At 52.0% G+C, this 87,757-nt stretch carries 76 protein-coding genes, 1 rRNA gene and 1 pseudogene; 41 read left to right on the forward strand and 37 right to left on the reverse strand.

Annotated elements, in window-relative coordinates:
• Positions 1–243: 243 nt before the first annotated feature.
• Positions 244–359 (forward strand): 5S ribosomal RNA (gene rrf, locus BG55_RS18115).
• Positions 360–464: 105 nt separating this feature from the next.
• Here rrf and mobB read toward each other — a convergent pair.
• Both mobB and mobA read right to left on the reverse strand, forming a co-directional pair.
• Complete coding sequence (mobB, locus tag BG55_RS18120; protein ID WP_034940496.1) at positions 465–971, reverse strand: molybdopterin-guanine dinucleotide biosynthesis protein MobB; 507 nt, start codon at positions 969–971, stop codon at positions 465–467.
• Positions 972–980: 9 nt separating this feature from the next.
• Entirely contained in the window at positions 981–1,565 is a 585-nt protein-coding gene (gene mobA / locus BG55_RS18125; RefSeq protein ID WP_034940498.1) for a molybdenum cofactor guanylyltransferase MobA, read from the reverse strand.
• A gap of 74 nt (positions 1,566–1,639) precedes the next feature.
• Here mobA and BG55_RS18130 point away from each other — a divergent pair, with 74 nt between their 5' ends.
• The 5 genes and pseudogenes from BG55_RS18130 to spfP all read left to right on the forward strand — a co-directional run.
• Positions 1,640–1,909, forward strand: coding sequence for a YihD family protein (locus tag BG55_RS18130; RefSeq protein WP_034940501.1), 270 nt, complete (start codon positions 1,640–1,642; stop codon positions 1,907–1,909).
• A 77-nt stretch (positions 1,910–1,986) separates the two neighbouring features.
• Entirely contained in the window at positions 1,987–2,979 is a 993-nt protein-coding gene (locus BG55_RS18135) for a serine/threonine protein kinase (RefSeq protein ID WP_034940503.1), read from the forward strand.
• 48 nt (positions 2,980–3,027) lie between these two features.
• Positions 3,028–3,657 carry a thiol:disulfide interchange protein DsbA gene (gene dsbA / locus BG55_RS18140; protein ID WP_034940506.1) on the forward strand — a complete coding sequence of 210 codons (630 nt, stop codon included), beginning with the start codon at positions 3,028–3,030 and terminating at the stop codon, positions 3,655–3,657.
• Positions 3,658–4,056: 399 nt separating this feature from the next.
• A complete protein-coding gene (gene polA / locus BG55_RS18145; RefSeq protein WP_034940508.1) occupies positions 4,057–6,843 on the forward strand; it encodes a DNA polymerase I in 2,787 nt (928 codons plus the stop codon).
• Positions 6,844–7,130: 287 nt separating this feature from the next.
• Positions 7,131–7,175 (forward strand): annotated as a pseudogene (spfP, locus tag BG55_RS23595) (small protein SpfP); the annotation flags it as partial.
• Positions 7,176–7,245: 70 nt separating this feature from the next.
• On the opposite strand, the gene yihA reads toward spfP, so the two are convergent.
• Positions 7,246–7,875, reverse strand: a complete 630-nt coding sequence (yihA, locus tag BG55_RS18150) for a ribosome biogenesis GTP-binding protein YihA/YsxC (RefSeq protein ID WP_034940510.1) — start codon at positions 7,873–7,875, stop codon at positions 7,246–7,248.
• Positions 7,876–8,651: 776 nt separating this feature from the next.
• Between yihA and BG55_RS18155 the strand changes: the two genes are divergently transcribed.
• On the forward strand, positions 8,652–9,857 hold the full coding sequence (locus tag BG55_RS18155; RefSeq protein WP_052018941.1) for a XylR family transcriptional regulator: 1,206 nt from the start codon (positions 8,652–8,654) through the stop codon (positions 9,855–9,857).
• Between the two features lie 114 nt (positions 9,858–9,971).
• A complete protein-coding gene (locus tag BG55_RS18160; protein ID WP_152542840.1) occupies positions 9,972–10,193 on the forward strand; it encodes a hypothetical protein in 222 nt (73 codons plus the stop codon).
• A gap of 27 nt (positions 10,194–10,220) precedes the next feature.
• On the opposite strand, the gene BG55_RS18165 is transcribed toward BG55_RS18160, so the two are convergent.
• Positions 10,221–10,928, reverse strand: coding sequence for an oligogalacturonate-specific porin KdgM family protein (locus BG55_RS18165; protein ID WP_084276366.1), 708 nt, complete (start codon positions 10,926–10,928; stop codon positions 10,221–10,223).
• Between the two features lie 295 nt (positions 10,929–11,223).
• Between BG55_RS18165 and BG55_RS18170 the strand changes: the two genes are divergently transcribed.
• A complete protein-coding gene (locus BG55_RS18170) occupies positions 11,224–12,258 on the forward strand; it encodes an NAD(P)-dependent alcohol dehydrogenase (protein ID WP_034940516.1) in 1,035 nt (344 codons plus the stop codon).
• A gap of 37 nt (positions 12,259–12,295) precedes the next feature.
• Here the strand turns inward: BG55_RS18170 and BG55_RS18175 are convergent, their stop codons facing one another.
• From BG55_RS18175 to BG55_RS18185, 3 genes are all read right to left on the reverse strand, one after another.
• Positions 12,296–14,674, reverse strand: a complete 2,379-nt coding sequence (locus BG55_RS18175; RefSeq protein WP_034940629.1) for a glycoside hydrolase family 3 N-terminal domain-containing protein — start codon at positions 14,672–14,674, stop codon at positions 12,296–12,298.
• A 76-nt stretch (positions 14,675–14,750) separates the two neighbouring features.
• Positions 14,751–16,322 (reverse strand): MFS transporter, encoded by a 1,572-nt coding sequence (locus BG55_RS18180; protein ID WP_052018942.1) that lies wholly within the window; start codon positions 16,320–16,322, stop codon positions 14,751–14,753.
• 40 nt (positions 16,323–16,362) lie between these two features.
• Positions 16,363–18,390 carry a glycoside hydrolase family 20 zincin-like fold domain-containing protein gene (locus tag BG55_RS18185; protein ID WP_052018943.1) on the reverse strand — a complete coding sequence of 676 codons (2,028 nt, stop codon included), beginning with the start codon at positions 18,388–18,390 and terminating at the stop codon, positions 16,363–16,365.
• Positions 18,391–19,087: 697 nt separating this feature from the next.
• Between BG55_RS18185 and yihI the strand changes: the two genes are divergently transcribed.
• The 3 genes from yihI to BG55_RS18205 all read left to right on the forward strand — a co-directional run bounded on the left by yihI (position 19,088) and on the right by BG55_RS18205 (position 23,077).
• Entirely contained in the window at positions 19,088–19,612 is a 525-nt protein-coding gene (gene yihI / locus BG55_RS18195) for a Der GTPase-activating protein YihI (protein WP_034940520.1), read from the forward strand.
• A 250-nt stretch (positions 19,613–19,862) separates the two neighbouring features.
• Positions 19,863–21,230, forward strand: a complete 1,368-nt coding sequence (gene hemN, locus BG55_RS18200; protein WP_034940522.1) for an oxygen-independent coproporphyrinogen III oxidase — start codon at positions 19,863–19,865, stop codon at positions 21,228–21,230.
• Positions 21,231–21,463: 233 nt separating this feature from the next.
• Positions 21,464–23,077 carry a peptide ABC transporter substrate-binding protein gene (locus BG55_RS18205; protein WP_420889624.1) on the forward strand — a complete coding sequence of 538 codons (1,614 nt, stop codon included), beginning with the start codon at positions 21,464–21,466 and terminating at the stop codon, positions 23,075–23,077.
• A gap of 102 nt (positions 23,078–23,179) precedes the next feature.
• Here the strand turns inward: BG55_RS18205 and BG55_RS18210 are convergent, their stop codons facing one another.
• Positions 23,180–23,833, reverse strand: a complete 654-nt coding sequence (locus tag BG55_RS18210) for a TetR/AcrR family transcriptional regulator (RefSeq protein ID WP_052018945.1) — start codon at positions 23,831–23,833, stop codon at positions 23,180–23,182.
• Between the two features lie 188 nt (positions 23,834–24,021).
• On the opposite strand from BG55_RS18210, the gene BG55_RS18215 reads away from it, so the two are divergent.
• Positions 24,022–24,447, forward strand: coding sequence for a DoxX family protein (locus BG55_RS18215; protein ID WP_084276368.1), 426 nt, complete (start codon positions 24,022–24,024; stop codon positions 24,445–24,447).
• Positions 24,448–24,556: 109 nt separating this feature from the next.
• Here the strand turns inward: BG55_RS18215 and BG55_RS22700 are convergent, their stop codons facing one another.
• The 4 genes from BG55_RS22700 to glnA all read right to left on the reverse strand — a co-directional run bounded on the left by BG55_RS22700 (position 24,557) and on the right by glnA (position 28,916).
• The gene (locus tag BG55_RS22700) at positions 24,557–24,670 is read right to left on the reverse strand and encodes a YshB family small membrane protein (RefSeq protein WP_152542846.1); all 114 of its coding nucleotides are present in this window, start codon (positions 24,668–24,670) and stop codon (positions 24,557–24,559) included.
• A gap of 110 nt (positions 24,671–24,780) precedes the next feature.
• Positions 24,781–26,190, reverse strand: coding sequence for a nitrogen regulation protein NR(I) (glnG, locus tag BG55_RS18220; protein ID WP_034940527.1), 1,410 nt, complete (start codon positions 26,188–26,190; stop codon positions 24,781–24,783).
• A gap of 7 nt (positions 26,191–26,197) precedes the next feature.
• Positions 26,198–27,247 (reverse strand): nitrogen regulation protein NR(II), encoded by a 1,050-nt coding sequence (glnL, locus tag BG55_RS18225; RefSeq protein ID WP_034940529.1) that lies wholly within the window; start codon positions 27,245–27,247, stop codon positions 26,198–26,200.
• A 259-nt stretch (positions 27,248–27,506) separates the two neighbouring features.
• Positions 27,507–28,916 carry a glutamate--ammonia ligase gene (gene glnA, locus BG55_RS18230; RefSeq protein WP_034940531.1) on the reverse strand — a complete coding sequence of 470 codons (1,410 nt, stop codon included), beginning with the start codon at positions 28,914–28,916 and terminating at the stop codon, positions 27,507–27,509.
• A gap of 434 nt (positions 28,917–29,350) precedes the next feature.
• Between glnA and typA the strand changes: the two genes are divergently transcribed.
• The 5 genes from typA (at position 29,351) to fabY (ending at position 34,216) form a co-directional block, all read left to right on the forward strand.
• The gene (typA, locus tag BG55_RS18235; RefSeq protein WP_034940533.1) at positions 29,351–31,174 is read left to right on the forward strand and encodes a ribosome-dependent GTPase TypA; all 1,824 of its coding nucleotides are present in this window, start codon (positions 29,351–29,353) and stop codon (positions 31,172–31,174) included.
• Positions 31,175–31,326: 152 nt separating this feature from the next.
• Positions 31,327–31,923 carry a glucose-1-phosphatase gene (gene yihX, locus BG55_RS18240; RefSeq protein ID WP_034940535.1) on the forward strand — a complete coding sequence of 199 codons (597 nt, stop codon included), beginning with the start codon at positions 31,327–31,329 and terminating at the stop codon, positions 31,921–31,923.
• Positions 31,923–32,789, forward strand: a complete 867-nt coding sequence (locus tag BG55_RS18245) for a virulence factor BrkB family protein (RefSeq protein ID WP_034940536.1) — start codon at positions 31,923–31,925, stop codon at positions 32,787–32,789. Before yihX ends, BG55_RS18245 begins: the two co-directional genes overlap by 1 nt.
• Positions 32,786–33,223, forward strand: a complete 438-nt coding sequence (gene dtd, locus BG55_RS18250) for a D-aminoacyl-tRNA deacylase (protein WP_034940538.1) — start codon at positions 32,786–32,788, stop codon at positions 33,221–33,223. The genes BG55_RS18245 and dtd overlap by 4 nt, the downstream gene beginning before the upstream one ends.
• A gap of 54 nt (positions 33,224–33,277) precedes the next feature.
• Positions 33,278–34,216, forward strand: coding sequence for a fatty acid biosynthesis protein FabY (gene fabY, locus BG55_RS18255; RefSeq protein WP_034940540.1), 939 nt, complete (start codon positions 33,278–33,280; stop codon positions 34,214–34,216).
• 14 nt (positions 34,217–34,230) lie between these two features.
• Here fabY and rluF read toward each other — a convergent pair whose 3' ends face one another.
• The 11 genes from rluF to gmk all read right to left on the reverse strand — a co-directional run bounded on the left by rluF (position 34,231) and on the right by gmk (position 48,749).
• Complete coding sequence (gene rluF, locus BG55_RS18260) at positions 34,231–35,103, reverse strand: 23S rRNA pseudouridine(2604) synthase RluF (RefSeq protein WP_034940541.1); 873 nt, start codon at positions 35,101–35,103, stop codon at positions 34,231–34,233.
• Positions 35,104–35,141: 38 nt separating this feature from the next.
• A complete protein-coding gene (locus BG55_RS18265) occupies positions 35,142–36,824 on the reverse strand; it encodes an AsmA family protein (protein ID WP_034940543.1) in 1,683 nt (560 codons plus the stop codon).
• Between the two features lie 119 nt (positions 36,825–36,943).
• A complete protein-coding gene (locus tag BG55_RS18270) occupies positions 36,944–38,332 on the reverse strand; it encodes a nucleobase:cation symporter-2 family protein (RefSeq protein ID WP_034940545.1) in 1,389 nt (462 codons plus the stop codon).
• Positions 38,333–38,570: 238 nt separating this feature from the next.
• Positions 38,571–39,566 (reverse strand): glycosyltransferase family 2 protein, encoded by a 996-nt coding sequence (locus BG55_RS18275; RefSeq protein ID WP_034940547.1) that lies wholly within the window; start codon positions 39,564–39,566, stop codon positions 38,571–38,573.
• Between the two features lie 13 nt (positions 39,567–39,579).
• Positions 39,580–40,872 carry an oligosaccharide flippase family protein gene (locus BG55_RS18280; protein WP_034940550.1) on the reverse strand — a complete coding sequence of 431 codons (1,293 nt, stop codon included), beginning with the start codon at positions 40,870–40,872 and terminating at the stop codon, positions 39,580–39,582.
• Positions 40,873–40,883: 11 nt separating this feature from the next.
• Entirely contained in the window at positions 40,884–41,864 is a 981-nt protein-coding gene (locus BG55_RS18285) for a glycosyltransferase family 2 protein (RefSeq protein WP_034940647.1), read from the reverse strand.
• A 1,015-nt stretch (positions 41,865–42,879) separates the two neighbouring features.
• Positions 42,880–44,961: an ATP-dependent DNA helicase RecG gene (gene recG, locus BG55_RS18295; protein ID WP_034940554.1), complete on the reverse strand. Its 2,082-nt coding sequence runs from the start codon at positions 44,959–44,961 to the stop codon at positions 42,880–42,882.
• Positions 44,958–45,656: a tRNA (guanosine(18)-2'-O)-methyltransferase TrmH gene (gene trmH, locus BG55_RS18300; protein WP_034940555.1), complete on the reverse strand. Its 699-nt coding sequence runs from the start codon at positions 45,654–45,656 to the stop codon at positions 44,958–44,960. The genes recG and trmH overlap by 4 nt, the downstream gene beginning before the upstream one ends.
• Positions 45,657–45,659: 3 nt before the next feature.
• Positions 45,660–47,774, reverse strand: a complete 2,115-nt coding sequence (spoT, locus tag BG55_RS18305) for a bifunctional GTP diphosphokinase/guanosine-3',5'-bis pyrophosphate 3'-pyrophosphohydrolase (RefSeq protein WP_034940558.1) — start codon at positions 47,772–47,774, stop codon at positions 45,660–45,662.
• Positions 47,775–47,796: 22 nt separating this feature from the next.
• Positions 47,797–48,072 (reverse strand): DNA-directed RNA polymerase subunit omega, encoded by a 276-nt coding sequence (gene rpoZ / locus BG55_RS18310; protein WP_016191359.1) that lies wholly within the window; start codon positions 48,070–48,072, stop codon positions 47,797–47,799.
• Between the two features lie 53 nt (positions 48,073–48,125).
• Entirely contained in the window at positions 48,126–48,749 is a 624-nt protein-coding gene (gene gmk / locus BG55_RS18315) for a guanylate kinase (RefSeq protein WP_034940563.1), read from the reverse strand.
• 251 nt (positions 48,750–49,000) lie between these two features.
• On the opposite strand from gmk, the gene ligB reads away from it, so the two are divergent.
• Complete coding sequence (gene ligB, locus BG55_RS18320; protein WP_052018946.1) at positions 49,001–50,692, forward strand: NAD-dependent DNA ligase LigB; 1,692 nt, start codon at positions 49,001–49,003, stop codon at positions 50,690–50,692.
• Here the strand turns inward: ligB and BG55_RS18325 are convergent.
• Positions 50,667–51,284 carry a trimeric intracellular cation channel family protein gene (locus tag BG55_RS18325; RefSeq protein WP_034940566.1) on the reverse strand — a complete coding sequence of 206 codons (618 nt, stop codon included), beginning with the start codon at positions 51,282–51,284 and terminating at the stop codon, positions 50,667–50,669. The two genes, ligB and BG55_RS18325, sit on opposite strands and share 26 nt — an antisense overlap.
• A 227-nt stretch (positions 51,285–51,511) precedes the next feature.
• The gene (locus tag BG55_RS18330) at positions 51,512–51,850 is read right to left on the reverse strand and encodes a zinc ribbon domain-containing protein YjdM (RefSeq protein WP_034940569.1); all 339 of its coding nucleotides are present in this window, start codon (positions 51,848–51,850) and stop codon (positions 51,512–51,514) included.
• 201 nt (positions 51,851–52,051) lie between these two features.
• Between BG55_RS18330 and BG55_RS18335 the strand changes: the two genes are divergently transcribed.
• Genes BG55_RS18335 through BG55_RS18350 form a run of 4 tightly spaced genes read left to right on the forward strand, consistent with a single transcriptional unit; the run spans position 52,052 to position 55,339 of the window.
• Positions 52,052–54,028 (forward strand): helix-turn-helix domain-containing protein, encoded by a 1,977-nt coding sequence (locus BG55_RS18335; protein ID WP_052018947.1) that lies wholly within the window; start codon positions 52,052–52,054, stop codon positions 54,026–54,028.
• A 5-nt stretch (positions 54,029–54,033) separates the two neighbouring features.
• Complete coding sequence (locus BG55_RS18340; RefSeq protein WP_034940571.1) at positions 54,034–54,729, forward strand: AzlC family ABC transporter permease; 696 nt, start codon at positions 54,034–54,036, stop codon at positions 54,727–54,729.
• On the forward strand, positions 54,713–55,066 hold the full coding sequence (locus BG55_RS18345; protein ID WP_034940574.1) for an AzlD domain-containing protein: 354 nt from the start codon (positions 54,713–54,715) through the stop codon (positions 55,064–55,066). The genes BG55_RS18340 and BG55_RS18345 overlap by 17 nt, the downstream gene beginning before the upstream one ends.
• A 48-nt stretch (positions 55,067–55,114) precedes the next feature.
• Complete coding sequence (locus tag BG55_RS18350; protein ID WP_034940576.1) at positions 55,115–55,339, forward strand: hypothetical protein; 225 nt, start codon at positions 55,115–55,117, stop codon at positions 55,337–55,339.
• A 301-nt stretch (positions 55,340–55,640) separates the two neighbouring features.
• On the opposite strand, the gene BG55_RS22115 is transcribed toward BG55_RS18350, so the two are convergent.
• Positions 55,641–55,904 (reverse strand): helix-turn-helix domain-containing protein, encoded by a 264-nt coding sequence (locus BG55_RS22115; protein WP_071995058.1) that lies wholly within the window; start codon positions 55,902–55,904, stop codon positions 55,641–55,643.
• A 110-nt stretch (positions 55,905–56,014) separates the two neighbouring features.
• Here BG55_RS22115 and BG55_RS18355 point away from each other — a divergent pair, with 110 nt between their 5' ends.
• Entirely contained in the window at positions 56,015–56,275 is a 261-nt protein-coding gene (locus BG55_RS18355; protein ID WP_034940579.1) for a helix-turn-helix domain-containing protein, read from the forward strand.
• 416 nt (positions 56,276–56,691) lie between these two features.
• Here BG55_RS18355 and BG55_RS18360 read toward each other — a convergent pair whose 3' ends face one another.
• From BG55_RS18360 to BG55_RS21540, 4 genes are all read right to left on the reverse strand, one after another.
• A complete protein-coding gene (locus tag BG55_RS18360) occupies positions 56,692–57,153 on the reverse strand; it encodes a DUF943 family protein (protein ID WP_071995059.1) in 462 nt (153 codons plus the stop codon).
• Entirely contained in the window at positions 57,143–57,835 is a 693-nt protein-coding gene (locus BG55_RS18365; RefSeq protein ID WP_084276370.1) for a YPO3983 family protein, read from the reverse strand. The genes BG55_RS18360 and BG55_RS18365 overlap by 11 nt, the downstream gene beginning before the upstream one ends.
• Complete coding sequence (locus tag BG55_RS18370) at positions 57,816–58,847, reverse strand: IS630 family transposase (RefSeq protein WP_034940582.1); 1,032 nt, start codon at positions 58,845–58,847, stop codon at positions 57,816–57,818. The genes BG55_RS18365 and BG55_RS18370 overlap by 20 nt, the downstream gene beginning before the upstream one ends.
• 96 nt (positions 58,848–58,943) lie before the next feature.
• Entirely contained in the window at positions 58,944–59,447 is a 504-nt protein-coding gene (locus BG55_RS21540) for a hypothetical protein (protein ID WP_052018948.1), read from the reverse strand.
• A gap of 759 nt (positions 59,448–60,206) precedes the next feature.
• On the opposite strand from BG55_RS21540, the gene BG55_RS18380 reads away from it, so the two are divergent.
• From BG55_RS18380 to BG55_RS18400, 5 genes are all read left to right on the forward strand, one after another.
• Positions 60,207–61,133, forward strand: coding sequence for a fructokinase (locus BG55_RS18380; protein WP_034940584.1), 927 nt, complete (start codon positions 60,207–60,209; stop codon positions 61,131–61,133).
• A 152-nt stretch (positions 61,134–61,285) separates the two neighbouring features.
• Positions 61,286–62,866 (forward strand): carbohydrate porin, encoded by a 1,581-nt coding sequence (locus BG55_RS18385; RefSeq protein ID WP_034940587.1) that lies wholly within the window; start codon positions 61,286–61,288, stop codon positions 62,864–62,866.
• 193 nt (positions 62,867–63,059) lie between these two features.
• Positions 63,060–64,430 carry a sucrose-specific PTS transporter subunit IIBC gene (locus BG55_RS18390; RefSeq protein WP_034940589.1) on the forward strand — a complete coding sequence of 457 codons (1,371 nt, stop codon included), beginning with the start codon at positions 63,060–63,062 and terminating at the stop codon, positions 64,428–64,430.
• On the forward strand, positions 64,430–65,839 hold the full coding sequence (locus tag BG55_RS18395) for a sucrose-6-phosphate hydrolase (protein WP_034940592.1): 1,410 nt from the start codon (positions 64,430–64,432) through the stop codon (positions 65,837–65,839). Before BG55_RS18390 ends, BG55_RS18395 begins: the two co-directional genes overlap by 1 nt.
• 29 nt (positions 65,840–65,868) lie before the next feature.
• Positions 65,869–66,876: a substrate-binding domain-containing protein gene (locus BG55_RS18400; protein WP_034940594.1), complete on the forward strand. Its 1,008-nt coding sequence runs from the start codon at positions 65,869–65,871 to the stop codon at positions 66,874–66,876.
• 132 nt (positions 66,877–67,008) lie between these two features.
• Here the strand turns inward: BG55_RS18400 and BG55_RS18405 are convergent, their stop codons facing one another.
• The 7 genes from BG55_RS18405 to BG55_RS18435 form a co-directional block, all read right to left on the reverse strand.
• Positions 67,009–68,115, reverse strand: coding sequence for a PTS fructose transporter subunit IIC (locus BG55_RS18405; protein WP_034940597.1), 1,107 nt, complete (start codon positions 68,113–68,115; stop codon positions 67,009–67,011).
• Positions 68,116–68,159: 44 nt separating this feature from the next.
• Positions 68,160–68,471, reverse strand: a complete 312-nt coding sequence (locus tag BG55_RS18410) for a PTS fructose transporter subunit IIB (RefSeq protein WP_034940599.1) — start codon at positions 68,469–68,471, stop codon at positions 68,160–68,162.
• Between the two features lie 64 nt (positions 68,472–68,535).
• Positions 68,536–69,006, reverse strand: coding sequence for a PTS sugar transporter subunit IIA (locus BG55_RS18415; RefSeq protein WP_034940601.1), 471 nt, complete (start codon positions 69,004–69,006; stop codon positions 68,536–68,538).
• Between the two features lie 48 nt (positions 69,007–69,054).
• The gene (gene alsE, locus BG55_RS18420; protein WP_034940604.1) at positions 69,055–69,735 is read right to left on the reverse strand and encodes a D-allulose 6-phosphate 3-epimerase; all 681 of its coding nucleotides are present in this window, start codon (positions 69,733–69,735) and stop codon (positions 69,055–69,057) included.
• Between the two features lie 23 nt (positions 69,736–69,758).
• Positions 69,759–71,021 (reverse strand): PTS ascorbate transporter subunit IIC, encoded by a 1,263-nt coding sequence (locus BG55_RS18425; protein ID WP_034940606.1) that lies wholly within the window; start codon positions 71,019–71,021, stop codon positions 69,759–69,761.
• Positions 71,022–71,051: 30 nt separating this feature from the next.
• Complete coding sequence (locus tag BG55_RS18430) at positions 71,052–71,318, reverse strand: PTS sugar transporter subunit IIB (RefSeq protein ID WP_034940609.1); 267 nt, start codon at positions 71,316–71,318, stop codon at positions 71,052–71,054.
• Between the two features lie 13 nt (positions 71,319–71,331).
• The gene (locus BG55_RS18435) at positions 71,332–71,769 is read right to left on the reverse strand and encodes a PTS sugar transporter subunit IIA (RefSeq protein ID WP_034940612.1); all 438 of its coding nucleotides are present in this window, start codon (positions 71,767–71,769) and stop codon (positions 71,332–71,334) included.
• 219 nt (positions 71,770–71,988) lie between these two features.
• Between BG55_RS18435 and BG55_RS18440 the strand changes: the two genes are divergently transcribed.
• The 12 genes from BG55_RS18440 to BG55_RS18495 all read left to right on the forward strand — a co-directional run.
• Positions 71,989–73,038: a LacI family DNA-binding transcriptional regulator gene (locus BG55_RS18440; RefSeq protein ID WP_034940660.1), complete on the forward strand. Its 1,050-nt coding sequence runs from the start codon at positions 71,989–71,991 to the stop codon at positions 73,036–73,038.
• A gap of 652 nt (positions 73,039–73,690) precedes the next feature.
• The gene (locus BG55_RS18445; protein ID WP_052018949.1) at positions 73,691–74,461 is read left to right on the forward strand and encodes a thioesterase II family protein; all 771 of its coding nucleotides are present in this window, start codon (positions 73,691–73,693) and stop codon (positions 74,459–74,461) included.
• Positions 74,462–74,489: 28 nt separating this feature from the next.
• Entirely contained in the window at positions 74,490–75,353 is an 864-nt protein-coding gene (locus BG55_RS18450) for an isocitrate lyase/PEP mutase family protein (RefSeq protein ID WP_200871648.1), read from the forward strand.
• Complete coding sequence (locus BG55_RS18455; RefSeq protein ID WP_034940614.1) at positions 75,353–76,279, forward strand: hypothetical protein; 927 nt, start codon at positions 75,353–75,355, stop codon at positions 76,277–76,279. Before BG55_RS18450 ends, BG55_RS18455 begins: the two co-directional genes overlap by 1 nt.
• Positions 76,276–78,465, forward strand: coding sequence for an iron-containing redox enzyme family protein (locus BG55_RS18460; RefSeq protein ID WP_052018950.1), 2,190 nt, complete (start codon positions 76,276–76,278; stop codon positions 78,463–78,465). The genes BG55_RS18455 and BG55_RS18460 overlap by 4 nt, the downstream gene beginning before the upstream one ends.
• 62 nt (positions 78,466–78,527) lie before the next feature.
• Positions 78,528–79,721 carry an acyl-CoA dehydrogenase family protein gene (locus BG55_RS18465; RefSeq protein ID WP_034940615.1) on the forward strand — a complete coding sequence of 398 codons (1,194 nt, stop codon included), beginning with the start codon at positions 78,528–78,530 and terminating at the stop codon, positions 79,719–79,721.
• Complete coding sequence (locus BG55_RS18470; protein WP_034940617.1) at positions 79,718–80,857, forward strand: cytochrome P450; 1,140 nt, start codon at positions 79,718–79,720, stop codon at positions 80,855–80,857. The genes BG55_RS18465 and BG55_RS18470 overlap by 4 nt, the downstream gene beginning before the upstream one ends.
• Before the next feature lie 19 nt (positions 80,858–80,876).
• Positions 80,877–82,199 carry an ATP-grasp domain-containing protein gene (locus BG55_RS18475; RefSeq protein WP_034940618.1) on the forward strand — a complete coding sequence of 441 codons (1,323 nt, stop codon included), beginning with the start codon at positions 80,877–80,879 and terminating at the stop codon, positions 82,197–82,199.
• Entirely contained in the window at positions 82,192–83,451 is a 1,260-nt protein-coding gene (locus BG55_RS18480) for an MFS transporter (protein ID WP_034940620.1), read from the forward strand. Before BG55_RS18475 ends, BG55_RS18480 begins: the two co-directional genes overlap by 8 nt.
• 30 nt (positions 83,452–83,481) lie before the next feature.
• Positions 83,482–84,846 (forward strand): lysine N(6)-hydroxylase/L-ornithine N(5)-oxygenase family protein, encoded by a 1,365-nt coding sequence (locus tag BG55_RS18485; protein WP_034940621.1) that lies wholly within the window; start codon positions 83,482–83,484, stop codon positions 84,844–84,846.
• Between the two features lie 35 nt (positions 84,847–84,881).
• Entirely contained in the window at positions 84,882–85,937 is a 1,056-nt protein-coding gene (locus BG55_RS18490; RefSeq protein WP_052018951.1) for an NAD(P)/FAD-dependent oxidoreductase, read from the forward strand.
• 2 nt (positions 85,938–85,939) lie between these two features.
• On the forward strand, positions 85,940–87,757 hold a 1,818-nt coding region (locus tag BG55_RS18495; RefSeq protein WP_034940625.1), incomplete at its 3' end, for a class I tRNA ligase family protein.

Consider the following 87,757-nt stretch of genomic DNA (forward strand, 5'->3'; position numbering starts at 1 on the left):
GCTGACCGGTACTAATGACCCGAGAGGCTTAACCTTACAACGCCAGAGGCGTTCTGTTGAGAGACGGTGAATAATTTTCAGCTTGTGACGGATAAAGAATTAGCGGGAACGAAAGATTTTGCGCGGAGGCGAGGCGCCGACTGAGACGACGGGACGGAGCATACGTGGGTATGTGACGGAGCGGCGCGAGGGAGAGCAACGCGGCATCGGCGTAAAAGATTCGTTCCGAGCACAAAGAATTTGCCTGGCGGCCGTAGCGCGGTGGTCCCACCTGACCCCATGCCGAACTCAGAAGTGAAACGCCGTAGCGCCGATGGTAGTGTGGGGTCTCCCCATGCGAGAGTAGGGAACTGCCAGGCATCATATAAAGCGAAGACCCCGACCGGAAGGCCGGGGTTTTTTGCGTTCTGTCGCGGTAAAAAGCGGATACCTCCTTCCCGGGCCGACTTTTACCGCTGAAGAGCTCAGCGCCGGGTGCGCAGCCATGCGGCAATAAAATCAGCGATCTGCGGCGGGTCATTGAGATCCAGCAGGGGGCAGGTCACCGGGATGCTACGGTCGCTGGCGACAGCAATAACGTGCCTGTCCAGCAGCTGTGCCAGTTTCAATTGCTCCCCTCCACGCCATAACGCAATTTTGGGTACAGGCTCATGCCTGAAACCTTCCAGCAAAATAATATCCATTGATGTTTGATCCATGCGGCTGACTAAAAACTGCAAATCGGGCTCAGGTTGTTGTGCCATTTCTGTGACCAACGCCCAGCGTTGCGAATTAAAGACCATAACCTGACTGGCCCCCGCCTTTCGCAGCTCGTAGCTGTCTTTGCCAGGGATATCAATATCCATATCATGGTGCGTATGTTTAATCAGGCCGGGACGAATGCCCCGCGTTTTGAAAATGGTAATCAGTTGCTTCAGCAGCGTTGTCTTCCCTGTGCCGCTGAAAGCAGTAATCGCCAGAAGTGGAATCATTGTGCTCTCTCAGGACAAAAGGTCCTCATGGTGGTTAAAATTGGCGAATGCTTCAGGGCAGTCGTCGAAAGACACGCCATGGCCTCCAGCCTCCCTAAGGAACAACATTACTTTTCTTTCTCCTTTAGCCAGAAAACCTGCCAGCGGCGTGGCAAGGCTGATATGGAGCAGGGCTATTACAGGATGATCCCGCCCGGCTGAGCGAACCCATACTGCCGGAGCTGTATGCTTTGCCTGCCAAAGACGTGAAACCATATCCGTTGGCAGAGCTGGAGTATCACAGGGAGCAAATACCGCCCAGTCAGTATCAATATACTCAAGAACAGCAAGCATTCCAGCCAACGGACCGGGAAAGTCAGGCAAAGAATCAGTTATCACGGATAAGCCGCTTTGCTGATAAATAGAAATGTTACGATTAGCATTAATACAAACTTTCTCTGTCTGAGGTGCCAGACTCGTCAATACATGCTGATAAAGGGGTTTTCCGTGCCAGGTTACGAGCCCTTTGTCTTTACCGCCCATACGACTACCCCGTCCCCCCGCCAGAATTACACCAGTGATGTTATTGAATGAGAGAAGAGGGTAGCTGCTCATTAGTTTACACGCCCTTTTATTGTGGATTTAAGCCTGCTACCGTAACGACACCAGTATCAATACAGGAACCCGATATGAAATGTCATCGTCTCAACGAATTACTGTCATTATTACAACCCGTCTGGCAGCAGGACCCCGATCTGAATTTAGTGCAATTTTTGCAGAAACTTGCTGCGGAAGCGGGTTTTACTCAACCACTGGATGAATTAACGGATGATGTACTGATTTATCACCTCAAAATGCGTGGAACCGATAAACAAGCAGAAATTCCTGGCCTGAAGAAAGATTATGAAGAAGACTTTAAAACCGCTTTGCTACGCGCACGTGGTGTAATCAAAGATTAAATTGCTGCTGCCATCTGCCGTGGTGCTGTTTGGTGATATTCTTGAGCGTTAACCGATCACGATGACGAGTATGCCGGATGAAAGAACCTGCCTTCAACTTTCAGAATTTAAATCCTGACACTATTCTTGATGCGCTTTGGGCGACAGGGATTAGTGTTGATTCCGGCCTGACCGCACTGAACAGTTATGAAAACAGGGTCTGGCAGTTTAGCGATGAAGAGAGAAAACGCTACGTGGTGAAGTTTTACCGCCCGCAGCGGTGGTCGCCAGCACAAATCCTGGAAGAGCATCAGTTTAGTGCTGAACTGGCGGCCTCAGAGATTCCTGTTGCCGCACCGCTGGTTTTGCAGGGTAAAACGCTGCATCAGCATGAGGGCTATCAGTTCACCCTGTTTCCCAGTCTGGGAGGCCGTCAGTATGAAACGGACAATTACGATCACCTTGAATGGGTCGGACGTTATCTGGGACGTATTCACCAGATCGGCAGGAAAAAAACGTTTGCCGATCGCCCGACTATCAGCCTGGATGAATTCGTTTTTGAACCATTAGAGGTGTTTGAGGCCAGCAGCTTGATTCCCGGCAGGCTGAAAGAAAATTTGTTAAGCAGCGTCAGGCTGATAGGCACAACTTTACAAAACTGCTGGCATACTCAGTGGCAGTCGCTCCGCCTTCATGGTGACTGCCATCCCGGCAATATACTCTGGCGCGATGGACCACTATTTGTTGATCTTGATGATGCTCGTAACGGGCCGGCAGTACAGGATCTCTGGATGCTGATTAATGGTGACAGCAAGGAGCAGCGTATCCAGTGGGACATTTTGCTGGAAGCATACTGTGAATTCAGTGAGTTCGACTTACACGAATTGTCACTGATTGAGCCTTTACGCGCTATGAGGATGGTTTATTATCTGGCGTGGATTGTCCGTCGCTGGCAGGATCCGGCGTTCCCGACCAGCTTCCCATGGATGACAGACGAGGATTTCTGGCGCAGACAGATTTCCATCTTTAACGAGCAGGCCCGGCTGTTGCAGGAGCCACCATTGCAGCTGATGCCCGCATTCCAGAGTTGAGCGTTATATTTCGCTTAACCCATTTTTGTTTTCAGAAGAGAGTTTTCGATGAAAAAAATTTTGTTTGCCCTGGTTGGAATGTTTCTGATGTTCGGCGCCTCAGCGGCACAATTCACTGATGGTCAGCAGTACGTCACGCTGCAAAAACCGGCGACGGGTGAACCTCAGGTGTTGGAGTTTTTCTCTTTCTATTGCCCACATTGCTATGAATTTGAACACGTCTGGCACGTCAGTGATGCGGTTAAAAAGAATCTGCCCGCCGGCACTAAAGTGACGAAATACCACGTCGAATTTCTTGGCGGCGAAATGGGTAAAACGGTAACTCAGGCATGGGCCGTTGCGATGGCATTGGGTGTGGAAGATAAAGTTACTGCACCAATTTTTGATGGCATTCAGAAAACACAAACCATCACTGATGCAGCCAGCCTGAAAGATGCTTTTGTTAAAGCTGCTGGAATTACCCCGGAACAATATGATTCTGCATGGAACAGTTTCGTGGTCAAATCATTGGTAGCCCAGCAGGAGAAGGCTGCTGAGGATGTTAATTTGCGCGGAGTACCGGCAATGTTTGTTAATGGCAAGTACATGGTGAACAACGGCGGCCTTGATACCAGCTCTATGGATAACTATGTTCAGCAATATGCAAACGTTGTGAAATACCTTGTAACCCAGAAATAACCCCGCTGTTTTATAACGCCAGCGTTGCGCTGGCGTTGTCTCCTCACAGATTCGATTACGCCAGTAATACATTGCTACTCTCTTTCGCTGACCGGCGACAAATTCTTCTAGATAATTAATATCCACACAGAATTAATTTGATAAGGCTTGCAGGAAATCAGCAGTTTAAATTTTATCTATATGATTAATATGTGATTTTAATTTTATTCAATCTTCTTTTCCTGAAGATAACAATACGTTAGAAATTTTACGCACAAAGTTATCCACAGTTTGTTGTTGCGTATGTTGTCGCAGTTCTGTGTTGTCAGAGAAGTTAATACGCGGACTTATTTCATTTTTTAGTCACAGCTGTGGCATCCTAAGTTTCATTGAGGAAACCAACGAAGAATGTGACAAATTATGGCTCAGATTGCAGAAAACCCGCTTATTCTGGTGGATGGATCTTCTTACCTTTATCGCGCTTATCATGCATTTCCTCCGCTGACCAACAGTGCAGGAGAACCAACCGGAGCGATGTATGGCGTTCTGAATATGCTGCGCAGTTTACTGTTACAGTACAAACCCAGCCATGTGGCGGTGGTTTTTGATGCCAAAGGGAAAACGTTCCGTGATGAGCTTTTCGATGCTTATAAATCTCACCGCCCACCGATGCCGGATGATCTCAGATCGCAAATCGAACCTCTCCATACCATGGTCAGGGCAATGGGATTGCCTCTACTGGCAGTGTCCGGCGTAGAAGCCGATGATGTCATCGGTACGTTGGCACTCGAAGCAGAAAAACGAGGAAAGCCCGTTTTGATTAGCACCGGTGACAAGGATATGGCGCAGCTGGTCACGCCCAATATCACGCTAATCAACACCATGAACAATGCCATTCTCGGCCCGGATGAAGTTGAGGAAAAATACGGCATCCCTCCATCGTTGATTATCGATTTTCTTGCCCTGATGGGTGATTCTTCAGATAACATCCCCGGCGTGCCTGGTGTGGGGGAGAAAACCGCTCAGGCGCTGTTACAGGGACTTGGAGGTATTAACGATATCTTTGATAATCTGGATAAAGTGGCTGGACTGAGTTTTCGTGGCGCGAAAACGATGGCTGCGAAGCTTGAGCAAAATAAAGAGGTCGCTTTGCTTTCTTATCAGCTGGCAACCATTAAGACAGATGTCGAACTGGATCTCAGCAGTGAACAACTAACGGTCAGCGATCCGGCCGTAGAGGAATTGCTCAATCTGTTTCGTCATTATGAATTTAAACGCTGGATTGCCGACCTGGAAGAAGGCAAATGGTTGCAGGGTAAAAAGAGTAATCCACAGGCGCAGAAGATGCTGGTTGAAGAGAGGCAACAACAGGATGAAGCCGCCAGCGTACTGTCAGCTGAGGGATACGTCACCATTCTTGATCAGGATGTGTTTACCAGCTGGCTTGAAAAACTTCAAAGCAGCGAGCTGTTTGCCTTCGATCTGGAAACGGATTCCCTTGATACGCTGAGTGCCAATATCGTCGGCATTTCCTTTGCTGTAGCGCCGGGAGAGGCCGCTTACCTACCCGTCGCTCACGATTACCTTGATGCGCCCGTGCAGTTGGAGCGTGATGACGTACTCCAGCAACTGAAACCACTGCTTGAGAACGAACAGTTGCTGAAGATAGGGCAGAACCTGAAATATGATCGCGGCGTACTGAAAAACTACGATATTGAGTTACAGGGCATAAAATTTGACACCATGCTTGAGTCCTATGCACTTAACAGTGTTGTTGGCCGGCATGATATGGACACGCTGGCCTCTCGCTGGCTGAACCATAAAACGGTTACTTTTGAGGAGATAGCCGGTAAGGGTAAAAAGCAGCTGACCTTTAACCAGATTGCGTTGGAACAGGCGGCGCATTATGCAGCAGAAGATGCGGATGTCACCTTGCAACTGCATCTTAAGATGTGGCCTGAACTGGAAAAAGAAGCCGGACCGAAGACAGTATTTGAATCAATTGAAATGCCACTGCTTTCCGTCATCTCGCGTATCGAACGTAATGGTGTACTGATCGATCCGAATATTTTGGCAAACCATTCGCAGGAGCTAACCACCCGTCTTGCTGAACTGGAGCTGAAAGCTCACGAGCTGGCTGGTGAGCCGTTTAACCTTTCTTCTCCCAAACAACTACAGACCATACTGTTTGAAAAGCAGGGTATTAAACCCACTAAGAAAACGCCTGGTGGAGCGCCTTCTACCAGCGAAGAGGTGCTGGCTGAATTGGCGCTGGACTATCCTTTGCCGAAAGTCATTCTGGAGCATCGTGGTTTGTCCAAACTGAAGTCAACTTACACTGACAAGTTGCCTCAGATGATCAATCCGCTCACCGGGCGGGTCCACACCTCCTATCATCAGGCCGTGACGGCCACGGGCAGACTCTCTTCAACCGATCCTAACCTGCAAAATATCCCGGTGCGGAACGAAGAAGGACGGCGCATTCGCCAGGCTTTTATAGCCAGTGAAGGTCACAAGATTGTTGCGGCTGATTATTCACAAATTGAACTGCGTATCATGGCTCATTTGTCACAGGATAAAGGATTACTGAAAGCCTTCTCGCAAGGGCAGGACATTCATCGCGCCACGGCGGCAGAGGTATTTGGTATTTCGCTGGATAAGGTCACTACAGAGCAGCGTCGTAGTGCCAAGGCGATAAACTTTGGTCTGATATATGGCATGAGCGCATTTGGACTATCCCGCCAACTGAATATTGGTGCAGGCGAAGCCAAAAAGTATATGGATTTGTACTTCGAACGGTACCCTGGTGTGCTGGAATATATGGAAAGCACTCGTCAGGAGGCGGCCGAAAAAGGCTACGTTTCCACGCTGGACGGGCGTCGGCTCTATCTGCCGGATATTAAGGCCAGTAATGTAATGCGTCGTAAAGCTGCCGAGCGAGCGGCTATCAATGCGCCGATGCAGGGGACTGCGGCGGATATCATTAAGAAAGCGATGATAGATGTCGATGGCTGGCTTAGCCTCGAGGAAAATTCTGAGGTGAAAATGATCATGCAGGTTCACGATGAACTGGTTTTTGAAGTAAAAACGTCAGAAGTTGAAGCGGCGAGCAGCAAAATTCGTCAACTGATGGAAAACAGCATGAAGCTGGATATTCCGTTACAGGTAGATGTGGGAGTAGGTGATAACTGGGATCAGGCCCACTGATAGCTTCACTGGAAAGTCAGGCTGATATCATCGCGATATCAGTCTTTTTTTGTCCCATAAGAAAATGCTTTGGTTAACAAGCGCTGTTGCGCAGGATTTCCCTTTCTCGCGGAATTTCAGCTAAGCACCTGGCCCGGCAGCATTTTTTTGTAATTAAGCTACAAGCAATCTCTTTTTTTGTGAGCCATGCCAGATAACCGACGCTATTTAATGAAAATTAACTACAAAAAAACTTTTGAGGGCTGAGGAAATCATGTAAAGTTTGCTGCGTAGGGTACAGAGGTAAGATGTTCTATCTTTCAAACCTTTTACTTCACGTAATCGGATTTGGCTTAATATTAGCCGCCCCAGTTGTTACAACTGGGGCGTTTTTTATTGGGCGCGAGCTGACCGGGTTCCCGTTCAGTCACTGGTTTCTTCAGAGGAAGATGCCAGGTCACTGAACCAGCTGTCGAGTTTAAAACGGAGTTTATCGATACCCATCTTCTTAAGGGATGAAAACATCTCAACCTGCACATCCCCCGCAAAACCTTTCGCGGTTTCACGTACCATATTCAGCTGAGATTTACGCGCACCGGAAGCCAGCTTATCGGCTTTGGTTAACAGCACCAGTACCTGAATGCCACTGCTAACCGCCCATTGGATCATTTGTTGATCGAGTTCTTTCAGAGGATGGCGAATATCCATCAGGATCACCACGCCTTTCAGACACTGGCGTTTTTGCAGGTATTCTGCCAGCGAACGTTGCCATTTTAACTTCATCTCTTCCGGCACTTCTGCATAGCCATAGCCGGGTAAATCGACCAGCCGATAACCTTCAGCGACCTGGAACAGGTTAATCAATTGTGTGCGTCCTGGCGTCTTACTGGTTCGGGCCAGGTTTTTCTGATTGGTCAGCGTGTTCAGGGCGCTGGATTTGCCCGCATTGGAACGCCCGGCAAACGCCACTTCAATACCAGAATCGTCCGGCAGGTGACGAATATCGGGGGCGCTGGTAACAAAATGAGTAAGGTGATAATTCCAGCCAGACAAAATAGAAACTCCGGATATAAGGATAGTTGCGCAAAGTATACCCTTTATCGATTGAAAACGCCCTGTTGGACAAATCCCCAGGAAAACTCGTGAGAGATTACCGATGATTCTTGCAGGAAATTTTCTGTTTTTTTTAGCAGGATTATTTTAAATTCTTTATAAAACAGCTAATTAAAAATGTAAAAACATCGTTGTTAAAAAAAATCATCAGCCTTCCTTGTGACCTGAACCATATAGTCTAAAGTAATTGTCACAGCCTGGAGGGCTTCCTTCAGGAAGAAGAGCTCAGGGACATCGGGATGGTGCAGAGCAGGGAGGGAATGTGTTGAGGGAGCAATACCCTTTAATGGAAAGGATAGCGTTCAGGATGGACGGCGATGGCAACGGAAAACAGGGATGTTGTGTGCTAAAAAGGATACTGACTGAAGTTAGTCCTTCTCAGGAAGGCATCAGGAAAGGCGGCAGGTTATCCTGTCGCCTTTCTACCATTAAGGGACCACAGATTCTGACATGAGTACTGTGTTTCAGAAAATCTGACGTAAGCAGGCATTGCAACAGAGTGTCGAATCTGTGAATACCTTTTAAACGACCAATCTGAATCTTTCGCACCCGCAACGAAACAAGTTGTGATCCACCGTCCATTCTGCGTTTTTGCCATTTCCTTTCCAATTTTCAACACGTTAAATTCTATGAAACATTGTTTTAACAAACTCAGGGCAATCAGATGCTCACTTTCCTGGTGTTTTCTCTTTCGCGGGTAAAAACAGAGGTCACTGATGGAACGTAGCGCGATTTTTCGCATAGCTCTGTTATTCAATGCTAACAAAGCCTATGACCGACAAATTATTGAAGGGGTGGGTGAATATATCCAGGCTTCCCAGGCACTTTGGGATGTATTTATCGCTGATGATTATCGCAGTGACATCCAGCGTCTTGAAGAGTGGACCTTTGATGGCATCATTGCGGATATGGATGATGCCAGCAGCGAGGCTTATCTCGGCAGGTTGCCCGTCCCGGTGGTTGGGGTTGGGGGATCCTACCATCAATCCTCCAGCTACCCTGCGCTGCCTTACGTCGCCACTGATAATTATGCGCTGGTCCGCAGTGCGTTCCATCATCTGGTGCAGAAAGGGTTGCGCTATTTTGCCTTATATAGTTTTCCTGAATCGCAGAATAAACGCTGGGCGCTGGAGCGTGAGCTTGCGTTCGAAGCGCTACTTCATGAAGGAGATCATCAGGGTAAAATCTATCGTGGTTACGATATCGATGTGAATAACTGGCAGCAGGCGCAAAATGCGCTAATGGCCTGGGTTAAAGCGCTACCGGAGGGAACCGGTATTATTGCCGTTACTGACTCCAGAGCAAGACACCTGCTTCAGGTATGCGAATATCTTGAAATTCCGGTGCCGGAAAAGATTGCCATCATAGGTATTGATAACGAAGAACTGGCTCGCTATCTGTCGCGTATCAGTCTGTCATCTGTCGTTCAGGGGTGTCGTCAGATGGGTTACCAGGCTGCCAAACTGTTACATCTTCAGTTACGCCAGATGCCGCTGCCTGCGCAGCAAATCATTGTGCCGCCAGCCAGAGTTATTGCGCGGCGCTCCACTGACTATCTCTCTGTGGTTGATCCCTGTGTAATACGGGCGATGCATTTTATTCGCAATCATGCCTGTAAAGGGATAAAAACCGAGCAGGTGCTGGATCACGTCGGTCTGTCACGCACCAATCTGGATACGCGTTTCCGGCAAAGCCTGGGGCAGAGTATTCACGAAATGATTCACCATCAAAAGCTGGAAAGCGCACGTCAGCTGCTGATCACCACGGCCTTGTCCATCAATGAGATAGCGGATGTTACCGGCTATCGCTCATTGCAATATTTCCACGCTGTTTTCAAGAAAGCTTATGCTGTGACGCCGCTGGTATATCGTTCGCGCTGGCACAGCACAGAGGAAAATAGTGATGCTGATCACACGTTATGACACATCAGTTGCCCATATTATGATTATTCTTTCGGCATTGTCCGGATGACGGACAGATCGGCAGATTGCCATCACGTTGATTATTCGCGGCAATCAAAATAATTATCAGTTGTAATGGAGAGAATTATTATGACAATGCAGTCAGGTTTACTGGCCGTTGCGGCATTCACTGCAACAATGATGTTTTTGCCAGCCACTTCTTTCGCAGAAAATCAGCAAGAAACGCAGCAATGGGTTATAAATCAGCAAGGTATTCACTGCCAGACCACGTCTGATAACCAGGAGACACAGGCAGCTAAACGCTTTGCTAAACAGATGATGGTCAGCTCTCAATAACGTAGTGCTATATCGCTCCTGAATAAATCAGAAACTGTAACGAATACCCATCCTGATACGATATTCTTTCTCTCCATTTCCGGCACGTCCGAGATCGGAGAGATCGATATAAGGCAACCAGTGCTGGTCGTAGCGATAATTGAAATAGACAGTATGCTGCCACATCGATTTTTTGTTATTGCCATAGTAGAAATTGCCGGCTTTATGCAGATATACCGGATTATAGTTAAAGAAAATCCTGTCAGTTACCTGCCAGTTGAACCACAAATCATACTCATGACTGTCATTTCTTTGCTGGTCGCCGTCGAGGTTTACCGATTTATAATTGAGATGGTAATAGCGATAGCCAGCCATAAGCCCAATATCGGGTGTCAGCTGATAGCCCAGTTTCAGATAAGGATCAATATGCGTCCCGCTGCGCCCCCAGTTAAAGACAGCATCAGGAATAATGGAGAATTTATCCGTAACCGGAATATTATATGCCATCTCTATTTCAGAGTAGTTATTTTTAAATTGAGAAAAGTCCTTGCCATGATTTATGGTGTTCTGATAAGAAAAATAGACGTTCTTTTCGATTACGGTCGATATTTGCAATTTGGTTTGAAACATCTTACTGCCAGACATCCATGCTTCGCGAAAATCCAGAGCGGGTGAAGTAAACTCCAGGGCCATCACATTAGTTGCGCTGGTTATTCCTGTCATTACCAGTATGCTTCTCATCATTAGTTTTTTCATATCATTATCCTTTTCCCTTAAATTATGAATAAAACAGATTCCTTTCTGAAGTGTGCATGCCCATGGTGGTGCCAAAATAATAACGAGAAAAAATTAATGAACAGATTAATTTTTTTTGCTTCCGCTGCGTAAAAAATAACTTTTGTGAATTCTCTCATGTTTTTCGTAAAGATAATTACGAAGTGATTCATGTCACAATATTGTGCTGATATTGTTTTATGACATGCAGTAAAGAGTGCGGATATCCCGGTAAATACGGGATGATTATTTTTTTCATAAAGAAAGTGAGAAATTTATGAGAGCATTAGTCCTTGAACAAAAACAGCATATTTCCCTACGCGATATTGTGCCAGATGAAGAGCTGGGCGATAACGATGTACAAATAGAAATAAAAGCGGTTGGGATTTGTGGTAGCGACATTCATTATTACCAACATGGTAAAATTGGCCCCTTCATCGTCGATAAACCAATGATTCTGGGGCACGAAGCCGCTGGCGTGGTGACTGCTACTGGCAAAAATGTTCACCATCTGCGCTGCGGGGATCGGGTATGTATGGAGCCGGGAATACCGGATTTCTCTTCCTGGCAAAGCCGGGTTGGCCGCTATAATCTCGATCCCTCCGTACGCTTCTGGGCCACCCCACCTGTACATGGCTGTTTGCGCGAAAGCGTCATCCATCCTGCGGCGTTAACTTATAAACTTCCTGACAATGTCTCTTTTACCCAGGGAGCAATGGTCGAACCGCTGGCGGTGGGCGTTCACGCCGTTTGTCAGGCCGGTATTAAGCCGGGAGATATTGCGCTGGTGACGGGCGCAGGCCCAATTGGAATGATGACCGCTGTTGCTGCGCTGGCTGCGGGCTGTAGCGATGTCATTGTCAGTGATGTTTTTGATGAGAAGCTGGCCTTTACCCATCATTACCCTGGTTTGCATGGGGTGAATGTCCGCGCTTCCGGCGCATTGTCGAGGGCAGTGGCCCACCTGACTGACGGGCAGGGCGCGGACGTCATTTTCGAATGCAGTGGAGCGCTTCCGGCTCTGGGCTCGCTGCCTGAATATGCTTCTCCGGGAGCTACAGTGGTGCTGGTGGGGATGCCGGTTGAAACTGCACCAATGGATATTGTTGCTGCGCAGGCGAAAGAAATCACTTTTAAAACCCTGTTCCGCTATGTCAATTGCTATCCCCGCACCCTGCGCTTACTGAGTCGGGGAAAACTACCGGTCGATGCGCTGATAAGCCGCAGCTATCCTTTTGAGGACAGCGTTGAGGCATTCAGATATGCCGCAGCAGGCCATCCTGAAGAGATGAAAATAGTCATTACTTTTTGACCAGATGCCGACAGGATTATCCCTGTCGGACAAACCGTCAGCGGTAGCTGATGATGGTGTGGCTCTCCATGCGCCAGTTCTCTCCCGGAAGCCAGTTTTCGCCCGCAAGCGTAATGGTTTCGCTGAACAGAATATCTTCGGCCGAGCGTCCTAACATAATCACAAAGTCACCGGGTTCGACACAACGTTGATGCTGATGAGTGGTAAAGCTCAGCATGTCTGTCGGCAGTTGCAGGCTGATGTCGGCCTGCTGCCCAACCTGTAACTCCAGCCTGGCAAAAGCCTTCAGTTCTTTAAGTGGACGAACCAGTGAAGCAACCTTATCGCGGACATAAAGTTGAACCACTTCGACGCCTGCCTGCGGCCCCTGATTTTCTACCGTCAGAGTGACGGTAATGATGTCCTGCATCTCAAAATGTTTGCGCTCCAGCCGTGGCGAATGCCATGCGAAGCGACTCCAGCTCAGTCCGTAGCCAAAGGGATAACGGGGAGGGAAATGAAATGCTACCGGCGTACCACTGCTTTTCATTTTGTGATTATAAAAACAGGGCATCGCCCCGGCATGGTCCGAAACAGAGAGCACCAGACGCCCGGCAGGTGCCCGTTTACCCAGCAGCAGGTCGGCAATTGCCCGTCCCCCTTCCTGACCTGGCTGCCATGCCATCATCAGTCCTGCCACTTTTTCTTCAAGTCCCTGCAACGAATAGGGACGCCCACTGGTCATCACCACCATCACCGGCACCCCGGTCGCCACCACGGCTTCCAGCAGTTGCTGTTGTACACCCGGTAACGACAGGGAGCCGGTGTCTGACCCCTCTCCCACCGTCCCGCTCTGAAACAGGCCGGCCAGGTCGCCGACAAAACAGATTGCCAGCTGACTTTCGCGGGCGATATCGACAGCCTGAGCTATCAGACGGGTGTCGGATGACACCGGAGAGGTACTCATCGCTTTACCCACATCGCCTGGGAAAACGGGGGTGCCAGCCTGACGTTGTTGCAAAATATAGCAGCCGGGTGCATGTTGAATCTGGCAGTCCGGCAGCTGCTGACGCAGTGCGGAAAGTGGAGTGGTGACCTGGCTGGCGGTTGTGGTGGTTTCATTAAGTATCAGGTGGACCGGAAAGCTGTAACCAGAGAGCAACGCCAGCGGATCGTCAGCGGTTGGGCCGATTACCGCCACCCGCTTGAGGTCAGGCGCTGATAACGGCAACAGGTTACGATTCTCCAGTAAGATAATTGACTCAACCGCCACATCGTAAGCCGCTGCTCTGGCCTCGTCTGACTGGAAAGCCGGTTGGTCACGGCGTATAAAGGGCTGTTCAAATAGGCCAAGGCGAAACTTCTCTTTAAGGATACGTGCCACGATCTCATCGATTTTTCCCCTGGTAATCAGACCCCGTTCCAGCGCCTCGCCAATAAAACGGCAGCAGTCATCTTTGGGCAACTCAATATCCAGCCCGGCATTGAATGCCGCCGCAGCTGATTCGGCATGACCTTCGGTCACCCCATGATGCTGATGCAGCAGGCTGACGCCGCCGTAATCGGCCACGATCAAACCGTCAAATCCCCAGCGCTCCCGTAACAACTCAGTCAGTAAGAAACGATCGCTGTGACAGGGCTGATTATCAATATCATGGTAAGCAGGCATTACCGATCCGGCATTTGCCTGCTTAATCGCCATCTCAAACGGTAACAGGAAGATATCGTTGAGCTCTTTAAATCCCAGATGGACCGGGGCATGGTTGCGGGCTCCTTCACTGAAAGAGTGGGCGACATAATGTTTTAACGTTGCCAGCAAATCACGTTTTTCGCCCTGTAACCCTTGCACAAACCGGGTGGCCATAACCCCGACTAACCAGGGATCTTCCCCGTATGTTTCTTCAGTGCGTCCCCAGCGGACATCACGCGAAACATCCAGTACCGGTGCCAGTCCCTGATGACAACCGATACTGCGTGCTTCCTCGCCAATCCAGTGTGCAGCCCTTTTCACCAGCTCAGGATGCCAGCTGGAGGCCATATTCAACGCTGAAGGAAACAGCGTTGCGCCGGCACACATCAGACCGTTGAGACACTCTTCATGGAACATCGCCGGAATACCAAAGCGGTTGCTGGCGATAATACGCGCCTGGAGCTGGTTAAGCGCGTGATAGCCTTGCTGCGGATCAACCGGCTGTGTACCAAAGGGGCGTGTAATCTGACCCACACCCAGTAACAGGCGTTCTTCAAAAGAGGAGGCGTCTTTGCGATGGCTGAAAGCATCGCTGACGTCGCTTCGCTCGCTAACCGTGCCGTCTTCGCCGATGGTCAGCCACCAGGCATGCATTTGAGCAATTTTTTCGTCCAGCGTCATGCGCGCCAGCAAATCGGCAGCGCGTTCTCCGGCGGGGAGCGTGGGATCCTGATAACGACATTCCATCTCTACAACCTCATCATTAAAACAGCAGAAAATGCCAGCCGCAGCCGTTGCCGCTGGCAAGAAAACAGGCTTTTCCTTAATGTTTTTCCAGCGGGTTTTCCTCAACGTTTAACGACGTGCTGAGGTGATTGTTGCTACGTTTCGCTACTTTTCCGCTGATGATTTTGGGGTTCCACAGTGCTTCATAGGGATAGCCGGTCAGTTGCTCCAGCACATCGCGGGTTTCCGCAGAGGCCCCGGTTTTGTCACCATCAGTCGCTTTCAGGCGGGCAATCTCCAGCAACAGCAGCTGGTGGTTGTGGTTATTCAGTCGGAAACGGAAGGAGATAAATAAACAGACAGCCAGCATGGAAATGGAACCGATGGAAACAATACCCACGATCGTATCGATTGCCTGTTGCGACTGACTCTGACTGTTGGATACAAAGCCATTCATTTGCAGCAGAAAGCCAATTAACAGGGTTGAGATAGCCAGGGTGCTTTTTCGTACAAAGGTCATCATGCCGGCAAATACGCCTTCACGCCGTCTGGTGCTCATGACTTCATCCACATCCGGAATAAAAGGATAAATATTCCATGACAGGTAGACATAGCCGCCTTTAAATACCTGATAAATAAATGAGATGACGTACAGCGCCGGGATCATCCAGTGGCTGGGATAAAAGTAAAATGCGGTGTAACCCAGCATGCAGAGGATGACCATTGAATAGCAGAGTTGCAGCATCCTGCTCGGCGTAAAACGGATAAATCCCCAGGCGAACAGCGCGGTGACCCAGCCAAAACAGAAAATGCCAACCGACATCAGATTCGCCGCCAGCGTGGCATTCTGATTCAGCGCGAACACCACATAAAAGGTGAAAACCGCACTAAGCATATCCATGGCGGTAAATGAAAAAATATACATCATCAGATGCTGGCGGAACGATCTGACCCGCAGCGTGGAGAATAAATCGGTAAACACATGCTTTAATTGTGACAACAGCGAACCGTCTTTTTTCTTCACCTTGCGTGTTTGTTGTGGTTCCGCAGGGCGTTCCCAGGTTGACAGCCAGGTGATAAAAATTACTGTCATTGAGATCAGGGTAAACACCACGCCGGTGGCAAAGAAAACCTTTGCCGAGCCGCTGCCATATAATGCAAAGAGGCGTCCCGGAATAAAGGTGGCGAGAAAAGTACCCAGCCCGCCAAAAATAATTCTTGCCGCGGAAAGCCTGGTCCGCTGCCCGTAATTGCTGGTCATCTCAGAAGCCAGCGCTTCGTAAGGAATGATTATCATCGCGGCCAGAATTTCAACCAGCAGATAAATTGTCAGATAGTAAAAATACCCCATATTGTCGATCCACATCAGGCTGAATATCGCCATCAGTGGACAGCCAAGCAGCAGGAAAAAACGTCGACGACCAAATTTCTTACCCAGTTTTGTATGGCCAAAGTTATCTGTTATATAACCCATTACCGGACTAATAATGGTGTCGAGTATCCTGGCAATAAATAATATCGATCCGGCTTCAATTGGGGTAAGGCCGCAAAATGTCACATAAAAGTAGAGTAACCAGGCACTGATCAGCGCAAATACACCGCCGCTGAACATATCCGTCACGCCATAACCTATATATTTTTTTACGGACAGAGAGGCTTCATCTTTCATTTCCTTTACTCCATATAGTGGATTTCACATACAGGGTTTTTTATTTGTATATGACCCTTCCCTGGATATCGTTAATTCCAGACTTGCGGTAAAAATAGGTATTTACCCGGTCGCGCCATTCACAGGCATTTTTATATTGTCTGCTGAGTCTTTCACTGACGCAGGAAAAGAGAACGGGGTCAATGAAATCGGCCAGTTCATGCCAGCGATGACAGAAACTTTCCACTTCCTCAACGCCTGCAAAATGGGTGTCGTAAATATGCTGAATAATCGACTTTCCGCTTTTCAGTCGATGTTGATAAGGCAAATGATGAAAAAACAAAACCAGTTCATCAGGACAGCTGTCGACTGAGTCATAAAGACGGCAGTTAGCTTCAGCATACTGACCGGTAAACCCGGTGCCTGTTGCCAGTGTGCGATCCACCCCCAGACCGTGGCGATCGGCATAGTGATAAGTTCCCCACAGATCATACTCGTAGCCATCCACATTGGGGCCGTAGTGATGATGAGGGTTAACCATCCAGCCGACCCCGAGCGGGGCGGTGTATTTTTCATAGGTGTCACCGCTGGTCAACAGCATCTCAGAGACGGTATCAACCACCTGGGGGGTTTTGCCCAGCGTCAGAATGCACCATTCACGCGCCAGTTCTGAGGCAGGCCGCGTCGGACACCACAGCAGGTTACCATAGCCATACAGATTGGCCTGTGCCAGCGGATGGCCGGTCCAGTTAGCATCATCCCCAACGTTGACCACGGCGGTAATACCAGAATGCGTAACCTTGCGCCCTTTCCCGCTCATCAGCCCGGCAACGGTGGCATCGCCGGAGGTCAGGTGGGTGTTAAACGCCAGAATGGTTTGCCATTGCGGCACCAGCCAGAACAGGTCGATTTGTTGACCGGTATACTCCTGGGTGATTTGCAGTTCCAGCACCTGGCTGGTGGCGGGCATTGCTCCCAGCAGAGGAGAAACAGGCTCACGGACCTGAAAATCCATCGGACCGTTTTTAATCTGTAAAATGACATTGGGATGAAACTGCCCATCCAGCGTGACAAAGTTATCGTAAGCGGCCCTGGCGCGATCCTTCTTCCTGTCGCGCCAGTCTTGCAGGCAGTTGTAGACAAAGCAGCGCCAGAACACCACTCCATCAAAGGGTGCCAGAGCCTCTGCCAGCATATTGGCACCATCGGCATGAGTGCGGCCATAGGTAAAAGGGCCTGGCCGGTGTTCAGAATCGGCTTTGACTACCACGCCACCCAGTTGAGGAATGTCCTGCCACAGGCTGGCAAAACAGTCACGCCACCAGTGGCGAACCTGGGGATCAAGCGGATCGGCGCTGCTGAGCCCGCCCAGTTCAATCGGGCTGGCATAATTAATGCTGATATGCAGGCTGATCCCCCACTGGCTGAACAGCATCGCCAGGCGCTTTAATGGCTGGCGGAAAGTTGGGGTGAGCAACTGCGTTTCATAATGGTGAACGTTGACATTGTTAATCGCGATAGCATTGATGCCGACACTGGCTAACAGTCTGGCCCAGGCATTCAGCCTGGCGTCATTATTTTCAATGAACTGATTATTATGAAAAAAAAGTGAGTGACCGGCATAACCACGCTCAATCGAACCATCCATGTTATCCCAGTGGTTAATCATGCGAATCGGCATAGCCGGTGTTTCCTTGATCCGATCACCCGCCTTCAGGGTGTCAGTCATCAGCCGCTTAAGCAGATGGAACCAGCCATAAAGCAGCCCGCGCGCGGTGGCTGCCTGCACCGCAATGGTTTCTCGGGTGGCTGCCAGGGTGAATCCTTCGCAATCCGCATCCGTTTCCTGCTGCAATAAGAAACGTAATCTGGCATCGGAGCCATGCTGATCATCGGCAGAGGTAACGATAAAAGCGTGACTGATTTCTTTCCTCAGCGTTTGCAGCAGCGGATCATGACCTGCTGGCAGGGAGACAACGCTTATTTCACCCAAAAATGCGCTGAGCAAATGAGGGATATCTTCGGTTTCCGGTAACCAGGCACGGTGGCTTTGAGTCGCAATATCAGGGGCGTTGAATTCAGTCATCATCATTTCTCCTTTGCGTCAGGTATATCACGCGATATAAATAATCCGATGTTAAGTTTTTTTATTTCGGCTTTGTGTTTATTAACTTATGTGAGAGTGATCAAAGTGTTGATCAGAGGGCGGTATTAAATGTGATCGAAGTCGTCTTTGATATTTTAAATATCAGGAAAGTAAAAAATTATAATCAGCCAGCATGGCTTCTTATTAAGTAAAAAAGAAAATTTAATAACGGTTACGCATTTTGAGGGCAGTAACAATGCATTCAATGAGTTCTGCCAGTGAAGTCCAGGAAAACGACTGACTTAAATTGGGTCGACGAAGCGCGTTTTAACATTTCAGTCAATATGCCGTTCAGTAAGGTGCAACTGACCAGATAAATCTGAGCGTAAATAAATTTTCTGTCTGAAAATGCAACCTGATAATATCTTGCAGCTGTCGGCTTTGGTTTTGACTGGCCTGATGTCTGATTAAGAATTCGGTATTTTCTGCATGATTTTCTGCGTCTGCCCCCTTCTGCCATGACGAATCAGTGCTATGATCGGCACCGCGCAGCCCGGTTGACGACCAGGGTTGGTTTGGTGCCTGCTGAGAGCGCGCCATTCGGACAGCGTTCCGCTTCCTGGCGTTTAACTATCTGGAAAATTCATTCCATATTGCGCCGCATTTTATAGTGAAGATAAAGAGTCTGAGAGCAGAAATAATGAAGCAACCTGCACGTGCGCCCCACGGCAAAAAGCCGGCAGCAAAACGTAAAACGCGCGATCAAATTAACAGCGAGGCGCGCGATCGTAAGCGTGAAAAAAAACAGCGCGGTAACGCTTCCGGCAGCCGTGCGAATCCGGTCACGGCTGAAAACAAGTCTGGCCAGACCGCCAGAGCGAAAGATCCCCGGCATGGCAGTAAAAAGCCTGTTGCTCTCGGAGCAGACGTCGCCCCGGTAACCAAAGTGGCTAAACCTGCCAAAGCCATGCCTGCCACGGAAAAAGCGCCGCGTCTGACGCCGGAAGAAGAACTGGCGAAGCTGGAAAATGATCCACGACTGGATGCGTTACTGGATCGGCTGGAAAGCGGTGAAACGCTGAAATCGGAAGATCAGGCCTGGTTGGATCAAACCCTTGATCGTATTGACGTGCTGATGGAACAGCTGGGTATCGCACTGGATGATGACGTTGAGGATGAAGAGGCGGAAGAGGATATGTACCGCCTGCTGAAGGGCGCTAACTGAGTCTGACGGCAACAAAAATGATCGGGGTGCCATTATGGCACCTCGTCTGTTGAGGGTTCTCTGCTGATGAATTGGCCTGGATCAATTTACCTGCTGATTTTGCTCTGCGGGCTGCTCTGGATGTTGGTTAAGATAAAACGTCTGTCAGGGCTGAAAAAACGCCTGCGCAGAATGGCCGGTCATCCGTCAGCCAGACCGTCTGCTTTCCGCCGACGGTCGGCATCCAGAACTCTCAGAAGGAGTGAACCTCGTGGTGCAGACGATTGAATGGGATCAGGCGCTGATTGAGAAATACAATATCTCTGGTCCCCGTTATACCTCCTATCCTACCGCGCTGGAATTTCACGAAGATTACGATGAGCAGGCATTTTTTCAGGCCAGCCAGCGCTATCCCAATCGCCCGCTGTCTCTCTATATCCATATCCCGTTCTGCCACCGGCTGTGCTATTTCTGCGGCTGTAACAAGCTGGTGACGCGACAACAACATAAAGCGGATGACTACCTTGAGGCGCTGGCGGTGGAGATCGTCTCCCGCGCCAGACTGTTTGGCAATCGCACCGTCACGCAGATGCACTGGGGCGGTGGCACGCCGACCTGGCTGAATAAATCGCAGATTACCCGGCTGACAACCTTGCTGCGCCAGCATTTTAACTTCAGCAATGATGCTGAAGTATCGATTGAAATTGATCCGAGAGAATTAGAACCGGATATGCTGGACCACCTGTGGTCGGTCGGCTTCAATCGCCTCAGCATGGGGGTACAGGACTTTAATAAGGATGTTCAGGAGAAGGTCAATCGCATTCAGGACGAAGCGGCGATTGTCGGGCTGATTGCGCGGGCCAGGCAACTGGGTTTTGTTTCTGTCAATCTGGACCTGATCTACGGTCTGCCGATGCAAACGCCGGAGAGCTTTGCGTTCACCCTGAAAAAGGTGATTGCACTGATACCTGACCGTCTCAGCGTCTTTAACTATGCGCATATGCCTCATCTGTTCGCTGCCCAGCGAAAAATCAAAGAAGCCGACCTGCCTGATGCCGATCAGAAGCTGACCATTTTGCAACAGTCTGTCACCTCGCTTACCGCGGCGGGTTATCAGTTTATTGGCATGGATCACTTTGCCCGTCCTGATGATGAACTGGCGATGGCCCAGCGGGAAGGGCGGCTGCACCGTAATTTCCAGGGATATACCACGCAGGGCGACAATGACCTTCTCGGCATGGGGGTTTCCGCGATTAGCATGGTGGGAGACAGCTATGCGCAGAATCAGAAGGTGTTAAAAAGCTGGCACGCAGCGCTGGAACGGCAGCAGAGCGCATTGTGGCGTGGGCTGCGTCTGACCGATGATGACTGTCTGCGGCGGGAAGTGATCAAAGCGTTGATGTGTAAGTTCTCACTGAACTTCGCTGATTTTTCTCTCGGTGCACTGCATTTCACTGACTATTTTGCGCAGGATTTACTCCTGTTACGCCCGTTTATAACCGACGGGCTGGTGGAAATCAGTGAGACAGGTCTGCGTGTAACGACTAAAGGACGGCTGTTGGTCAGGAATATCTGCATGTGTTTTGATATCTATCTGCGGCAAAAAGCGCCTGTGCAGCAGTTTTCACGGGTGATCTGAACCGCCGCCGCAAGCGTCTCATTTCGGGCGGCTTCCGGCGGTAAAACAGCACCCGGCAATGCACCCAAATGAAGCAGTGAGGCACTAAGCGCGCATTATTCGCCGGTACTCCTTTTCTTATCCCGCATTACGGGCCACTTTTATCTGTGGCGCATCATTTGCATCTGTTTTCGTTGGGCACCGCCGTGTGCCCTGAACTCTTCACTTACCTGAAAGGAAAATTCATGAAAACAATGAGTGCGGGAGCATTTTACCGGACCGCTGCCTCTTTGCTGGTGGCGTTCGGCGTGGGAGCCAGTGCTGCACAGGTGCCAGCCGGGACACAGCTGGCGGCTGCGCAGGAAATCATCAGGGGAAATGGTACTGAGCCTGCCACGCTGGATGTGCAGCGGGCAGAGAGCAATGAAGCTTTTAACGTTATTAATGACCTGTTTGAAGGGCTGGTCAGCATCGGTGCGGACGGAAAACCCCGGCCCGGCCTGGCCTCTTCATGGGAAACGCAGGATAACATCACCTGGACCTTTCATCTGCGCCCCGGTCTGACCTGGTCAGATGGCAGTCCACTGACCGCACAGGACGTGGTGTTCAGCTGGCGCCGTCTGGCCGACCCGAAAACGGCCTCTCCTTACGCCTCCTTCGCTAACTATGCTCACATTAAGAACGCGGTTGAGGTCACAGGGGGGAAAGTCGCGCCTGATCAACTGGGCATCACCGCCCCGGACGATCACACCGTTAAAGTGACACTTGACCAGCCTGTCTCTTATTTTCTTCAGTTTGTCGCGCACCCTTCACTGTTTCCGGTCAGCGAGCACAACGTTGAGAAGTTTGGTGACAGCTGGCCGCGTCCCGGCAATATGGTCAGCAGCGGCCCGTACAAGTTAGATCAGTGGGTGGTGAATGAAAAAATTGTGGTCAGTCGCAATGACCGCTATTGGGACAATGCGCATACGGTGATTAACCGTGCGACTTACCTGCCACTCAACGATGGTACAGCGGAACTGAACCGCTATCTGGCGGGTGAAATCAACATCACGGACACCATTACCTCCACTGATTTTCCACGGATGAAAAAAGAGAAACCGGCGGAGATCCACAGCACCCCGGTACTGAGCGTGTTTTATTACGAATTTAATAACCGGCGCGCGCCGTTCAACGATGTGCGGGTGCGACAGGCGCTGGATCTGGCCCTTGATAAGGGAGTCATCGCCAGCAAAGTGATGGGCAAAGGGCAGAAGCCTGCCTGGACGGTTCTGCCACTTTCAATGGGTGGCATCACCTTAACGCCGCCGGAATGGGCAGGCTGGACGCAGGAAAAAAGAGTTGAAAAGGCGCAGGCCCTGTTGAAGCAGGCGGGCTACTCCTCTTCGCATCCGCTGCACTTCCGTCTGCTTTACAATACCTCGGACGATAATCGTCGCCTGGCTATTGCTGCGGCATCAATGTGGAAAAAAACGCTGGGCGCGCAGGTTGAACTGCAAAACCAGGAGTGGAAAACCATGCTGGATACCATGCACCAGGGGCAGTATGACCTGGTGCGTTACACCTGGATAGGAGACTACGATGAGCCTTCGACCTTCCTGAATACTTTCCGCAGTGGCGACAGCCAGAACACATCCATGTATGGCAGTGCCGCTTTTGACGCTGCGGTGAAGTCGGCGGGGTTAGCTTCAACACCAAAAGAAGCAGGGCAATACTACCAGAAGGCCAGTGATATCATCGCCGGGGATACGCCGGTCATCCCGGTTTTTTACGGGGTACAAAACCGGCTGGTTAAGCCTGAAGTGGGCGGGTTCGCGCCGTCAACCCTGGGCTTTTACTATCTGAAGGATCTTTATCTGCGTAAGTAAGTCGTAGCAGTATCTTTGCAGGCAGGGTGCCGGCATGACAAAGGAAGGCGACAGCAGCGAGCCTTTTCATGCCGGGCTTTTTCCACCCGTATCGCCAGATTGTTAACATGCGTCTTCGGGTGATGAAAGGCCCATCATTTTCATGAAATTACGGGCGGCAGTCCTTGTGCGATTTGCCCGGTCGGGCCGATTTGCATCACTGATTTCCAGCAGTATGTTGATAAAATCTGTCCCCATCAAATCGTCAAGAAAACGCGATACGGCAAGTCTGGTCTGTTCAGGCTCTTTACCGGCAAATTCAGGATGCAACGGCAGCAACGCCTCAAGATTAAGCTGCCAGCTGTGGACGAATCCCTCATAGGCTGCGCTGGCGAGTTGAGGAAAGCGGCGCGTTTCAACCATCACGGTGCGCAGAATAGCGACGGTGTCGGGATGGGTAATCTTCTCCTGAAAGAGCGCGCCTGTTTCCTGCATAACCTGTTGCAGGGGCTTCTCCTGTATGGCCTGCTGGTACTGACCTCTCTTCTCTTCTGAGTAATCACAGGCACTCAAAATCACCGCATTAAACAATGCTTCTTTGCTGATGGCGTGGCGATACAGCGTCATAATCGAGACGTTTGCTAAAGCGGCAATCTCTTCCATGCTGGAAGCTTCATACCCAACCCGAAGAAAAACGTCTTTTGCTGCGCTGATAATTGCAGCGCGCTTGCGTGCCATCAGTTTTGCCTTGGGATGATCGTCTGGCCACTCTTTCATTACGAAATTCCTCGCCTTTTAACGATAATATAGTCTATCGTATCTCTTGTTACGATATGGTTGATTATCGTATTGTATCTTTTCAGGATGGTCTGCACCACCTGATGTCATTCACCGGTTCCCCGCAGCCCTGCGTCACGATAATGACCGGGTGTTGCACCTCCGAACTCTTTACAGGAAACAGTGCCATGATCCACGAACAGATAAATGCCACAGAAAAACAACCTCATAAGTTAATGAATATGTTGCTGTGGGGCGTTCAGCTGTTGATCTTTATTGCCTTTGTTATTTTCGGTGGCATGAAAATGCTGATGCCTGTTAGTCAGTTGGCCGCTATGTGGGTATGGCCGGGTCAGGTGCCGGTACATTTTCTGCGGGGGATGGGGCTGATTGATGCGCTTGGCGGAGCAGGGATTCTGCTGCCTGCTTTGTTGAAAATAAAACCGCAGCTGTCAGTATGGGCTGCATCTGGCTGCACCTTACTGCAAATTTGTGCCATTACCTTTCATATCTCACGCGGTGAGGCCGCCGTCACGCCGCTTAATTTTATCCTGCTGGCCTTGTGCGGTTTTATCTTGTGGGGGCGTCTACGGGTAGTCCCGTTTAGCAGATAAAAGTTGCTGTTGATAATGGGAAAGGGAGTGCGAATTATCGCCACCGGCAATCTTTCTGCATCCCGGCAGAGGTGCAATAAGCGTAAGGCCGGATATCACCGGCCTTATTTCAACTGAACAGATTCATCATCAGGGCGCACATCACTGCTGCGATGGCGGTCTGTGGAGAATGTGCCCACGCCTGCGCTGTTTGCGTGATGAAATGAATGACAGATTCCAGCATAGTATTCCTCCCGGTAGCCGCTCAGAATGATACTGATTAGCACCGACGTGTAAAGCCGCTGAAGGTATAAAAAAAAAGCAATGTGCCATATTTTTACACCTTCTGCTGGCTTACTCCATCCCCAGCTCTTTCAGTTTGCGGGTCAGGGTATTGCGTCCCCAGCCCAGCAGTCGGGCGGCTTCCTGTTTGTGTCCCTGAGTGTGGCGCAAGGCTGTGGTCAGCAAGGTTCGTTCCATTTCAGGCTGTGCTTCGGAAAGCAGATTTTGATGACCCGAACGCAATGCACGATCAGCCCACTGAGCCAGCAGCGTTGCCCAGCTGTCAGGTAAAGACTGCACCGGCGTGTCTGCCGTTGTCGTCTCAAAAAGTTCGCCTGGCAGATCCTGGATCAGCACTTCCTGACCCGCCGCCATTACGGTCAGCCAGCGGCAGGTATTTTCCAGCTGACGCACGTTACCAGACCAGTGCAGACGGGTAAGCGCCGTTTCCGTTTCCGGATGCAGGACTTTTGCTTCAACGCCCAGTTCACGTGCCGCAATCTGTAAAAAATAGCGCGCCAGCCGTGGAATATCCTCCCGCCGTTCACGTAGCGGCGGCAGATGTACGCGGATCACATTCAGTCGATGAAACAGATCCTCACGGAACTTACCTTCCTGCACGCGCAGTTCCAGATTCTGGTGGGTGGCCGCGATAATGCGCACATCCACTTTGACGGGCGCATAGCCTCCAACGCGATAGAACTGACCATCAGCCAGCACGCGCAGTAAACGGGTCTGCACATCCAGTGGCATATCGCCGATTTCGTCCAGGAAGAGGGTGCCGCCATCCGCCTGTTCAAAACGTCCCTGACGGATCTGATTTGCCCCGGTAAATGCCCCTTTCTCATGACCAAAGAGCTCTGACTCAATCAGATCCTTGGGGATAGCGGCCATGTTCAGGGCGATAAATGGCGCTTTAGCCCGCGGGCTGTGACGGTGCAGGGCGTGGGCGACCAGCTCTTTACCCGTACCTGATTCACCATTGATCAGCACGCTGATAGAAGAACGGGAAAGACGGCCAATGATGCGGAAGACATCCTGCATCGCCGGGGCCTCACCGATGATGTCGGTGGTCGGGCCGCTGACCGGCTGATTACGTGGCTGTTGCTGTTCCTGATAGTGGCTGATGGCACGCTCTACCAGCGCGACGGCCTCATCAATATCAAAAGGTTTGGGCAGATAATCAAAAGCACCCTGCTGATAGGCGCTTACCGCCGCATCAAGATCGGAATGTGCCGTCATAATAATCACCGGCAACATGGGATGGCGTTGTTTAATCTGTTTGAGTAGCGCCAGCCCATCCATTCCAGGCATACGAATATCTGAAAGTAAAACGTCTGGGGTTTTGGTAGACAGGGCGTCCAGCACCTCGTTACCGCTGTCAAAAGTGGCACAGCTTAAACCGGCTCCAGTGAGCGCGCGTTCAAGCACCCAGCGGATGGAGCTATCGTCATCGACGATCCAAACTATCCCTCGTTGCATAGAAACCTCACTGGCGAATAGGCAAATAAACTGAAAATTCTGTGTGGCCAGGCCAACTACTGAACTCTATTTTTCCTGAGTGCTGATCGATCAGACTGCGGGCGATAGACAGGCCTAAACCGGTCCCCCCTTCACGACCACTCACCATGGGATAAAACAGGGTGTCCTGTAGCTGAGCCGGAATGCCGGGGCCATCATCCTCAACATCAATGCGCGCCACCAGGCGATAACGCACGCCGTGCAGCGTCAGCTGAAATGCCGTGCGGGTACGAAGCGTGATTGTGCCACCTTCTTCCCCCAACGCCTGAAGCGCATTACGGACAACATTCAGTAACACCTGTTCGATCTGATCCGGATCGTGCGGTAACTCTGGCAGGCTGGGATCGTAATCCCGTACCAGCGTCACATTGTCGGGCAGTTCCATCGATACCAGGTTAACCACACGCTCAGCGACCTGATGAATACTTTGTGTGACATGCATACCGGGCTGCTGAGGGCCAAGTAGCCTGTCCACCAGATTGCGCAGGCGGTCAGCCTGTTCAATAATCACCCTGGTGTACTCGGTCAGAGAGGGGTCGGGGAGCGCTTTTGCCAGCAACTGAGCGGCGCCCCGCAATCCTCCCAACGGATTTTTTATTTCATGAGCCAGACCCCGAACCAAATCGCGGGCTGCTACCTGCTGGGCATGTTGAATCTGTTCCTGACTGAGACGACGCTGATTGTCCATCGGCGCCATTTCCAGCAGTATTAAACCATCAGGCAGACGTTGCGCGGTCAGTGACATAATATGTGCGCGGCTGTCCACCACCAGGGTGACTTCACTATCGGTAAAGCCCTGACCAGCACTCAGACTCTCGCGCATGACGTCAATATTTAACGAAAAATATCCCATCAGCTCCGGCAAAGGCGTACCGAAAAGCTTGCGTGAGCTTTGAGCCAACAGCTGTTGTGCAGCAGGATTGGCGTAATGCACCACCAGTTCGCTGTCGACCAGCAAAATACTGTTAATCAGAGAGTTGAGAATCTGCCCAGCATCGGGCAGCGTGCCAGTTGCCATACAGTCTTCCCCTGCACCTTTTTAGTGCATTATAGCCTTTTAACCCAGATATCGTCGTCCCTGACGATGAATTCGCGGTGAAAAAAGCCCATCCGGAGATGGGCTGAAATTTCCACGGCAATAATTCCCGGCGATTTTCATACCACAGCGGTGCTGGCTTCCCTCTTTCTCCCAAATAAAACAGCAGACTACGTTATTTTGGGTTATTTCGGTTGCCGCCCTACCGCGACATCGCATTCACCAGGTTCAGACGTTTTAATCAGACGCTGTAGTACAGTTCAAACTCAACCGGATGCGGAGTCATACGAACGCGGTCCAGCTCGGATTTACGCAGTTCGATGTAGGCATCGATGGTATCGTCAGTGAACACACCGCCACGGGTCAGGAACTCGCGGTCTTCGTTCAGCGCGTTCAGTGCTTCTTCCAGTGAACCGGCCACTTTTGGAATCTCAGCTTCTTCTTCCGGCGGCAGATCGTACAGGTTTTTGTCCATCGCATCGCCTGGATGGATTTTGTTGATGATGCCGTCAAGGCCAGCCATCAGCAGTGCAGAGAAGCACAGGTAAGGGTTAGCCGCTGGATCCGGGAAGCGAGCTTCGATACGGCGGGCTTTCGGGCTGGCAACCACAGGAATACGAATAGACGCTGAACGGTTACGGGCAGAGTAAGCCAGCATGACCGGCGCTTCGTAGCCAGGAACCAGACGCTTGTAAGAGTTGGTGGTTGGGTTAGACAGAGCATTAATCGCTTTAGCATGCTTGATAACGCCGCCGATATAGAACAGCGCCGTTTCTGACAGGCCGCCGTATTTGTCGCCAGAGAACAGGTTGGTGCCGCCTTTGGACAGGGACATATGGCAGTGCATACCTGAACCGTTATCACCAAAAATAGGTTTTGGCATAAAGGTCGCGGTTTTGCCGTAAGCATGGGCAATGTTGTGCACAACATATTTGTAGATCTGAATTTCGTCTGCTTTTTTGGTCATGGTGTTGAAGCGGGTTGCCACTTCGTTCTGACCTGCTGTCGCCACTTCATGGTGGTGAGCTTCAACGACCAGGCCCATCTGCTCCATGGTCAGACACATAGCAGAACGGATGTCCTGTGAAGAGTCGACCGGTGGAACCGGGAAGTAACCGCCTTTCAGACCCGGACGGTGACCTTTGTTACCGCCTTCGTATTCTTTACCGGTGTTCCAGGCGGCTTCGATATCATCGATAGCAACGTGGGAACCCGACGTGGTTGCGCCAAAGCGAACATCATCAAACAGGAAGAATTCTGGCTCTGGTCCAAAAAGAACGGTATCTGCAATGCCGGATGAGCGCAGGAAGTCTTCCGCGCGTTTGGCGATGGAACGAGGGTCGCGATCGTAGCCCTGCATAGTGCCTGGCTCAAGGATGTCACAACGAATGATCAGCGTAGGATCTTCGAAGAAAGGATCCAGAACTGCGGTTGTCGCGTCAGGCATCAGAACCATGTCTGATTCGTTAATCCCTTTCCAGCCACCAATCGAAGAGCCGTCAAACATTTTGCCTTCTTCGAAGAAGTCAGCGTTAACCTGATGAGCAGGGATGGTAACGTGCTGCTCTTTACCCTTGGTATCGGTAAAACGCAGGTCAACAAATTTGACTTCATGCTCGTTCATCATCGACAGAACGTGTTCAGCGGACATACTTAACTCTCCTGGATTTTGTCATTGTCGTCGTGGTCAGATATCTTTACGGCGCATCAGGTTTGTTTTCTGGTGCAGTCATTCCAAAATAAAGCGTTCTGATCAGCCGGGACCTTCGTGAAACTGGCATTTTTGCTTACAAACATCAAAGCGAAATTTATGCCAACTTTCTAAACCCGCATAAAAAGCGCTATGATGCGCCCTCTGATGAATCGGAATCTGCACCATGATGGAAGTCGCGCACCATGATGGTGCTTATGGTTACTGTCCTTGCGCTTTTATGGTGCATTTTTAGCGGCAGGTGCAATTGTTGCACTGTAAATGGCTAAAAAAGCAACCTGACAGCAATCTTTAATTGATATTTGTGATCCTGTTCAGTCCTTCGATTAATCCGTGTACAATAGCGCGCTATTTCTAATGCCTGAGGCAAAGCTGTGATCGAAAATTTGCGTAACATCGCCATTATTGCCCACGTTGACCACGGTAAAACTACCCTGGTTGATAAATTGCTACAGCAGTCCGGAACCTTTGACGCCCGCGCTGAAGCAACCGAACGCGTAATGGACTCCAACGATTTGGAGAAAGAGCGTGGGATTACCATCCTCGCAAAAAACACCGCCATTAAATGGAACGACTACCGCATTAATATCGTGGATACCCCAGGACACGCCGACTTCGGCGGTGAGGTAGAACGTGTGATGTCAATGGTTGACTCGGTGCTGCTGGTTGTGGATGCAATGGATGGCCCAATGCCGCAAACCCGCTTTGTGACCAAAAAAGCTTTTGCAAATGGTCTGAAGCCGATCGTGGTTATCAACAAAGTTGACCGGCCTGGTGCCCGCCCTGACTGGGTTGTGGATCAGGTATTCGACCTGTTTGTTAACCTGGACGCGACCGACGACCAGCTCGACTTCCCGGTTATTTATGCCTCTGCCCTGAACGGTATCGCGGGTCTTGACCACACCGATATGGCGGAAGACATGACCCCGCTGTATGAGGCCATCGTGAAGCACGTTTCTCCGCCACAGGTTGAGATGGCTGCGCCTTTCCAGATGCAGATTTCACAGCTGGACTATAACAACTATGTTGGTGTTATCGGTATCGGCCGCATCAAGCGTGGCAAAGTGAAGCCAAACCAGCAGGTGACCATCGTCGATAGCGAAGGCAAAACCCGTAACGGTAAAGTTGGCAAAGTGCTGACCCACCTCGGGCTGGAGCGTATTGATGCAACAGAAGCCGAAGCAGGCGACATCATCGCCATTACCGGTCTGGGCGAGCTGAACATCTCTGATACCATCTGTGATCCACAGAATGTGCAGGCGCTACCAGCACTGAGCGTTGATGAACCAACGGTAACCATGTTCTTCAACGTCAACACCTCACCTTTCTGCGGTAAAGAAGGTAAGTTCGTGACCTCACGTCAGATCCTTGACCGTCTGAACAAAGAGCTGGTGCACAACGTGGCGCTGCGTGTGGAAGAAACGGCTGATGCCGATGCCTTCCGCGTTTCAGGTCGTGGTGAACTGCACCTGTCGGTACTGATCGAAAACATGCGCCGCGAAGGTTTCGAACTGGCGGTATCCCGTCCGAAAGTTATCTTCCGTGAATTCGAAGGCCGCAAACAGGAGCCATTCGAAAACGTGACGCTGGATATTGAAGAACAGCATCAGGGTGCAGTGATGCAGGCGATGGGTGAACGCAAAGCCGACATGAAAAACATGGACCCGGATGGTAAAGGTCGTGTGCGTCTTGACTACGTGGTGCCAAGCCGCGGCCTGATTGGCTTCCGTAACGAATTCATGACCATGACTTCTGGTACCGGGCTGCTCTACTCCACCTTCAGCCACTACGATGATGTTCGTCCGGGTGAAGTGGGCCAGCGTCAGAATGGCGTGTTGATCTCAAACGGCCAGGGTAAAGCGGTGGCATTTGCGCTGTTTGGCCTTCAGGATCGCGGCAAACTGTTCCTTGGTCACGGCGCGGAAGTGTATGAAGGCCAGATTATCGGTATTCACAGCCGTTCTAACGACCTGACGGTAAACTGCCTGACCGGTAAGAAACTGACCAACATGCGTGCTTCTGGTACCGATGAGGCGACAACGCTGGTACCAGCCATCAAGATGACGCTTGAGCAGGCGATTGAGTTTATCGATGATGACGAACTGGTAGAAGTTACGCCGCTTTCTGTCCGTATTCGTAAACGTCACCTGACCGAAAACGATCGTAAACGCGCCATGCGCGGTAGCAAAGACGTTTAATCTGACGTTGTTGCTGATAAACAGGGCCGGAGATTTCCGGCCCTGTTTTTTTTCCTCTCTGAATCTGTCTTCCAGTTTTCAAATTCGCCACCTGTTCAGGCTTCCATTTTACCGCTAGAGTGAATAGCTCACCGGAACAAAAGGAGATGGCCATGCTGTATATCTTTGATTTAGGTAACGTCATTGTTGATATTGACTTCAACCGGGTGCTGGGCGTCTGGAGCGATCTGGGGCGCGTGCCGTTAGCGACGCTGCAAAACCATTTCACTCTGGGGGAGAATATTCATCGCCATGAGCGTGGAGAAGTGAGCGATGAAGCCTTCGCAGAGCAGATTTGCGAAGAGCTGGGCCTGGCGCTGAGTTTTGAACAGTTTACCGCTGGCTGGCAGGCTATATTCGTTGGTGTTCGCCCGGAAGTCTTACAGATAATGCAAGCGCTGCGCGACAAAGGTGAAAGGGTGGTTATTCTCTCCAATACTAACCGTCTGCACTGTAGTTTCTGGCCTGGTGAATACCCGGAAGTCCAGAGCGCTGTGGATAAACTTTACCTTTCACAGGATATGGGCATGCGTAAGCCCGAAGCCCGCATTTACCAGCAGGTGCTTGATGAAGAAGGTTTCAGCGCCTCTCAGACCATTTTCTTTGACGACAATCTGGAAAATATCGAGGGAGCACGGGCGCTTGGCATCCAGAGTATTCACGTTACGGATGCCAGTATCATCCCGGCGTTTTTTGCTGATAAGTCGTGATGTTTCGTCATCGTTACGCCAGTCAGCACCGCCTGCGGGCATTCTGGTCCTGGATCAGGTTGCTCTGGCAGCGCATTAATGAAGATGCCATGACCACGCTGGCAGGCAATCTGGCCTATGTTTCCCTGCTGTCGCTGGTGCCGCTGGTGGCCGTGGTATTTGCGCTGTTTGCTGCTTTCCCGGCATTTGCCACGGTCAGCGGGCAACTGAAAACCTTTATCTTCAGCAATTTTGTTCCGGCATCGGGCACGGCAATTCAGCAGTATCTCGAGCAGTTTGTGGCTAACGTTAATAAGATGACGGCGGTAGGAGCCTGCGGCCTGGTAGTGACGTCATTGCTGCTGATGTATTCCATTGATACCGCGCTGAATACCATCTGGCGCAGTCAACGTAAACGCCCGCTGGTCTACTCCTTTGCCGTTTACTGGATGATCCTGACTCTGGGGCCATTGCTGGCTGGTGCCAGCCTGGCTATCAGCTCCTACCTGCTGTCACTGCGTTGGGCCTCAGTCAGTGGCGTCAGCTGGCTGATTGATTATGGGCTACGAATTTTTCCTCTGTTACTCTCCTGGCTGGCATTCTGGCTGCTTTACAGTATTGTTCCCACTCGTCAGGTGGCTGGACGGGATGCGCTGGTCGGCGCGCTGGTTGCCGGATTATTGTTTGAGCTGGGGAAAAAAGCCTTTGCCCTCTATGTGACCATGTTCCCGTCATATCAGCTGATTTATGGTGTGCTGGCGGTTATCCCTATCCTGTTCCTGTGGATTTACTGGACCTGGTGTATTGTTTTGCTGGGTGCAGAGATTACCGCCTCCCTGGGGGACCACCGCCTGACACAACAAAATAAAGAAGACGAGGGGTCATGATTGCTTTAATTCAACGTGCGCTCAGCGCCAGCGTTAAGGTTGGCGGAGAAACCATCAGCGAAATCGGGCCGGGGTTGCTTATCTTACTGGGTGTGGAAAAAGGTGATGATCAGCAGAAAGCGCAGCGGCTGTGTGAGCGTGTGCTGGGTTACCGCATTTTCAGTGACGCTGACGGAAAAATGAATCTGAATGTCCGGCAGGCAGAAGGCAGCCTGCTGGTTGTGTCACAATTTACGCTGGCGGCCGACACCCAAAAGGGTCTGCGTCCCGGTTTTTCTCGCGGCGCAGAACCTGCGGACGCTGAGCGGTTGTATAACTATTTTGTGGAATGTTGCCGTGAAAAGGCGGTGACCACCCGGACCGGGCGCTTCGCCGCCGATATGCAGGTCGCACTGGTCAATGATGGCCCGGTCACCTTCTGGCTCCAGGTGTAAGCCAGCGGGTTGAACGGCACGGAAGCGAACCAGACTGAAAGAGAGAACCATTTTATGTATCACCTTCGGGTTCCTGAAACAGCGGAAGAGCTGGATACTTACTATCAGTTTCGCTGGGAAATGCTACGTAAGCCTCTTCATCAGCCAATGGGCTCTGAACGGGATGCGTGGGATGCGCTGGCTCATCATCAAATGGTGGTGGATGAAAGTGGCGCTCCGGTCGCTGTAGGGCGACTTTACATTAATGCCGACAATGAGGCGGCAATCCGTTTTCTGGCCGTGCACCCCTCAGTTCAGGGAAAAGGCCTGGGGACGCTGGTGGCGATGACGCTGGAGTCTGTAGCGCGTCAGGAAGGGGTTAAACGCGTGGTTTGTAGCGCCCGGGAAGATGCGGTCGAGTTCTTTGCCAAGTTGGGTTATGTCAACGAGGGTGAGGTTACCGCGCCGCAAACCACGCCGGTACGCCATTTCTTGATGGTAAAGCCGGTTATTACCCTGGATGACATATTGCATCGTGCCGACTGGTGCGGTCAGTTGCAGCAGGCCTGGTACGAGAATATCCCTCTCAGTGAGAAAATGGGGGTGCGCATCCAGCAGTATACCGGGCAGAAATTCATTACCACTATGCCAGAAACCGGCAATCAGAATCCGCACCATACCCTGTTTGCCGGCAGCCTGTTTTCACTGGCCACGCTGACGGGCTGGGGGCTTATCTGGCTGCTGTTGCGCGAGCGGCATCTGGGCGGCACGATTATTCTGGCGGATGCACATATCCGTTACAGCCATTCGATCAGCGGCAGGCCGGGCGCAATAGCCGATCTTGGTTCCCTGAGCGGTGATTTGGACAGGCTGGCGCGTGGTCGTAAGGCACGGGTGCAGTTGGAAGTCGAACTGCACGGTAATGATACCTGTGGGGCGGTGTTTAAGGGGGTATATCTGGTCCTGCCCGCCGACCCGGATGGCCCGCTGGAGCAGGGCGGATCCGGCGACTGAGGAGAGGCGCTGGATCAGCGCCCTTTCTTTTTACGGCCCGGCTGGGTGAAGCGCTTGCGGGAAGCGCTGTTGCCAGCCGTTTTCTCACTGGTTTTCGGTCCGCCGTTGGTGGGTTTTTTTGCTGCTGTCGGTTTGGGTTTTGCTTTTTTGGCCGCGGGTTCTTCAGAGGATGAGTTTTCCAGCAGTTTAAACAGTTCAATCAGCTCATCGTCGGTCAGGTCACGCCATTCACCCAGCGGCAGCCCCTTCAGATTGACGTTCATAATCCGTGTGCGTTCGAGCCGGGTCACTTCATAGCCAAAATGCTTACACATGCGGCGGATTTGCCGGTTCAGCCCCTGAACCAGGGTGATACGAAAGACATTCGGTGCTTCTTTTTTAACCTTACACTTTTTGGTAACCGTACCCAGCATCGGTACACCCGCACCCATACCGGCAATGAACTCATCGGTAATCAGCTTGTTGACCGTAACCACGTACTCTTTTTCATGGTTATTTCCGGCCCGCAGGATCTTATTCACTAAATCGCCGTGATTAGTCAGAAAAATCAGACCCTGGGAATCCTTATCCAGCCGACCAATGGGGAACACGCGCTTGCTGTGGTTAACAAAATCGCTGATATTGTCCCGCTCACCCTCTTCCATGGTGGTAATAATGCCCACCGGCTTATTCAGGGCAATCAGCACTAAATCCTCTTCATCGCGTGGTTCAATTAGCTGACCATTTACTTTCACCACGTCGCCGATATGCACCTGATCACCGACCGAGGCTCGCTTACCGTTAATGAAAACGTTGCCCTGTTCGATATACCGGTCAGCATCGCGGCGGGAACATATCCCGCTCTCGCTAATGTATTTATTGAGGCGTGTTGAAGAGTTGATCTGCATGGCTATTCCGCAAATAGGCGGATGATACCTTTAAACGATCATTGCGCGCCAGCCACCTGACCACCAATCATGGTCTGCTGAACGGTTTTATCGCCAGCCGTGGCGGAGAGGGTGCCATTGACCGATGGCTTTAACGGCGCACCGTTTGCCAGACTTCCCTGAATTTTCAGCTGCACGTTACCCTTCCCCTCCAGTGGCAACGTCGGCCATCCCCAGTCGTGCAACAGATTGACCGGCACTTCACGACCGTTAAGTGTTAAGGAGAGGGCACGCTGTGGCTGTTGAGAGAGTGTCGCCAGACTTTCCAGCATTCCGTCGTGGGTGAAGGCGCTCATTTCCGTAACGTTGATATTGCTGTCAGTGGCGTTGAGGCTGATGGACGGATGGCGCACATCGACGCGGTTGAAGGTTGCCTCTGCGGCGTTGAGACTCAGATTACCTGACCAGATGCCCCACTGATGATTACGCGCCATCAGCAGGTTGCTGCCGTTGCCCTCCAGCGAGGTGAGCTGGAAGGGAAAATCCGGATTGATATCGATAATCAGATTACGGTTTGCCGCAAATTTCGTTACCTGCACACTCTCCAGCCATTGCGGCAGAGTAGCCATCCAGTGCTCACGCCAGTTTTCTGGCAATGTGTACTCCAGTCCGGCCACGGCCAGTTCATCGAGCGTGAGCTTGTTATCACTGCGCGTCCAGTGCCCGGATGTCCGGATTAAGCCGTTCACCCAACGTGAACTGAACTGGTTAAGCGCAACGCCTTCAGGAGAAAAAGTCAGATTAACGATAGGATCGTTCAGTTGCAGGCTGCCATTAACAAAGGTGCTGGCATTCATCGACAGCGATCCCTCTTTGCTTTCCCATTTCCCTTCGCGGACGGTGATATTTTTTAACGCCAGATCGAGGTCGGTTATCGCCCAGTCTCTTCCTTCGAGACGGGCATCGGTCACCTCAATGCGATCAAAATGAGCCTCTGGCAACGAGAGCAAGGGAGCGAGGAAATCAGCAAGTGACTGCTCACTTTGAAGACGAATACTGTTTAATCGCAGACCAGACACCTGCCAGTGCCCCTCAGCATCACGCTGTGCACTGGCGGTAACTGACCCCAGCGCCACATCGGCACCCAGATTGCTAATCAGCAGTTGATTATGACTGAGCTTCCCCTGCAACAGGACGTTGGTTGCCGCAATGTCTTTTACCTTCAGCGATCCGGCACTCATCTGGAAACTGGCATCCTTACCCATAAAATCACCCGGCTGTGGTCGCCACGGCAGAATACCGCCGTCAACCCGTTGAGCGCTGAACGGTAATTTGCTTTCAGGGCTGTTAACAGCCATCTGATTCAGTTGCAGACGATCGGCAGAGAGAGGAAGAGGGTGGCTGTGGTCACTGGTATTAAGGATGCCGTTTTCCAGCCAGATACTGGAAAAATGCAGCGGTTCAGAAAACTGAAGGCTGCTGAGGCCCAGATCGACCTTCTTCGCCACCAACTGAGCAGGCTCCGTTTTAAGGCCGAAAACGACATCATCCAGAATAACGTGGCCCGGATCTGAAAAGTTATGTTCCAGTTTTGAGAACGCGAGCTGGTAACGGCTGTGCTGACTGACGGTGCGGCCTAGCCAGCTGTCTCCCCACTGAGTTTGCAACAGCAGGTATATCGCAATCAGTGTCAGTAGCAACACCAGCGCGATGGTCAGCAAAACTTTTCCGATAAATTTCATTGCATCCGTCCCTTAGCATGTTCAGCGAAGGACTGTTATGCCTGATTTGTCATTGAAGCTCAACCGGCAGATGACGACGGCAGCCCACAGATTAACCGCCGTCATTGTCACAGAAGAGATTATTTCTCTTCCGGGAAGACCAGATTAAGAATGATCGCAGTAATCCCGCCTGCCGCGATGCCGGAAGAAAGCAGCGTCTTCAGCCATTCAGGCGCAAATTGCAGGATCAGCGGTTGCTGTGAAACACCGAGGCCCACGGCCAGTGACAGAGCAATAATCATTACTGCCCGGCGGTTCAATGGCTCGCGCGACACGATGCGCACACCTGAGGCAGCGATGGTGCCGAACATGACGATAGTGGCACCGCCCAGCACCGGCTCTGGAATATGCTGCACAAAACCGCTTACTGCCGGAAACAGCCCCAGAACAATCAGCATCAGCGCGACAACAAAGCCAACGTAGCGACTGGCTACGCCGGTCAGTTGAATGACGCCGTTGTTCTGACCAAAGCATGAGTTAGGGAAGGTGTTAAACAGCGCGGAGACACAGGAATTAAGACCATTAGCCAGCACGCCGCCTTTTAGTCGCCTCATATACAGCGGGCCACTCACCGGCTGCTCAGAGACATCGGACGTGGCGGTAATGTCGCCGATGGTTTCCAGAGAGGTGACCATAAAAACCAGCATAAGCGGGATCAGCAGATTCCAGTCAATACTCAAGCCGTAGTGAAACGGCACGGGCACCGCAATCAGCGACTGGTCAGATGGCGTGGTATTTTCCGGCAGCATCCCCATCAGCCAGGCCAGTAAATAGCCGACCGCCATGGCAATCACCAGTGAGGCCACGCGCAGATAAGGATTTTTCTGGCGGTTGAGCAGGATAATCACCAACAACACAGCGCCTGCCAGCAACAGATTTTTGGGGGCGCCGAAGGTGTGATTGCTCATCGCAGCAAAACCTCCACCAATGGAAGTCAGGCCAACCTGAATCAGCGAAAGGCCAATAATCATCACCACAATGCCCGAAACCAGTGGTGTAATGACGCGGCGGGCCAGGTGCAGAAAACGGGATAGCAGCATCTCGGTACAGGAAGCCAGCATCAGCGTACCAAAGAGTGCGGACATCATCGTCTGTAGATCGGCTCCGCCATTCTTCAGGGCCATTCCTCCCATAATCAACGGCGTCACAAAGTTGAAGCTGGTGCCCTGAATCGATAATAAGCCGGAGCCGACGGGTCCCCAGGTCTTAATCTGTAAAACGGAAGCCAGTCCTGAAGCAAACAGCGACATGCTGATGATGTGCTGAGTATCCTGGGCAGGTAGCCCCAGCGCCTGACAGATAAGCAGTGCCGGAGTGATAACGGCGACAAACATAGCCAGTAAATGCTGACAGGCAGCAAATAAAGTTTGCGGCAAAGGCGGTCTGTCTTCCAGTTGGTAAATCAGCTCACTTTTTTTAACTGAAACAACAGATGGTGGGATATCAGCTTCAGGGGTGTTGATCGACATTCGCACTGTTCTCTGATGAACAAAGAAACGATTTTAATGGTGTGCAAAGTAAAAGCAAACGATTGCTGTGACATATGTCTCATTAAGTCTGGTCTGAGGGTGATGCGGGGCGAAGTACAATGCCAGCGAGGTAACAGACAGCGGTAACCTCGCTGCATTCGCATTGAAAGCAACGTAAAACAGTGTCGGTATTATTTTTTCACAAAGCGGGATGCGGTATTGAAGGCAGCTTTACAGCTCAGAAAAAATGCATTCTGTAGAGAATACCCAAAGCATAATAGGCAGATATACTGTTAAGTCGCATGATGAAGAATTTCACTTTTTCATTTCTGTTGAGCAGGTTAAAAATACCTTTTGGATATTTTCTTTTTTTCAGATTTTTTATCTCTGCGAGAATGCCCGATTGTGGAAAAGAAGAATAATACATCGAGGTGACAATCTGCATATCCAGCGCCAGCATTCGCCGGGAAATGCCTTTCATAAAATATTTCAGATTGCTGTTTTTGTATTTCTTGATGATCGCATCATAGGTATCTGCCAGATGTTTCTTACGTAGCAGCAACTCGTCGTGGCTCACTCGCTTTTTCGAGAGGGAGCCAGAGAGATTTTCATAATGATATGAGGAGCTACTGATGACCAGCAAATTATTAACTTGGCAGATATAGCGCAGGTTAAACAGTAGGTCTTCGCTCATCGAAACGCCTTCCTGAAAACACATCCCCGAATCATCGATGATTTTTTTTCTGTAGCACTTGTTGTGCAAGTAGCCGATATTATCGGTAACTTCCAGTTCGCCGATTATCACAGGAATATCCTCTGCACTGAAAAAGCCATATTGAGTAACAGGCCTGATTCTTTCGTCTTTAAGGTTGCCAATAATAAGATCCACTGAGTTGTCTTTAAAGCTGTTCAGGTTTTCCTTAAAGATAAGCAAGAAGTTATCATCAACCCAGTCATCGGAATCAAGGAAGATAACGTATTCACCTGCACAGTTCTTTAAACCAGTATTTCTTGCTGAACTCACGCCGCCATTAACCTGAGGGATGACCTTTATTTGCTTATGACCATTAAATTCCTCAAGAATGGTCGCGCTTTTGTCTGTACTACCATCATTAACAATAACAACCTCATAGTCAGTGTAACTCTGATTAAGTACACTGAGCAGGGTCCGATGGATTGTATTCTGAGCGTTATAAACAGGAATAACTATACTGAACATAATTTTTTCATTCATGTTGAATCCACTTTTATTCTCTGGAGTGTTTAAGATCGTAAAAAAGTAACCATAATTTTTTCGGGTTGATAAAGACTTTATGAATGGTGATGACGGGTTGAGCAGAAAAGAAGTAATTGAGGACAGAGAAAGAGCAGAACTCAGTAATAATTACGCTAAGTGCTGCACCATTCAGTCCGAACAAGGGGACAAACAGTGCTGAAGATACAAGGCAGATAACCAGAACAAAGAAGGTTTTCTTAACCAGAAAACGGTATCCATTATACTTGATAATAAATCTGTCCATGATACTGCTAAAGATGGCAAACATCGCACCAAAGCTCAGATATAAGGTTGGTTTAACCGCATCAAGATAAGCCGGGCCATAAAAATAGTTGATAAATGGTCCCGCGAGCAGATGGATGCTCAGAATGATAATGGCGGAAACGCCAAGAACCATCAGATGCAGCCTTTGGATCCTGATGATGGTTTTTTCAGGATCTTTCTCCGAAAAAAAAGAGGGATAGAAAGAGGCCAGCAATGCATAAGGCAAAAATGTCCAGGCCGTTGATAATGTCAATGCGACAGAAAATATCCCGGCTTCTTTTACCCCAAGAAAATATGACACGCTGATTTGATTAAATCGGGTATATAAAGAGACGGCGATAATGGAAAAAATCAGCGTGCCACCTGAAGCCATCATATACCTGGAGTATTTTTTTACATGTTTTGCTCCCGGTACAGATGTTTCGCCATGTCGTAACATGAACCAGATTGTTTTAATCAGGAAGGGGACAGCGGTAACTAACACAATCGGAATCGACAGGTATTGAGGATCCAGTTCAAGGTAAGAAATGATATACCGGCATGACAGACTGATGAGCAAACCCGTAACGTTAGCGATAACGTTAAGCCTGGCGTTTAAGGTAGCCTCATTGTAGACATTGACTAAATCGATGGCTGAAAAAAGGCAGGCGATCGCGGCCGCAAAAATAAAGACCAGAGCATCTGATGTCATATGCTCTTTCATTACCACCATGCCAATAATGGAAAGAATGAGATAGGTAGTCAACACCAGGAAAAATGTCGACAGCATAAGTTTTATGCCTGAATTCCTGTTTCTTGAAATCCTTTTAAGTAAAATGACATCGCTACCCATAATGGAAACTGACTGGATAAACTGGAACACAAGCATAGATATTGACATAATGCCAAATATTTCAGGTCCAACATATTTGGCCACGAAGGATGTGACAAAAATCAGACCGAATATGCCGATAATTTTCTCAGAAATCATCCATAATGAATTTTTTATTTTATCTTTCATCACTTGCCTCGTTAACGGTCTTTTTTTATCTTACGCAATTGTGCTATCAGACCAGGGGAAAGATAAAAAAGAGTAAGATATCCTGTGCTCGCTTTACACATCAGGCCTGAAAAAAAATAAGATCTGAAATTACTTCGATACAAAGCAATATAGCTGGCGATAAAGGAAGGCCTGAATTCCCCGGAATTTATTCCCCGGGCAATATAAGATGCTGTTATTTTCAGGAATATGTGATAGTAAAATTTTTTATTTTCAGGTCGAAGATATTTTTTCATTTCTGTAAAAGAGGTGGCAAAAGAAAAATGTTTTTCCTTCAGCGTGGTTCGGGTTGCCGAATCTAAAGAATACCTGTAGTTGTAGATAATACTTTCTGAGAAAACCACCTGCTGTTGCCCTGCCAGATAGAGGTAATGAACAACAAAAAGGAGATCTTCAAAATTAGCAATGTTTTCATTAAATCTTAAATTGTTGGATCTGATAATGTCTGCCCGGAAGATCTTGTCACAAACGCCATATTTAGGATTCAAATATAACAGTTCATTTATCGCATCGGTACAGCTCAGCGTCTTGCTGGCCTCCGATGTAACAGGACTCGACATCCTGATACCATCGTGGGTATAGCCCGCCGACTGGCCAACAACCATGCAAACCTTATCCTGCATCAATCGAAGCCAGGTCGATAAGGTGTCTTCAGGCAGGAAATCATCAGCATCAACAAAGCTGATGTAATCGCCTCTGGCAATATCCAGGCCGTGGTTACGTGCTGAAGAAACACCGCCATTCTGTTTACTCACCACCCTGACACCCGGATTATCTTTATATTTTTCAAGTATCATCAGAGAGTTATCCGTAGAGCCATCGTCAACGATGATAATCTCATACTGACCAACGCGTTGTTGCAGAATGCTGTCGATACATGTTTCAAGATATTGGGCTGCGTTGTACACCGGTACAATCAGGCTGAATAAAACATCTGATGAGTTGTTGATCATGTTACCTCTGAAAATGGTCTGGCCATGAAAACCTGAAGGCGCAGATATTGCGTGCATTATGTTGTCAGGAAATCTGGTCAGTTTTACTCAGCAAAGTTATCACTTCGCTCAGGATCCGCGCCATCATTTAACAGAAAAAATGCTTCTTTGCGTTTATTCCTGGGCGTCTTTATTCTGAGGAAAAAAAACAGACCTGAGAGTGAATTATTCAATGATGGCCTTTTTATTAAGATAAATGCCATGATGGGAAAAGCCATTAAATATTAAAGCAAGGCTACCGCCCTGGCTTGCAGCTACCAGTTTGCTCAATACTAAAATCAGGATGTTTACTATTAATAAAAATGGTATTAATCCGGCATTGTTTTATAAATGCCACGGTATTTCTGAGAGCCTTGCCAGTCAGGGCTGGTTTACTTGCCATTCTGAACCCGGGCAGTACTCGAAATCCTCACGTACTCCGTGTAGGCTCCGGTTTCTGCGCGCTGTCCGTCTCCAGACTGGCTGCGACAATAACGCCTGGTGGATCAGGCTCTGAATTAACCGTGATGCACATAAACCCGTTTTAAATTAAAAACCAGGATTAATGCCATGCTGTCATCTTTAATGATGAAAAAGACAGGCTCTTCATCTGATGAAATGCGTCAGCCATTCTGACGAAATAATTTCATCAAAACAGGGTGGCATAAAACAACTCGGCACCTCATTATTACTGTCAATCTCAATAAATAACCGGGCCTGGCAACGCTCGACCGATCGCCAGTTAATCTCAGCGCTTATCCTGCCAGAGCAGTCTGTAATAATGGCCTCAAAAGATATATCCGGATGTCTGCTTATTCTCTGTTATTATTTTTCTTCCGCGATATTACAGATGGTATTTTTTACGTCAATGGGTGGGCCGGAAAACAAGAATTTCCCCATGTCTGAAATGATTAATTTTCATAGAGGAAACATGGGCCATTTTGAATATTTTGTGAGGTGGGCCACTGCATTATATAAAATAACGGCTTGTGGTCAGTCAGACATGACTATATTGCTCTGTTTCCGGTAGCCAGCGCTCAATTAATGCCTGGGCCTGTTCCGGATAGTGTTGATGAATATGTCGGGCAATACGCTGAACTTCCGGGATCATTGCGCTATCGCGAAGCAAATTAGCAACTTTAAATTCTGCATTACCCGTCTGTCGAGTACCCAGCAGTTCGCCAGGTCCACGAATCTCCAGGTCGCACTGGGCAATGACGAAGCCATCATTACTGTCACGCAGCACCTGTAGGCGTTTTTGTGCTCCCTTACTCAGGGGAGTTTTATAAAGCAGTACACAGTGTGATGCAACAGAGCCGCGGCCCACACGCCCCCGTAACTGGTGTAGCTGGGCCAGGCCCAGTCGCTCAGGATTCTCAATGATCATCAGGCTGGCATTGGGGACATCGACGCCCACTTCAATTACCGTTGTGGCAATCAGCAGATGGATCTCCCCGCGTTTGAAAGCCTGCATAATGTTTTGTTTTTCAGCGGGCTTCATCCGGCCATGGACTAATCCAACCTGTAGTGTCGGCAGTGCCAGTTTTAACTCTTCCCAGGTGGCTTCTGCTGCCTGAGCCTCCAGTTGCTCTGACTCTTCAATCAGGGTGCACACCCAGTATGCCTGGCGTCCTTCATCGGTACAGGCTCGTTTAACCCGTTCAATAATTTCGGTTCGACGCGTATCCGGGATCGCCACGGTAGTGACCGGCGTCCTGCCTGGCGGCAGTTCATCAATGGTTGAGGTATCCAGATCGGCATAGGCAGTCATGGCCAGGGTGCGCGGGATGGGAGTGGCGGTCATGATCAACTGGTGCGGATGGAAACCCTGCTCCTCACCTTTTTCACGCAGGGCCAGACGTTGATGGACGCCAAAGCGGTGCTGCTCATCGATGATGACCAGCGCCAGGCCGTTAAACTGCACCTGCTCCTGAAAAATCGCATGCGTGCCGACGATCATCGAAACCTGTCCACTGGCAATCGCTTCCTGCTGTGCCTGACGAGCTTTGCCTTTTTGTTTGCCAGCCAGCCAGCCGACTTCAATACCCAGAGGCGCAAACCACTGGCGAAAGTTACTGGCATGTTGTTCGGCCAGCAGTTCTGTCGGTGCCATCAGTGCCACCTGTTTTCCCCAGGCAATCACATTGAGTGCGGTCAGGGCCGCAACCAGGGTTTTCCCGGAGCCGACATCGCCCTGTACCAGCCGTAGCATCGGGTAATTCTGTGCCAGATCCTGCTCAATCTCGCCGACGACACGTTGCTGAGCCCTCGTCGGGCGGAAGGGTAACGCAGCCAGCAATTTATCGCTCAGCTCATGCCGGGCAGGCAGTGGCAGGGCGTGGTGACGCTGGGCGCCAGCCCGTACCGCCAGCATACTCAGATTATGAGCCAGTAACTCTTCCATAATCAGGCGGCGCTGTGCCGGATGCGTCCCGCTCTCCAGATCGGCCAGAGCCATATCAGGTGGTGGGCGATGCAGGGTTCGCAATGCTTCCGGCAGGCTGATCATGCCCTTACTGAGTTCGGCTGGCAGCAGTTCGGCAATTGCGCAGGTATTGAGCAGCTCAAGGGCCTGATCGGTAAGATTGCGCAGCGTGGCCTGGCGAACGCCTTCGGTCGTGGAGTAGACAGGGGTCAGCGTGTCCTGTAATTGCACGCCACCGTTTTCGCCCTGCACACGATATTCCGGATGGATAATTTCAGCACCGCGCTGGCCGCGCTTAATCTCGCCATAAGCCGTCACCCGGCGACCGGCCGCGAGGCTGTTTTTCATTCCGGCATTGAAATTGAAAAAACGCAGGGTGAGGATGCCAGTCCCATCGCTAATCTGACAGGTCAGCATCCGCCGACGACCAAAAGTGATATCGCTTTGTAATACCTCACCTTCAACGGTGGCGAAGATATTCGGCAGCAGATCGTTGATGGCATAAAGCTGAGTGCGATCTTCATAGCGCAGAGGGAGATGCAGCAGCAGGTCCTGTACGGTCACCAGGCCCAGTCTGGCGAGCTTCGCGGTCTGACTTGCGCCAACGCCGGACAGTGTGCTGAGGGGGACAGCATCCAGCAGGCGGCCTTTCATTTTCTGCGTACCGAAGCTTGCATTGTTGCCCACCATTCAGCATCGGCAACCACTTCACCCATGCCGTTAATTTCCGGGTAAGGCAGCCCTTTGTGTTTGGCGACGCGAGCCAGCACCGGATACCCTCCTTCAAACAGCAGACGCTGCTGCTCAGCGTACTCAAGCATGCTCTCGCCGCGCTGATACATTCCGGCATTTTGTCGCTGACGCTGCGCTTCATAAAGGATCAACGCTGAGGCAACCGAAACATTCAGCGACTGAACCATGCCAGCCATAGGAATGATGATGTCCCGATCGGCAAGATCCAGTGCTTCCTGAGTGATGCCGGTTTTTTCCTGTCCCATCAGAATGCAGGTCGGGCGGGTGTAATCAACCTCACGGAAATCGACGGCTTTATCAGATAAATGCGTGGCGAGGATTTGCATCCCCCGACCTTTAAGCAGGCTGACGGCTTCTGCAATGCTGCGATGCGTTTTCACCTGCACCCAGCTGTTACTTCCTGCTGCGGTGGAAACCATGGTGCGCATCCGGCAACCAGGCCAGACAGCATGAACTTCATGCACCCCGACCGCATCCGCCGTGCGGATCACGGCTGAGACATTATGAGGCTTATGAACCTGCTCCATACAAACGGTCAGATCATGCTGGCGGGCGGCCAGCATTTCGAGGATGCGGGCATAGCGTTGAGCATTCATCGACTAGTTTCTGTTGCGGTGAACTTTAATCACGTCAGGCATCACACGGATTTTACGCATGATATTTGCCAGATGAACGCGATCGTGGGCCGTCAGGCGGATAAAAGCACAGTAAACACGGCCATCTTTCTCTTCCGTGTTCAGACTCTGAATATTGGATCCTGCGGTATTGATCGCAGCGGTCAGGTTTGCCAGTGCGCCCTGATGATTAAACATATCCACTTTGATCTCCGCGACGAACTCCTGTTCGGTGACCTTATCCCACTCTACTGCCATATATTTCTCAGGCTCTTTCTGGTAGCCACGAATATTACGGCAGGATTCATGATGGACTACCAGACCTTTACCGGGGCTGACATGGGCAACAATCGGATCGCCAGGGATAGGGCGGCAGCACTTGGCCAGCGTGATCAATACCCCGTCTGCACCTTTGATTGGTAACTTACCACGCGATGAGGTGGTGGGTGCGACAGGTGCAGGCTGTTCACTTTGCTGAAGATTTTTGGCCACCACCACGCTCATGGCGTTGCCCAGGCCGATTTCAGCCAGCAAATCATCCAGCGTCGCCAGCTTCATGCGTTCCAGCTCGTGCTTAATACTCTTTGGTGAAATTTCAGCCAGCTTCCGGCTGCCTCCCAGCGCATGATTCAGCAGACGACGACCAAGACTGACCGAATCATCACGCTTAAGATTTTTCAGCAGCTGACGAATTTTTGCTCGCGCTCTGGAACTGACGACAAAGTTCAGCCATGCCGCATTCGGGCGTGCGCCCGGCGCGGTAATAATTTCAACGGTTTGCCCGCTGGTCAGTGCCTGGGAAAGCGGATAAGGTTGCCGGTCGACGCGGGCACCAACGCAGGCATGGCCGATATCGGTATGCACGGCATAGGCAAAGTCGACGGGAGTCGCGCCGGCTGGCAGTTCGACGATGCGACCTTCCGGGGTAAAAACGTAAATCTCATCAGGAAACAGATCGGATTTCACGCTTTCGATAAATTCAAAAGAACTGCCCGCACTTTGCTGTAGCTCCAGCAGGCTCTGCAACCAGCGCTGAGCACGAATCTGCGCCGTGGTGCTGCTCTCACCCTGTTCTTTATAAGCCCAGTGCGCCGCTACCCCCATCTCTGCCATCTGATCCATATCTTCCGTACGGATCTGCACTTCAACCGGCACACCGTGTGGGCCGATCATTGAGGTGTGCAGGGACTGATAGCCGTTGGCTTTAGGGATGGCGATATAATCTTTGACCCGACCCGGACGGGGTTTGTAAAGGCTGTGCATTTGCCCCAGCACCCGATAACAGGTATCCACATCGCGGACGATCACCCGGAAAGCATAGATATCCATAATCGAATGAAAACGCTGCTCTTTCAGATGCATTTTGCAGTAGATCGAATAGAGATGTTTCTCTCGCCCACTGACGCGGCAGGCAATACCTGCTTCCTGCAAACGACCATCGATTTCAGAGAGGATTTTCTGGATCATCTCTTTACGGTTGCCACGGGCGGCTTTTACCACTTCTTTAATGACGCGGTAACGGTTGGGATAAAGCGCTTCAAAACCCAGCTCTTCCAGCTCGGTTTTCAGGTGATGGATGCCCAGGCGATGAGCCAGTGGACTATAAATTTCCAGCGTTTCCAACGCAATACGGCGCTTTTTGTCCGGGCGTAAGGCACCCAGCGTGCGCATATTGTGTGTGCGGTCAGCCAGTTTGATCAGAATGACGCGGATATCCTGCACCATTGCCATGATCATTTTGCGGAAGTTTTCGGCCTGAGCCTCTTTTTTGTCACGGAACTTTAACTTATCGAGCTTGGAGACCCCTTCGACCAGCTCTGCCACGGTCTGACCAAACAGCTGTTCCATGTCCTGGTAGGTGGCGGGGGTATCTTCGATAACGTCATGTAAGAGCGCAGCCATGAGTGTTTCATGGTCGAGCTTCATTTCCGCCAGGATGCAGGCGACCGCAACCGGATGGGTAATGTAGGGCTCGCCACTGGAGCGCGTCTGTCCCTCGTGAGCATCACGTGCGACAAGATAAGCCTGCTTGAGGCGCTTAATCTGCTCCTCAGGCAAGTATTTTTCAATCAGTTGATTGAGGCTTTCAAACAGGTACAAGGGCGAGCCTTCCGGCTGATGATTAACGACGACCTTCAGCGATAGCGGTAACGGCCTGTAACTCTGCGGCTTCCTGCTCTTGCTGTTCCTGACGATCACGAACATCCAGAATCTGGTTAGTGATCAGTCCTTCTTCGATCTCACGCAGTGCGATAACGGTTGATTTATCGTTCTCTTCCGGAACCAGCGGATCTTTACCGCCGACCTGCATCTGACGGGCGCGACGGGCGGCGACCAGAACCAGGTCAAAACGGTTACCAATTTTTTCTACTGCGTCCTGTACGGTTACGCGTGCCATAAGTGTGATACTCCACGGGTGACGAAATGACTGGGCATCATACTGAGTTGTCCTCAGTCTGCCAACAGTTTGCTGATTAAAGCATCGTGACGGGACTGTTGCCGCCCCATTCGCAGACGCTCGGCGCGAATAATGGTTTTCAGATCGGACAGCGCCAGATCGAAATCATCATTAACAATAAGGTAATCGTATTCCGCGTGGTGACTCATTTCTGCCACCGCCTGGGCCATACGTTTTGCTATCACCTCTTCACTGTCCTGACCACGCCCTCGCAGGCGGCGATCGAGCTCATCCTTCGATGGCGGCAAAACAAAAATACTACGGGCCTGGGGCATTTGCTTACGAATCTGCTGCGCGCCCTGCCAGTCAATGTCCAGGAAGACATCCACGCCGGTAGAGAGTACCTGCTCAATGGCTTTGCGGGACGTGCCGTAATAATTACCAAAGACTTCGGCGTGTTCCAGAAAGGCCTGTTGCTCAATCATGCCGCGAAATTCGTCATGGGAGACGAAATAGTAATGTTCACCATGATTTTCACCCGGCCGCATTCCTCTTGTGGTGTGGGAAATGGAAACCTGAGTGTCGTAGAGCGGTTGAGTTTTCAGCAGTGCATGGATCAGGCTGGATTTACCTGCTCCACTGGGCGCTGAAACAATAAAGAGCGTGCCTTGAGCCATGATTATTGTTGATTAGCCAGTCAGAGTGCGAATTCTGCACAGTATACACGGCTGGCCCCTTTCATACAGCGTTTCAGGCGTTTTGCAGCACTATTTCTCTGATTATGGAAAGCATCTCGCGATGACAATGTGGTGTTGCAAACTACAGAGAAATTGTTTTCGAGCCCGCTCTGATAAATCTGTGTTTGCCGTCGCCACGGCCTGATTTTGCCTCTTTAATGTCGCTGGCAGACAACATGGAGAAGTTGGCGATGCGTAACATCATTATTTTGTGCCTTCTGTGGTGCGGAGTAGCCGAGGGGCAATGTCCGGTATGGACCGCCGTCCGGGCAGAACATGAGATGGCTTTACTGGCGCGACAGCTAAGTGACTGGGATCGGACTTATTATCAAAAAGGGAGCAGTGAAGTAACGGATGAACACTACGATGCGCTGGAAAAAAAGTTTCACGCCTGGCAGGGCTGTTTTCGCCCACAGAGCGCTGTTCGCCAGCCGGAGCTGAGTACCACCGGTAAGGTTCTTCATCCCGTTGCTCATGTTGGGGTTAAGAAGCTGACGGATAAGCATGCCCTTGAGCGGTGGATGGCAGGAAAACAGGCGCTCTGGGTTCAGCCGAAGATTGATGGCGTCGCCGTTACGCTGCACTACCAGCATGGTTCGCTGGTCAGGATGATCAGCCGCGGTAATGGATTGCGGGGTGAAGACTGGACGGATAAAGCAAAACAGATCCCGTCTGTTCCTGTGACGATACCTTTTAAGGATGACTCTCTGACGTTGCAGGGGGAGTTATTCCTGCTGATGGACGATCATCGCCAGTCAGCCATGGGAGGGGTTAATGCACGTAGTATTGTTGCAGGCGCGATGAGGCATAAGGCGAACCCGGCTGTTTTACAAAAGCTGGGCGTGTTTATCTGGGCATGGCCGGACGGGCCTGAAAAGATGACTGAACGACTCTCTCTGTTACGCGAGGCGGGCTTTGGCCTGGCTGCTGACTGGAGCGAACCGGTTAGCTCTGCTGATGAGGTGGCGGCCTGGCGCGATCGCTGGTTCCAACAGGCATTACCTTTCGTCACCGATGGCGTGGTTATCCACGGCGCGCCGGTAGCCGGGGCACACTGGCAGCCTGGCGAGAACAACTGGTCCGTTGCCTGGAAGTATTCACCACGGAAAGTCAGCACTGAGGTTCGTTCTGTGGCGTTTTCTGTGGGGCGCAGCGGAAAACTCAGCGTCGTGCTGAATCTGGTTCCGGTACAACTTGATGACAAAAAAGTCAGCAGGGTGAGTGCGGGGTCACTGAAAAGCTGGCGTTCCGCTGACATTGTGCCTGGCGATCAGGTTATCGTCAGCCTCGCGGGGCAGGGGATACCACGAGTGGATGGCGTTGTCTGGCGGGTTGCCGATCGTCAGCCTCCGGAGATGCCTGACCCGGAGACGTTTAATGTAGTGAGCTGTCTGACCTACACGCCCGCATGTCGTGAGCAATTTCTCTCCAGACTGGTCTGGTTAAGCCGTCCTGCGGTGTTATCGATGACCGGCATCAGCCGAAGCAGTTGGCAGCGTTTAATACAGGCCGGAAAGCTGACGCATCTTTTTTCCTGGCAGTCATTGTCCGAAGAGCAACTGGCCCGGACCGAAGGAATAACAGCGCATCAGGCCAACAAGCTTTATCACCAGTTTACTCTCAGTCAGCAACAGCCTTTCAAACGCTGGGTAAAAGCACTGGGGGTGCCCGTGCCTGATGGCGCGCTTAATGCCATGAAGGATGATAACTGGCAGACACTGCTTGCCCGCACTCAGCAGTCATGGCAGCAGTTGCCGGGAATCGGAGAAAAACTTGCCGGAAAGATCGTCGCTTTTTTGCAGCATCGTCAGGTTCAGGTACTGATTGACGGGTTGCAGGGCGATCGGCGACCAACGCTCAATGTTCGGAGTGCGGATAATTGAAGACGGGCAGCCCAAGTTTATAGCGCAGTGCCAGCAGGCGGGCAATAAATCCAAACAGCAGGGTGATGATGACCACTATCTCATGAGAAAGGGGGGTTTTCAGCAGCAGAATGTAGAGCCAGCCAGAGGCGAAAGCGATGCCTGCGTAGAGTTCTTTCTGAAACACCAGAGGGATACGGTTGCAAAACATATCGCGCAGAACGCCACCAAATACGCCGGTGATCACCGCACATATCGCGGCAATAATCGAGGCGTGGCCCATATCAAGCGCCACCTTAGTGCCGATAATGGAGAACACCACCAGGCCTAACGCGTCCAGAACAAGAAAAGTTTTACGCAGGTGGGGCATCAGCGGGGCAAGTTGGGTGGTCAGCACGGCGGCGACTGCCACGATGATTATGTATATCGGCTGCTGGATCCAAGCGAGCGGATAGTGGCCCAACAGGATATCGCGCACCGAGCCGCCGCCTATTGCGGTGACGGAAGCGATAATAATGACGCCAAACATGTCCATCTTACGTCGACCCGCTGCCAGTGCGCCGGTCATTGCCTCGGCCGTAATGCCAATAATGTAGAGCACAGTTAGTAACATAGTCTGAACCCGAAAATCATGATGACGTTAGTTTACCTGACAACCCGCCGTGACAATCATAATTGTCCGGTGACATGCAGTTGCAAAACGACTTGCTGCGCCTGCGGCAAATCAAAGCACGGTGATGACTGCTGGCAGAGAGAGTAAAGCGACAGTGGTTTTGTTTCGTTCGCCAGCGTCAGCGAAACGAAACAAATCGTGCAGGGTGTATATAGCAAAAGAGCAGGTCAGTTTTTCTTAACGAACTCAGATTTCAGCTTCATCGGACCAAAGCCGTCAATTTTGCAGTCAATGTTGTGATCGCCTTCAACCAGCCGAATACCTTTAACTCTGGTACCGATTTTTAACGGTGTGGAGCTGCCTTTGACCTTCAGATCTTTAATCACGGTCACGTTGTCTCCGTCGGCTAACAGATTGCCGTTGGCATCTTTTACAATTAACGCATCTTCTGTTGCTGCTTCTGCGCCATCAGTCCAGACATGCCCGCACTCAGGGCAATTTAAAAGCGTACCATCCTGCCAGGCATATTCAGACTGGCACCTGGGGCACGGGGGGAGCGTTTGCATGATAAATCTCCGGTTTAATCCATAACGAAAAGGGGGGCATTCTAGCCTTTTGCCCGCTGGAAACCTACTGCTAACCTGGCCCTGAGGTAGCGTAACAATGAATTTTCGGTGAAACAATTGACAGCCAGTAACATCGTTCATTATAAGGAACGACATTGGTCCTTATAAAGAACGAATGAGTTAATTTCAGGAGCGGCTGTTGTGGAAGATTCGTTATTATTGTCCAGTGAGTTTCGTCAGTCAGTCTCATTGAGCCTTGCGAGAGTGAGGAAATCGCGTGGGCTTTCACTGTCCGGGCTGGCTGAAACCAGTGGTATCGGTAAGGCGACACTTTCCGGCATTGAGGCCGGACGCGGTAATCCAACGATTGAAACCGTCTGGCGACTGGCACATGCTCTTGGTGTGACGTTCGGTGAGCTGATTTCTCAGGAACAGGACCAGTCGGTTGAGTCCAGTTCGTCTGGCGTCAGCGTTCGCCTGATTAACAAACAGTCTTCTCCCTTTGTTATCGAAACCTACGTCATGGAAATGGCCCCGCATACCAAACGCCTTGCAGAAGCCCATATGCCCGGCGTTGAGGAGAATGTGGTGGTACTGAAAGGACGTGCGCTCACCGGGCCTCAGTCGGAACCGGTTTTCCTGAGCGCGGGTAAAAGTTGTAGTTTCGCCGGTGACACCCCCCATCTCTATCAAAGCCTTGATGAACAAACCTCCATGATGGTCAGTGTTATCTATCCTACGCTGGCTGAGGCTGCACCTGGAGAACATGACATTTATCGTGAATGGCCGGATACGGAAGATGACTGGTCCGGTTTACAGCAACAGTTTCGACGTCTGGCGCTGGAAAGCCGTCAGGGAATAAACGCTGTACGGCTTTGCTTTACTGACTGTGAGGATATCAGTCGCGCTGAAGAGCAGATCCGACAGCGATTATTGCCGGAATCACCGGGGATGCAGACCTTTTATGTCGAGGATCAGGGACCAAAATTAATTTGTCTCTCACGTGAGGGAAGTCATGCGCGGCTTGATGAGGGAATGCCAGAAAACCCGTTATTGCAGCAGGCGGTGGCACTGTGCAACCTCGCTATTTCACCCTGGGTCGGACTGGATGCTGCGACTTACGACAGACTGCAAAGCCTGGCGCGTTCAGACACCATCTGCCTGTCCAGCCTCGCCGCCGACGTGCTGACCCGTAATGGTCACCCCTGTGTGCCGTTGCGTGCTGCGCCCTGTTATGAGGTGACACCTACGGCCAGACGAGACAATGACACCGTGCTGTTTGAAGACCGGATTGATGTCGATGGCTATGCGGTGTGGGAACTGGTACATCCTGCCTATGCCAAACAGTCCGTAGCGATTGCGCAGCAGTTGGTCGGTTATCAATTTTCTGGCGCGGCGCGGGTCATTGATATTGGTACTGGTCCGGGATTGCCGTTGAAGATGCTGCTGGAGTTGTTGCCAGAACTTCAGGTTACTACGGTGGACCCGAGTGAAACGGCGTTTAATCATTTACAAAAGCTGTTCAGAGACTCTCCCAATGTGCATCCCTGTAAAGGCAGTATCACCGATCTTCCGCCGCCAGACAGGCCATTCGATGTGGCTATTTCAGTTGGCGCATCACATCACCTGGATACGCTGGCCTTTCTTGGTGCGACCAGACGACAGCTGGCGCAGGGCGGCATCTTTGTTGTCTCGGACGAAATGATTAGCCCTTTTTCCGGCATCAGGCAGCGAAAAATTAATCTGATGCAGCATCATCTGCAATATATCGCCGATACGCTGGTGCCTGTTTCAGTGAGTGAGCTCTCTCTGGATGAGCGACGTCTGGTTCATATGTTGCGTAAGGACGTCCCCCAGGCCTTATTTGAAGCCCGTACCGGTGACGAAGGGCGGGCTGAATACCGCTGCCGTCGTCTTCTGGAAGCGCTGCACAGCCTGAATTTGCCGCCGCAGCCTGCTGATTCCCTACAGGTCTTTTATCGCTTTCATATTCTTGAGCTGGAAGCGCTGGTTGCCGGACTCGACTATGAAGTTGAACAAAAGACTTCACCGGATTGCTTCTGCGACCTGGCGATGACTGCCGGGTTCAGCATTCAGCATCACCGTCGCCTTTATGCAACCTGCGGAAGAACAGACGGCGGTGCCGGAACGCATCTGTTTGTTTTAAAAGCGCTGTGAGCCGGATGAAAAAAACGGCTAAACAGGCGCTGCTTGCCTCCTTACCGGTGGTTACCGGCTATCTGCCGATTGCTTTCGCCTTTGGCATGGCGGGAGTGGTTAACGGCGTACCTGGCACAATGGTGGTGGCGATGTCCGCTTTTATTTTTGCCGGGGGGAGCCAGTTTGTATTGCTGGCTGCCATGCAGGCCGGAACGGCATGGTATCTGGTGCTTGGATTGTGCGCGCTGATGGACGTTCGCCACCTGCTATACGGGGCGGTCATGGTGCGTCAACTGCCGGCAGGGTTGCGCAGGCAACTGCTGGCCGCCACCACGCTGACCGATGAAGTTTTTGCCACGGCGCTTGTCAGGATGCCGGACATCGTGATGGCTTCCCGCAGTCGTTGGCTGAGCTGGTTGGGAATATTCAGTTATTTATCATGGGTGCTTGGAACGGTATCAGGCGTGGTAGCCGGAACTCAGCTCAGCAAGGCTGTGCCATTGCTGGCAGAAGCCATGCCATTTGCTTTACCTGCACTGTTTGTGGTGCTGGTCCAGGAAAGTTTCAGTCCACGACATCGTATGCCGATTATTGTCTCTGTGGTGGTGGCAGGCGTGCTGTATCTGCACGGATTAACGGCGCTGGCACTGATTGCTGGCGCGCTCTGTGGTTGTTGCGCGGTGTTTGTCAGAGGAAAGCTGAATGACTATGCACTTTGATCAGGCGTGGGTGGCGATAATAGCAATGGGCATGGTGACCTGGTTGTTACGCTCGTTGCCTTTTATGCTCAATAAACGGGTGCAGGCTGATAAAAAAGCGGATCAGAACTCGCCAGTTTTTTCCGCGCTGGGGCCGTCGCTGTTGGCCGCCATTATGATTGTTACTTTGATCCCCGGCGTTCAGCAGGCCATGGCTTCTGGTTACGGCAGGGTAATGTGTTACGGAATGGGGATTGTAATAACACTGGCAGCACTGCGTTTTACCAGAAATCCGGGTATTGCGGTGATTGCTGGAGTAGCGATGTATGGTGCAGGTCTGTGGTTCCTTACCATATAGCTGTGTTTGGTACAGTTTGCTGATTAACCTAAATCTGAGGAGCATTAAATGAGCCAAAGCCAACAGAGGTTTTCTGATGAAACTGGCGCAACTTGTTTCAGTGAGGCCAGCAATATGTTGTGTAAGGGAGATTACAGCCGTATCCGACTTGACTGGGAGGTGACCACCGATGAGTTCTTTCATCTGGTGTGGGACTGTGGAAATGTTCAGACTAAGGTGATTCGGGAGCGGGATCGTTTTTATGTCGTTGCGGGCCAGTGTGATGATGAATAAAAGCCTGCGCTTACAATGGTGACAACGCGTTAAAACGCAGTGGCACTTTTTCCCCAGAATGAACTGAGTTTATCGGGCTGGTATGAAAACCGGACGGTCTTCCAACAGCCCGCCGAACACTCATCTGCATCTGTACGATGAAGCCTGCTTTACCACCGTATTCATTCTTCATTTAACGAAAGTTTAGAGACATAGCGCCAGCAAGGCTGGGGCTCTCTCCGCGCGATCTATTCCTCTGTTACTGAACAGCTCCAAAAACCGCGCCATGTGCACAGGGAGTCTGGCAGATATGCGTAGAAAATCAGGGGTATTCTTTCGTTTGCCGTACATTTTTCAACTTAATCTGGCTTCGTTTTATTGAATAGCGCGAAGGCCAGATTTCCCTGGGGCTGATGCCCAGCGCCACAGCGATGATGACCTCTCCTTTGGGCCAGTGACGATAAAGCGCATTTGCCAGTGTGGATGAAGCAAGACCGGATTCGCGGGATAGTCGGGCTACGGAACTGCCCATCTTTTTTAGTGCTGCGGAAACTTCGGATGGATGCCAGTCATTCCATTCTGTCACCGTAACTCTCCTTTAGTTAATCCTTTAACATGAAAAACTCAAAATAGTACGTTTTGTTCTAATATTAAAGCTGCTCGATAGTCGATTTTGTTCTATTTGAGAGGTCTTATATGCCTTCATTTTTTACAAACGACTATCAGAAACTTATCGGCTATCTGGTTGATGCCCGAAAGAAACGTAACATCACCCAGACCCAGCTGGCAGACGCGATGCGGATCGAGCAAACGTTGGTATCAAGAATTGAACGTTGCGAAAGGCGACTTGATGCCGTGGAGTTTTATCATATTTGTAGTCTGTTGGGCGTCGCTCCCGATGATCTTTATCGTCATCTCGCGCCGAGATTTTCAGCTATTAAACCGATTAAGAAATAATCGAAGAGGCACCGCGTCCGGGCTGTTTTGCGCCACTGATTGTCGTAACTGGCACGAGTAAATGAGATTACACGCCCAATATGCTGCAAACAGGGTGGCATCAATAATCGTAACTTACGGGTTTATTTTCTGATTCGGCAATAAATCCGTTTAGTGGACAGAGGCGTTAAACCTTCTTAGAAATCGAGAATACATCGTGGACAAGCACTTTTCTTTGAAAGCGGAAAACTATATTTATGTCGGCTGAATAGTGGTTTCAGAGAAAGGGATTTAATGACAGATGTCCTGCACAAAATCATCTGGTTCAGATCACTGGCACTATAATCGTTTAATCTGGCTGACATAAGATCGGTAAGTGTGGGGACTCTGTTGCTGTGGCTGCATGGATTCAGCTATTTGTAGCGAGGAGAGAAGCTCTATTCACGATTGACTTTTATTATCTTCCCATCGTCCTTCAACTTATAGCGCCCTTCATAAGTGATAAATATCTCTCTTTCATGGTTAAATCTTTTTATAGTAAATAGTGGTTTTTTATCAATGCAATTCATTTTTACTTGCATATCATCAAAACATAGCCTGTCATATTTATTTTCTTTATATCCATCGCCAAAGTCCCAAAAAGTAACATTATAGCCACCATAGACAGCAGGTTTTGGAATATCATAGTGGCTTTTGAGCATGTCTTTATTTTTCAACCACCAGTTTATTTTACCTTTATCCGTCATTGGGAATTTTTTTACTAAAATAGAGCTGTAATTACCATCTTCATGAACTGCAATAATTTCTCCCGAGCGGGAGGTCAACCAAAAATAACAACCCATTAGCGCAGCGGCAACCGAAAAAAGAATCAGTGTCGTTTTTTTTAGATTAGTTTTCACTACGTCTCCCGGTGATTTCTATAGTGGCTTCCATATTAGTCATAAATGGCTTAAATCCAAATTTATTGTATCGTTGAAGAACAAACCAGATACGAAAAAAAAGGAAATGGTTAAATTTAAAACTGGAGATATCCTCATTATCCAGACCAAAGTGGTCCTGTACCTTGTAATGCACCATTGCCCGGAAGTGGTCACTATTGATGTGCAGTGACTTTATAGTGATATAAGTTGCCCAGGTATCATGAACTGTAATACCCATGCCGTTATAATTATCCTGAAATCTGTCAAATTTGGGCAATTTTCCACCAGATATTGCTTTACGTAACTCGTCTTTTTTTTCTGCTGGATAGCTATTTGTTTCCCAATTAATATAGTTTTCAAGTACCTCTTTTATTCGCATTAGTGTGCTGTTTTCAGTTTTGTCACTAACAATCTGCTCTTTCAATGCCCTGTCCAGCTCTATCCGCCGGAAAGGAGTACCATTGCCGTTTTGCATGTGAGTGATCATCTTTTCGATCAGATGGCGATATGGTCCGAATACTGAGAACAGACGGGAGAGTTGGCGGAATTCATCAAACAGGATAGCAACACACTGCTGGCGGGTAATTTTAGTTCCCTCGCTGAGATAAGTATATGCACCTAAATAGGTGCGCCTAATACCGCTACACTTTTGCCTGCCCATGTTTCGCCCCGGGGAATGGACTGACGGTTTCCATAAAATGGCTAACCTTCCTCAGCAGTTGCCACATTGTCCGGCACCGATGATTCCGGGTTATTGTGTCGTGCAGTGCCTGCCATAGCCGTTCAACGTGGTTCACCCACGGCGAGTAAACAGGCTGATAAATGACGCTGAACTTTGGGTTGGCTTTCAGCCAGCGCAGCGTTTCCCGGCTTTTATGGATGATGTAGTTATCCACGATTAGCGTGATGGTTTTGGCTCGCCGGTATGTCGCTTTAAGATGCTTTAACAGACTGATAAATAAAGACGAACTTTTACTGCTACCGCCAACGTAGCTGACTTTTCCCGTGCTGCTGTGTAACGCCCCGGCCAGATAATATTTTTCATTCTGTCCCGGCGTTATGACTCGCTTTTGTTGGCCGCGAAGCTGCCAGTCTGCACCGATTTTGGGGTTGAGATGGATGTCCACTTCATCCTCATAAAAGACGGGATGCTCTGTGCTACATTCCTTCAGTGCTTTATGGATTGCTGCCATCTTTTCGTCCTTATGCGGATCGCGGATACGCAACGTGGGTGAGGCCCTGCGCCATACCACCCCGGCAGAGGGCAACCAGCGACGCACTGTTCCGGCATGTAACTGACATCCGGTTATCTCATTGATTTTTATTGCCAACAGCTCAGTGCTCCAGCGTGAACGTTGATAACCAAAATCGTCAGGAGAGTGTTTTATCAGCTCACGTAACAAGGTACAGATGTGCTCAAAAGGCCAATGTCGTGAGCGTCCTGCAGGTAAAGATTTCAGACCTTCAGCACCCGACAGTGTGAACCAGTGGATCCAGCGCCCGACGGAAGAACGAGCACAACAGAGTGTTCTGGCAACGTTGCTGACACTGTCACCCCGATGCAACATCAGCATAGCGGTAAGCCTGCGGGCATGATTTTTATCACGTGTTCGCTGAATCGCTTTTTGCATCAGGCGTCGTTCGCCACGGGGTATTGGTGCTATGATCGGCATCGCTCAGTCCGGTTGGTGATTTGTTTTGATTTGGCGATTGATCAGATCGCACAATCCGGGCTGAGTTCCCTTAAAGTGATCTACTATTCCGCGCAGCTATTTAGATTGCAACTTATTTAACGAGATAATATTAAGCGTTCCAGTGGTACTTACCAGATTTGAGTTACTTTGATGTCTGAAATGAATTTTTGCATTGACTATTTTGCTTAGCAAAGCCTTTTCCTGCGAGGTTAAATTTTGCACCTTTTCTTTTATTGTCGTTAAATAGTTTTTAGACACATTATCAAGATGTTGCAGTGAGTGTAGTGAGGGTTTTCGTGCTGATGAATGGGTCAGGGCAATGCCTGATTTTTTGAAATCAGAACCTTCAGAAAACATTTTGTGATAACTCTGAGCGGCTACTGTTTTCTTAAGAAACGCTTTTATTACATCTGCACTTCTGTTCTTTACATCACGATTCCTGAGAGTTGTATCCGGAGAGTTTTGTACAGAAATGAAATTTTTGATGATGACGCCTGGTTCCCTTCCCGTTTCGTTATCTGGCGGAAGATAAGCCGGACTACTTTGCTGAGTGTTTACTAATGAATGGGTTAACTTCATAACTAATCTCTCCTTGTATAGATATTTTTCAGGCTGAATTATCCTGGCAGCCATATAATTATGTGCTTTATATTTTATTTAAATATAAGTTATAAATGCATTGTTCAGATGATGATTTTTTTATCATGAGTTTTCTCTACAGCTGCGCATAAATGGCATCTGTAGCGGTATCATGCGCAGCTATTCAGACAAATTCAGATTCTGCTCATCGGTTGATGACCCATGCATACCTGACTAAGATGATTTCACCCAAATATTGTCAACATGCCGGTTGCTGCGACTGCAATATTAACATCGTTTTATTTACCGGATATATTGAAAAACATTTTGGATACATAATTTATTAATAACCAACGCGACCGGGCAAACCGTCCTGCTGCCATTAGCGGTTCGGCATTTAATCACGCCCTCTCGCGCCAGCTGAAACCCAAAGTATTTGCTATGCAGTAGCCTGGCTTTAACACTATTCCTCCGGCCTGGCTGGCCGATGCCATCACATTTATAAACGCTATTACCCGGCCTGCTGATGCCCGCTTTGATAATGAAAGGGTGGAACACGGTGTGAGAGTCCACCGTTTTCTTCCCTGTTGTTGAGCTGACAGAACTTCTTCTCGAAATTTGCATAGTGAATTTGCTGACGGGATGGAACCGCCTTCATATTTTTCACACATAAAACTTTTCCGCAGGGATGAAGACAGGCATAATCGAAAACCTAAAATGCTAAACCGATTTAGCAAAATCTGATTCAGGAGATATGTCATGTCAGTGCGGGTATGGTGCCTGGGTGATGCCGTGGTGGATCTGATACCAGAAGGGCAGGGACGTTTACTGCAATGTCCGGGCGGTGCGCCCGCCAACGTGGCAGTGGGCATTGCCAGATTGCAGGGAAACAGTGGCTTTATTGGCCGGGTGGGTGACGATCCCTTTGGTCACTTTATGCGTCAGACGCTGGCCGACGAGCAGGTGGATATCGCCTTTATGCGGGCGGATGCGGCGCAGCGCACCTCTACGGTGGTGGTGGCGCTGGATGAAGAAGGTGAGCGCTCATTTACCTTTATGGTGCGTCCGGGGGCCGACCTGTTTATTGAACAGGCGGATCTGCCGGCGTTTCAGCCCGGTGAGTGGCTGCACTGCTGCTCGATAGCGCTGGCGGCGGAACCCTCGCGCTCCACCACCCTGAACGCGATGGAGCAGGTCAAAGCCGCAGGCGGCAACGTCAGCTTTGATCCCAACATCCGTCACGATCTGTGGGCCGACCCCACTTTGCTGCGGCACTGCCTGCATCAGGCGCTGCAACTGGCCGACGTGGTGAAACTGTCGGAAGAGGAGCTGACGTTTATCAGTGGCTCCGAGGAAACTGACGACAGCCTGCGGCAACTGGCGGAAAAATTCAGTATCCGCCTGCTGATGCTGACCCAGGGCAGAGCCGGGGTGAAAGCGTGGCACAACGGCGAGATTCACCACTATCCGACGCTGCCGGTCGTCAGCGTGGATACCACCGGCGCGGGCGATGCCTTTGTCGCCGGGCTGCTGTGGGGGCTGGCGCAGCATGGTCTGCCAGAGAATGAACCGCAGCTGGCTGCCCGCTTAGGCAGCGCACAAATCTGTGGCGCACTGGCTACCACCGCCAAAGGGGCGATGACCGCACTGCCCTATCGTCAGCAACTGGAAGAGCAACTGGGCTGATCCCGCTTCGTTTTGCGAGCTGTCTCACAATCACTAAGTCGGTTTAGCAAATTTCATTGCGGGAAGAAATTACTCGTGATTATGATGTGCGCCTAAACCGGTTTAGCAAAAATAATGTGACGATAGCCTTTCCTCTCCAGGGATGCAAAACAATGAAAAAAAGCACGCTTGCTGTTGCTGTAACTGTTGGTCTGATGTCTGCGGCCAGCCCGGTATGGGCGGCCTCTGATATGAGCAGTATTGAATCCCGCCTCGCCGCGATGGAAAAGCGCCTTGAGGCCGCTGAACACCGCGCTGACGTGGCGGAAAGCCGGGCAAAAGCTGCGGAAAAACAGGCGCAAAAACTGGCCGCTGCGCAGCAGCAGAATCAGACGTCCACCGTTCAGGTCGAGCAGCGTACCGCACGGCTTGAACAGCAGGCTAACCGGCCTCAGCCAGCGGTGACTGAGGCTGAGCCAAAAGCCACTCAGGTGGCGCAAAAGTCAGCTGACGAAGGGTTTGAATTCCACGGCTATGCTCGCTCCGGTCTGCTGATGAACAGCTCGGCGGCGAAAACCCAGGGTGGCCCGACCATGACGCCGGCGGGTGAAACCGGTGGACATGTTGGTCGTCTGGGCAATGAGCCGGACACCTACGTTGAAATGAACCTTGAGCATAAGCAGACGCTGGCTAACGGCGCAACCACGCGCTTTAAGGTGATGATGGCCGACGGGCAGCGCACCTACAACGACTGGACTGCCGACAGCAGTTCGCTCAACGTGCGCCAGGCTTTTGCTGAGCTCGGTCATCTGCCGACCTTTACCGGCGCATTCAAGGACTCCACCGTCTGGGCCGGTAAACGTTTTGACCGCGATAACTTTGATATCCACTGGCTTGACTCCGATGTGGTGTTCCTCGCCGGAACCGGTGCCGGTATCTACGATATGAAATGGAGCGATCAGGGACACAGTAACCTGTCTGTCTATGGCCGCACCTTCGGTGATATCGAAAACAGCGAGAACACGGCGCAGAACTACATTCTGACCTCGAATAACTTCTACGGTCCGTTGCAGGTGATGGTCAGCGGTATGCGGGCGAAAGATAACGATGACCGCCTCGATCTCGAAGGCAATAAAGTGAAAAGCGATGCGGCGAATGAGGGCGTTCACGCGCTGGTTGGCCTGCATAACGACAGCTTCTATGGCCTGCGCGAAGGTCTGTCGAAAACCGCGCTGCTTTATGGTCATGGTCTGGGTGCGGAAGTGAAATCCGTCGGTTCTGACGGGGCGCTGTTGCCGGAAGCCGACACCTGGCGTCTGGCAACTTACGGCATCACCCCGCTGGGTGGCGGCTGGCATATCGCACCGGCGGTGCTGGCGCAAACCAGCCAGGATCGCTACGTGAAAGGCGACAGCTATCAGTGGGCCACCGCCAACCTGCGCCTGATTCAGGAAATTAATCAGAACTTCGAGATGCAGTACGAAGGCAGCTATCAGTATATGGACCTGCGTCCGGAAGGTTATAACAACCGTAACGCGGTCAGCGGCAGCTTCTATAAGTTCACCGTCGCGCCAACGCTGAAAGCGGGCGACGTGGGTGACTTCCTGAAGCGTCCTGAAATCCGACTGTTTGCCACCTGGATGGACTGGGATCACCGCCTGGACAACTACGCGGGTGATGATGCCTTCGGCAGCAACGGCTTCAAGGCCGGCGGTGAATGGAACTTCGGTGTCCAGATGGAAACCTGGTTCTGATGCGCTGGCCCCATGCGGGGCCAGCGTCGATCCGGATCTCTCAGGGTAGCTGACCGCCAGTTTCAGCGGCGGGTTCATCTGCCCGTATCGGAGCGGCACAACGCCCGCGCACGCCCGCGTTATGCCGTTCCGTACCACCTGCAACAATGACGCCTGGTGAGACAGGCTCAAAGACAATAAGACAGAGGTTATGATGGATTTTGTACAAATTTCCCGGTCGCTGCTGCCATTACTGGGAGGCAGGGAGAACATCGCCAGCGCGGCTCACTGTGCCACGCGTTTGCGCCTGGTGCTGGTGGATGACGCCAAAGCGGATACGGATGCCATCGGTAAAATCGACGGCGTAAAAGGCTGTTTTCGCAATGCCGGACAGTTGCAGGTCATTTTCGGCACCGGCGTGGTCAATAAAGTCCATGCTGCATTTATCAAAGAGGCGGGGATAGGTGAGTCGAGCAAGTCGGAAGCCGCCGATATCGCCGCCCGCAAGCTGAATCCGTTCCAGCGTATCGCCCGCACCCTGTCGAATATTTTTGTGCCGATCATTCCGGCTATCGTCGCCTCCGGCCTGCTGATGGGCCTGCTGGGGATGATCAAAACCTACGGCTGGGTTCACGCCGATAACGCGCTCTATATCATGCTGGATATGTGCAGCTCGGCGGCGTTTATTATTCTGCCTATCCTGATTGGATTTACCGCGGCGCGTGAGTTTGGCGGCAATCCCTATCTGGGCGCGACGCTCGGCGGTATTCTCACCCATCCGGCGCTGACCAACGCCTGGAGCGTGGCAGCTGGCTTCCATACCATGAACTTCTTTGGTATCGAAGTGGCGATGATCGGTTATCAGGGCACGGTATTCCCGGTACTGCTGGCGGTCTGGTTTATGAGCCTGCTGGAGAAACAGCTGCGACGCGTGATCCCCGATGCGCTGGACCTGATCCTCACCCCCTTCCTGACGGTGATCATTTCCGGCTTTGTCGCCTTGCTGGTCATCGGTCCGGCGGGACGCATGTTGGGTGACGGTATCTCAATGGTGCTCAGCACGCTGATTGCCCATGCGGGCTGGCTGGCCGGATTGCTGTTTGGCGGCCTCTATTCGGTGATTGTGATCACCGGCGTGCATCACAGCTTCCACGCCATCGAAGCCGGGCTGTTGGGGAATCCGTCTATTGGCGTGAATTTCCTGCTGCCGATCTGGGCAATGGCTAACGTGGCGCAGGGTGGAGCCTGTCTGGCGGTGTGGCTGAAAAGCAAAGATGTCAAAATCAAGGCGATTGCCCTGCCTTCTGCGCTCTCCTGCCTGTTAGGTATCACCGAGGCGGCGATTTTTGGTATCAACCTGCGCTTTATGAAACCTTTTATCGCTGGCCTGGTGGGCGGTGCGGTAGGGGGTGCCTGGGTGGTATCGGTGCACGTCTATATGACTGCTGTCGGACTGACCGGTTTACCGGGCATGGCGATTGTGCAGGCCAGTTCACTGCTTAATTATGTGATTGGCATGGTGATTGCGTTCAGCATCGCCTTTGTGGTTTCTTACCTGCTTAAATACAAAACGGATTCTGAATAATGTCTTCTTCAACACTTCTGACCGCCTTTTTACAGGCGGTGATGAAGGGCCAACCGGTGGCAAGTAAAGACAGCCACTACCCTGGCTGGCACCTTGCGCCGGTAACAGGACTGCTTAACGACCCGAATGGCTTCATCCAGTTTGACGGTCGTTACCATCTGTTTTATCAGTGGAATGCTCTCGGCTGTCAGCACCTGCACAAAAGCTGGGGCCACTGGAGCTCAGCGGACCTGCTGCACTGGCAGCACGAGCCGATTGCGCTGCTGCCGGAGCAGAAATATGACCGCAGCGGCTGCTACTCCGGTAGCGCGGTGGATAACAACGGCGTGCTGACGTTGATCTACACCGGCAACGTGAAATTTAACGACGGCAGTCGTACCGCCTGGCAGTGTCTGGCGGCGCAGAACCGCAAGGGTGGCTTTAAGAAGCTTGGTCCGGTTATCCCGCTACCGGCGGGTTACACCGGCCATGTGCGCGATCCCAAAGTCTGGAAGCACGGCGAGCACTGGTTTATGGTGCTGGCGGCGCAGGACCACCAGTTACAGGGCAAGGTGTTGCTGTTGCAGTCAGACGATCTGCACAGCTGGCATAACCTGGGCGAGATCGCGGGCAGCGGACTGGGCGGTCTGGGTGACAGCGGGTATATGTGGGAGTGCCCGGATATGTTCACCCTTGGCGACAGCACCTATCTGATCTGCTGTCCGCAGGGCATCACCCGTGAGGAGAAGCGTTTCCTTAACGTTCATGCCAGTGCGTATCTCAGCGGCACGCTGGATTACCATCAGGTCAGCTATCAGCACGGTGAATTCCACGAGCTGGACGCGGGCTTTGAATTTTATGCTCCGCAGACCACGCTGAGCGACGATGGCCGCCGCCTGCTGGTGGGCTGGATGGGCGTACCCGACGGTGAAGAGATGCTCCAGCCGACCACTAAGCATGGCTGGATCCATCAGATGACCTGCCTGCGCGAACTCAGCTCACGCGATGGCCGGTTGTATCAGCAGCCGGTGGTGGAGTTGCAGGCGCTGCGCGAAGAGGAGCAACACTACAGCGGTTCCGCTGATGCTGCGCCATCCATTGCTGCACAGCGTCTGGAACTGCTGCTGGAAGGCGAGGCCGGGGTGACGCTTAATTTTGCCGACACGCTGGTACTGGAGTGGCATCAGGATCAACTGCGCCTCGGTCGCCGCAGTCTGGAAACCAACCAATGGCAGTATCGCTACTGGTGTGGTGCGGCACAGCGTCTGCAAATTCTTTGTGACCACTCCAGCGTTGAGATCTTTATCAACGGGGGCGAAGGGGTGATGAGCAGCCGCTACTTCCCGACACAACCGGCGCATCTCCGTCTGAGTGGCAGTGCAGAAGTCCGGGCCCGCTACTGGTCGTTACGCCGCTGCATGGTAGAATAAGTGTCTGTTTCACTAACCGATGTGACGTCGTGAAAAAAACCAGGCGAGTTACCATTACTGATATTGCTGCGCTGGCCGGGGTGTCGAAAGCCACGGCCAGCCTGGTACTGAACGGTCGCGGTAAAGAGCTGCGGGTGGCTAAAGAGACGCGTGAACGCGTGATGACCATTGCCCGGCAGAATCATTATCAGCCCAGTATCCATGCCCGTTTGCTGCGTGATGATCGCAGCCACACGCTGGGACTGGTGGTGCCGGAAATCACCAACTACGGTTTTGCCGTTTTCTCTCACGAACTGGAAACATTGTGTCGCGAAGCGGGCCTGCAACTGCTGATTGCCTGCACCGATGAAAACGCCGGGCAGGAAATGGTGGTGGTCAACAACCTGGTGGCGCGGCAGGTAGACGGGCTGATTGTCGCCTCCAGTATGCTCAACGACAGCGACTATGTAAAACTGAGTGAGCAACTGCCGGTGGTGCTGTTTGACCGCTATATGAACGATACGCAGCTGCCGCTGGTGGTCACTGACTCGGTGCCGCCCACCGCCGATCTGGTGGAACGGCTGGCACGCAAATATCCCGATGAAATCTACTTTCTTGGTGGGCAATCGCGCCTGTCACCGACCCGGGATCGCCTGGCAGGCTTTATGCTGGGGCTTGAACGGGCAGGGGTGACGGCCAGCCCCGAGTGGATCATTCACGGCAACTACCATCCCGGCAGTGGCTATGAGATGTTTGCCGCGCTTTGCGCCAGACTGGGACGGCCGCCGAAAGCGCTGTTCACCGCCGCCTGTGGTTTGCTGGAAGGGGTGCTGCGTTATATGAGCCAGCACCATCTGCTGGCAAGCGACACACATATTGCCAGCTTTGACGACCACTATCTGTATGATTCCCTCTCGCTGAATATCGATACCGTCGAGCAGAACGTCCCGCGTCTGGCGCAGGAGTGTTTCACCATGCTGACCCAGCTGATTCAGGGCGAGGAGCCAGCCGAAAAACAAATCAGCCTGCCTGCCACGCTGCGCTACCGTTCGGAATAGGCGGCACCCATGCCTGGGTTATGCGGATAGCCATTTATTGACGTTGTGACGGAAAGAGGCGCTCTTGGTTATTGCCGTCTCTTTCAGAGCCTGGTGGGACAGGCTCTTAGATGCCCTGGTTTTTAAATATGTTCAGCTTATTTTAATATCATCCAGGTCGATGTCTTCCTCTTCGTTATCGTTATTTAAAACAACATCGCGTGGAACGTCTTTTTTAATAACGGCATAAACGGTGCCCGTTACCATAATATTAACCAGCAGTGCCATTATACCCGCCAGCGGATGCGACATGGTTGGGATCATCAACACGCCACCAAAAGGAACCGTGGCGTCAGCACCATAGATCATGGTGACAGCGCCACCACAAGCCCCACCGATAGCGGCAGCAGAAATACCGCGAACGATATCATTCATCACCACCGGGATAGAACCTTCAACAATATTCACGATCCCCATAGGAACGGCCGACTTTAAGGTTTCGATCTCTTCGCGATGATAAATATTCTTTCGCAGCAGCTTGCCAATAAAATACGCCAGCCCGAAACCGATCGGTGTTGCCGTGTTAACTAACTGAAGCGCCGTAATCGGCTCATTGATCCCCTGTGCCTGCAATGTCAGGACGAAGGCGAAGCAGGTTTTATTGAGTGGTCCGCCAAAATCAACAATACACAAAGCCCCAATAACCGCCCCTAAAACCAGACTGGACGAGGTGCCCATATTTCGCAGGAACGAGGTCAGGGCGTCGGTAAACAGACCAATCGGCGTACCGATGATATAGACCATTACCAGGCAGCTGATAATGGAAGCAAAAAAGGGAACAATCAACGTCGGCATCAGGCCTTTGGCCCAGTCCGGAACCCTGACGTTTTTAATCACCGCCAGCGCCATATAGCCGGAAAGATAGCCACCGATCATGCCACCGATAAACCCTGCGCTGATGGCATTTGCCGCCAGCCCGGTAACGAAACCCGGCGCGATACCGGGCTTACCGGCAATCGAGCCGGAAATCCCGACGGCAATAACCACCGGCAGAAGGCCGAGTGCCTTCGCGCCCATCGTGGCTAACGCCTGCCACAAATCAAACTGCCCGGCGACTAACGTATCCTGAACCGTACCGCCCAGCCCCATGCCGATGGCAATAATAAAACCGGCCCCGCAGACAATTGGAATCAGGAATGAAATAGCGGTCAGCAGATGACCTTTGGGATTGGCTGCCTTCCATATTTCTTTTATCTTCATAAATTATACCCTTTAATTTATAGCGGATAAGCATCGGTGAGCGGTTATGACGTCACTATTTCACTGAGCTTTTGAATAAGTTTATTGGGCGATTTCACCGCCGTTTCCGTCGAGACTTTAACTATTTTCTTGCCAAGGAAACGTTCTTCTCCGGAAACTTTTACATCAGCTGCTAACAGCACAATATCTGCCTGGGCAATTTCCTCCTCTGTTAAGGGATTTTCAATGCCAATGGTCCCCTGAGTTTCAATTTTCACATTATGCCCGGCTTTTTTTGCCGCCATTTCAATTTTCTTTTGTGCAATATAGGTGTGAGCAATCCCCACCGTACAGGCGGTAACGCCGACAATATTCATCATTATTCTCCGTTATTTTTCAGATATATTTAACGCTGCCATATAGTGGTCACGTCGATTGGTATTACGCGCTTATGCCTTCAGATTGTGAGTTAAAAATATCAATAATTTTTTGCGGCTCATTGACTTCCAGCAGTCTGGCAACTATTTCCTCATCTGCCAGTGACGCTGAAACCTGTGATAATAAACGAATGTGCGTGGTATTTTGATCGACCAGACAGACGGCAAATAAAATAATGCAGCGAACATCGCTGCCGTCCAGCGTTTCCCAGGGGATTTTATGTTGAGTACGTCCGACGGCCAGTGCGGTATGGGCGACGCCCGACGATTTTCCGTGCGGGATGGCAATATGATTTTCGAATCCGGTGGAACCCTGCTCCTCACGCAGCCAGACATCCCGCATAAAGTCATCCTTATTAACAACCACGCCATTCAGCACCAGTAAATCCGTCAATTCTTCAATGGCTTCTTCTTTGCTTTTCGCCGTCATGTTTAATTTGATGTTTTTTACATTCAGTACCTGCGAAATATCCACAATTTACCTCGGCTAACATAGAGTAAAAGTTAAGATATAAATAAAATGTTATGCGGCAACCGTTTCACGAGAGAAAATATCTGTCATCTTATCCCATGCCCGGCTGACATCAGCATCTAACGAAAACAGGCCGGAGGTGCCTACGATAAAGACATCCACACCGGATGCAGCAATCTGCCCGAAGGTTTTTTCATTACATGAGCCGTCAATTTCCGTCAGGTAATGGTAACCCTGCTTTTCGCGCATAGAGATGAGCTGCTTTATTTTATTCAGGGATTCTGGAATAAATTTTTGTCCTGCATAACCGGGGTCAACCGACATGACGGTAACCTTATCCAGTAAATGCGCATATTCGGTAATATTTTCTGCCGGGGTCGCCGGGTTAAGCACCACGCCGCATTTTTTGCCCGCATCCCTGATCTGGTTAAGCAGCCGGAATATCTTATTGTTTGCTGTCTCCGGGTGGAAACTGATAATGTCAGCCCCGGCGTCGAGACACAGGGGAATAATATCTTCCGGATGATTCACCATCAGATGGACGTCAATCGGTACGGTGGTGATTTTTTTCAGATGCTCAATAAAAAAAGGCGAGAGGGTGATATTACGCACGTAACTACCATCCATAATATCGACATGATAAAAATCCGCTTTGTTATTCATGGCGGTGATCTGTTCTTTAAACAGTGTCAAATCCATACACATTAATGAGGGTGAAAATTTAGCGTCCATCGACGACCTCCGATGCAAATCCGTTAGTGAAAAAATGCAATGACATGACTCAGAATGATCCCTGCGACGCCGAAGTCAGCGTCACCAAAGGTGGTGGAAGCCAGCCCCATATCGCCCATCATCGGCAGAAGAATGGCAGGCAGGAACGAAATAAGCAGGCCGTGGGCAAAGGCCCCGGTAACGGCACCGCGACGTCCGCCGGTGATGTTGCCGTAAACCCCTGCCGTTGCACCGCAAAAGAAGTGGGGAACCAGACCCGGCACAATGACGCTTAAACCGAACAGCGGGCAGAGGAACATACTGACCAGCCCTGCCGCAAAGCTGGCGAGAAACCCGACGATCACCGCGTTGGGGGCAAAGGGAAAGACTGTCGGGCAGTCCAGCGCAGGTTTCGCATCTTTCACCAATTTGTCAGCAATACCTTTAAAAGCCGGAACGATCTCGGCAATCACCATGCGCACGCCGGCCAGAATGATGTAGACGCCTGCGGCAAAGGTGAGGGACTGGATAATGGCGAAGATAATGTAGTTCTGACCTGCGCTCAGCGTCCCCTCCACAAAGGATCTGCCCGCCGCGCACACCAGCACCAGAAAAAGAACCATCATGGTTAGCGCGATAGCGACGGACGAATCACGCAGAAAGTTCAGACAGGCAGGCACTTTCACTTCTTCAACAGACGGGCTTCCCTTACCTGTCACTTTGCCAATAAGCGCGGAAAGCAGATAACCGGTGGAGCCAAAATGGCCCAGCGCAAGATCGTCAGAGTTGGTAATTTTTCGGGTAAACGGCTGTAAAATGGCTGGGGAAATCACCATCATTGCGCCCAGAACCACTGCGCCGACAGCGACAACCCAGAACGTCGACAGTCCACCTACCGACAGGATCACCGCCAGCATCGCCGCCATATAAAGGGTATGGTGTCCGGTCAGAAAGATGTATTTCAGTGGGGTTAATCGTGCAAGGACGATATTCACCAGCATCCCCAGCACCATAATCATCGCGGTTGCTGTACCGTAATTTTTCTGCGCCAGCGCCGCCATGGCATCAGTATTAGGCACAACGCCCTGAATATGAAAGGAGTGTTCAAATAACTGGCTGAAGACGGTTAAGGTCGTGGCGATAATCCCTGCGCCAGCCGTCAGAATAACAAAACCCATGATGGTTTTCAGCGTGCCGGAAATAACATCTGACACCCTCTTTTTTTGCAATAATAAGCCGATCAGCGAAAACAGGCCGACCAGAATCGCCGGTGTCCCCAGTACATCGTAAATAATAAACTGAAGCATAATAAACTCCATCAATCAGACAGGGGTTGCTCAGATATTTTCTATTAAAATTTCTTTTATTTTATTGTTGTCCAGCAGGTTGCTTAAGCCATAAACTTTTGCGCAATGGCCGCTGAGGTGTTCAGCAATATCCTTTGCGCTGAGAATAATATCGGCGGTTTCGCTTTTTGCCGAAGTCATATCGGTATGATTAACCTCCGCTTCTTTATTAAGTTCTTTAAGGATTTTCTTTACATTCATTTCAACAATAAAACTGCTGCCCAAACCATTACCACATACGATCAGTATTTTTTTCATCAGATTGCTCCTTTCAGTTAATGGCTGCCTGAATGGCATTAATGTCGGCTGCGTTTAACAATTGATTTAACCTGGCTTCATCACTGAATATCTCTGCCAGCGCGCTGATCATAGTGATATGTTCCTCTCCGGAAACAGCACAGAGCATTATGACGACATAGACCGGATCATTATCAGCAGATGAAAAGGAGACGCCCTCTCTGATATGAAGCAGTGACAAGCCATTCCTCACGGCACCCTGTTCAGGCCGGGCATGTGGCATGGCTAAACCCGGCGCTAATACATAATAGGGTCCCGATTTTTCATGGCTTGCAATAATCGCTGCAATATAATCCGGAGTCACATAACCTTGCGCCAGCAACGGTTCTGCGCAAAGCAGAACTGCCTTTCTCCAGTGATCAATGGTGTCGATAACCCTTATTTTATCGGGTGTTAACCAGTCGCTAATCATATTTCCCCCATGACCTCAACAGGGGCAACTATAAACAGCCAGATAAAACACAACCGTGATCAAACCCTCAGAGTTAGCGCTAACATGAAAAAATGTTAAAAATCGCGTTACCGCTAACAAAATGCCCGCTGTGCATACACCTGGGCTGTGTTAAGTTATAATACAAATCACAGATGACCTTTTACTATTTTATTATTTTTCAAATGGTTGGATATTTTTGTGCAGATTACAGACGCAGATGATAACCCGAAAGAAAAACGTCGTAAGGGAACGGGCAAGATTACTCTCAGCGAAGTGGCGGAGTTCGTTGGCGTCAGTGCCATGACGGTTTCACGCGCATTAAGAATGCCTGAAAAAGTGAACCCTGAACTGCGCAACCGCATTGATGCGGCGGTAACTCAACTGGGCTATGTACCTAACCTTCAGGCACGTAATCTTGCTTCGGTGCACTCCGATCTCATTCTGGTTGTCACCCCGTCGTTCTCTTCGCCCGGTTTTTTGACGGTGTCTGAAGCGTTGCAAACGGTCCTGCCCGCACGCGGCTATACCATGATGTTTATGGAGTCAGGCCATGACGGGCAAAGCGAACAAAAAACCTTTGAAAAAATCCTCGCCTACAATCCGGCCGCCATCGTTCAGTTCAATACTGACACCATCGAAAGTTGTACCCAGCTGCTGTCGAATGTTGATGTGCCAATACTTGATATTGGCGCGCTAAATCGCGAAGCCATTGGTTTAAGTGTTGGTGTCGATTACGGCAGGGCGATGCAAAAGCTGGTTACCCATCTGGCCGACGCCTCATTGAAAAACATTGCCTTGCTCTGTACTCCCGCGAACAATACGATGTTTCGCCAGGTATTAAGCGGCTGGAATACGGCGATGCTGGCGCTTAATCGCTCTCCACACCGGGTTGTGACCACCCATTTGCCATCCACCATCACCACCGGGGTGAATATTTTCCGCGATATGATGATTACCTGGGATGACCTGGACGCGTTAATTTGTACCTCAGATGAGATGGCCTGTGGCTGTATGATGGCCTGTCACAGCGCGGGAATAAAAATTCCCCACACCCTGGCCGTTGCCAGTTTAGGCGGCGGGGCGTTATCGATGGTCTGCTCCCCCTCCCTGACCAGCGTTGAGTTTCCCTGGCGTGAAACCGGGATCAGAGCAGGAAAAGCGCTGCTTGATCTTCTTAATGATATGCCGGGTGAAAAATACATTGAAATACCGTCAATACTCAACGTCAGAGCAAGCACCTCCCGTTAAATTTCTGTCATTTCCTGTTCGCCTTTTAAGCCGGGCACTACCGTTATTTATTGCAGAATGATGATTATCGCCGTGAAGAAAATCATTTTCTTAATTTCATTATTCTGACGTAACCGCAATTATTCGCTCAGGCGAAACTTTCATCTTTCTGTCACCTCTCTGCGTTTTCTTTATTTTCTTTCAGTCGCAGAGCGGTGGCTGTAGCCGTGAAGCGCTCCCCCGTTTGCGACATTAAAAATAGTCACAGGCCTGATTTTTGAGCATTTTTCGCGCACTCAGCATTTCTGCTCACGGTTTAACCATTAGCACGGGCTTTGTATCCTCCTCCTGCACTTATCATCCGGGCTAATGCCAAAGAGAAATTAATAGTGTACTAACAAGTACAATTCAGCAGGGGTGGACAGTTAAAGATTTGAGATATTTTTGATGTCTGGAATGGGTATTCTTATAAAGTATTGATATTTGAGTATTATTTTTTTTATTATTTAAAATGTGATTCTTTTTTGCGCTTTTTAGCAAACATTTTTACGATACGGCATAGGATAAAAATGTAATTAGTGTTGACGAAAAAAAAGCCCGGTGATAATTTGGTTAACAAATCTGGAGGGTTTTGAAACAAAATATTCACAATTATTTATGAACAGGATGATTCATGAAAGATCACGTTTTGTTCAAAAAAAGTCCGACAGGGAATCCCTCTCTTCCGCAAATTTTCTGCTTTTCTCACGCCGGGGGTAATGCAGAAGATTATTTGCAGTGGCAGAAATTTCTTTTATCTGATGTCTGTCTGAACGCCATCTGTTTGCCTGGCACAGGACGTCGTTTCGGCGAGCCTTATCCCGTTTCTGTTGACCGCCTGACAACGGAAATTGCACAGCAAATTGACAGCCTTAACTGTGATGATTACTACCTGTTTGGTCACAGTATGGGCGCAGTGCTGGCTTTTGAAGTGGCCGGTAAAGTGAAAACGTCCGCTCGTGGGTTAATCGTCTCAGGCAGCGCGGCCCCGGCCAGCATCCCGTCTGCCAGAGTGGTGAAAATGAACGCCATGAGCGACGAGACATTCGCCAGAGAGATGGTTTTTTTCAACGGCGTGGACGAAAAACTGGCCGCCAGCGAGGAATTTATCAGCCTGTTTCTGAAAAGGCTGAGAAAGGACTTCGAGCTGATTGGCCGCTATCAGTATCGTCCTGAACAACGGCTCTCCCTGCCGCTGTATGCGCTGGTGGGTGAGGATGATCCACATGTCTCGCCGGAGGCCGCCGCACAGTGGCGCACTGTTACATCGGGAAGCTTCAGCCCGTTTATTGTTCCGGGTGACCATTTTTATTTTAATCAGCATCCTCAATCGGTGACGGATGTGATTAAACATTGCGTGACCGCTCAGGTTGCTGCGCGCACACCACAGACGCTGATTATTTAACGCCTTAATAAATTTTCGGGATATAACCATGACTGTCAATAATGAGACGAGTCAGTTAATCACTGCACAAAAAATAAAAGGTGAGAAATTTAAACGCCTGCACGGCGATGGCGCACCTTTTGTTATGCCCAATCCCTGGGATCGCGGCACGGCAATATTAATGGAAAAGGCAGGCTTTCACGCGCTGGGCACCACCAGTGCCGGTCTGGCTTTTTCCCTTGGCAAACTCGATCGTACCGCGGCGGTGACGCTGGCGGAAACCCTCGACAACGCCGCGCAGATTGCCAGCATTAGCAGCCTGCCGCTCTCGGTCGATCTGGAAGATGGCTTTGCCGCCGATGCTGATGGCATCAGCGATAATATCCGTGCTGCCGCCGCTACCGGCGCGGTGGGTTGCTCCATTGAGGATTACTTTGGCGATGAACAGCAGCCAATCCGCGATTTTGCCAGTTCGGTGATGCGCGTTGAAGCGGCGGTTGACGCAGCCAGAAGCCTCTCATTCCCCTTTACCCTCACCGCACGCGCAGAAAACTTCCTCTATGGCGTTCACGATTTGCAGGACACCATCAGCCGGTTGCAGGCTTATGCCAGAGCGGGCGCTGACGTGGTTTACGCTCCGGCCCTGCCGGATGCGGAGTCAATCAAAGCCGTCTGCCGGGCGGTGGATGTGCCGGTTAACGTGCTGCTGGGGGCAGGAAACCGTCTGACGGTCGCCGAGCTGTTTGCGCTTGGCGTCTCGCGGGTCAGCCTCGGCTCAGCCCTGTCGCGTGCCGCGCTGGGGGGCTTTTTCTCTGCCTTGCAGGAGCTTCAGCAGGGTGGCAGCTGTCACTTCCTCGACAACGCCATCGGCTATTTTGACGTGGCGAAACTGCTGACAGAAGGAAAGCTGTGATGGCTCAGCATCCATGCGCCCAGGCCAGAATAGTGGCCCCCGATTATCAGCTGGGTGAACAGCCCCTCAGTTACCAACAGATCCCCGACTGGCAGCAACGCGCGGCGGCATTTTCGCTGCCTGCGCTACCGCAGGTCTGGGGCTGGGGAACGGTGCATCAGGCCACCTCTTCTTTTATACAGCTGGCGGTGGCGAGCGCCCGCAAAACCCTGGCGGATACCCCCGCACAGCAGGTGGATACGGTGATTTTTTGCAGTTCGTCGCTGCCCGCCGATGCCAACCAGCAGACCCGCCTGCTGTGCGACTTTGCGGATGCGCTGGCGCTACATCATGCTGAAATCATTGGCGTAACCCTGGGCCGCTGCACCAACCTGCTGAAAGGCCTGCGGCTGGCTGAGGCGCGGATCGCCAGCGGGCAGTCCACCCAGATCCTGCTTGTCGCCAGCGACTGCATGGAGGATCCGGCGCAGCGGCTGGAAAACTTTGCTCTGTTTTCCGATGGCGCGGCCAGTTGCCTGGTCGTGCGCCACGACGATCCCCGGCCCGGCTTCGATATTCTTGCCAGCGCCGAGCAGCAGGACCTGAAGCTGATCCCGGAAGGGTTGTCATCCGCGCTGGCTACAGCCGTCAATCAGCAGCTGTTCCGCGACACGCAGATAACCCTGGCTGACGTCAGCCGCCTGTTTCACACCAATGTCTTCTTACCGTTATGCAATTTAAAAGAACGCCAGGCAGGCTACGCAGAGCACCAGCTGTTTACCGACAATATTGTGCGCATCGGCCACTGTTTCTCTGCCGATCCGCTGATCAACCTGACTGACGCCATCCGCCGCCAACTGCTGCCTGAACAGGGGATTTTCCAGCTGGCGGCCAGTATTCCGGGCGCACGCGCCGCCGTTCTGCTGCAAAAAAGGAGAGAAAAGTGACTACGGCCATCGTGGACAGCACCACAGCACTGCCAGATCTGAGCTTCCATTTTTCTCCACAGGCCAGAAGCACGCTGGATGCCTGGCTGCAACAGGGTTTCGCCAGCGCGCTCTACAGGATTTTTGCCGGGGATATCGAGAGCGAATCGCAGCAGCTGTTAGCCCTGCAACTGCTGGAAACCCTGTTTGCCGTGCGTTCAGAGGCGCCCACCGCCGCCACGCTGCATGCTTATCTTGCCACGGCAAAAGCCACCCTCAGCCAGCGCGCAGAGCAGCTTAAGCAGGTGGTGGGGGAAGAGGGCAAGCAGATCCTGCGCCAGCGCGCCTTACTGTCGCTGACCGCCGGATGCTGGCTGGATTACGTTTCCCAGCCCGCCACCGAACCGGCTGAAGTGGTCTGTCTGCTCAGCGGACAAAACTTTGCCCTGAAAGGCGAGGGCGAAATTGCCGACAGCCAGCAAAAGCAGCGTTACCGGCAGTTTGCAGAGATGGGCATCGCCATTCCGGAAGTCTATACCGCAGGCATTGTCGGCACGCTGGGCAGCGTTGAGCTGACCGCCTGGCAGGCGGCTTTCTGGCTGGCGCTCTCCCGCCTGTCGGCCAGCCATCTGCCGGAAGTGGTGGCCTTTCATTACGCATATTACAGTCTGGGATTTGACGACCAGCTGCTCGGCCTGCCAGCGCCCATTGCTCAGGCAGAACTGGACGGGCTGCTGGACACCTTTCTGCGCCATTGCCGCGACGATGCGGCGGGCGCACAGAGCGAAAACAGGATGCTCAGGGCGCTGGCGCAGGCGGTGGAGCTGGAGCTGGCGCACAGCGAAATGCTGCTGGCGCTGAAAAGCCAGCTGGCCCGGCGCACCCCCGATGACCGCATGGCGGAAATTGTCAGTCGTCACCTGCCGCTGGCGGGCAGGCAGCATCAGCGTATTCGTCTGGAGAAACGCAGCCTGGCCGAGTGGCCGGAAGATGAATCCTTTGAGATGGCCGACTTTTTACGCGCGCTGCGCGCCTCGCCTTATCTGCGCCAGTCGCCATCAGGGCAGGGCGAATGCAGTTTCCAGAAAGCGGTGCGTTTCGGTGGCTCGATGTTTGGCATCTTCAGCCCGCAGGAAGCGGCGGTGATGGCGCGCTGGATCGCCGGTTCAACGCCTGGTGATGAGGTGCGGCTGAGCCACTTTCCGCAGCCGGGCAGTGAACAGGCGGCAGGCTGGCTGCACCGCTGCCGTGCCACCTCGCTGGAGGCGCGGGTGGTGTGGCAAAGCGCGGGGCTGCCGGACGCGCGCCAGCTGTTCTATCGCCTGGTCAATATTGAACATTTCGCCAGCCATCTGGCGCTGCTGAAAGAGCGGGTTAAACAGACGCTGCAACAGGCAGAGGTGCTGTTCACCACCGGCAGCGGCGGGCGCTATACCGACGCCAGCTACTTCAGTTACAGCCCGGAGGCGCTGCTGGCGCGGATGGAAAAAATCTACTGGGAAAAACTGGTGCAGCCTTATCAGCGGCTGACCGAGATCCCCGACCGCGAAAGCGTGCTGTTCGGCCAGAAACTGATGGCACTGGGCAGCATGATCGACGGAGCCTGGGCGCATCGCTTTGGCGGCACCCTGCGCAACCACCGACGGGCAGACGGCAAAATGCTGGCGATCTACGCCGACGAGATGGGGCTGGGGGAGTATGAAAAAAACCATATCACCCTGATCCTGCGGGTGCTGAAAAGCATGGATATCACCCTGCCGCACATTCGCGACGAGGCCTTTTGCCAGCAGGATGAACTGCCCGATATCTACGATTTCTCCCTGCATCAGCTGGCGATGTCGCAGTTCCCTGACACCTTTTATGAGGAGCTGCTGGGCTATAACCTCGGCATTGAAATGCTGGGGCTGGGCGAAATGCGTATGCATGAGATTCAAAAGCTTCGCCGCCACGGCTTCGACACCATCTATGAAGAAGCCCACCTGACCATTGATAACTTTTCTGCCGGTCACTCACGGCAGGCGGTGGATCTGATTATTGATTATCTGGATGACTGTAAACCGGGCCTCAGCGCGGAAGAGCTTCAGCAACGCTGGCGTCGCATCTGGCGCGGTTATGCCTCTTTTGCCTTCTGGCTGGAAACCGATCTGCAAACGGCGAACGCCGCAAAAGCCGCTGAGAATACCGATTACAGCGAACTACTGATCTGAGTCACTGACACGACATTAACCGCCGCTGCCTTCAGGCCGCGGCATGGAGACAGGGCTGTTCTATGAGTCAACTATTCAGTCACGATGCGGCGATGCTGACGCTGCCTTTTTATCAGCCGGAACATATTGCGCAGGTCAGAGCGCTGGACAGCTGGTGTCAGCAACAATCGCTGGCGTCGCCAGCGGGCGGCGAAAAGGCCGCCGGGCAGGGCAGACATCTGCTGAAATTACTGGGCCATGCGGGCTGGCTTGCACACCTGAGTGGCCCTGAACCGACTCTGGCCGCCGATGCGCGCAGCGCCTGCCTGTTTCGCCAGACGCTGGCTTACCATCACGATCTGCTCGATTTTGCCTGGTCGATTCAGAGCCTCAGCGGCAGCGTGATCCGCCGTTTTGGCAACGAGGCGCAGCGCCAGCACTATCTGCCCAGGCTGGCCAGCGGCGAATACGCCGGGGCGTTTGCCCTTTCGGAACCGGAAGCCGGATCGGATGTGGCCGCCGTGGCGCTGCGTGCCGAACGTGACGGCGACCATTTTCTCCTCAGCGGCGATAAGGCGTGGATTGCCCAGGGCGACATTGCTGACTGCCTGATTGTCATCGCCCGAACGGGAGAAGGCCCCGGCCCGTTGGGGCTGAGCGCCTTTATCGTTGATGCCGCGCTGCCGGGCATCCGCACCCGCCCGCTGGAAGCCATCGCCCCGCGCGCCTGGGCCGATCTCCATTTTGACCAGGTGCGGGTGCCGGTGGAAAACCGGCTGGGCGGGGCAGGCCAGGGATTCATTATTGCGCTGGATATTCTCGATCGCTTCCGCATGACGGTCGCCAGCGCCGCCGTCGGTTTCGCCCGGCGGGCGGCGGATATCGCGCTGCGCCACGCCTCGCGCCGGAAAATCTATCAGGGACGGCTGCTTGATTTACAGCTGGTCAAAGCGTCGCTGGCAAAAATGGAGATCACCCTGTCGGCGGCAACGCTGATGACCGCCCACGCGGCCTGGCAGCTGGATCAGGGCGATGCGCGCTTCGGTAAAAGCTCGGCGATGGCAAAACACTTTGCTACCGAGCAGGCCAGCCGCATCGTCGATGAGGCGCTGCAACTGCTCGGCGCGGCGGGCGTGGTGGCAGACAGCCAGATGGAACGCCTCTATCGCCAGATCCGTCCGTTGCGCATCTACGAGGGCGCGTCAGAGGCGCTGCTGATGAACATTGCCTCGGCGCTGGACAGCCATCGCCTTCAGCAACGGGAGGATCTGCAATGAGCAGCACGTCGTTAAATCCGCTCAGCGCTATCCGGCATGCCGACCCGTACAGCTGGTACGGCGCGTTAACCCGCGAGCAGCCCTTTTATTTCGATTCGCAGCTGAAGCTGTGGGTCGCCGCCGATGCCCAATCGGTTACCGCGATGCTGGAAGCCCCGCAGCTTCAGGTACGACCGCTGGCCGAACCGGTTCCGGCCGCCCTGGTCGGCACCGCCGCCGGAGAGGTGTTTGGCAATCTGGTACGCATGCGCGAAGGCGAGCACCAGCAGCGGCTGAAAAGCATCATCGTGCAGGCGCTGAGCACCCGCGATATGCCACGCGTGCGCCAGCTGGCTTTTGATACCACCTTAAGCCGCCTGCGTCAGCACGACGAGATAGACACCCTGCTGTTCACGGTTCCGGCCACGGTGGTGGCCGCGCTCTGCGGCTTTACCGACCATGCGCTGCCGGAAATGACCGCGCTGATCGCTGAATTCGTGCTCTGTATTCCTGCCACGGCCAGCGCGGAGCAGTGCGCGCGCGCCAGTCGGGCGGCAGAGCAACTGTTGACGCGCTTCGCCCGCCAGCTCGAGCAGGCCAGCGAGGGCTCGTTGCTCACCGCGCTGTTGCAGGCGGCGCTGGCTGACCAGTGGCCGCATCAGGCGGCGTTAATCGCCAACGGCATTGGCCTGCTGTCACAAACTTACGATGCCACGGCGGGGCTTATCGGCAACGCCCTGCTGGCGGCACAGCGCTGGCCGCAGGCGTTCAGCGCGTCGTCGCCAGAGGCCTTTATCGGCGAGGTGGCGCGTTTTGATGCGCCCATTCAGAACACCCGCCGCTTTGCCGCTGAACCTTTCAACTGGCGGGGCGCAGAGATTGCCCGTGGCGACGCGGTATTGCTGCTGCTGGCTGCCGCCAACCGCGACCCGCAGGCCAACCCGCAGGCGGATGAATTTATCCCCCAGCGTGCAGACAGCCGCTGCTTCACCTTCAGCCACGGACGTCACCGCTGTCCGGGGCAGGCGCTGGCGGTGACTATCGCCAGCGGTTTTATTGACGCGCTACGGCAGCATAACGACAGGAGCATTGCCACGCTGCGCTGCACCGGTTACCGGCCATCCGGCAATGCCCGTATTCCCGAACTCACTGTTTAACGGCTGACAAGGTTTGTTTATGAACGTTGAAAAAGTTTTGCCCCGCGCTTTTGTACTGACCGGCGCATTCTGGGTCATTTGCCGCAACTCGCTCTATCTGCGTGAACTGGCGAAGCGAGAAATCGCGGTGCTGGTGATCACGCCGACATCTTATCGCCAGGATGCCGAGGCGGCGCGTAATGACCGCCAGAGCGCCACCGCGCTGATTGCCGATATTGCCTATGTGCAGGGCGCGCTGGACCGGGAAGCCTCCTTTAATCCCAGCGTGATTGCCGCGCTGCAACAGTGGCAGCAGCAGTATCAGATCGTGGGCGCATTCGCGGTGGGGGAAACCCTGGTTGAGCCGACTGGCATCGTTGCCGACGCGCTGGGCCTGCGCAGCCCCGGCCTGCGCGCCACCCGCGTCTGCCGCAGCAAATATCTGCAACGCTTCTACCTGGGACAGTTCAGCCCGTTGTCACAGGTGGTGGCCCCGGAAAAACGCCACGAGATTGACTGGCACTCTCTGCCGTGGCCGCTGATTATCAAACCGGCGACCCGCCACTCCTCATCCGGGGTGATTTCGGTTGATAACGCACAGCAGGCCCGCGAAGCGCTGGTGGACTATCCGGATTATGAAACCCTGCTGCTGGAACAGCGGGTGGAAGGGCAGGAGTACTCGGTGGAGTCGCTGGTGCAGGAAGGGGATATTATTTTTTCTTCCGTCACCCACAAAGTCACCACCGATAAACACAGCAACACCTTTGTTGAGCTGGCGCACACCGTGCCCGGATCGGGCGCGGAAAATGCACTGCTGCTGCGTGCGGCGCGGCAGGTGCTGAATAAACTGGATTTTCGCAATGGTATCGCTCACTCCGAATGGCGTCTTGCCAGCGACGGCAAACCGTACCTGATGGAGATTGCTGCCCGTACGCCGGGGGATGGCATTCTGCCGCTCTACCGTCTGGCCTGCGGACAACCGCTGGAGTCGGCCATTCTCAGCATCATGCTGGGCGAGCAGGCACGCTATCCGGCGGCCAACCGCGTGGCACGGCAGGTCTATCTGGAGCACCGTCCGGGCGTGCTGAAAGATGTGCAACTGCGCTGGCCGGGTGTTGAGGTCAGCTGGATTGAAGATAACCAGACCTGGCCTGAGATTGCGCCCGGCCAGCCGCAGGACGCACCCGCGCTACGGGCGGTGTTTGTGCATAAAAAGCGCGGCGAGCTGCTGACCCCTCTGCGCTCTTCCGATGACCGTGCGGTCACCTTCTTTATTGACGCCAGCTGCGAGGCCGACCTCGACAGGCTGGAAGCGGAAGTCAGCGCCACCATCACTCTGGATATTGAGGAAAATCATGACTAATCATTCCGCCACGCCCGGCGTGTGGGAAACCTTCGCGCAAAGCCCTTTATCATCAAAGGTGATCCTGTTTGGCGTGATGATTAACCGTCTGTCCGGCTTTTTGCAGATCTTTATCGTGCTGTTTCTGATCTCGCTGGGCTACTCCCATCAGCAGACCATTGTGGCGCTGTTCATTTATGGTCTGGGGGCGGTGACCGGCGCGCTGATTGGCGGCAGCCTCAGCGAACGGCTGGGAACGCGCACCGCCAGCATGATCAGTATGGGGGCCACGGCGGTGCTGACCGCCGCGCTGCTCTATCTGCACAATTTTGTCGCCATCCTGCTGGTGGTGGCGCTGGCCAGCCTTTGCGCCCAGCTGTTTCGCCCGGCCTCGTCGGCGCTGCTGTCGCAGCAGACCCCGGCGGAGCGCCAGACGATGATTTTTGCTATCTATCGCCTGGGACTGAACCTGGGGGCCACCGGCGCACCGCTGATTGGCTATGCCCTTTATCACTGGGGCGGCGAAAGCTTTACCTGGCTGTTCTGGGGCGAGGCTGTCATCGCCGGACTTTATGCGCTGCTGGCGATGCTGACCCTGCCGGGTAAAAGCCGCAGCCAGAGTGACGACGACATCACTGCCACGCCGCATGTCGGGGGCTACCGGGAAGTGCTGGCAGATCGCCGCTTTGTGCTGTTTTTACTGGCGACGCTCTGCCACTCGGCGGTGTTCGTGCAGTACATCACCACGCTGCCGATGTATGTGGAAGATCAGAAAATCGGCCTGTTCTGGTACACCCTGGCGGTATCGCTGAACGGCATTATCGTTATCTGCTTTGAACTGTTAATCACCAAAATTACCCAGAACTATGCCCGCCGTAAGATGCTGGCGCTGGGATTTGCGCTGATCGGCAGCGGCGTGGCCTTCTATGCCGTGCCGATTGGCCCGGCGGCGCTGATCGTCGGCACGCTGGTCTGGTCGCTGGGCGAGATCATCTCCGGACCGGCGTTCTTTGCCTTCCCGGCCAATGCCGGACCGAAACATCTTAAAGCGCACTACCTTGGCAGTTTTCACTTTATGTTCAGCATGGGCATTGCGGTAGGTCCGGTGGTCGGCGGCTGGCTTTATTTGCAGCTTGGCACCGGTATCTGGCCGGTTATTTCGCTCGGTTCATTCTTCGCCGCAGTCGTTTGCGGTTATTACGCTACGGAGACCGTTACCACTAAACGTCAGCACGGCACTGAAAATATCGATGCAAGCAAGGTTACTGAATAATAATCTTCGACTCTGTATTAAGGACACAACATGACCGGATCGCGCAAAAAAGATGTACAGTCACATTTTACGCTGTTGGGAATTGGTGCGGGACCGGCCAATTTAAGCCTGGCGTCACTGCTGCATGGCAAACCGGAAATAAAGAATCTTTTCCTCGACGGAAAAAATGCTTTTTCCTGGCATGATGACCAAATGATTGACGGCGCGACCTTACAGGTTTCGTTATTTAAAGATCTCAGCACGCTGACCGATCCCACCAATAAATTTACCTTTCTGGCTTATCTGCATGAGAAGGGGCGTATTTATCATTTTCTTAATGCCCAGTTTGATGAAATTCCCCGGCGGGAATTCCGTAATTATTTAGCCTGGGCGGCGGAGAAAAATGAAAATGTCCTGTTTGGTGAAAAGGTGCTGAATATTGATTTTGACCGGGTATTCCGCATTGTTACCGATAAAAGAGAGCTGACCGCCGACAATATTGCCATCGGCGTTGGCACCCGTCCCTGGGTGCCGGAGTTCGCCGCCGCACAAATTGGTCAGACACAATTCCATGTCAGCCAGTACATGCAACGAAACAGCCGCGTGGCCGGGAAACGGGTGACGGTGATTGGCGGCGGGCAGTCGGGTGCCGAAGTGTTTCTCGATCTGCTGTCAAAAGCGGACAGCGAAAGACCGGCCAGTATCCACTGGATTTCACGGCGGCGTAATTTCTTCCCCATTGATGACTCGACCTTCACCAATGACTTTTATATGCCCAGCTATTCAGCCTATTTCAACAAGCTGCCGTTACACCTGCGCCAGCGAACCAACCGGGAAAATATTCTGACCTCCGACGGCATTTCTGAGTCCACCCTGCGGCAGATTTATCAGAAGCTCTACAGCCTGAACTTCATTACCCCAGGCAAGATGCAGATTGCCATGCAGACCAGCCGTTCGGTCAGCAATGTCAGGCCGACCGCCACTAACGGCTGGCTGGTGGAGTACAGCCACCTTGATTCCGCCGGGGTGGAGACGCAGGAAGCGGATGTGATTGTCTGGGCCACCGGCTATGCGCCAACGGAAAAACATTTTCTCGGCACGCTCTCCGAGCGTATCCACCGTGAAAAAGAGGAATTTGTGGTGGATGAAGACTTTGCCGTGCAGTGGGACGGGCCGAAAGAGAATAATATTTTCGTGCAGAATGCGGTTCGCGGACAGCGTGGCCTGCCGGATTTAAATCTCAGCCTGAACGCATGGCGGGCGCAACGTATTATGGGCCGCCTGTGTGGCGAATATCCTGCTCATCAACATCCTTCTTTTATCGACTGGGCACCGCCAGCGGAAAACAGCACGCTGGAAAACCTGAAGATTGATTTTGATGAAAAAGAGTGGAAGCGAATATCACACAGTTTCTGAGTTAAGCCGAAGCCTCATCCTGGGAACGTAACATCATGTTGAAATATGACATCGCTATTGTCGGTGGGGGTATCCTTGGGTCCACCATCGCCAGAGAGCTTTTAAATAAATACCCGGCGTTAAAGATTTCAATTATTGATAAAAGACTTTCGGGTGCCGGTGCCTCTTTTTATTCTGCGGGCGTGCATTTTCCGCGAGGCAACAGTGAACGCGTCAGAAAAATGTCACACGACAGCCACCATTATTATCAGCAGCAGATATCAGAAGGCGCGCCAATATATCCGCTGGAAATGGAATTAATTACCGACGCGGGCAATCGTCCACAGGTGGAAAAAAGATATCTGCCGCTGGTGGCATTTAATCAGACTGAAAAATGCCGCAGCGACTTTATCGATCTTAGCGCCACGGGCGGTGGCAATTTACAGGTGCTGAAAGGCAGCGGGGCGAATTATGCCAATGTCTTTGCGCTGGTGAATCACTACATGCAGCAGTTGCGTGACCGGGTGGACTACCTCGAAGGAACGGAAGTGGAGGCCATTGGGCGTGAGGATGACGGCTACCGGCTGTCATTGTGGTCCGGGGTGAATGTGCAGGCGCGGCAGGCGATTGTGGTGCCAGGGCCGTGGATTGCCCATCCGCTGTGCCGCAATGCCCTTGCCGCCAGCGGTCTGCGGGTGAAAAAAATCGTCGCGGCACACATCAACGTTCAGCCCGAGAAGCAGGCTGCGCTTACCGTTTTCGACGAAGAGGACGCCTTTTTGCTGCCCTGCCATCATCGCAAACAGTGGCTGTTCAGCTACACCTGCAAAGAGTGGGATGTCAACCCGGAAACCGTCGGGCCGCTGAACTCTGCCGATCTCGCGAACGCCCGTGAAACCCTGGCGAAATATGCCCCGGCGCTGGCCGACCAGATTCACGATGGCCGGGTATTTTGTGACGCCTACAGCCCCAACAGCGAACCGGCGGTTTTCCGCGCCGATGACGGGGTCATTTTTGCCGCAGGCTGCAACGGCTCCGGCTACCGGCTGGCACCGGCTATCGCCGCTGACGTAATCAATCTGCTTCCAAATCTGTCAGGACTGGAGAAATAAACATGGTGATTCATCATTTAGAAAACGCGGAAATGGCGCGGATGTTTGACATTGACATCAGCCATCTTGACGGACTGGATTTCCCCGCCGGCTGGGGCCGGGTGGCACCGGGCGAGCGCTCCGCCAGCCACCAGCACGATGAAACCGAGATGTTCGTCATTGTCAGCGGTGAAGGCACGCTGCTGGTTGATGGTCATCGCCATGCGGTGAAAGCCGGTAGCGTGGCGCAGTTTGCCCCTTTTGAGTCCCACGTACTGGAAAACAGCGGTGAGACGGACCTGGTGTTCTTTTTACAGTACCGCCGCGATGCCGCCAGTGCCGCCCGTTCGAGCGCCTCACAGGAACGTCAGAACCCGCAGCGCCCGCAGTTCGTCTTCTCCACGCCGCCTACGCCCAACGGCGACCTGCATCTTGGCCACCTCTCCGGCCCGTATCTGGGGGCGGATGCCTTTGTGCGCTATCAGCGGCTGTTGGGGAATCCGGCCTGGCATATGACCGGCTCGGATGATTTTCAGAGCTATGTGGTGGCGCTGGCTCATCGCGAAGGCAAAACCCCGGCGGAAGTGGCGAGCCACTACTCACGGGAAATTCGCCAGACCCTGAGCATGATGGATATTGAACTGGATCACTACACGGTGACCAACGACGCCGAAGGCTATGCCGCAGGCGCACAGCGCTTTTTCAGCCGCCTGGTGGCGAGCGGTGAGGTGCAGCTGCGTGACGCACCGGCGCTGTGCGACAGGGAGAACGGCAACTATCTGTATGAAGTGGATGTGGCCGGTGCCTGTCCGGGCTGTGGCAATGCCACCAACGGTAATATCTGTGAAGAGTGCGGCGAGCCGAACGTGGTCACCGACCTCGGTGCGCCGATCACCAAAGCCAGTCAGCAGCCACCGGAAAACCGTGCGGTAAAACGCTATATGCTGCCGCTGCATCAGTTTGCTGCCACGGTAGCGCAGCACCATAAAGTGGGGCGCGTCCCGGCGAGAATGCGCGAGCTGGCGCAGCGGGTTTTCAGCCGTGCGTCGCTGGACGTGCCGGTTTCTCATCCGGCCAGCTGGGGGATCTCCCCGGCAGAAGCAGAAGGCGAAGGCCAGGTTATCTGGGTGTGGCCGGAGATGAGCTACGGCTTCCTGTGGGACATCGAACAGCTGGGGAAAAAGGTCAACCAGCCGTGGAAAGCGGACCAGCCGGACGCCAGCTGGAAAATCGTCCACTTTTTCGGCTATGACAACAGCTTCTATCACAGCATTCTCTATCCGGTGCTCTATCAGCTGGCTTACCCGGACTGGCAGCCGGATATCGACTATCACCACAATGAGTTCTACCTGCTGGAAGGGAAAAAATTCTCCACCAGCCGCCGTCACGCGGTATGGGGCAAAGAGATCCTCACCCCGCAGAGCGTCGATGCGGTGCGCTTTTATCTCAGTCTGACCCGCCCTGAGCAGGAGCGGACCAATTTCCAGCTGGCGGCTTATCAGCAGGAGCTGAGCCAGACCTTAATCGGCCAGTGGCAGACCTGGCTGCATGACCTGGGAGAACGCACCGCCAGGCTGTTTGCCGGTCAGGCACCGGACGCCGGGATCTGGACCAAAGAGCAGGTGGCCTTCTGGGCGCAGCTGAATGGTCATCTGCAACAGACCACCGACGCGCTGAACGCCGATGGCTTCTCGCTGCGCCGCGCGGCACAGCAGCTGAAAAACCTGGTGCAGGACACCCTGACCTTCTCTCGCAGCCAGCAGCGTCTGGCGGGCATTGCGGGCTGGAAAGATGAAGTGGATTACAGGACCAGGTCGCGCCAGTTCTTTACTGACTGGGAC

Source organism: Erwinia mallotivora (assembly GCF_000590885.1).
Classification (GTDB): Bacteria; Pseudomonadota; Gammaproteobacteria; order Enterobacterales; family Enterobacteriaceae; genus Erwinia; species Erwinia mallotivora.

What these genes read in the sequence shown, in the direction of transcription:
- BG55_RS18390 (WP_034940589.1), top strand. Translation starts at nt 63,060, where the DNA reads ATGGATTTTGTACAAATTTCCCGGTCGCTGCTGCCATTACTGGGAGGC.
- dsbA (WP_034940506.1), top strand. Translation starts at nt 3,028, where the DNA reads ATGAAAAAAATTTTGTTTGCCCTGGTTGGAATGTTTCTGATGTTCGGC.
- BG55_RS18410 (WP_034940599.1), bottom strand. Translation starts at nt 68,471, where the DNA reads ATGAATATTGTCGGCGTTACCGCCTGTACGGTGGGGATTGCTCACACC.
- BG55_RS18330 (WP_034940569.1), bottom strand. Translation starts at nt 51,850, where the DNA reads ATGCAAACGCTCCCCCCGTGCCCCAGGTGCCAGTCTGAATATGCCTGG.
- gmk (WP_034940563.1), bottom strand. Translation starts at nt 48,749, where the DNA reads ATGGCTCAAGGCACGCTCTTTATTGTTTCAGCGCCCAGTGGAGCAGGT.
- BG55_RS18365 (WP_084276370.1), bottom strand. Translation starts at nt 57,835, where the DNA reads ATGGGCAGGCAAAAGTGTAGCGGTATTAGGCGCACCTATTTAGGTGCA.
- glnG (WP_034940527.1), bottom strand. Translation starts at nt 26,190, where the DNA reads ATGCAACGAGGGATAGTTTGGATCGTCGATGACGATAGCTCCATCCGC.
- dtd (WP_034940538.1), top strand. Translation starts at nt 32,786, where the DNA reads ATGATTGCTTTAATTCAACGTGCGCTCAGCGCCAGCGTTAAGGTTGGC.
- fabY (WP_034940540.1), top strand. Translation starts at nt 33,278, where the DNA reads ATGTATCACCTTCGGGTTCCTGAAACAGCGGAAGAGCTGGATACTTAC.
- trmH (WP_034940555.1), bottom strand. Translation starts at nt 45,656, where the DNA reads ATGAATGCTCAACGCTATGCCCGCATCCTCGAAATGCTGGCCGCCCGC.
- BG55_RS18210 (WP_052018945.1), bottom strand. Translation starts at nt 23,833, where the DNA reads ATGAAAGAGTGGCCAGACGATCATCCCAAGGCAAAACTGATGGCACGC.
- BG55_RS18490 (WP_052018951.1), top strand. Translation starts at nt 84,882, where the DNA reads ATGTTGAAATATGACATCGCTATTGTCGGTGGGGGTATCCTTGGGTCC.
- BG55_RS18380 (WP_034940584.1), top strand. Translation starts at nt 60,207, where the DNA reads ATGTCAGTGCGGGTATGGTGCCTGGGTGATGCCGTGGTGGATCTGATA.
- glnL (WP_034940529.1), bottom strand. Translation starts at nt 27,247, where the DNA reads ATGGCAACTGGCACGCTGCCCGATGCTGGGCAGATTCTCAACTCTCTG.
- BG55_RS18215 (WP_084276368.1), top strand. Translation starts at nt 24,022, where the DNA reads ATGATCCACGAACAGATAAATGCCACAGAAAAACAACCTCATAAGTTA.
- BG55_RS18405 (WP_034940597.1), bottom strand. Translation starts at nt 68,115, where the DNA reads ATGAAGATAAAAGAAATATGGAAGGCAGCCAATCCCAAAGGTCATCTG.
- recG (WP_034940554.1), bottom strand. Translation starts at nt 44,961, where the DNA reads ATGAAAGGCCGCCTGCTGGATGCTGTCCCCCTCAGCACACTGTCCGGC.
- ligB (WP_052018946.1), top strand. Translation starts at nt 49,001, where the DNA reads ATGCGTAACATCATTATTTTGTGCCTTCTGTGGTGCGGAGTAGCCGAG.
- BG55_RS18480 (WP_034940620.1), top strand. Translation starts at nt 82,192, where the DNA reads ATGACTAATCATTCCGCCACGCCCGGCGTGTGGGAAACCTTCGCGCAA.
- BG55_RS18430 (WP_034940609.1), bottom strand. Translation starts at nt 71,318, where the DNA reads ATGAAAAAAATACTGATCGTATGTGGTAATGGTTTGGGCAGCAGTTTT.
- BG55_RS18270 (WP_034940545.1), bottom strand. Translation starts at nt 38,332, where the DNA reads ATGTCGATCAACACCCCTGAAGCTGATATCCCACCATCTGTTGTTTCA.
- BG55_RS18155 (WP_052018941.1), top strand. Translation starts at nt 8,652, where the DNA reads ATGGAACGTAGCGCGATTTTTCGCATAGCTCTGTTATTCAATGCTAAC.
- BG55_RS18340 (WP_034940571.1), top strand. Translation starts at nt 54,034, where the DNA reads ATGAAAAAAACGGCTAAACAGGCGCTGCTTGCCTCCTTACCGGTGGTT.
- BG55_RS18395 (WP_034940592.1), top strand. Translation starts at nt 64,430, where the DNA reads ATGTCTTCTTCAACACTTCTGACCGCCTTTTTACAGGCGGTGATGAAG.
- rpoZ (WP_016191359.1), bottom strand. Translation starts at nt 48,072, where the DNA reads ATGGCACGCGTAACCGTACAGGACGCAGTAGAAAAAATTGGTAACCGT.
- polA (WP_034940508.1), top strand. Translation starts at nt 4,057, where the DNA reads ATGGCTCAGATTGCAGAAAACCCGCTTATTCTGGTGGATGGATCTTCT.
- BG55_RS18470 (WP_034940617.1), top strand. Translation starts at nt 79,718, where the DNA reads ATGAGCAGCACGTCGTTAAATCCGCTCAGCGCTATCCGGCATGCCGAC.
- mobB (WP_034940496.1), bottom strand. Translation starts at nt 971, where the DNA reads ATGATTCCACTTCTGGCGATTACTGCTTTCAGCGGCACAGGGAAGACA.
- BG55_RS18180 (WP_052018942.1), bottom strand. Translation starts at nt 16,322, where the DNA reads ATGAAAGATGAAGCCTCTCTGTCCGTAAAAAAATATATAGGTTATGGC.
- BG55_RS22700 (WP_152542846.1), bottom strand. Translation starts at nt 24,670, where the DNA reads ATGCTGGAATCTGTCATTCATTTCATCACGCAAACAGCGCAGGCGTGG.
- alsE (WP_034940604.1), bottom strand. Translation starts at nt 69,735, where the DNA reads ATGGACGCTAAATTTTCACCCTCATTAATGTGTATGGATTTGACACTG.
- BG55_RS18265 (WP_034940543.1), bottom strand. Translation starts at nt 36,824, where the DNA reads ATGAAATTTATCGGAAAAGTTTTGCTGACCATCGCGCTGGTGTTGCTA.
- BG55_RS18425 (WP_034940606.1), bottom strand. Translation starts at nt 71,021, where the DNA reads ATGCTTCAGTTTATTATTTACGATGTACTGGGGACACCGGCGATTCTG.
- BG55_RS18170 (WP_034940516.1), top strand. Translation starts at nt 11,224, where the DNA reads ATGAGAGCATTAGTCCTTGAACAAAAACAGCATATTTCCCTACGCGAT.
- BG55_RS18175 (WP_034940629.1), bottom strand. Translation starts at nt 14,674, where the DNA reads ATGGAATGTCGTTATCAGGATCCCACGCTCCCCGCCGGAGAACGCGCT.
- glnA (WP_034940531.1), bottom strand. Translation starts at nt 28,916, where the DNA reads ATGTCCGCTGAACACGTTCTGTCGATGATGAACGAGCATGAAGTCAAA.
- BG55_RS18485 (WP_034940621.1), top strand. Translation starts at nt 83,482, where the DNA reads ATGACCGGATCGCGCAAAAAAGATGTACAGTCACATTTTACGCTGTTG.
- BG55_RS18475 (WP_034940618.1), top strand. Translation starts at nt 80,877, where the DNA reads ATGAACGTTGAAAAAGTTTTGCCCCGCGCTTTTGTACTGACCGGCGCA.
- BG55_RS18205 (WP_420889624.1), top strand. Translation starts at nt 21,464, where the DNA reads ATGAGTGCGGGAGCATTTTACCGGACCGCTGCCTCTTTGCTGGTGGCG.
- BG55_RS18350 (WP_034940576.1), top strand. Translation starts at nt 55,115, where the DNA reads ATGAGCCAAAGCCAACAGAGGTTTTCTGATGAAACTGGCGCAACTTGT.
- BG55_RS18325 (WP_034940566.1), bottom strand. Translation starts at nt 51,284, where the DNA reads ATGTTACTAACTGTGCTCTACATTATTGGCATTACGGCCGAGGCAATG.
- BG55_RS18345 (WP_034940574.1), top strand. Translation starts at nt 54,713, where the DNA reads ATGACTATGCACTTTGATCAGGCGTGGGTGGCGATAATAGCAATGGGC.
- BG55_RS18385 (WP_034940587.1), top strand. Translation starts at nt 61,286, where the DNA reads ATGAAAAAAAGCACGCTTGCTGTTGCTGTAACTGTTGGTCTGATGTCT.
- mobA (WP_034940498.1), bottom strand. Translation starts at nt 1,565, where the DNA reads ATGAGCAGCTACCCTCTTCTCTCATTCAATAACATCACTGGTGTAATT.
- BG55_RS18435 (WP_034940612.1), bottom strand. Translation starts at nt 71,769, where the DNA reads ATGATTAGCGACTGGTTAACACCCGATAAAATAAGGGTTATCGACACC.
- BG55_RS18280 (WP_034940550.1), bottom strand. Translation starts at nt 40,872, where the DNA reads ATGAAAGATAAAATAAAAAATTCATTATGGATGATTTCTGAGAAAATT.
- BG55_RS18455 (WP_034940614.1), top strand. Translation starts at nt 75,353, where the DNA reads ATGGCTCAGCATCCATGCGCCCAGGCCAGAATAGTGGCCCCCGATTAT.
- BG55_RS18185 (WP_052018943.1), bottom strand. Translation starts at nt 18,390, where the DNA reads ATGATGACTGAATTCAACGCCCCTGATATTGCGACTCAAAGCCACCGT.
- yihX (WP_034940535.1), top strand. Translation starts at nt 31,327, where the DNA reads ATGCTGTATATCTTTGATTTAGGTAACGTCATTGTTGATATTGACTTC.
- BG55_RS18355 (WP_034940579.1), top strand. Translation starts at nt 56,015, where the DNA reads ATGCCTTCATTTTTTACAAACGACTATCAGAAACTTATCGGCTATCTG.
- BG55_RS21540 (WP_052018948.1), bottom strand. Translation starts at nt 59,447, where the DNA reads ATGAAGTTAACCCATTCATTAGTAAACACTCAGCAAAGTAGTCCGGCT.
- BG55_RS18245 (WP_034940536.1), top strand. Translation starts at nt 31,923, where the DNA reads ATGTTTCGTCATCGTTACGCCAGTCAGCACCGCCTGCGGGCATTCTGG.
- yihI (WP_034940520.1), top strand. Translation starts at nt 19,088, where the DNA reads ATGAAGCAACCTGCACGTGCGCCCCACGGCAAAAAGCCGGCAGCAAAA.
- BG55_RS18135 (WP_034940503.1), top strand. Translation starts at nt 1,987, where the DNA reads ATGAAAGAACCTGCCTTCAACTTTCAGAATTTAAATCCTGACACTATT.
- BG55_RS18465 (WP_034940615.1), top strand. Translation starts at nt 78,528, where the DNA reads ATGAGTCAACTATTCAGTCACGATGCGGCGATGCTGACGCTGCCTTTT.
- BG55_RS18445 (WP_052018949.1), top strand. Translation starts at nt 73,691, where the DNA reads ATGAAAGATCACGTTTTGTTCAAAAAAAGTCCGACAGGGAATCCCTCT.
- rluF (WP_034940541.1), bottom strand. Translation starts at nt 35,103, where the DNA reads ATGCAGATCAACTCTTCAACACGCCTCAATAAATACATTAGCGAGAGC.
- BG55_RS18370 (WP_034940582.1), bottom strand. Translation starts at nt 58,847, where the DNA reads ATGCCGATCATAGCACCAATACCCCGTGGCGAACGACGCCTGATGCAA.
- BG55_RS18450 (WP_200871648.1), top strand. Translation starts at nt 74,490, where the DNA reads ATGACTGTCAATAATGAGACGAGTCAGTTAATCACTGCACAAAAAATA.
- BG55_RS18275 (WP_034940547.1), bottom strand. Translation starts at nt 39,566, where the DNA reads ATGAATGAAAAAATTATGTTCAGTATAGTTATTCCTGTTTATAACGCT.
- BG55_RS18130 (WP_034940501.1), top strand. Translation starts at nt 1,640, where the DNA reads ATGAAATGTCATCGTCTCAACGAATTACTGTCATTATTACAACCCGTC.
- BG55_RS18160 (WP_152542840.1), top strand. Translation starts at nt 9,972, where the DNA reads ATGGAGAGAATTATTATGACAATGCAGTCAGGTTTACTGGCCGTTGCG.
- BG55_RS18165 (WP_084276366.1), bottom strand. Translation starts at nt 10,928, where the DNA reads ATGAAAAAACTAATGATGAGAAGCATACTGGTAATGACAGGAATAACC.
- BG55_RS18285 (WP_034940647.1), bottom strand. Translation starts at nt 41,864, where the DNA reads ATGATCAACAACTCATCAGATGTTTTATTCAGCCTGATTGTACCGGTG.